Below are 84,310 nucleotides of genomic sequence, written 5' to 3'. Positions count from 1 at the left end.
AGGTTTCCACCCTATTCACAATCTCAACAACTAATTTCACTTGTTAACTATTTTATAAATTTATAATTTGGGGGTGGGGGAATTTTCGGCTGTCACGGTGGGGGAATTTTCGATTGACATTACCAATTTCGTAGGGACTACCCTAACTATGCGCTTAGCCCTTGGGAAAAACCATCCAATTCCCAGGTTGTTTCAAGTTCCCGGACCTTTGCATCTGGAACATGCTTTCTTTCGGCGAGCGGAAATAGCCACTGCAGGATCGCTGGATTATTGGATCGCCTCGTGTCGATGGAGCTATGAAAGGTATAGCGCCTCTGGAATCACTCGGAATCGACTGTTTTTATCATATTATGGTACGGATCCGGCTATTTTTACTGTTCATGAGAAACATAAGCTTCGAAAGGAATTAGGTATTGATGACAAGGTAAGATTGGTTGGCATGGTAGCTTTCATGTATGCACCTAAGTGGTATCTGCGGCAAACTCGAGGTATTAAGGGGCATGAAGATCTAATTGATGCGATCTCAATCTGTCTTGAGAAAGGTCTCGATATAGCTGGTGTTTTCATTGGTGGTGCCTGGAACAATGCTATTGCTTATGAAGATAGCGTTATGAAATATGGCAAAAAACGATGTGGAGAGCGGATTTTTTTTCTCGGCACAAGAATGGATGTACCTCAACTCTATCCAGACTTCGATGTTGCAGTACATCCATCCCATTCCGAGAATTTGGGAGGAGTTGTCGAATCACTGCTGGCTTGCCGCCCAACTATTGCTACCAGAGTTGGGGGCTTCCCCGATCTAGTGATTGACGGGGAGAGCGGCTGGCTGGTACCCTCTCGGCGTCCGGATTTACTTGCAAAGGCCATCATCGATGTGCTGCGCGATCCAGATGAATCATTAATACGGGCCCGGCGAGGCCAAGCCCTCACTCAAAATTTGTTAGATGTTAAGCGTACCGGGAAAGAGATTGCAGAAATCTATAAAACTGTAATGAAGGAAATTGAGGAACCTGCCCATTGAACAAGCTCATAAAATCAGGGCTGATCTTTTTAATCATCTATTGTCCTCTGGCTTTTGGGGCGGTGCACATTTTTTCGTTCACCGTCATGGAGATCGGCGTACTCCTGCTGTGGTTCGGCTGGCTTGTAAGCCGGATTCTGAATTCGCCATCAGCAATAATCAAAGGATCAAGGGAAAAACATTATTTCCTGCTGGTGGAGTGGATGCCGTTTCATTCCCTCGGGCTTCTCTTTATCGGCCTTATCCTCCTGCAGTTGATACCCTGGCCAAGCTCATGGGTAAAAGTCATCTCCCCCGAAACATTCAGGGTGTACAATCTGGCGCTTGAGACAGTTCCAGCCTTTATCTCCTTATCGTTCTATCGATACGCTACCAGGATGGGCTTATATAGGGTCATGGCCTATCTTGGGGTATTTTTCCTGATTATCAACTGGGCAGACGCGCAGGAAAAAATCCAGGGGCTGGTCTATGCTTTTGTCTTTGTGGGCATTTTCGAAGCGATCTATGGGATCTTGCGTTTTTCAGGGGGATATTCGCATATCTGGTGGTTTGAAAATATCCGGTCAGTGTCGTGGGTCACAGGGACATATATCAACAAAAACCACCTGGCTGGCCTGCTGGAAATTACCATTCCCATTACCTTCGGATTTCTGATTGCCACTGCCGGAAGGCGAATCAGGGCAAGAGAAAGGTCCCGCAGCCAGATTAAGGGAATCAGAGGATTTTTGTTATCCCTCGATCTCGGGAATTCAATTCTCTCTCAAACCACCCTCATTATTTTCCTGATAGCCATGATGGTCCTGGGGCTGATACTTTCCGGATCCCGGGGAGGGATTATTTCCCTGGCCGTGAGTTTCCTCTTCATGAACAGCATCTTATTTTTTCGAAAACGGTTCAGGCGGTATGCCACTGTCTCTTTAATCATCTGCTCGATAGCCCTGATCTATGGGCTTCGGACAGGAGTGGAGAGAACAGTTCAAAATTTTAAAAACATCGCCGAAGACAGCGAAGTCAGGGTGCGTTTTGCCAAAACATCCCTGGGCTTGATAAAAGATTTCCCGCTGCTGGGAACAGGCTGGGGAACATTCAGAGAGGCTTACCGGAGATACCAGGATCCTGAAGATGAAACCTATGATATAGACCATGCCCACCATGACTGGATTGAGCTTGGCGCGGAAACGGGTTTCCTGGGGCTTGGTCTGGTCACTGTTTCTTTTCTGTTTTGTTTGGGATATTTCTTTTCTCTCTGGAGAAAAAGAAAAAACAGCTTCAGTATCGGGATCGGTTTGGGAGGCATGGGCGCTATGGTCTCGCTGGCCTTGCACAGTTTCGGAGATTTTAATATGCATATTCCAGCCAATGCCCTGCTGTTGAGTATGGCTATGGGGATTGCCCTGGCGTCCCTGATCTGGCAGAGAGAAAGCAGCTTACGGAGTGGGGGGCGGATAAGGAAAATGCCTCAAAAAGTGACCGTCAGCTTCCCCGGCTGGCTTCGATGGCCTCTGGCTCTGGCAGTGACGGGTGGGTTTTGCTGTGCAGTGGTGGTGGTGGTAAAACCCTGGCTGGCGGAAAGGGCTCTTCCCACTCTTCCTGACAGCACTCTTGAAGGGATGATATCCCCCGTTCTGGAGAATGCCTGTACGGCTATTCATTACGAGAGGGGGAATGCGGAATATTTTCATTGGCTGGCTTTCCTGCTCGGAAAAAAAAGAGATCAGGAAACACCGGATGAGAATAGCCGGAAAGAGGAGGAAGGGCAGGTTTTGAACAATTTGATTCTTCTTGCTCTCAGGAAAGCCATTCAACTGAATCCGGTGAATCCCTATTACCATTTGAAATTAGCTGAACATATGCTGAAATCGGGAGAGCGGTTTGAAGATTTACATCAACTGCAGCCTCTTATGGAGGCTTCAGAAAAGGAGTACGACAGATCCCTCTCTCTCATGCCTGAGTCGGCAAATATTAATTTTTCCGCAGGATGCTATTGGCTGTGGAAATCAAAAATAATGGAAATGGAAGATGAAATGGCATGCCGGAAAGCTTTTGGCCGTTTTATCCGCTGCTTCAGGAAGGCATATCATATCAACCGGCAATATAAGCAGAATATTCAGCAAGCAGTTCACCAGTATTATCCGGATGTCGCAGTTCACGCCGAAATCTTTTCGGACAAAACCTCAGCGGGACATTCTCGTCCCGTCCCTCTCATATGATGCCGTATACCTTTCAAAGAACTGGATTCACACATGGTTAAAGGAGATCTCTATGCTCGACAATTGTGTGTCCGACATCAGGCATAAGCTCAGAAAAAATCTGCTGTTTGTTCTCCTTGCAGACGCTTTGCTGTTTACAATCTCGTATTGGGGTTCGTACTATCTTCGTTTTGACTTAAGATTTTCTCATATCCAATATTTCAATTTTAAAAATACCCTGTTTCCCATTGTCTTGATAAAAATTCTGATTTTCTCTTATTACGGCCTTTATCGAGGTGTATGGCGCTACACAGGTTTGCGGGATTTGGGAAATATCATCAAGGCATCCATAGTCAGCTCACTCTCTATTATATTGCTTATCCGGATTACTTACGGCTTTCAAGGCATTGCACGTTCTGTATTTCTTATAGACAGTTTTCTTACGGTTTATCTTATCGGAGGGTTTCGATTAATGCTCAGAATTGCTCTCGTCCAGGGCAAACAGGGAAAAATTATCTGGAGGAAAAGTAACCACGATGCCGGAAGGAAAAGAAAGGTATTGATTATAGGGGCCGGTGACGCTGGAGAGATGATCCTTCGCGAGATTAATAATAATCCTGCTCTTGGTTATACCGTAGTCGGCTTCCTCGACGATGATCCTGATAAAATCAACCGGTTTATTCATGGTGTTAAGGTATTGGGGAACATACAGAGGATTACCTCACTTGTGAAAGACATTGATCTTAGTGAAATTATTATTGCTATCCCTTCCGCATCCGAAGAAAAGATGCGATCCATGGTAACCTGTTGTCAAAAAACCGGCATACAGTGCAAGATCATCCCGGGTTTCGGAGAGTTAATGAACGGCAAGGTTCATCTATCAGCAATTCGCGATATATCTTACGCCGATCTTCTGGGGAGGAATCAGGTTGAATTGGATATGGACAGGATCGGTGCTTACCTGAGCGGAAAATGTGTTCTGGTAACCGGTGCAGGCGGCTCGATCGGCTCTGAGTGCTGTCGTCAGATAGCCCGGTATAAACCGAAGAACCTGATTATGCTCGACCGGGCAGAAAGCAGTCTGTACGATATCGAAATGGAACTGAAGGATATCTTCCCCAAACAGGGGCTGGTGCCGGTCCTGGGCTCAATAACCTGCTTGCCCAGGCTGAAAAGAATTTTCGAGCAATTCGAGCCCCAGGTAGTTTTTCACGCTGCAGCCTATAAACATGTACCCATGATGGAGATGCATCCCTGGGAGGGAGTATATAATAATATCCTGGGTACCAAGAACCTCCTGGATGTGGCCTTGAAGGCAGGAGTAGAGCAGTTTGTCCTTATCTCTACAGACAAGGCTGTACGGCCTACCAATGTTATGGGTGCCTGCAAAAGGGTGGCTGAGATTATCCTTCAGCTAAAGTACAAGGAAGCTGCCATCGCAGGGGTGCCCCTGCAATCGAAAATCATGGCTGTGCGGTTTGGCAATGTCATCGGAAGTGCGGGAAGCGTGGTTCCGCTTTTTAAGAAACAGATTGCCAGAGGCGGGCCGCTGACCATTACTCATCCGGAGGTTATCCGGTACTTTATGACTATCAATGAAGCTGTGCAGCTTGTCTTGCAGGCCGGAGCAATTGGCAAGAGCGGTGAAATTTACATCCTGAAAATGGGTAAACCAATAAAGATCATTGATATGGCCAGGGATTTAATCCGGCTGTATGGGTTTGATCCTGATAGAGATATAAAGATAAACATTACCGGACTCAGGCCGGGAGAAAAACTTTATGAAGAGCTGATTACCGAAGGGGAACATATTGTTGCTACTCCCCACGAACGGCTCATGGTATTGAAAGGTAATGGCAGCAATGGAATGATGTATCGTGACCTGGAAGAAAAGATTGAAGAGCTGTTATCAGCCGCAGACAGAGGTGATACGGCAGGGATAAAATCGCTGCTGAAAGAAATTGTGCCTGAATATAATCCCCAAACGGGGAAGGAAAGTACAAACCCCATTAATGAGCAGGTAATCGGGGCAGTAAATGAAAAAACACGGAGGGAGATGGTATTGCAGTATAGTTAGCGGTCAGAATCCAGCAGTCGGTATTCCCCGTAAGCGGGTCACTTTTGCAAACCCTGTTTTGGGACAGGATCTTTTGGAGAATTATTACCCATGTCGCTTAAAATAATAAAATCTCTCACGGCAAAGCCTGCATCTTTTCCCTGTATCCATCCAAGATATTCGGCAGTATTTTTTCTTTCTTTTTTTATGGTTTATTTCACTTCATCCTTTGCTGCCTCTCTGAGCTTGAGAGACTATGGTGTTGGTCCTCATGATGTATTAAAAATAGAGATATGGAATAACCCTGATCTTTCACAGGAGGTGACAGTTTCATTGGGGAATAAGATCTCGTTTCCCCTGATAGGAGAAATGAACGTCAAGGGACTCACCACCGAACAGGTGCAGCATAAGATTCAAGCCCGCTTAGCCGATGGATACCTGGTTAACCCTCAGGTTACGGTAACTGTCAAGGAGTACAACAGTCAGAAGGTATATGTGCTGGGAGAAGTCAATAAGCCGGGCTATTACTCTTTGTCCAGGGCGGCCACTATGGTCGATGTTATCGCCGCGGCTGGCGGGCTTGCTCAGGATGCAGGACAGGAAATGTATGTCTTGCGTTCCGGGGAAAAGGGAAATATTCCACCTGAGCTTTTGTCCACTGCCCTGAAGAATGATTCTGGAGGTGGAGCCGGATTACCGAGCCAGGTCATAACGGTCAGCCTTGATGATTTCAACCAGGGTGTTAACCTTGATTTTCAACTCCGGGACAATGATACCCTCTATATCCCAAAGGCAAAATTCTTCTATGTGACTGGAGAGGTAAAGTATCCCGGCAGATTCAGACTGGAAAAAGAAATGAAGATCCTTCAGGCAATTTCAATGGCCCAGGGGCTTACTGACAGGGCCAATAAGAAGAGAATAAAAGTCATACGAACTATCAGAGGCAGAAATCAGGAAATAAAAGCCAAAATGACAGATCCGGTCTTAGCGGATGATATTATCGATGTTCCGGAAAGTTTCTTTTAGTTTCTCTTTGAAGAGAATTCCCAAAAACATGCTTTTGAAAAATAAAACGGAAAAAGAATAAAGGAATACTGATATGGAATATCAACAATCCAGTTTGTATGAGGAAGAAATACATCTGCGGGACTATTGGCGAGTGATAGTAAAGTACCGATGGACTGTCATTACCCTGTTTACCATCTCGCTGATAACGGTAGCTATAGTCACCTTTCACACCAGGCCGGTTTATAAGTCTACGGTACAGGTTCTCATAGACAAGGAGAACCCCAATATTCTCTCCATCAAGGAAGTCATGTCCCTGGATGCTCAAGATCTTGATTATTACCAGACACAATACAAGATCCTGCAGAGCCGCTCGCTGGCCAAGGTGGTTATCGATACTCTCGCTCTTGCCCGTCATCGGGAGTTTATTGGCCATCGTGGGGATGAAAATAATCAAGGTCTTCTTGCTGCCATCGGGAATTCTATCAAAAAGCCCCTCATTTCTTTGATGCCTCTATCGGTTGCCCGTACGAACGCAACCATTACCCTGTCCCCTGAAGAGATGCGGGAGCGGGAAGAATCCTGCCTGATCGATGCATTTCTCGGTAAGCTGCACGTTGAGCCGATCAGAAACAGTCATCTGGTCAATATCAGTTTCATGGCCCATGATCCCGTTTTGGCAACCAGGGTGGTCAATACTCTGGCCGATCAGTATATTCAACACAATTTACAGCTCAAGTATGAGGCATCCATGAACGCTTCCGACTGGCTGAACCAGAACGTGGGGGAACTGAAGAAAAAGGTAGAGGCCTCCGAAGAGGCGCTCCATTCCTATAAGGAGCAAAATAAAATAGTCTCCCTCGAAGAGAAGCAAAACATCATCGTTCAGAAGCTTTCAGAGCTCAACAGTGCAGTCACTGAGGCCAAAACAAAAAGGATCCGCCTGGAGACTCTCTATGATCAGGCAAAAAAATGCAAAGAGAATGAAGAGATGCTGGAATCTCTTCCCTCGGTCATGAATAATTCACTTATCCAGGAGCTGAAAAAAGACTACATCGCTCTCCTGGGGGAGTATAACCGGGAGTCCAAACAATATGGCGCCAAGCATCCCAACATCATGAAAATCAGCTCTCAAATACAGACCCTGGAAAAAAAGATCAACTCCGAGGTCCAGAAGATTGTAAACAGCATCAAGACCGAATATGAAATAGCCGTGGCCCAGGAGGGGATTTTGCTCCAAGCCCTGAACGAGCAGAAGGAAGAAGCCCTGGATTTGAACAAAAAGGCAATACAATATAATGTCTTGAAGCGGGATGCCGAGAGTAATCAGCAGATGTTCGAGGTGGTTTTAAACCGTCTGAAAGAAACCGACCTTACCCGTGGATTGAAGAACAGCAATATTCGAATTATTGACCGGGCTGAAGTGCCGGATAAGCCAATTAAGCCAAACAAAAAGTTAAACCTTCTCCTGGGAGCAATCGTTGGATTGTTTGCGGGCATTGGGCTGTCCTTCTTCCTTGAATATTTGGATAACACCATCAAAACTCCGGAAGATGTGAAGCGATACCTTCATATCCCCCTGCTGGCCACTGTTCCCCACCTGGTTATCAAGGAAACCAGAGAGTCGCCTTGTCCTGAGCTGATCACCCTGAATAACCCGAAAAGCCACACCAGTGAAACCTATAAGACGCTCCGGACAAGCATTCTCTTTTCCTTTCCTGAGAGTAATAGCAAGGCACTGCTGATCACCAGCGTCAATCCCATGGAGGGAAAGAGCATCACTTCGGCAAACCTGGCCATCACTATGGCCCAGGGTGGCTCCAGAGTGGTTATCATTGATGGCGATATGCGCAAACCACGCCTTCACCGGCTCATGAATTTAAAAAATGAACAAGGAATCTCAAATCTCCTCACTGGACAGTGCTTACTGGAGGAAACTCTTCATGACGGGCCGATTCCTAACCTTACAATAATAACCTGCGGCCAGCTCCCTCCCAACCCCTCGGAGCTTCTGGTATCACCTAACCTGAAAGAAATTTTAGAGAAGCTGAAAAGGCAGTATGATTATATTATCATTGACTCTCCACCTCTGGTGGCTGTAACCGATGCCGTGATTATCAGCCGTATCGTCGATGGCGTGGCTCTGGTGATTCATGGGGGGGCAACCAGTAAGGAAGACATTATGCAGGGCCGGGATCTTCTGCAAAATGCCAATGCTCCCCTTTTGGGAGTAATCATCAATAATATCGATCTTGGCAAGCGAAGCCGCTATTATTATTACAACTATCGGTACTATGGAGATGATAAGGCCTCCAAAAACAGCCGTCCCCAAAAACACCTACCCTCCGAGAATTAAGGGGAAGTGAGCTGATGGGTGTAATTGAAATTTAAAAATCCTGCCGATTTATTAACATTGCTTTATTCTGTTTTACCTCTAAATCCCGTACTAGAGCGAAGATCTTAAAATTTTTCGAAGCATTCTATCTTATATTACTTATAATAACCTCCAGAGGAGAATTAAAATGAAATTTCAAAATCGTACCAGCTATACACTTATTTCCCTCGGAATTTCGATTTTTCTTCTCACGACAGGCAGCAGCAGGCTTGTCCATGCAAAAGATACCCGATCATCTCCACTGTTTGAAGAGTCATTACAGGAAACATTGCGAGAGTTTAATGCCGGTACCAGAAAAATTGGCAAAAAGTCGGGGGTAGTCCAAAGCCGAAGCAGGATAGAAGAGGATGAAGGTCCTTTTGCCTTTGACAGGGAGATAAGTTACGATTTTGAAACTTTCCTCGAAGATGTGAACAAGGCAAAACTCTTGTCTCTTTTGCTCTTAGGTCACACAGTGAAAAGCGTAATCAAGAATCCCGTGCTGTATGTGGGTGCAGCAAACAGAGCGCAAGACCCTCAAAGTCTTCTGTTTTCTTGCTGGCCTACCTTTTGGGGATCAACCTGTCGAGGTTTTACGTGTACTCATGCTTTCCCTACCCTGATCGGGAGAACCTGCAGCGTCACCTGCGGACTTCGATCTACCTGCAGGAGCGGCTGGTTCTGCCGACATCATCCTTCACCCTGTGCCGAGGTGGATAATCTGAATCGCCTGGCTCAGGAAAACGGAAAGCCAATTACCTTAACTATTTTTTAATACGCAGCTTAACTTATATGTTTTCACCGGCTGAGAGCCTCCCTGACTCTATGGGTAGAGTCAGGGAGGCTCTCGGTTTTTATCAGGTAAATCTGCTCATCTGTATGCCCGTATGGTGAAGTGTTTAAAAATTTCCGGTCATACCGGTTCAAGAAAACCTTTTCCTGCTTTTTCCCGGATAGCCCTGTTTCTTGCTCTGGTAAATATTAATCTGGGCAATCTGCTTTACTTTGGCGATCCGACAGCCAGAATGACTTCCTGTTTTCTCGGAATGGTTTTAGTCGCCTCCATACTCCGGGAAAATTGGCGGTTCAAAAAAAGAGCTCTCTTTCAAAGTTATATCCTGGCTGCACTCAGTTTTGCCTGGATGCTGCTCTTCCTTTTTTCATCGGGAGCCGGGTTTATTGGATTGGTTTGTGCACTGGAGTGTTTGATGGCCCTCGGCGCAAGGGAAGGGGATCAGGGCCAGATCCATGCTTGTATGGCCACTACCGGATTGGTGGCTTTATTTGATTATGGATACAGTCATAGCACCCTGGTCTGGTACGGGGTGAAAGGGGCGAATCATCTGCTGATGAACCTTATCGGAGCCCTGACAAGGCAGGAAATGCTCTTTGGACATCATTCTTCCGGTTTTTTTATCCTGATACCCGGTATCTTGTATGTTCTGGTTCTCATTGTGCAGGTCTCGATGGCCGGGAAGGAAAAGCTTACCGACATTCTGGCTGCTTCTGGATTCTTTCTCCTTCTTATCCTGGCCAGCCTGACAATCTATCTTTTTGGACAACAGGTTGTCTTTTCCCGCATCCGGCTCAATATATACGAGGCATCCTCCCTGCTCACTCCCTTTGAAACCCACTGGCTCGCTTTTCTGATATTCCTGATCCCTCTCTATTTTATCAGCAGAAGACTCCTTCCCGTGAACCTTCACCCGAATCGGTCATCGAAAAGCACAAGAAGCATCATAGGGTGGCTTGCCGCGGTTTTCCTTCTTTTATGCTCGCTGATTATGTGGGACAGATGGAAAATCTGCCACTTTTCACCTCCGGATGACAAAACGATTTTGATCTACGATAATCTGGATTGGTCTGTTCCAAAGTTTGGATATTATGGGGAGAGAAGCGGGGGAATGTTCGGCAGCTTACCGGACCTTTTAAGCTCATTGGGTTATACGGTGCAGGTCGACAGGGTAATCACTGAAGAAAAACTCAAAAAATTCAATGCCCTCGTTATTATCAATCTCATGGAAGGATTTGATGAGCCAACCAGGAAAGCGATTCACCACTATATAAAGGCAGGGGGAAGCCTGCTGGTCATGGGAGATCATACCGGTTTTGGTTTTATCCGGGAGCCCTTGAATGATCTTTTACAACCTCTACCCATTTCCTTTCAGTTTGACAGTGCCAGACCCTTTATCTCATCCTGGCAAGATTGTATGGAAATACGGCCACACCGCATAACAGAACAGGTTATCACGGAAAACGATGTCCAGATCTGGACCGGCGCATCATTAGCCGTGTACTATCCCGCCAATCCGATTCTGATCGGGAAAAGGGCTTTTTCCGATGCCGGTGACAGAACCAACAGCCGGGATGGTTTCCTGGGCGATCTCTGGTATCAGAAAACAGAATGGCTGGGAGATGTCGTTCTGGCGGCTGAAGCCAGATTCGGACAGGGAAAGGTTCTCGTATTCGGAGATACTTCCAGTTTACAAAACGGGTCCCTGCTCTACAATCAGCAGTTCATCCAGGATATCTTCCGATGGCTGACTGAAGAAAGTCTCCCGGAAAGGAGCACCTGCCTTCGGTACATTCTCTGGCTTGTATTTCTCTTTTTCCTGGTGCTGGCCTGGTATGAATATCCCCCGATCGCCGTTCTCTGGCTGGTTTGCAGCCTCTATCTCTTTCAGGCACCAGCCCGTTTTTTTCATCAACCTGGCCGATGTCCCCGCCATAAGGCCAAAGCTCTGGTGGCCTGTATTGATAACTCTCATGGTGAATTCTTCGATGTGACCGGATGGCAAAAAAACTCTCTCGATGGACTGGCTTATAATCTGATGAGAAACCGCTATACTCCCTTCATCACCAAAAGGCTCGATTTCAATCTCCTGGACAAGTCAGACCTGGGGATTTTCATTAATCCCACGCAATGCTTTTCCCGGAAAGAAGAAAAGGCTCTTCGAGCTTTTATGGAAAAGGGAGGTCTTCTTATCTGGACAGCAGGCTGGACAATCAAGGAGGCGAGCAGGTCATTTTGGGGAGATTTGGGACTATCTCTGGCTAACGTTCCCCTTGGACCGGTCAAGGGTAACTATGGGAATTATGAGGTGCAATTTCAAGATGCCTGGCCCATCCGAATTGAGAAGCGGATAAGGGATCGGACGAGGATTTTCCTTCAGAAAGGAGAGTATCCCCTGGTGGTTTTCCGAAGGTATGGACAGGGAGGAATTCTCGTAATCCCGGATACCCGCTTTTTACTCAATCGAAATCTTGAACATGGAAACAACTGCTTTCAGGAAGGCAATATCTTTTTCTTCCGAGATGTAATCAAAGAGATTTCAAGAGGATAGCGATAAGATGAATCTCTTGTGGCTGGTTCTCTGGTTTCTTGCTTCCAGTTGGCTGTTTCTGTGGTCAGTGTTTGTACCGCCTGCACCTCTCTGGGGTATGGGAGCAGTAGCCCTGGCTGTCAGCCTGGGAGTGGTGATCGCCACCAGGAGAAGCAGGAAAAGTGAAATTACTTCCCCGGTCGCCGGCTTATACCTCAGCCTCCCTGCCCTGGCTGGTCTCATCCTTATCCTGCCGAAATTTACCAGGATAGCTCCGGCTCTGCTTATCCTCGGCCTTGTTCTGGATCAACTCAGCCGTCGGAGGCTTTCCTTTCTCTCCGGTGCGGCTGGTTCGTGTATTCTCTGTGCTCTGGTGTTACTGGTCCAGCTTGCTGCTCTGCCGCTGGGGTATTACTTCGGAGCGCGATATCATCAGATTCCGGCCCTCCAGCCCCTGGTCTATCCGATCCTTAAGGCTGCAGGGCTGCGGATCAGTTTAAGCGATGGTTCATTGTTCGTCCAGACCGTGAATACGACAGCAAAGTTCTCAATCACCCTGGAGAGATTGGGATTTTTCCCCTTCCTCCTCTATCTGTCCGGTGGATTTATGCTTCTTTTCGCAACCGGCCAGAAACGAAACCGGATGGGAAAATTTCTTCTTATCATTTGTGGATACTGCATCTTTCGTTTTCTCATTCTTCTTGTCATCAGCATTGAAACTAATAACCAGGCAATTTTCTGGTCATCGATAATTACCTCTTTGAGTTTTCTTCCCCTCACCTTTCTCCTGATCGAACTTTTACCCTTTCCCCCGCAGAGTGAAAACGTAATCCAACCGCCTTCATTTGTGCGCCCGGGGTTTTCCCTTAACCGGAAATCTCTCCGGTTTGGCAGTGGGGTCTTTTTATGCTCTCTCTTTTTAATCCTGGCCATTGGTTTCCACGATCCGGGAATTAAAAAGCCGGGCAGAATTCTTATCGATGAAGAACATAGCAATTGGGAGTGGACGGATGAAAAATTTGACACTCAGATTTTCGGCAAGAGGACAGATTACAATTTTTACTGCCTGAGTGAGTATTTAACCTACTTTTATCCTCAGGTAAAAAAGAACTACCAACCCCTGACCCCTCATGTATTAGCCGATACCGATATCCTGATTTTGAAAACACCTACCCGGGACTATTCCGATGAGGAGGCAGATGCCATCCAGAATTTTGTAGCCCGAGGGGGAGGCCTTTTTCTTATCGGTGATCATACCAATGTTTTCGGCATGAGCACCTATTTAAATAAAGTAGCCGCAAGATTTAACCTTCGCTTCCGGTATGATGTCACCTATGATCTGCCCACCTATCAACTTTCCCTCTATCGAAAGCCGGCCATTCTCCCTCATCCGATAGTTCAGCACGTTCCCATGTTCTTATTCGGCTCCTCCTGTACTCTTTCAATACCGCTGACAGCAATGTCCATCATGACTGGCTATGGACTCCGCAACCACTACCTTGATTATTCCCGGAAAAATTTTTTCCCTGCTGCCGAAGAAGATCCCGATTATGAATTCGGGCTTTTCACCCAGGCGGCAGCCTTGCATTACAAGGCAGGGAGGGTCCTGGCCTATTCTGACAGTACCTGCTTTTCCAACTTCTTCATGTTCATTCCCGGCAAACCCGAACTGCTCCTGGGATCGATGGAATGGCTTAACCGGATGAATCGATATGGAAAGGTCAGCCTTATCCTTTCCCTGCTAAGCCTTGGGTGCCTGCTCTGCCTCTTGACTCCAGGGAGACCGTGCAGGGAAGAGCTCCCTGGAGTTTTATTCATCTTTGGAATAGCTGGGCTGGTCCTGGGAGTGACAGCGGCTCATCTGCTGAACCGGAAAAATTACGCATATCCAAAAGCCCGAAGAGATTTTTTCCGAGTGGCCCTGGAATCCGAGCACTCTTCATCCTTTTTGCCTGTCAGTCGTCTGGCCGAGCTGTCGGATAAAAGCTTTCTTACCTTTTTTGTCTGGATACAGCGCCTGGGATATATTCCCTGTCTGAAATTCTCGTTGGAAGAGGCTCTGAAGCAAGGGAAAGCGGTGGTTATCGTCGATCCGGTTAAAGGCTTCGACTCCGGAGAAATAGCGGAATTGAAAAACTATCTCCTTCGGGGGGGCCGATTGCTCCTGATGGACAGTCCCTACAATCGAGGATCAACAGCAAACCAGATATTGCAGGAATTCGACATGACAATTGACCATCGGACCATCATAGTCAGGGGAGAGATATTTGATCAGCTTTCCACACCCCTTGGAGAATTTGAGCGGGCCTGCCGGGTTAAAGGAGGAATTCCCCTGCTGACCGATCAAAAGAGGAATTCCATTTTATCTGTCAAAAAGTATGGAGCAGGATTAGTTGCCGTTTTTACCGCCTCGCATCTTTTCAGGGACGAGTCTTTAGGCTATACCAGTTCGGTTCCGGATGAATATCAGCGATGGCTCAGCGAAATAGAATTTTGGGTGTTTACTAGTCTGGCTAAAAAAAATTTCATACCTTTTTCTCGCTACAGCGGATCTTCCAAAAAACGTACACACTCAGACCACATGGTTATGGACTGACAGGGGGAACATCCGCGCATGTTTAATTTACTTGACTTTATAAGATGTTGTCACTATCCTGATTGTATAACCTTAATAAAGGCTTCGCTACCGGACACTTTTTTTTCAATTCCTGTAATCAACCGCGAATGCACACGAATAGACGCTGATAAATTCTTTTGATTTGCCTTCATTATCGAGTCCTCTTTGTTCAGTTCGCGTTCATTCGCGGTCGTTACCTCAAAAGTGTCCGGTAGAGAGATAAAGGCCTGGGCATGGCGATGGTTAACAGCAGAAACAGCTTTAACAGTATTAATCTTAGTGAAGAAGGAAAAAACATATTGCGGGAACTAAAAAAGAGCTTCCTTGACCGCAGGCTCACTCAAGCCGAAAGCGCCAGCCGCAGGCTGGTCAGGTGGCGGATCCTCACCTTTGCTCTTGCCCTGCTGTTTATTCGGGTAGCCCTGTTCCAGCCTTCCTTGCGGCCCGTATGGTACGCAGCGCTTGTGCTCTGCCTGGTGGCCTTTATCTTTCTGGTTGTCCGTTATGAGCGGCTGAGTGAGAAAATCCGGCGGCTGCGGCAAGGGAGATCAACGGCCAGGAGATTCTCGCCCGCTTGCAGCACTCACTCGCCCCCTGGATTCCCAAGGTGCTGAAATGGGAAGCTGCCTTGTGGCTGCTTTCCATCCTGCTCTTTGGGGGCTGGTACCGGTTTTCCCTTCCGGCTGTTCTCTGGGGCAGCACATACCTTGCCTACCTCCTGATATTCTTCACCTCCCTGCCCTCTCTGGCACCGGTATTCAGCCGCGCCACCTCCCTGCACCTGGAATTCCGCAGGCTTGAGGCGGTTTTCCGGCATCTTGAGCGAAAGGTCAAAGCGGAGAAAAACCCGGAACTGGCCCGCTGCTGTGCCTGCTTCCAGAATGCACAAAGCCGCCCTTCAGGCTATCTGAAGCGGATCGGGCGGGTATGCGATGCGCTCAGTATTCAGGGCAACGCCCTGGTTCACCGGAGAGTCAACCCGCTCTGCCCCTGGACCTTTTTTTTCGTCTGCCGATGGGAGGAGCTCAGCCGGCATCTCACGCAGGAAATTCCCCTCTGGCTGGAGACCCTGGGAGAAGTGGAAGCAGCCTCAGCCCTGGCTACCCTGGCCAGCAACAATCCTGACTCCACCCTCCCCCATCTTGATGGTCAAAGGGCTGGGGCATCCCTGTATTCCCGCCGGGCAGCGAAAGACCAATGACTTTTCCCTGAGGGGCCTTGGCAGCCTGGCCCTGGTTACCGGATCGAACATGTCCGGCAAGAGCACCTTTTTAAAAACCCTGGGCATTAACCTTTGTCTTGCCCAGGCCGGAGGTTTTGTCTGCGCGTCAGCCTTCCGATCCTCATGGCTGCGAATTCACGGATGCCTCAAGATGAATGACTCGGTAACCGAGGGTCTGTCCTCCTTTTACGCGGAGGTCAAGCTGCTGAAAAGCATTCTCGAAGCTGCCGGGGATTGGAGCGCTCCCCCTGTCCTGGCCCTCATCGACGAAATTTTCCGGGGAACCAACAACCGGGAGAGAATCATCGGAGTGAGCAGAGGCAACAGTGTGGGATGGGTGAGGGGGCTTTTATTTAACCGGCCGCGTAGTTCCCTCGCCATGTTAGCGAGAGGACCACTTAAGACGAAGACCTATCTTTCGGAGGATTCGGGATGTAAAGAGAAACTTCCACATGCCTTGAGTAGAGCTCAAAATCCTTATCAAGAGTAAAAAGTGGCATATTATTCCGGCAGGCTACTGCACAGATTAAAAAATCGATGTGCGAACCTTGAATACCTTTCTTACGGCATCTATTAAAGAAATCTGCTGCTACCTCATAATCATCTGAATCTATAGGCATGTCTTCAAACGCTCTGAGCTTATCCCTGAGAGTTTTATATTGCTCAGGGGCAGAAATACCCGATAACAATTCTTGCCTGATGGGGCCTATGATTGCAGCTTTCATTTCCTGAATAATTCTGACAAGTTCCTTGATTAAACCTGCTTCTTCAATGCTGATATTTTTATTCCGCCTGAAGGCTAAAGACCAGATAGAAGTATCCACTAATACTCTCATCTATGGAACCTGCCACTTTTATAGTCGTAATCCTGGTCGTAATCAATCTTACCGAATAGTTCTATGATCTCCCTTTGTTTTCGGCGCTGAATATATTCTTTGAGTGCTTCCGTTACTATATCTTTTTGGTCCTTATGCCCACCGACCTCCTGGGCTTCTGACAGCAATTTATCGTCTATTGCCAGATTAATTTCCATGTATTATACCTCTCCATTACATTTTCATGCACAATGTCCCTCAGCTAAATAATATAGTCGGCAATATGTACAAGTCAATAGAAACCGACCGGATGCAATTCGACTATCGGCTCCGGCCAGGGGTCTGTCCAACCACCAATGCCCTGAAGATCATGCAGCAGGAAGGACTGCCAATCGGACCGCCGCTGGCGGCCGGGACAGAGGCGGAGTGAGCAGGCAGCAGCGGGGAATGACCGAGGAAGGAATCGGGGGAGTACTCCCGTACTCCCCGACCGATCACCTGAATCAAAGGCCATGCCGGACAATTACCGGCAGGTCAGCAGAATGCTGTGCAGGAAACAGCCGCCTGAGTCGAGATGAAAGATTTGATCCGGGTTCACATAACTCGGTGGGGAATTCCTGGAAGAACTACCACCTGGACCGCCTTGTCTGGCCGTGGTATTGCCTTTGGAATCGGTTTTGATAATATAAAGTTCAAGACCGTAGGCTGCCGTCAGAGTAGCCCCCGCCAGGACATAGCCGCCATCTTTAGTCGGCTGGATGCAGTAACATATGTCGTCACCGCTCCAGCCATAGGTTTTTTCCCAGGCCGTATCACCCAAATAATCAACCTTTACACAGTAGCAGTCTTTCCCATTAGTACCGGAAGAGCTTTTCTCTCCGGCAAGAACATATCCGCCATCAGAAGTCAGTTGCAGGGAATAAGCCGCATCGTCACCGCTTCCGCCATAAGTCTTTTCCCAGATAAACGATCCGCTTTTGTCCAGTTTCCTGACATAACAGTTATCTCCGGTAGGGGGAGAGCTTGCCACCCCGGCCACCAAATACCCGACACCGCTGATTTCCGCAACCGAGTAAGCTGCATCATGGATGCCGCCACCGAAGGTTCTATACCAATTCACACTACCGTCACTGCCAAGTTTAACAACAGAGGAACGCCTGTTCGAGCCTTCGAAAGATTGTGTCCATCCAGCCGCAATAAATCCCTGATCGGAAGTCTCCTGAATGAAGTTTAATGAATCGTTACCATCAGTGCCAAAATGCCGGGACCATATTTCTTGAAGATTGCTGTCAAATTTTACGATATAACAGTCTTGCCCCCCGAATGATTTCGTCGAGCCAGCTATAATATAATTGCCATCGGAAGTCTTCTGAATCGAGTTGGCTGAATCATCGGAGCTTCCACCATAGGTTTTATCATTGCCGACTCTGTTTCCATCCCGGTCAAGCCTGATAAGGTAGCAATCTTCCATCCCGCTCTCAGTAGAATCCGTTACTCCGGCTATTATGTACCCGCCGTTGGAAGTCTGCACAACGGCGTTAGCTCTCTGGTTACCTTTTCCCCCATAGCGCTTTGTTTCCGGCCAGACTTCTTCGCCATTGCTGTTGAGTTTTATGATGTAGCAGTCTTGATCTCCCCCAAAAGACCTCGTCCATCCAACTACAATATATCCGCCATCGGAAGTCTGCTGAACGGCCTGAGCCGAATCGTCCAACTTTCCGCCGTAATTTACCTGCCACATGCTCGGCAGTGCACCGGCCCGAACCGGGAAAAACAGGTGAACAAGCAGGACAAACCCGCCGAGCACAGCGGATGATACCCTCGAAACGGGAAGTAATGAGCTCTCCATACTGAAATGGTGGATGCTGGTAGATATCTTAACCTTCATTCTTCTCCCCCATTCTTTCACTGGGGTACTCCGGGTTTTCGGGGTAGTACGGCCTTTTGAGGTGCCGCAGACCTCTTCTGCCGGTACTTCTGTTTATATTGCTCAAAGTCCCATCCCTGGAGGAATTTTTCGGCAGCGCCCACCCCTGATTTAAAAAGCCGGTTGCTCTTATCCTTCGACAGGTTAAACTCCGTTGTTCCTATGCCGAGTGTGGGAATGGGGATGGTGCGGGCAAACTGGGCTTCCTCGATGTGATAATTATCGTGAGCTTCCATCATGGTCTGGAAGAGTGCGGCGAACAGGGTGACAGGACCATTGATGGTATTCGGCTTTCCATCCGTCGGACCGACCAGCTTGAAGCCAAAGGTAGGCCAGGGAGGATTGGCGGTGTGGTCATCCATCAGCCAGACGGGGAAGTTGCTCAGGATGCCGCCATCCACGATGTAGCAGGGGGTGCCGCTGGTGTCCTTCAGGATAACGGGTTCGTAGAAAAAAGGTATGCTCATGCTCATCCTGACTGCCAGGGCTACCTCCAGATTATCAGGCTCTATCCCGTAATCGACAATATCCCGGGGAAGTATCAGCATTTTCCCCCGGGTAATATCGGCGGCAATGACCTGGAGCTTATACCGAAACTGGGGGTCATCCTTATATTCATCCATAACCAGGTCCTTGAAGGTTGTAACTTTTCCTTTCGGGGCATGAGCGAGAAGACCCCGCAGCCAGGATTCGAAGAATTTCCCTTCGTAGATGCCTTTTTCAAAGCCAAGGCTCAAGGCAGGCCCCAGACCCGGAATTTTGTCCAGCCATCCTTTATCCTGGAATTTGCGGTAATCCATGCCCTGAACGATTTTTTTCAAATCTCCGGCTGTATATCCCGCGGCAATCAGACTGGCGACGATAGCTCCCGCGGATGTACCGGCCACATTCTCAAATTGAAAACCCTTCTCTTCCATGACCGTAACTGCTCCGACAAGACCAATGCCTTTAACTCCACCGCCTTCAAAAACACCATCGATTTTATTACCGGCCATACTGCCCCCTCTCTCATGGTAAATCCGTGAATATGTCTGGAATCCTGAACTCTGAGAAAAATGTATTATATCATAAAATCATTATATACACCTGTCAAAAAATATTGTACTATTTGCCCTCGGAGAGCATGAGGCGGTCATGGTCATACGATACATCCACCGTCATGCGCCGGTGGACATATCCTGCGTCGCATGCGACGTCACACCGGGAGCAGCTCGTCGGGGAAAAGGCCGTCAAATGCAACCCTTAATGTATTGATAATATATGATTTAAGTGTTATAATAGTCTCTGGCATATGCTTTGCATATTTATTCAACAAGGTAAATATCTCCGATTAATAGATATTTATCTTCTCAGAACAAATGGCAGTCAATAGTAACTTTGGACAATTGCGGGAAAATACAACGGAGTGCCGGAAACGGCACTGCATGGCGAAAAAGCAGTCCGCAGAGTAAAGAAAACAATGGGCGGGATGGGCAATTACCCGCAAAAACAAAAAGATCAATCAAGTAAGGAGGTAGTCGATCATGGCCAAGGCAGTTGGAATTGACCTCGGTACTACAAATTCCTGTATAGCCGTCATGGAAGCGGGAAAGCCGGTAGTTATTCCCAATGCCGAGGGGGGGCGGACCACTCCCTCAGTTGTGGCTTTTACTGAAGATGGCCAGCGTTTGGTAGGGCAGATAGCCAAACGCCAGGCAGTTATTAATCCGGAATCCACGGTCTTTTCGGCCAAGCGGTTCATTGGCCGGAATTATGATGAAGTACAATCGGAAATCAAGATCGTTCCGTATAAGGTAGTCTCCGGTCCCAACAATGCGGTCCGGTTCGATATCCGGAATAAACAGTATGCGCCGGAGGAGATCTCGGCCCAGGTGCTTCGCAAACTGGTCGATGATGCCTCCAATTACCTGGGTGAGAAGGTGAAGCAGGCGGTCATCACTGTACCCGCGTATTTTAACGATGCTCAGCGTCAGGCGACCAAGGACGCGGGCAAGATTGCCGGGCTTGAGGTGCTCAGGGTCATCAACGAGCCGACGGCAGCGGCTTTGGCCTACGGCATGGAGAAAAAGAAAAACGAGACCATCATGGTTTTTGACCTTGGCGGAGGGACTTTTGATGTGTCCATTCTGGAAGTAGGCGAAGGTGTCTGCGAGGTCCGCTCGACTTCAGGCGATACGCACCTTGGCGGCGACGATTTTGACAAGGCCATAGTCGACTGGCTGGCCGATGAATTCCGCAGGGAACAGGGGATTGACCTTCGGAAGGACCGCCAGGCACTGCAGCGGCTGTATGAGGCTGCTGAAAAGGCCAAGTGTGAGCTTTCGAGCATGGCCCAGACCATTGTCAATCTTCCCTTTATCACTGCCGATGCCACAGGGCCCAAGCATCTGTCCATGACCCTGACCAGGGCCAAGTTTGAACAGTTGACTCACCAACTGGTCGAGCGCTGCATCGGGCCGGTCAAACAGGCTTTGAACGATGCCAAACTGACCGAGAAAGACATCGACGAAGTTATCCTGGTGGGTGGTGCCACCCGAATGCCGGCGGTCCAGGAACTGGTGCGCAAGATGACCGGCGGCAAGCAGCCGAACATGTCGGTGAACCCGGATGAGGTCGTTGCCGTAGGAGCAGCCATTCAGGCTGGAATCATTCAGGGAGAAGTGCGGGATGTCCTGCTGCTGGACGTAACCCCCCTGTCTCTTGGCGTAGAGACCCTTGGCGGTGTCATGACCAGGCTGATCGAGCGCAACACCACCATCCCGACCCGAAGGTCCGAGGTTTTCTCCACAGCCGAGGACAGCCAGCCTGCTGTGGACATTGTGGTGCTCCAGGGAGAGCGGCCAATGGCCAGGGATAACCGCCAACTGGGCCGGTTCAAGCTGGAAGGCATTCGCCCGGCGCCGCGGGGAGTACCGCAGATCGAGGTGACCTTCGATATCGACGCTAACGGAATCCTGAACGTCTCGGCCAAAGACCGGGACACGAACAAGGAACAGAAGATTACGATCAGCGGATCGACCAATCTGGACAAGGGCGAGATTGACCGCATGGTTCACGATGCCGAAGCCCATGCAGCAGAGGACCGAAGCCGCAAAGAAGCCATTGAAGAGCGCAATCAGGCAGACTCTTTGGCCTATCAGGTGGAGAGAATGCTGCACGAGCTGGGCGACCGGGTTCCGGTCCATGAAAAGGCCCGCTGCGAACAACTGATTGCCGATATCCGTCAGGCCATCAAAGATGAGGCTCCGGTGGAGCGGGTCAGGCAGTTGAAGAACGATCTGCAGCAGGCTTCGTATAGCCTCGGCGCTGCCGCACAGCAGGCCGGGGCAGGTGGTCCTGCCGCCGGTGCAGGCGCTGCCGGTGGTGCAGGCGGACCGGGAGCAGGAGGCGGCAGACAGCCTTCAGGCGGTGGCGGTGAAGACGTGATTGACGCTGAATTTACTGAAAAGTGATTCCACGCTTGAAGGAGCAGACGATGAAGAGACATCAGGAAGAAAAATCCCGGAGAATTCCCGCAGGGGATTCACCCGAATCACAGGAGGCCGGGCTGGAAACACCCCGGCCTGATCTTCCTGCCGGAGAGGAGGAGGAAATCCTCTCCGAGCAGGAGGCTGCCGCCCGCAAGGAAATTGAGGAAACGGAACAGGTCGTGACCAGCCTGAGGCAGCAGCTTCAGGAGATGGAAGACCGGTGGAAGAGAGCCGCTGCCGACCTTGACAACTACCGAAAGCGCTTTGAGCGGGAGCTTGAGCGGCTTCGCTTTGCCGAGCGGGACTATGTCCTGCACCAGTGGCTGGCAGTGGTGGACAATATGGAGCGGGCCATCAAAGCAGCGGAAAAGGCATCGGATAACCCCTGGTATCAGGGCATGCAGGCCATATATCAGCAGATGCAGGGTGTTCTTCGCCATTTTCGGGTGGATCCAATCATCCCGAAAGGGGAACCCTTCGATCCGCAGCGTCACGATGCGGTAGCCACGGTTGATCTTGCGGATCAGCCGGAAGGGATCATCGCCGAAGTAGTTGAACCCGGCTACACCATCAGCGATCGTATCCTGCGGCCGGCAAAAGTCATCCCGGTGAGGCATCAGGCCAAAAAGTAATCAGTAAATTGAAAGGGTAACTGATGGCCATTAAATTTCAGGATTATTATCAGGTACTGGGCGTTCCCCGAAATGCCTCACAGGATGACATCCAGCGTGCTTACCGGAAACTGGCCCGAAAGTATCATCCCGATATTAACAAGAGCCCGGACGCGGAAGAGCGGTTTAAGAAGATCAATGAGGCTTACGAAGTTCTGAAAGATCCCGAAAAGCGTAAACGCTATGATATGCTCGGAGAAAACTGGCGTGCTGGCCAGGATTTCACTCCTCCGCCAGGATGGGATTTCCGGGGCGGACGGGCTGCCGGGACTGGCGGAGGAACATGGAGAGGTGTCAATTTCAGCGACCTGGGGGATATTGGCGGTCTTGGTGGCGGAAAGTTCAGCGATTTCTTCGAAACGCTCTTTGGTGCAGGACTGGGCGGTTTTCGGACCGCCGGTGGCCGGACACAGGCGGGGGACTGGACTGCGCGTGGTCAGGACCGGGAGGCCGAAATCACCATTCCTCTGGAAGATGCTTACCAGGGCGCAAAGAAAACCATTTCTCTGGAATCCGTGAGGCCGGATGCCGCAGGTCAGCCCCAGCGCGTTACCCAGAATCTTGAGGTCACGATTCCGGCAGGAATAACGGACGGCAAGCGGATCCGGCTCAGTGGCCAGGGAGAGAAAGGGATGGGCGGCGGCCCGCCCGGAGACTTGTATCTGAGGGTGCATATCGCTCCTCATCCGGTTTTCCAATTAAAAGGTCATGATTTGATCGTGGAAGTGCCCGTGACACCCTGGGAAGCGGCCCTGGGTGCACAGGTGGAAGTGCCGACTATGGAAGGAACAGCCAGGGTGAAGATTCCTGCCGGTGTCCAAAGCGGGCAGCGGCTTCGGCTGCGAGGCAAAGGGCTTCCCATGTCGGGAGGGATGCGCGGTGATCTGTATGCCATGATTCAGGTAGCAGTGCCGAAAACACTTGATCCGAAAGAGCGGGAGCTTTTTGAGGAACTGGCCAGGCACTCCTCTTTCCAGCCGCGCCAGCGATAAGAGGGAAAGACCATGAGAGAGCATCGCTATGAAATTGTGATCCGCTGTTCGGATTCGGATCTTCCCGATGGAAGACTGTTTCGCCTGTCCGATCTGGCCAATATGGCCGGACTGCACCCGGACCTTATCGACCGATTTTTTTCCCTTGGACTTATCGAGCCGGCAACGCAGCGGCCCGAACCCCTGTTCACCGACGATGCAGTCCTTCGCATCTGCCGCATCCTCCGGCTGCGCCGGGACATGGGAGTGAATCTGGCTTCCGCGGGAATCATCCTCGACCTTCTCGACCAGATCGAGGAGCTGAAAAGAGAACTGGACCGGCTGCGAAGGTGAGGGAGCAATTGAGCGCGCCGTGTATTGAGCAATCAAAATAAAATAAAGGAGGTTCACTTACCCATGCCAAATGAAGGAACAATTACTGCTGAAACCTTTCAATTCCAGGCCGAGGTAAAAAAGGTCCTGGACATTGTTATCCACTCTCTGTATACGGACCGTGAAATTTTCGTCCGCGAGCTGGTATCCAATGCGGTTGATGCTCTCGAAAAGTTCCGGCATGAGAGTCTGATTCACAAGGAAGTTTTCGACGGGCACCTTTCCCTGGAGATTCTGATCAACACGGATGAAAAGGCCCGTACCCTGACCATTATCGATACCGGTATCGGCATGACCCGCGATGAGCTGGTGGCTAACCTTGGCTCGATCGCCCACTCCGGGTCCCAGAGCTTTCTGGCCCAACTGGCTGAAGCGGCCCGCGAGGATATCAACCTGATCGGCCAGTTCGGTGTCGGCTTCTACTCCGCCTTTATGGTGGCTGACCGGGTAAGGGTTCAGACCCGGAGCTTTCGGATGGACGACCAGGGATGGGAGTGGGTCAGTGACGGATCTGGCACCTACACCATAGCACCGCTGGAAGGGGTTCGCCGGGGGACCAAGATCATCCTTGAGCTGAAGGAAGATGCCCGCGAATTCGCCGATCCGGAAACCATCAAACGGGTCATCAAGCGCTACTCGAACTTCGTCCCCTTCCCCATTCTGGTCAAGGGGGAGAAGGTCAACACCATCCAGGCTATCTGGACCCGCAACAAGAGCGAGATTAAAGAGGAGGAGTACGCCGAGTTTTACCGGTTCGTGGCCAATGCCTTCGACGATCCTTCGTACTATCTGCATTTCAGTGCCGATGCCCCGCTGGCCATCAAGGCACTCCTGTTTGTTCCCAAAGAGAATCTTGAGCGGTTCGGCTTTGGCAGAATGGAGCCCGGCGTGGACCTCTACTGCCGCAAGGTGCTGATCGCCAAACACCCGGAAGGGCTCCTGCCGGAATGGATGAGGTTCCTGCGGGGAGTTATCGACAGTGAGGACCTGCCCCTGAATATTTCGCGGGAGACCCTGCAGGATAGTACCATTGTCAGAAAGATCAACCAGGTGATCAGCGGCCGGTTCATCAAGTATCTGGAAGATGAAGCCAAACAGAATCCGGAAAAATACACCGGCTTCTGGAACACCTTTGGAATATTCCTGAAAGAGGGAATCGTCAATGACTTCACCCACCAGAAAGATATTGCCAGACTGCTGCGCTTCGAGTCATCCAGGACCGACAAGGGCAAACTGACCTCTCTGGCTGAATATGTCGAGCGGATGAAGGAGGGGCAGAAGGTCATCTATTACTTCAACGGTCCTTCGCGGGAGGTCATCGAGTCTGGCCCTTACCTGGAGACTTTCCGGAGCCGTGATCTTGAGGTCATATATACCCATGATCCTATTGATGACTTCGTTATGAGCAACCTGCACGAATTCGATGGCAAAAAGCTGCTTTCTGCCGATCAGGCCAATCTGGAGCTGCCGGAATCAGGGAAAAAGGAAGAAAAAGCGGAGGAGCCGAAATTCAGGGAATCCCTGAGCACTGACCAGATCAAATCCCTTACCAGTTGGCTCAAGGATATTCTGGGCAACCGGGTCAAGGAGGTCATCGAGTCCCACCGCCTGGTGGAAAGCCCGGCCATTGTGGTCAATCCTGACAGCAGCATGAGCAGCGCCATGCGAAGGGTCATGCAGGTCATGGATAGAAACCTTGGTGAAGGGCCTTCCCCTCTGACCATGGAAATCAATCCCCGCCATCCTCTGATTCGCGGCCTGGACACCCTGCGGACGCAGGATGCGGAGTTTGCCAAAACCATCGGGGAGCAGATCTTCGATAACGCCCTGATTGCCGCCGGTCTCCTCGCTGAGCCCAGAAATATGGTGGATCGGATGTACCATATTCTGGAGCGGGCCGTTAAATAAAGAGTGCAGATAAAGAAGACATTCCCGTGTTCCAAAACAGGCAATGACATTGGAGGGGCAGGCCCCTTGCCTGCCCCATTCGGGCGGCCACAGCAGGGAGCCCCTGTGTCAGAGACCGTCCCTCCAGAGATACAGATTGCCCTTAACGGAAAAGAGACGGAGCGTGTAGTTGCGTACTTTCAAATGTAGTTGATAAAAATTTCTCTTGCCTTGCCCCCGGGTTTTTAGTATATTCACCGATATAGAGCTTATCATTGTTTCCTTAATCACAAATCACGGTCAATCACCCTATTGAGGAGATACAGGGGATGATTCGGATAACATCCAGGGATGTCAGCCGAAAAGGGGTTCTCTTCAGTAGTCATGAGCAGCAAACGAACCTGCAATTATCTTTCTCTTTCAGTAAACCGCATGCTAACTTTCCTTTTGAACTAAACTTATTATTCGACTCAGGATGTGGACGAATGAACGTAATTTCCCCAGCAGCACGGGAGGATTCCATGAACTGAAGGGAGTGCCTTATGCTCCTTCGTATCTCTTGAAGATACGGCTATTTCTTGATGAAAAAAGTGGAGGGAGAGGACAAGATGGGTACCTGGATCCAAAGGCAGGTGCAGCGGTGGCAATTTCGGAAGGCAAAGAAAAAATATCAGCAATGCATGGCTGGAGAATCGGATGAGACCTTTCCGGAGGTTCTCTTCCAAGTGATGGATCTGCTTTCTCAGGTCAGCCCTGATTTTCGGAAAAATATTCAGGGTTTTACCGGGAAGTACCAATTCATGAGCAAGGAGAATCAGGTGGCTTTTCTGGCTACCTTTGACGATGACGGGCTGATAATTGAAGAGGCCGTTTCTCCTGAGGCTGATATCACCATAACCTTCAAAGATAACCAGGGTATCATGAATTCATTGTGTTCACCCAGGAAAGACATCTTAAAAACTCTCCATGACAATGCAGTGGCTCTTCAAGGAAATCCGAATTATTTTTATAAGCTGGGATTCTTAACTGATCACATTCAATTGGCTCTGAACGAAGATCTGCCTCAGTAGCCGGATCAACCCTTTTTACCTGTTGAGGTGCATAGTGAACCGTCCATTGGTCATCGATATTAAAAGACATGCTCTAGCCGGTAGTTCGGGCATTCGAACCACGATCTTTTTCAAAGGCTGCCAGTTGAACTGTTTGTGGTGCCATAATCCGGAAGCCATTGATCCGGACATGGAAATCGGTTTTTACCCATCCAAATGCCTTTTGTGCGGGGATTGTGTGGATGTTTGTCCAACTAAAGCCTGCAGCCTGGATAATCCTGCCCGGATAGACCGGGAGCGGTGCATCCGGTGCGGTCGATGCACGGAAGTTTGCACCGGACTGAGCTTGCAGCGCATTGGCACTTATTACTCGCCTGAACAGATCCTTGAACTGGTACTCCAGGATCAGCAATTATTCCGTGGTTTGGATGGAGGCGTCACTTTATCGGGAGGGGAACCTACACTTCACATGGATTATATCTCGATCCTCCTCCGAATGCTGAAAAAGGATGGGGTTCACACGGCTATTGAAACCAATGGACTTTTCTCAGGAGCTGAATTTCAGAAAACCATCCTTGAATTCCTCGATCTTATTTATTTTGACGTCAAACTGGTTCACCCTGATCTCCACCGCCTCTATACCGGGCAAGGCAATGAGCAGATTCTGGACAATCTGACTATGCTCATGAGCCTCTGTCCTGAAAAGATGATTCCCCGCATCCCCCTTGTTCCCGGCATCACGACCACGAATGAAGCCCGCCAGTCAATGTCTGTCCTGTTCCGGAAATTGAGCATCAAAGAATATGCCCTTTTGCCGTATAATTCTCTCGGCCATGCCAAACTTCAAACCCTGGGCAAGACGCCCCTCATGCTCCCCGGTCCGGCAAAGGAGAATCTGAGCCGGAGGGAGGGTGACAGGTCGCCGGTTGCAGCTCAGTGACGGCTCTTGCGGGAGGGAAGTGGTCAGTGATCAGTTTATCTTCTTTGCCCCGCTGTGCCTTTGTGCCTGAGCAATAAAATATAAACTAGTAAATATTGCCGGTTAGTAAAAAATTCAAAGTGATACTCCCGATTCTTTCCTGGTTTTATGCCGAATTAAAAAGAGATACTCCTTGTGGTTAACCTTTCATGCTCCAGAGCTCCACAATAGCGGGTTAGCATCTTGGCCCTGGCGGGCGCGGGTCGAGGATCGAAATAAACCTGATGGTTATCGTGTATTAACAGGGTCCCTGGCCTTGGGTCCGTCCTCCTTGCGCTTTTTTAAGCGTATAGATAATCCTGGGGTCAGGGACCTTGTTCCCCAAGGTCCTCTGGCATAATCCGAAATCCCTCTTCTTTCCCCTTTGAGTAAAGGGGAAAAACGCGGTCCGCATCAGTGTCTGGAAATTGCTTGACAGGAAAATAGTTTGAAATTATTATACTCTTTTTTAATCTCTCTGCCAGCTTTCTACCACACCTTAATCAAGGAGGAGTAATGATGAGTCTGAAGGGTCTGAAAACAGAAAGAAATATTTTGACTGCCTTTGCCGGAGAATCACAGGCCAGGAACCGCTATACCTACTTTGCCAGCCAAGCCAGAAAAGAGGGCTATATCCAGATCGCGGATATATTCGAGGAAACCGCCAACCAGGAGAAGGAACATGCCAAACGTTTCTTCAAACTGCTTGAGGGAGGGGATGTCGAAATTCAGGCCGCATTTCCGGCTGGCATCATCAGCACAACTGCCGAAGCTCTGAAAGCCGCTGCTCAGGGAGAGCATCATGAGTGGGAGGTGATGTATCCATCATTTGCCAGGATAGCCCAGGATGAAGGTCTTGCGAGCATTGCCAAAATATTCGAGGCTGTTGCTGTAGCTGAAAAACAGCACGAGAAGCGATACCTTGGCCTCCTGGCCAATATCGAGGCAGGTACGGTCTTTAAAAAGAAAGAAGCTATTGTCTGGCGATGCCGCAATTGCGGTTATCTTCATCGGGGAGTGGAATCACCAGACTCCTGCCCGGCCTGCGCTCATCCTCAAGGGTATTTTGAGGTGCTGGCGGAGAACTGGTAGCCATGTACATATCCTGAACATGAGCATGCAGAAATTTTTCTGCATGCTCTTTTGTGATTTATGCCGAAAAGCAGCAATCACCTTTTTCCGCTCGACAATGAGATCATTCGAGAAGATAAGACCTTAAGATCAAGCGGTCAGGAACGGGAGTCAAAACATATGGGAAAGTATGTCTGTGACGTATGTGGATACATTTATGACCCGGCTGATGGAGACCCTGATGGTGGTATCGGTCCCGGAACAGCCTTTAAAGATCTGCCTGATGAATGGGTATGCCCTGTCTGCGGAGCACCCAAAAGTGAATTTTCTCCGCTCAATTAAATTCTTACCGAGCCTTATCCAGTTTGTATCCTCACAGGGCGGCAGGAAGATGAAAGCACGGCTTAGGTCGGGCACGCCGGTCAGATTTACTCCCCCTGGAGTTTTGGCATATATTATGCTATATTTTGACTACTGAGGAATGACAAGGCGATATACTGCCGACCATTTTCGGATAAGGAGGAAAAGAAAGTCATATGCCTCAACATTTGCAGCGAGAAATCGAAAAGCTGAAACGTAACCTATTATCCCTCAGCACGTTGGTTGAGGAGAGCGTTCAAAAAGCCGTCAAGTCCATCGAACAGAGAAATACAAAACTGGCCGTGAGCGTGATCGAAAATGACCTGAAAATCGACCATACTGAAGTGGATGTGGAAGAGGAATGTCTGAAAGTGCTCGCTCTCTATCAGCCGGTAGCTATCGACCTGCGGTTTATTGTGGCTGTCCTGAAAATTAATAATGACCTGGAACGGATTGGTGACCTTGCCGTTAACATTGCCGAGCGGGCTACCTTTTTAGCCGCACAGTCAAAGGTGAATATCCCGTTTGATCTTGCCGGTATGGCTGAGAAAGCCCAATTAATGCTCAGGCAGAGCCTGGATGCCCTGGTTAATATGGATTCTCAACTGGCCCGTGAGGTCTGCGCCTCAGACGACGAGGTGGACGCCATCAACCGTGAGATGTATAGCCAAGTCCAGGCTGGCATCAATCGCCATCCTGAAGAAGTGGAGTCCCTGATTCACCTTCTCTCGGTCTCCCGCCACCTGGAGCGGATAGCCGATCATGCTACCAATATTGCCGAAGATGTAATCTATATGGTCGATGGTGAGATCAGCAGGCATAAAACGGAGGAGTATAAACCACAAATGAACAAATCCACTGCCCCGTAAAAGGAAGTTTTCAGTTATCAGTTCTCTCTTCTGACCACTGAGCACTGATCACTGACCACTGATAGCCACAAACAGCAGGGGCCTCACCACCCTCTCAGGATTGGTGAGGCCCCTGGTCTCCCATTCGGCTTAGTGTGCTGTTAATGCGTTCAACAAGATCAATACCAGTATCAAAAGGGTAAAGGATCCACAGATTCCCCAAACAACCCTCTCGTAAGTTTCCAATTCTTTAATTCTGGCTATCATGGTTAACACCCCCTCTAGTGGGCCCCCCGCTTCTTCTATAATTGTTGTTATCGAGCTTCAGCTTTTTCTCTGTTCTCATCGGCATTCTCAACCTAATGGACGACTTGCGGCCAATTCCATTATGCATGCCCGGCAGCGGATGTCGAAAAAAAATGCAAAATCAGAACCGAAAATCGAAACTTAATCGATACTTTTCAACCCCGGTTAGCTGCTTATGAACCAACGTGCTTTCCCTGATGCCGAGGGAGAAGGAGCATCGCTCCAGCAGAGGAGCGAGATTTTTCTCCAGGGTGCGCTGATTGAGCTTTGCGGTGCTGTTGATGGCGCTGTAGATATTGCCTGCATACCAGCCGAATTCCATGACCAGGAGGATGCTCCCCAGCCCATGCTGGTTCTGATCGAAGGCCTCGGCTGCACCCCAGATGAAGCCTCCATTGACTAAAAGAGCAGTGGCACCGTCCCGGTAGCGCCTGGCATATATCTGCCCGGCACCGGGGATGGCCGCGGACAGAATACCGGCCAGGACAGGTTTTTTCAAGGGGAGAGCGGCCAGCCGCCTGGCTTCCCGGCCAAGATATGCTGCCTCGGTGAAGAGCCGGCTGTCCGATTTGACTGCGGAGAAGGCTGAAGCCGCTTCCTGCCATTCCTGAAGCTCCAGGTGAAGGCAGCCGGTCCTGAAAAAGGCCAGACTCACCCGATCATCATCTTCAGGATAGGCCTCCATGAACTGCCGGTACCGGGTGATGGCCTGCCGGTTATGCCCTCCCAGCCGCAGGGTCTCGGCGGATTGAAAACAGGCTTCCCTGCCGATATCCTGTCCCTGATAATCCCGGCACAGGATTTCAAACTGTTTGCCTGCATCCTCCCACTGCTCTCCCTTCTGGTAGGCATAGGCAACCTTTAAACGAACCAGCTTGATGAGCGGATCATCCGGGAAAAAGAACAGGAAACGGGAATATTCGGTGATGGCCCGGTAATATTCGCCGGTTTCAAAAAGGTGATCGGCAAAGGCCAGGATTTTTTCCTTTTCTGAAGAAAGGGCTATCACCTCGGCCCCCGTCTGCCGGATAACCGCAAGGAGCATAAGGAGCATCAGAGGCACAACGGCCACAAAAGTAAAGCCTGACCATAGACTCAACCTGCTGACCATGCCGCTCCCTGGCTGGCGGTCCATCTTCCCCCCAATCCTTTTTCCTTAACTATTCTTCACGTGGAGCCTTCATCCTCTTCTTCCCCGGAGTCTTCCCAGGGGGCATCCTCTCCCCTGCCCTCTTCAGCCCGGACATCCCGGTCTTGCGCTTCCTTCGGTTCCAGCTCTTCCGGTGCCGCTTCTTCCTTCCCCTCCCCCGCCCTGCTCTGCCGCTCCTCCTTCATTTTCCGGAGCCTGGCCAGATGCTGGCTGATCAGCCCCTCATAGCCGCGATCGGAAGGAAAGTAATACCTTTTCTCCCGCAGTTGGTCGGGCAAATAATTATCGGCCACAAACCCTTCTCTGGCATCATGTGGATATTGATACCCTTGACCATAGCCCAGCTTTTTCATCAATCCGGTCGGAGCATTGCGAAGGTGCAGAGGCACCGGCAGCGGGCCGTAGCCGGTTACATCCTCTTTGGCCTTCCGGTAAGCCATATAGGAGGCATTGCTCTTGGGGGCGCTGGCCAGATACGTGGCTGCCTGAGCCAGGGGAATCCAGCCTTCCGGCAGGCCGACAAAATGAAAGGCATCCTTGGCCGAAACCGCCACCTGGAGGGCCTGGGGGTCGGCATTGCCGATATCCTCAGAGGCAAAGATGATCATCCGCCTGGCAACGAACAGGGGATCCTCGCCCGCCTCCAGCATCCGGGCCAGCCAGTACACCGCCGCATCCGGATCGCTTCCCCGCATGCTCTTGATGAAAGCCGAGATGATATTATAGTGCTCCTCACCGGTCTTGTCATAGAGCAGGGCTTTTCGCTGCAGGGCCTCTTCGGCCATAGCCAGCGTGATTGTCCTGCCTCCTGCTGCGGCAGGGGATTTTAGAGGAAGCAGGGCCAGGCTGGATTCGAGGGCATTGAGTGCAGTGCGGGCATCCCCATGACAGGAGTGGCTGAGAAAATCCAGGGCATCCTCTTCGATATCGAGATTTGCCGAGCCCAGCCCGCGCACCGGATCAGTCAGTGCCCGCTTCAGCAGCTTCCGGATATCCTCCGCGGAAAGCTGCTGCAGAACCAGGACCGTGGTTCTGGACAACAGGGCTGGAATCACCTGAAAGGAGGGGTTTTCCGTCGTGGCCCCGATCAGGGTGATGGTGCCGTTTTCCACATGGTGCAAGAAGGCATCCTGCTGAGCCTTGTTGAAGCGATGAATCTCATCGACAAACAGAATGGTCTTCTTGCCGTAATACTTCTTCTCCCCTTCGGCAGCTTTCAGGATATCCTTGACTTCCTTGACTCCGGAAAGCACGGCCGAGAACGGAACAAAATTGGCCGAAGTCATCCGGGCAATGACCATAGCCAGGGTGGTTTTCCCGCTGCCCGGCGGTCCCCAGAGAATGAGCGATGGAAGCCGGTCCTCTTCCAGGGCCTTGCGGACCAGTTTGTCCGGGCCGAGAATATGCTCCTGCCCCACAAATTCATCAAGGGATTGCGGCCGCATCCGGTCAGCCAGAGGCGACGATCTTCCAATTTTCATCGGCAAAACCTCATCACCTTAATTTTTCCTGGCGCTTTCAACTTCAATTATCAGGTGCATGACGCCTGTTTCCTGCATTATTATGACGTTATAATTTTATACATTATTTTCATATAAATCAGCTATCGGGAAACACAAATCATAATCATTCCACTCCCAATCACCTTCATGTATTTCAAATTTTTTAAATTCATCTATATACTGGATCGCGCAGGCTTCGCCTGGCGCACTCAAGACTTGACACCTATATCCTGTATTATCAAACTTTTACTTCCTCGGCATCAAACTTAATTGCAGGTACGGAAATTTTAGGGGCATTTGCGATCCGTTCAGAATTTTCTATTAACTTCATAATCCATTGTCCCACATCTGCCTTAACAACTTTTTCACCACACTGTGGACAAACCCCTGCCGGTATATCTTCCACAATAATAAGCTCTCCTCTAATCCAAACATCCTGTTTTATAAGTTTCTCTTGCATAGGAGTGCCGCAAATCTCACATTCCCCATAATCATATCCTGTTGCTTTTATCTTCATCTCATTTTCTCCAAAGCGTAAGTTGTAATTAACAATAATTTCCCTGTACTTTTAATCCTGCAAATGATTGCAATTTCTCTCCCCTCTGCCGTAGAACCAACAACTTCATACCGTGTTCCTCTCGGATCCCGGGTAAACTTACGCCTTATTCGCCCATTAGCAATAGCCATCTCGATATCCGCGAAGCTGATATCGTCATCAGCCATTTCTTCAAAAAAGTGCGGAATAGCAAATTCATATTCCTGGTTAGCTACCTTTTCTCTGATTATATGAATAGTAGCCACTCATAAACTCCTACAACCATATCCAAGACTGCGATTAGACAAGCCGCTCGACAGGCCGCCCCTGATGGCGGCCGCATCCGGTCAACCAGAGGCGACGATCTTCTAATTTTCATCGGCAAAACTTCGGTACGGTTTTCACAGTTTACAATTCTCCTATTTGATATAACAGGCTCTTATAAAACCGCTCACTATACCTTATCCCCTTTTCAATCATTTCGTCTATAAAAGGTTTAACTGCCCGTATTTTCCCTGCCTCCTTTGCCTTTATCAAAATTCCCACCGAGCCAATAACATTCAAATCAAACGACTCTGCTACTTTCCTGCCGGTTAGTTCATCAATTAAAATTAAATCCGCCTTAGTTTCAATCGCCAGCTCGATTACTTCTGCCTCTCCCTTATCGAGAGAAGGAAGGAGCAGTTCCACTTTGGATCTATCCTGAATTTCCTGAATTGTAATCCATTGATATTCATTAAGGTCAAGACTCTTTCTCTTTACTTTCCCATATTCTGATAATTCATTGGCTATTTCTAAGGGAATCGACAGCTTGTTAACGATTGCCTGGAGGAGGTCCATTTGATTGATTCGGGAGAAGGCGATAATTGGTGTAGAATTAGATACAATAACCATGACTTACCTTAATCACCTTATTATTTTCCTGGCACTTTCTACTTCAGCTTTCGCGGCACTCTCATCCAGATCGAAAACAGTAATCCTCTTTTCAGCTAATAAATCCATGAAGTCAAGCCTATTCATCCCGGCCAGTTGAGCGGCTTTGCCGAGCGACAATTTCTTCTCTTTGTAATAGGCTATGGCTGCTATCGACCGTATCTCACGTTTAAAATCCTCTATGCCACTCTTTAGAGAGGCAAGAATATCTTCCGAAATATCGAATTTTACCTCTTCAGTTTTCATACTGCATCCCTCAACAGATTTGGGAATATAACACACCTTTTAAAAGCATTATACTTTGTCATTCCCGCGAAGGCGGAAATGGCAAAGGGTGTGATGGCTATCGCATATGAGCTACAATATTATACATTATTTTCATATAAATCAGCTATCGGAAAGCACAGATCATGGATTCCCGCTTTCGCGGAAATGACGTGAAATGCCTACACCTACAGATGCAGGTAAAATCTGATTGATAGGTTTGGGTTTGCCGAAAAGTTCAAGATTACCTATAAAACGACAGAAGCTTCAGACTGCATCCTTGTTGAGAATCGCTTCCATGAAGGCGAATCCGGCAGAGATCATTTGCAGGATGGAGCACCGTGCCCCGCCCTTGACCGGCTTAACCAGGTCCTGGCTAACTGGCACGGCCAGCATGGGCGGAGCTTTTTCTCTTCACCCGGAACTTCTTCATTACTCTCTGGCAAGAATCTCCAGGGCTTCATTAACAGAAATATTCTCATGAACCATTTTGCAGATTGCTCTGACCATAGCCTGCTTCTTTTCATGCTGGAAGATATTGCGGCCAATCGAAACCCCTGATCCGCCAGCATCCAGGGCATCTTTGATAATCTGGAGGATTTCCTGTTCGTTTTTGGTCTTTTCGCCCCCGGCAATCAGGACCGGAATGGGGCACCCTTCAACAACTTCCCGGAAAGTTTCTTTCGAGCCCGTATAACTTACCTTGACAAGATCGGCCCCGAGTTCGGCTGCAATCCGGGCAGCATGCTTTACGCCCTCGACGGAGCTTTCTTCCTGGAACTTTTCACCCCGGGTATACATCATGGCCAGAAGAGGCATGCCCCATTCCAGACATTTTACCGACACTTCGCCAAGGTCCTGAAGCATTTGTGATTCGCTTTCAGCTCCGATATTAATATGAACGGATACCGCATCAGCTCCGATCCGCAAGGCCATCTCCACGGTATTAACCAAAACCTTGGCATTCGGGTCCGGCGCCCAGACGGTACTTCCCGAAAGATGAAGAATGAGACCAAGGTCCCTCCCGTGCTTGCGATGGCCATGGCGGGGAAGCCCGATGTGCCCCAGTACGGCATTGGCTCCTCCCTCGGCAATCTCATTGACCATATCCCGCATATCAACGAGCCCCTTGATCGGGCCAAGGGTCACTCCATGATCCATGGGCACGATAACGGTCCGATTCGTGTTTCGATCGATAATTCTCTCCAGTCGGATGTTTTTCCCTATACCCAGCATGGCTTTTTCCTTTCTGTTTCTCCACTGAACAATGTTGCTTACCTTGACAACAACGGTTAGTCGCTATTCCAGAGTTTTTTCTTCTATTGGAATCTCTTCCCTATGTTCTTTGAGGCTATCGATATACAACTGGATAGCTTCCCTGGCCATCTCGATCCCCTCCTCTATCATCGCCGAAGGTGACACATCCAGGAAGAGAAGGAACTATAACCGTGTAGCCTCCCTCATGTTCTTTTCTCAGGAGAACTCTATAGCTTAATGGCTTCATTGGATCACCTCATTCAGAGATTGGAGAAGGGCTTAAGTACGGCCTCTACTTAAGGTTGATATCCGAGGCAGCCTGAAGCCTTCTCTCCATCAGTTTTATTACATCCTTGAATAAAGTTGATGCCTGGAAAATTTCTATTCCTATGAGATTGCCTGAGCTGTCAAGTTCAACATTTACTCCGGGTGAAATTTCTCCAATCTCTTCCTCTCGTCCCTCTTTGGCAAGATAGAGTATATCCTCTTTTTCATCATAAAAGACCGTAAGATCGTTCATGGACGTTACTTCGCCTATTGCTCGCAACTCTCCTATCCGTTCAGAAACAACAACTGATAGACCTCGTCATACTTTTTGACATAGTGAACGATCAGTCCTTCCTTGATATAGTCGGCAAGCTCATCGAAGTCTTTTTTATTTTCCCAGGGGAGGATCAATTCCCTGATATTCGCCCTGCGGGCGGCGATGGTCTTCTCTTTTACTCCGCCAATGGGCAGGACCTGGCCGGTGAGAGTGATCTCTCCGGTCATGGCTATCTCCGGCGAGACCGGTTTTTCCAGCACCAGGGAAAGAAGAGCGGTGGCCATGGTTATTCCGGCAGAAGGGCCGTCTTTGGGCGTAGCGCCTGCCGGAACGTGAAGGTGGACAAAGTGCTGGTCGAAATATTTCGGGTTGGCCTGATACCTTGGCAGGGCAGACATGATATAACTATAGGCGATTTCGGAAGATTCGACCATGACCTCACCCAATTGCCCTGTCTGTTTGAATCCTTTTCGCCGGGAGAAAATACCCGCAGCCTCGATCGACAGAATAGCTCCTCCGGTCTCGGTCCATGCCAGGCCGGTAGCCAGTCCGGGCATTCTCTCCTTGCTGATTTCCTCCCTGGCAAAGAGGGGTATACCCAGATAATGATTCAGATTCTGCGGAGTAATGACCACGGTTTTTTTCTCTCCGCTGACAATAAGCCGGGCAGCCTTGCGGCAGATTTTCTTGATCTGATTTTCCAGGCTCCGCACGCCAGCCTCACGGGCATACTGGTCGATCATCTGCCGGAGAGCATCCTCATGAATGATCAGTCTCTTGCGGCTCAGGCCGTGGTTTTTGATCTGCTTGGGAATGAGAAACCGTTTGGCAATCTCGATTTTCTCTTCCAGCACATATCCGGAAAGCCGCATGATTTCCATCCGGTCGAGCAGAGGAGCGGGAATGGTGTCCGGCTGATTGGCGGTAGCGATAAAGAGGATATTGGACAGGTCGAACCGGACATCGAGAAAGTGGTCGAGAAATTCCACATTTTGCTCAGGGTCGAGGACTTCCAGAAGGGCGGAGGCAGGATCACCCTGAAAGCTTTTCCCCACCTTGTCAATTTCATCCAGCATGATAACCGGATTGGAAGTCTGGACAACCTTGAGGCTCTGGATAAATTTCCCCGGCATGGCTCCGATATAGGTGCGCCTGTGGCCTTTGATTTCCGCCTCATCCCGCATGCCGCCCAGGGAGAAGCGGTAAAACTTCCTGCCCAGGGTCCGGGCAATGGATTTGCCGAGCGAGGTTTTGCCTACCCCCGGCGGGCCAATGAGGCAGATGATGGAGCCGGTTATGCTCTTTCGGAGCTTTCCGACGCTGATGAATTCGAGGATCCTTTCCTTGACGTCCGTAAGACCATAGTGGTCCTGGTCAAGGATCTTTTTAGCCGCTTCCTGGTCATAATTGTCTTTCGACTGCTTTCCCCACGGCAGAGAGGTCAGCCATTCCAGATAATTGTAGGAAACATGATACTCCGGGGAAGCAGGCTCCAGAAGCGAAACCTTTTCCAGCTCCTCATCGACAACCTTCATCGCTTCAGGGCTGAGCTTTAACTTTTTCAGTCGCTTGATGAACCGCTCGGCAGCCGCAGCCCGCTCGTCCTTGATGATCCCCAGTTCCTTCTGAATGGCCCGCAGTTGCTCCTTGAGGAAGAAGGTCCGCTGATGCTTTGAGATTTTGTCCTCGATCTGCTTGGTAATCTTGGCCTGGAGTTTGGTGACATCGAGCTCTTTGCGAAGGAGCAGCAGCACCTTGTCGATCCGGTCTCTGACCTTGATGGTCTCCAGGATATCCTGAAGCTGTTCCCGGTCGGCTGTGGTCAGAGAGGCTGCAAAATCCGCCAGTTTACCCGGCTCTTCCAGGGTGGAGCGGGTCAGAAATATTTTCAGCTCTTCTTTAAACAGGGGATTGAGCTTCAAAAGTTCCTTGATGGAGGATACGATAGCCATTGAATAGGCCTTCAGCTCTTCATTCATCGAGAACCTGGCTTCGTGGTGGTATTCCACTTTCCCGATCGGATAGGGATGCTGGGTCACGATCTCCTGCAGCCGGATCCTTTCCTGGGAAGAGATAAGCACATGCAATTCATTAGTTTCCGTAGGAATAAGCTTGAGAATTTTAGCCGCCACGCCAACCTGATAAATGTCCTCCAGGTTGTAGGTCTCCTTTTCCTCTTCCTCCCCTCTGGTCAGGAACAGGCCCACAGTTTTATGAGAGGACTGATGAACGGTTTCAATGGCATTTTTCAGCGTGTCGTTTTCAATGATTATGGGTATAACGATCCCCGGAAATATCGGACGGTCATTGATCGGAATGATAGCCAGGCTTTCCGGCAAAACCTCTGAAGTCAGGCTGATCTGTTTTTCTTCCTGCTCCATCTGCGGTTCCAATATATTATGATTTTCACTTCCCATAATTATAGCAAAAATCTCCCTATCTTTATCCATTAAAATAACCAGTATTAAAACTGAATTTATAACATAGTCTTAGATACAATGGCAAGAAAAAAACCCGCCTTTTTCTTCTCCTGAACTTCCCGGAGAAAGGACGAATAAGAATCAAGGTGCAGTTTTTTTGAGAAAGATATGGGGAAAGTTATGAGAATCGACCTCGAACCATCAATACCTATCCGGCAGTTGTCGAAAGCGATTCACAAGACACCGGAAGAAATCGAAAGCTCTTTGCGGAGCATGGGGAAAAGCGTCAGTGCCGGGGACGGCATGAAAGTGGACCAGGCCATCTGGATTGCCGAACAGGAGGGTTTCAAGGTCAGGGTACTGATTCAGGGCAGAAAGGATATCCTATCCATAGAGCCGGAAAAAAAACTCCAGGTCCAGGCACGTCCGCCGGTCGTAACGGTCATGGGTCATGTGGACCATGGCAAGACCGTTCTCCTCGATGCCATCCGGCATACCAATCTGGCAGGTCAGGAACCGGGAGCCATAACCCAGCACATCGGGGCCTACAGGATCCATACGCCGGGAGGAGATATCGTCTTTCTGGACACACCGGGGCATGAGGCATTTGCGGCCATGAGGGCCAGAGGTGCACAGGTTACCGACATCGTGGTTCTGGTTGTGGCAGCGGATGAGGGTGTCAAACCTCAAACCGTCGAGGCCATTCAGCATGCCCAGGCGGCCCGGGTCCCGATTCTTGTGGCTGTCAACAAAATCGATAAGCCGCAGGCAAACCCGCTCCGGGTCCGGGAGGAATTGGCCAAACACGGATTGATCCCCGAAGAGTGGCAGGGAGAGACCATCACTGTAGACATTTCCGCCAAGCACCACAAGAACCTGGATCATCTGCTCGAAATGATTTTACTGCTGTCCGAGATCATGGAGCTTAAGGCCGATCCGAAAAGACCGGCCCGGGGAACAGTTCTGGAAAGCCAGATTGATCCGCAGCTTGGTCCGACAGCTACAGTATTGGTTCAGGATGGAACCTTGCGGATACGGGATTTTTTCCTGTGCGGCCAGACCTCCGGACGGGTGAGACTGATGATGAACGAATGGGGCATGAGGGTGGACACGGCCGGTCCTTCGACCCCGGTGCAGGTTTCTTACTTTTCCCAGGTCCCAAAAGCCGGAGACCCTTTTCTGGTTATCTCCGGAGAAAAAGAGGCCAGGAAACTGGCTGACCTGCTCAGCAGGCAGGAACAGGAGGCGGAGAAGCAAAGGCCAAGACCGGCTACCATCCAGGAAATGCAGCAGGAAATCCGCAAAGAGACCATTCCGGCCCTGCCCATTGTTCTGAAGGTGGATGTCTTCGGGTCTTTACAGCCCATCATTCAATCCCTGCAGAATCTGGCCATTCCAGGGGCGCGAATTACCATAGCGTACAGTGGTGTGGGAGCAATCAGCGAGTCGGATGTGCTTTTGGCTTCTGCGGGTCACGGACCCATCATCGGCTTCAATGTCAAGCCTGACAGCAAGGCCGAATTGCTCGCCCAGCAGGAAAGAGTCGATATCCGGCTGTTCAGCGTCATCTATGACCTGATCGGCGAAGTCGGCAGGCTCGCTCAAGGGGTAGTCGTTCCCCGCTACCGTGAACAGATAATTGGCCGGGGTGAGGTGATCAAGGTTTTCCATATTGCCCGGGTGGGTGTCGTGGCCGGTTGCCTTGTTCAGGAAGGAAAATTTGTCAAGGGCTCCCAGGCCAGAATAATTCGCCGGGGAATCATCCTCCACACCGGTGATATCATATCCCTGAAACATTACGATCAGTTCGTGGATGAAATCGGCCAGGGGGAAACCTGTGGCATGATTCTGTCCAGGGGATTTACCCGCTATCAGGTCAGGGACCAGGTTGAAGTTTTTACCCGGCAGGAGATTCCCGGTGAGATAGCAAGTGAACTTTCTATTGAATAAAGCCGCCCGATGCCATATAATAGTTAAATCAGGAGTCAGGAGTCAGAAGTCAGAAATGGGGAGAAAGACAGCCTTTCAAAGGAACATGGGCAACATCTGATAGCCTTTATTCTGACTCCTGAATTCTCAAGGAGACCATTTTTGGCCAGGACGGACAAAGAGATCGAAGAATACTTTGAGGTCGTGAACCAGAAGGGGGAAATTGTGGGCACGGCTCCGCGGTCCGTCTGTCATGGCAATCCTGACCTGATTCACCGGGTGATTCATGTTCTGGTCTTTAACGATGCAGGCCAAATCCTGCTGCAAAAGAGAGCCTTGAGCAAAGATATTCAACCTGGCAAATGGGACACTTCGGTAGGCGGTCATCTGGCTGCTGGCGAAACATTCGAACAAGCAGCCTGCCGGGAAATGGAAGAGGAGTTATCCATCAGAAATGTCCCGATTCACTACCTGTATGATTACCTCTTTCGAACATCCGTCGAAACGGAAATGGTGAAAACCTTCACCTGCTGTTTTAACGGACCGATCTTCTCCAATGCGGACGAAATAGCGGAAGCGCGGTTTTGGGATCTGGATCATCTGCTGTCACAGATTGATACTGATATTTTTACTCCCAACCTGAGAGAAGAACTGCACAGGTACCTTACCTGGAAAAAGCTGAATAACCGATCAAGGAAGAAGGAATGAGAAGATGCTCTTTCATACATTTTTACACATCCCGGGCGTTGGGGACCGAATAGAGCAAATGCTGTGGCGTAACAATATTCTTACCTGGGATGATTTTCTGAAATCACCGGCAAGTCAACAACTGGTCGGACGCAGATACCGCACCATGGTAAAATACATCGAAAGATCCAGGCAAAATCAGAATAATATCTACTTTTTTAAAAAGCTTCTCCCCTCACGGGAATTATGGAGACTCTTTTACCACTTTCGCGATCGGGCCGCCTGCCTTGATATCGAATCCATCTATGTCAATTCCTCTCATGAGGTAACGGTAATTGGTCTCTACGGGAAGAACCAGATGAAGAGCTTTATCAATGGGCACAACATGGAAGCTTTTCGAAAGGAGATTGCCAATTACGACCTGGTTATCACCTATAATGGAGTTTGTTTCGACCTTCCGGTTCTCCGGCGGCAACTTCAGATGAACTTCCCTCATGTCCATGTTGATCTGCGGTTTTTCCTCAAGCGCCTGGGTTTTACCGGAGGGCTGAAAGGGATCGAAAAAGAGTTTGGCATCATCCGGCCGGATGAGGTCAGAGGACTTACCGGCTACGATGCGGTCCTGCTCTGGAAACAGTATCAGAAGGGTAACCGGCAGGCTCTTTCCACTCTGCTGCAATACAATACCCATGACACCCAAAACCTGCAACACCTGATGGAAAAATCGTATGAACTGATGTTCAGAAAGATATTCTCCGAGCATGTCCACAGCCTTCCTCTGGAGCCTGAAGGCGCCACAGAAAGCGCCACAGTTGCCTGCCTGCCCGATGCCTGCCGAGAGCCGTAGTGGTCTCCGGCGTCTCCGGGTCTCTCCGGGCTCGGACCCAATCAGGCAGGAGCCTGGCTCTCATTCCCATCACCTGGGATTGAAAGTGAAAACCTAGCAATCACCTTTATCTGGCCTACCATAACCATAAGGCTGCCCATCTCTCTCTCAACACACCCCTTGACTCTTCTCCCAGGGGAGCAAGAGATACTTCTGACACTACCCTCTCTCTGATATTTTTAACCTGCGGGCGTGCCTGTCAAGCCGGCTATAATTTTCCTCATCCGATACAGAAATAATAGGTCACCTCGATCTCAAAAGATATCCCCTCACCCTGCCCCCTCGCCCCCTGTGGGGGGAGAGGCAGGGCTGAGGGGGCTTTTAGACCGCCTGGAAACCTGCATCGATGGAAATATGGAAATTCCTCTGCAATCAAATAACCAGACGTTAATCAGGGTAATCCAGATGGTGCTTTTCTCAAACCCTCCACATTATATCAACTGAGTCGGCAGTGGAACAACAGCTAACAAAGTGCCGCTGTTTACATTGGAATGACACTGAGTACAGGATACCGCCATCTTTGAAAGCAAGAGAGGCTGTGCAGGGACAATATTCGGTGGTAATACCTGCCAGCCGTGGAAAGACAGCCATAACGGGTCTCCGGCGACAACTGCAGCCAGAACGGCATCAGCGGCCAGAATATTCAAGGTAACTGTATCAGCCAAGAGGACCGGCCCCAGAACCGGATCAGTAGTCAGAGCAGTATACAGAGCGGCGATAACCTGCTGAGAAGCTCTCCCATAACCAGAAGAGGAAGAACCAAACAAATTGGGAAACAGGCTGTTATACAATCCCGCAATTCCAAGAAGCGGAGCGATCTGGAGGAAAGGTACCTGATAGGTCAAGCCCGTTCCGGTTTGAATCGGGAAATACATATTCTGGAGACTAAAGGGGCTATAAGCGCCATACAGCCCATACAGGCCTCCACCGTACAATCCGTAGAGGCCGCCGTACATGCCATAGAGGCCGCCATAAAGGCTGCTCAGGCCGTACAGACCACCCAGACCGCCATACAGACCGCCATACAGACCGCCGTATAGTCCACCATACAGCCCTCCATACAGCCCTCCATAATAACTATGGGCTTGTCTGACACTCATAACTGAAAGTAACATTACAGAAAGGATAAGAACCAAACTCACCTTACAAAGATTCAAGAACTCCCTCTTCATATTTCTACCTCAAGAAAGCGAATATTAATCCACATAGTCCCTAAAACGATCCCTAAAACCTGAAAACTCGAGTAAAATCGCTGGTTTTATCCACCTCCTCTGCTGATAAAATATCTCTGGTAGTGTCAAAAAACTCTCCAGAGGCTGCATTAAAGCTTATAGTTATGACAAGGTTTCTTACCAGTCATGATTTACTTTACCAAAACAATAAACAGATATCTCTGCTGAAAAAGCTTCTCCATTCTACCCTGGAGTTTTATGCAAATATTTCACCAGATCCGGAAAAAATTTTCTTTTCCGGGCTGATCCGTCTTTCCGGAGAAAAAATAGCTGGTTAGGAAAAATGTGTCCCCCCTGAATTAGGGTATGTCAACTCTCAAAAAGTGGATAATAATGACATAGGGTTTATGATTAAAGTATATTTTGTATGATTTCCTGCAAGCCAGCGTCAATGGAGGGACTTTCAGTCCAAAGTATTCCAGGGAACTTGAAATATTACGATCCCATTTCTTGAAAAGATTCTACTTAAGGATGTACATAAGCCTTACCTGCCCTGTCCTGCCACAAATCCTGGATAACATGAGGGTCCAAGCTCTATGGCATTCTTTTTGCTGCCTTCTTCAGATATCGCAAAAAAAGTGACTTTGAGGGCGAACCTGCTGGATCACTGTATGCGTGAGTCTGTGCAGGATAGGGGACAAGGGGGGTGAATGAATAAATAAGTTGTACGCTGAGATGGGAGTATTCTGGTTACTGGAACTCAAGACCGTTTGTTTTACCTAATTATAAGGAGCATGGAAATAATGAAGAGAAGAGCTTGCTATCTAACCTTTCCAGGTTTTTGGACATTACTTTTAATACTGAATTTCATAGTTTTTATTCCCTCTTCCCGGGCTCAGTACGACTACTCCACGTATAGTAGTTATCCTTATTCCAGCAGCTATAGCACCTATGGCAGCTATTCTCCCTACAGTACATACGGCACCTATGGCAGCTATTCTCCCTACAGTACATACGGCACCTACGGCAGCTATTCTCCCTACAGCACATACGGCACCTACGGCAGCTATTCTCCCTACAGCACATACGGCACCTATGGCAGCTATTCTCCCTACAGTACATACGGCACCTATGGCAGCTATTCTCCCTACAGTACATACGGCACCTATGGCAGCTATTCTCCCTATGGAAGTAGCTATGGTTACTCCCCTTATGGCAGCTATGGCTCATATGGCGGATACTCCCCCTACGGCAGCTATTCTCCCTATAGTACATACGGCACCTACGGCAGCTATTCTCCTTATGGCAGCAGTTATGGTTATTCCCCCTATGGCAGCAGCTATGGCTCATACGGCGGATACTCCCCCTACGGCAGTGGATACGGCTACAGCACCTACACAAGCGGTGGATATGCTGGTTATGGCGGCGGGATGGGCGTTTATGGCGGAGTGTATGGCAGCGGCCTTTATGGCGGACTCTATGGCGGCAGCCTCTACGGAACAGCCGGACTCTATGGTGGAATGTACGGCGCTGGACTCTACGGCTTGGGTGGATTGTATGGCGCTGGAATGTATGGATTGGGCGGACTGGGACTGTATGGTGCCGCATTAGGCGGATTAGCTGGAATCCCAGCCCTGGGCGGACTGGGACTGTATGGTGCTGGATTAGGTGGATTAGGCTTATACGGTGGACTGTACGGATTAGATCCCCTGACCGCCGGGATAGCCATGGATCCCCTGGCCGGACTGGCCATGGGTGGCCTTGGCGGCCTTGGGTTGGCTGGGGCTGGCTTATCCAGCCTGTCGTTACTGGGATTAGGAATAATCTAGCCGGAATCGGTATGGGGGGAACCGAAATGATCTCCGGATGGATATGAGGTTCTGTAAGCTATCATAAAATGAAAATCAGGGGAATTTTCCCATCCCCCCCTTATTCCCCTGATTTCAGCAAAGGGCCTTGCTCTTCACAGGCTTATGACAAGCCGAAAGACAAGGCCCTTTTAGTTTTCCCTTCCGAAATGACAGACTCCCTGCGTATTAACCAGTTCCACCCATTGCATTGGGCTCAGGGGATTGAGCCTGAGCAAGGGCAACGTTTTTCCCCCTCGTCCCTTTGGGGATACAATGCTATTAAGGGATAGCGGAGTTCATGCCCAGAATTCGGGGCAGCGTTTTTCTCCCTTGCCCCTCCGGGGAGAGGGTTGGGGTGAGTGGCGTCAGGAGAAAAGATGCTCACCTTATTAAGGTGGTTCAGTATGGTTAAGGCAAGCTGGCTAATTTACCATTGTCAAGTTAATGCCTATCCATCTCCCCCTTTGGGGGAGATGGATAGGGTAAGGCAGAATAATCAATTATACCGGCTGATCAATTCCCGCCGAAGTCAACCTCCTTGATAGTATCTTCAGATAAAGGCCCCATATCCGTATAGAGCTTAAGATACCTTCCTGTTTTCGGAGTGACGGAAGTTTGAACCCATGCCGGCACCGGAACGAGCCGAATAGCATCCGCTACTACAAAGAAGCCGTCAGAAGAGGATCCATTGCCCAGGATAATACTGCCGGAATCTCCTTGAGCAAAATGATAGGTACCCAGAAAGTTCCACACTTTTCCATCTCCCTGCTGGTTTACAGTTACTGACTGTGATCCGCCATCATAATTGATGGTGTAAACCGCATCCGGAGCCCTGTCGGCACTGCTGATACAGAGGGCATAAACCAGGTAATCCCCTTCCGCAGGAATCTGCGGGGTCCAGGTGCAGGTGGCTGTATCACCACTGGCTGAGGTTGCGCAGGTTTGATAATCGGTTCCGATATAGCCGGCCGGTGCGGTCGAGGAAGGCCAGGTATCAGAATCAGGCGTAAAGGTTGCCTCGGTATTATCTACCGTAATCCAGGATGGCTGAGCTATCCAGTTCGATTTCACGGCAGTCCCGAAATTTTCCGGATCGTCACTCACCCATATTGTCCACCTGCGAGACTCAGGAGAAGGAAGCAGTAGGCGAATCCAGCTTACTTCATAGCTTTGTCCCAAATCGAAAACTACTGAGTGAGCAGCACCCCCGGCAAAGGGATTTCCGGTCTCCAGCTGATCATCGATCAGGCGTTCCGGATAGAAGAAGGTTGCGGTACGCACTGCCTGAGGAGTCTTCCAGATCACGGGAATGGAACCGCTGGTTATAAAGGACCAGGCAGGAGAAGTCAATCGGTGGCCTGCACTATCCTGGACAGAAATAGTCACCGTGATTCTTTCCTGATCACCGAAATTAGCCGAGGGGAAGACTGTCACCTGATAATCCAGAGGTCTCCACGGAAGAGAGGTAACTTCAAGTTCGCTATCGCCATAATGATAATTCTGGTCATAGGAGATTGACCCCTCAATGGAAACCGAGAAGGTGCCCAGCTCAAGTGCATTCTGGCCGTTTGAGAGAAGCAGAAAACTCAAATTGCCATCTACGGCCACATCCTCGCTGCCTGAAACCGGATTCAGGATTCGCACCGATGGGGGCAGCGGAGGTTTGGCCCAGGTACCTTGAGGCATGGTTATATGCTGATAGACCCGGTCATATTTGATAAGATTACCGCCACTATGACAGCCAATGCATACTCTGTTATCCTCAAAGGATCCTTCTCCCGCTCCACCAAGCGGCGGCATATCTCCATAGCGGCTCTCCTCACCAAGTACGGTCAGAGTAAACCCATCCTCTTTGTACCAGCGAAAATCCAAAGCCGGCACCTTATCCTGGGTTCCGGGAGTACTGATTAACTCACCATGCCGAATCATGGCCGGATTGGGAGCACCGTGTACGTTATGGCAGGCGGGACAACTCAGGCGGGAGTCTAAAGGCTCATCGTCCGTCTGCAGGTAATTCCAGTCGGAATCCCAGGCTGTTCTTCCGGCGTTTAAATGGTAAAGATGCCGGTTGACATCATCATCCTGGAAATTGGTCTGATACGGAGCGCTGCTATCCATGATTTTATCATAATCGTGGCATTCAAAGCAGAGGGCAAACCTTGCCCTGACATCGGATCCCTGGTTGCCGATAGTCAGAGGGATAATCATCCGGTGTTTCAACCGATATCCATTCTGGTAATTATGAGGATCGCTGGTATCCAGGGGATTGGAATTTTTCGAATACGTCCGGGCATCAGCATCAATGTGGGCCAGGGTCAGGTCGTGACAGGCCGAGCAGGCGATTTTGTGGCCATTGATATTATAACCATAGGTAGCGTTATCCCCCATGACGTTCGGGGCCGATACTTCGCTGCAGAGTGAAGTCCCCGCATCATGACAAGTGGCGCACCAGTTTTCCAGACCTTGCTTCAGATCAAGGCGTTCCGGCTTCTGGTATACTCCATCCTGCCAATTAATTTTAGCACCGATCACCTGATCGTTCACTCCGTCAAAGACACCGTCCTTGCTATGACAGATATCGCAGGCCGTAGTCTCTGGTAATGATTTACCATCAGCCATCAATTTCAGATGAGGGCTGCCTTGGCTGCAATCACTATGGCAGATCTTGCAGCTAATGGTCGGGCCACGGGGATCCACCGACAGGTGAGTGGCATGACTTGGATTGATTGCAGCTACGCTCGCAGTGGTGTGGCAGTCCAGACACTGGGCGATGGGTGAAGTTACCGGCTCACGGTGATAGGTTATTTTATCATTATGACACATGTTGCACATCTGATTTTTCCCTATCGTCCCTGGCCCCGATCCCCTGAACTGGGTCTGTCCGCCAGCGCTTTCAGAAACGCTCATCAGGCTCGAATCAGTTACATCTCCTTCCACACCTCTCTTGAGATACTGAAAGTTCAGCAGGGGAGATTTGTTGGCAGTGCCCGGTGTACTGGCCAGTTCTCCATGCCTGATCATGGCCGGAGAGGGAGAACCGTGAACATTGTGACAGGCCGTGCAGCTCTGAGGTGAATCTCCGGTACCATCCCAGTCAGAGTCCCAGTCCTTACTGTTACCGCAGTAGCCCCTTCCCTGGAGATGGCGAAGGTGCTCGTTTTTCACCTTCAGGTTTTCATCGACATGATCGTCATTGCGGAAATTCGTAGCCAGGGGATCCTGCATAAATTGGTCCGCTCCATAGGCATCACCCAGGAGCTTATATTTATTATGGCAGGCGAAGCAGAGAGCAAAGTCATTGCTGGTTTTGGGATTTGTCCCACTGTTGCACCCTATCCGGGGAATCTCGAGCGGAGGCTTCATCTCTCCATCCACCTCCACGTCCTTCAGGCGGTAGCCTGCCTGGTAGTTGTTGGGACTGGCACTGGCACTGTAGGTCCTGCTCTCACCATCGATGTGGACGCTGGCCAGATCGTGGCAGTTATCGCATTCGATCTTATGGCCGGTAACGTAGTAGCCATATTGCAAGTCCTTTTTGTATTCAAATTCGCGCAGGTAATTTCCACTGAGCGGCCACGCACTCGCCTTGACCAGTTTGAGGTACCGAACCGGGATAAATTTATCCAGCCTGATTTCATTCCATTCACCTGCAAGCTCTGTCAGCCAGACCGGTGCGGCATAAATCACTGATGGTCCAAGCAATACTCTGCTCCAGGTGTTGAGATCGTTTCCTCCCCAGAGTTCCCATTGGGCCGACTCCCCAGCAGCGGTATAAAGCCTGACATGAGAAACGACGGCAGGATCACCCAGATCAAAGATAATTACCCCGCTGTTGATACCGGTTTCAGGGTCCCCGTCCAGGATTTTCCCCGCATCCGGGCCAGTCGGATACACTATGGTGGCCGAATTTTGCCAGTCTCCGCTCATGGATAGACCTGCAATATTGGGTGCAGGAACACCATTGATCGTACAAGCTCCGTCATCATGACAGTTGACACACCATTTTTCCCTGCCCGGCTTTAATTGATTGCCGTTATACACCCCCCCGTCCTGCCAGTTGTCCTTGGCGCTCCCCGTCCCGTTAAATTGCCCTGTCGGGCTGTGGCATTGATCGCAGACGGTGGTGTCGTCCAGGAGCAGTCCGTCATTGAGATATCCTGGATAGGGATCAGCATGGCAATAGGTACAGTTGACCTGTGGTCCTCGGGAGCTGCTCTGATGTATAGTGCAAAGGGGATTGGCAAGAGATGGAGTTGCCGAAGGTAAGATAGTGGAAAGTATGATAAATGACATGAAAAAGAAGCAGGCCGCGTTTACTTGGAATAAGGGTAATTTTTGTTTCGTTTTGCTTGTTTTAACCATAGTAAACCTCACTAACCTCATAAATAAGTTGTTCTTTTTTGGCTGTCGAAAAGCCGGGGATTATACCTCCTCACATCAAGTATGAGGTAAAATTTTATCCGCATAATTACGCAAGTTGGTGAAACTGCATTCTTGAGAATTCAGGAGTCAGGAGTCAGAAATCAGGAATCAGAATAAAAGCATTTTCCCTGCATTCCGGCTTCTGTTTTTCTCAATGGTTTTCTGCAAGTCAAATACCTGCAGTCTATCTACCTGAGTAATTACGTATCTGCAGAATTGAAAAAAAATCGCTCTCCCGTGTTCTCGCCAGGAAGAGCTCTTCCAAGTTCAAAAAGGAAAGGCATGGACACATAAACAGAATAAGCTATCTATATAGGCAGCTATATTTATAGTATAGTAAACAAGTGTGGCGATTGTCAAATTCTTACATCGGCTAATTATAAAATAAAGATAAAGTGGTGACAAGACTCTCCACCGGGGGATTCCTGCTCTCCTCATCGAAGGGAAATGAAAATACCGGCAAAGAGACGCAGGCAAAGGAACCGCCTGGGGTCCCGATTACGGTGTGACTCTCTCATCAGGTGGCTCATTATCCAGCCTGTACAACATCTTTTCGACAGCCATCATCCGCTTCTCGATATCGCTCACTAACCTTTCTCTGGGCAGAATGGAAAATTCAATTTTATTCATCGGGTTTGACTCTTTCGGCCCGGACATGACCGTATGGTTTGCATAGTTCGCATGCTGGTAATGTTCCAAAGTATTCATCAGCTTTCCCCCTCCACCTGACTGGTTAATACATACTCACACCTCACCCTTGATAACAATACTTATCGGAATATCGGCAGGATTTATTCGATTTTGAATTTCATGGTGAGTTATTTTTCAAGGTCACTGCGGAAAGGCTCTGCTGCGCTCTTATGTGAAGGGGATTGATTTTCAGTGATTGCTGATACTCTTCAATGGCCTGCCTGGTTTGACCTTTGGCCCGATAGGCCTCTCCCAGATAAAAATGAGCATCAGGATTCCGGGGCTGAATCTGAACCATCCGGCGGTATTCAGCAAGAGCGTTTTCAATTTGACCTGCCTGCATGTAGGTTGAGCCAAGGTAGTAATGAGCAGGCATATTGTTAGGGTCCCGGATGAGGACTTCCTGAAGGCTTTCCCTCCCCTGCTCAACCTGCCCCCCCTGCAAATACACGACAGCCAGATTCAACCGGGACTGGATATCCGAAGGATCATCGGCCAGTATCTTTTTATACTCAGCTACGGCCTTGTCTCCGGAACCGGCATTCAGGTAAGCTATTCCCAGGTTTATTCTGGCATCCTTGAATCGGGGATCAATCTTTAAGGAATTTTCAAACGACTCTCTGGCCAGATCAAAGGCTATGGCCGGATGGTCCTGCAGATTCGGAATCTTCTGATAAATTTTTTCCATTTCCTGGGGATCGATGGGAAATTGAGGGATATTTTCTTTCTGGTTGAGCAGGATACCCAGTTCCAGATAAACACAGCCCAGGTTATTGTAAATTTCAGCAATCGAAGGACTGCTTTTCAGGGCAGTCTGGAACTCCTCTATGGCCAGAGCGTAGTTCTTTTTCCTGCCATAGGCCAGTCCGAGGTTATTATGGGCCCGGATAAAGCCGGGCTTAAGTCTGATGCCTTCCTTCAATTGCTCGATAGCCTCATCATAGCGGTGGATATCAAGATATACCGTGGCCAGAAGGTTATAGTTTTCCGCACATCGGGGATACTTCTGAATAGCTGTCTTGTATTCCTCAATAGCCCGGTCGCTCATCCCCTTTATCTGATAGACAGAGGCCAGCCGGTTGTGGATATCCATATAGGAATCATCCATCCGGGCAACGGTAGTGAACTCCTCTAAAGCCAAATCGTAAAGTTTAACTTTACAATAGGTTGAGCCAAGTATCAGATGAGCGAAAATATTTTGCGGATCCTGGCTGATCAAAGCTTTGAACTCCCTGATCGCCTGGTTGGGATCCCGGGCCTCCAAAAATCCCATGCCGCGGTTTAAATAATCCATAAGCCCGATCTTATCCTTCGGGTCAGCCAGAGAGCCATCTTTTTTCTTGCCGGCGGGTGCAGTGGAAATATATCCCAGGCTCATTAACTTCTTCAGACGATCCTGATCCGGCACAGGGAGCGCATGATCACCTTGTGGTTCCGCTTTCCGGTCCCCTTTCATTTCGGGGGGGGCTATTGAAGATAGCATTGCCTTAAGCTTTGCTTCCATCTGATCCTGGGTGGCCGAAAGCTCCCTGATCCGGTTTTGCTTCTCCGCAGCGTCTTTCTGAAGATCGTAAAGCTCTGGTTTCGGGGCCTTGATGTATTTCCAATTACCGGCCCGGATTCCTGCCAGCGGGCTCCAGCCATGATTGTAATACGGCAAATAGGACTCGCAGTACAAAACCCGCTCTTCTTTATCCGGCTGGCCATTGATTAAATTCACCAGACTCTTCCCCTGCACTGAACCTGGACAGTCGATTCCCAGGATCTGTAAAACGGTTGGCATAAGGTCCAGGGTCCGGACCTGGGAGGAAACCGTTTTGGAGGAAGGAAGTGGACCACCCTTCAGTATCAGAGGCACCCGCAAGGTAGCATCGTAAATAAATACTCCGTGAGTCAGCTCATTGTGCTCTCCCAGGCTTTCACCATGGTCTGAGGTGAGAATGATCAGGGTCTTGTCGTCGAGCTTCTGCTCCCGCAGCTTATGGAATAAAACTCCAAGCCAGTGGTCGGTATAGGCGATTTCCCCATCGTAGGGGTTTTGGCGGTATTCTTCCAGAAAGGGAGATGGCGGACTGTAGGGTGAGTGGGGATCGAAATAGTGAAGCCAGATAAAAAAACGGGATTGACCGTTGTTCTCCAGCCACTTCACCGCCTCCCGGGTGATCTGCTCGGCGTTTTTTTCCTGATACAATTCCTCCTCATTGCTTGCCCCTTCGGAAAAATCATCATCATACCATTGAAATCCCTGATCTAATCCGTAATAAGAGTCCAGGACATAGGCTCCGATAAACGCTGCCGTCCGATACCCCTGGTCAGCCAGAACCTCTGCCAGCGTGAGTGCCTGAGCGTCAAGAATAAAATTCCCGTTATTGCGGACCCCATGAAAAGGAGGATAGGTTCCGGTGAAGATGGAAACATGAGAGGGAAGGGTAACCGGAACCGGAGTGAAGCTCTGCTGGAACACTGTTCCCTGCCGGGCCAGGGTGTCGATATTGGGAGTCTTTACTCCCTGATATCCGTAACACCCAAGATGATCGGCTCGTAAGGTATCAATGGTAATCACCAGAACATTGAGATGCGGGGGGACCGCCGGATCGGCACCTGCTGCCCAGGACATGCCTCCCGCGGCCATGACTGCCATGAGGAAAAAAACAGGAAAAACAATAAGCCTGCTCCAGTCCGGAAATGGAGCCGATCCTCCTCGATCAGGATTAATCTTCATGCTCACTTCTATCCCTTTCTGTTATCTTGACGGTTTTAACCTGACATCAGCGGGGAGAAACGATAGTTTTTTTCTGCTATTTCTCTGATCGGCTCCAGGTCGGCCGATAATAGTCAAAAAATAAAAAATTCGCCTTTCCGGGTTTAATATTCAATGCCCGAAAAGGCGATATGTGAAAAGCACGATGATCGTTAGATCTTTTTTATGATTTACTTACTTATGAGCTTAGATACCCAGGGCCAGCAGTGTTGTCGTAGAGGTGCCTCCCAGCAGTAAAGCTGTCGTGGTCCCAATGGTAGAAGTCGTCGTAGGATAGGTTGTGGTAGGTGTAGTAGAAGACAGCAGCAAAGCAGTAGTCGGGGAAATCGATCCGCCCAGCAGCAGAGCAGTGGTGGTCCCAACGGTCGTGGTTGGAACCGTGGTAGTGGGGACAGTGTAGGTCGGCAGAAGCGTGCTGGTGGTTGTAGTCGTCGGCAAAAGTGTGGTAGTAGTTGTAGTCGTTGGCAAAAGGCCCAGGAGTGCCAGGGTAGTGAGCAGAGCGTGGGGACCGCGATATCCATAGGGCACGACAGTGGCTGACGAAGGCACTGGATAATATCCGAAACCCGGAGGCACCGGACTATAGCCATACCCATAGAAGGGAGGCACGATAGGTGGATAAAATTGGGCTTGAGCTGCACTCGTTAAGGCCACTAACACCAAAATCATCAAACCAAAGGTTAACCAGTTCTTTTTCATTGAATTCATTTCATACTCCCTTGAAAAATAAAACATTCTCTCATACATCTGAGGATAATCAAGATAATTACTGAATGAGCTTTATAAAAGCCCGCTGCTGAGGAAAATTTACTGCTTGTAAATATCCAATTTACGAAATAGAATCCTCACCTCCCTTAATTTCAGGTGATCATCGTGGTTTTCCAATTATCAATCCAGTGGCGGAATAAGTACACGAGGCAGAAGAAGTGGATGTCAAAAGTACTATGCATTAAAAGACGGAGTACATCGCTGAGGGATTACTGTCAATTAAAAATTTTTTTTCTGTTCCTCTCATTGGTTGTGGTAATCTAAATGGTTCTCTCGCTAAATAAGTAATCAGGCATTTAGTATTACAACGAGACTTTTTCCTTTCCCCTTCACATAAGAGGAGTGGTTAGAGGACTCCCTTGGTTTTATTCACCCCCACCTAACCTCCCCCTCAAGGGGGAGGGATTGAAGTTACTCCTCAAGGGGCAGGGAAGTCCCTCCCGATAGCAGGGAAGTCCCTCTGGCAGCAGGGAGCCCATACGGCAGCAGGGAAGCCCCCTCTGTGGCAAGTGAGGCGTCTTCTAACTCCTCCCCCTTAAGATGTCCTCCATACTCCTCCCCCTTGAGGGGGGAGGCTGGGTGGGGGTGATGTATTATGACCATTCCTCTTTCATTAATTGAAAGTCTCGTTGTAATATTAGAGCCTGTCCGAAAAGTCCTGCTGCATGGAAGACGATCCAGGCGCAAGCGAAGTCTACCATAGCCAAATAATTGTCAACTTCTTTCTCCCAACGGATAAGTAATCGCCGAAAGCGATTGAGCCATGAGCCATGAGTGAGTACGTTCAACTACCCATCGTCTTGCCCGATAGTTGGGGATTTCCCTCTTTTGTTTTGATTCTTCCCCCCGAGCCCGCACATTGAGGAATATATCCCCTGGCTATAAGAATATCCCGTATATCTTGGGTTATCTTCTGTGGGCTTTGGAGGCTCAATAACATCAGCCTCCAGGGTTGGGAGCATCATTTTCTTATCATCTCGATTGGCCCCATCTACCGCCACTCCTATCTCCCACTCCTGGAATCGATCATGCACCGTGCTGGCTGCCCCAAGACATCGAGGCAGTGCTTTCCATTGACATATTGATTTATCCTCATCTAGTGTATCATACTTCCCGTTATTTTTCGGCTCTTAACCAGGCAGAGTGGATCACCCTCGAACCTGGAGAGGAAATGTTGCCGAGTGGTGCCAGGACTGGTATGCCCCTTACCCCGACGGCCCGGCTACGGACCCCCAAAGGACCACCAGAAGGCACGGAGCGCGTAATGCGCGGCGGCCACTGGGCAACTGATGCCCGGGGATGCTGCTCCGCCAGACGCTGGAGCCTCCTGCCCGATGCTGCTTCTGAAGCGGCCGGGTTTCGACTGGTTGTGAGGAGGCGGTAGAGAGGCCAGGTCAATAGGGCTTCGCTAATTACGTATGCCTTTGAAAGTATGTTTTGGTCCTATTGCATAGAGTGAGTCGTTGATTGCAGAAATTCCTGAAGCTGAGCAAGTGGGATCAGGCATTGAATTCAGTATTTCCCATGAATCAGACTGTGGATTGTAACTATACGCTGTATTCCCTGGCCCAAGAACATAGATTATTCCATTGAGCACTGGAGAACCAGAGCTGCCTAACCAATGTTGCGGACTGGGCATTGGTGCTAAACCAGTAGACCAGGTATCAGTTTGGGGATCATATATTTCAACCACATCCAAAGGTTGTTGTTGCGCTGGCTGTCCACCCTGGCCTCCAATCACATAGAGCTTTCCATCATATACCCCAGTAATCCCATGATTCCTTGGAGTTGGCATAGGACTCTTCGAAGACCAACCAGTTTCTTCAGAATATTCGAAAACAAGGTTATTATAAATTCCCCTCCATCCTCCAAAAACGTATATTTTGTTGTTTATGGTTGCTGAAAATTGACCGATAGGGCACTGAGGAATTGATGGGCCGGTTTGCCAGGTATTGGTATCTGGTTCGTAAACGAAATGATCACCTTTATAAGAGCCATTCTCCCACCCGCCTATGGCATGGATCTTTCTATTTATAACACCGCAAAATAATAACGACCTTGGTTTTGGTAAAGGTGCTAAGGTTCCACCATGATCGGTGTCCGATTGCCAGGTATCAGTTGCCGGATTGTACCTTTGGACAGTGCTCGTGCTCGACGCGGAGCTATCGCCGCCAATGATGTAAATAACTCCATCTACCACTGCATAACCAAAAGCACTAACGGGATTGGGCATAGGAGTCTTTTCAGTCCAGGTAACCTTATCCGGCTTAGCCCATACTTCATCTGACATATCACTTTCTCCCGAACTATTTTTCGCTGTGACTCTGTAATAGTAAGTCGTGCCGTTTATAAGGCCAGTGTGAGTGTACGAGGTGGCAGTAATATCGTCAATCTTGCCCTCATAGTTGGTCTTTGATACTCCAGGACTTTTCGACCAGTAAATAGCGTATGATACAGGGATAGGATGAGGGTTATTATATACCTCCAGCTCATAAATCCAACCATGATCCATATCGCAGTTGTTTAAGGTAAGCCTCACCTTATCCGATGTTACGGGATCGAACAGATTTACGGTAGGCGTTGACCAGCACAATTCTGGAAATGGCAGATAGTCATGTCCCCTGCCGGTTGAAAATACATCTATCCAGTTTGTTCCATCCCAGTATTGGATTTTGTAGGTATTGGGTAAATGTCCACAACCGTGATGCCATACTGCAACTCTGTTAAATGTCTTGGGTTCTCCGAAGTTTATTGTTGCCTGCCTCCATCCACAAGGTCCTCCCCAACTCGATGTCCCACCGGTGAACGCCAGTCCCCCCTGCCATTGCCCCTCATACCATCGCAAACCATCGATCATTTGCCAAGGCCAGCTACCGCCACCCCACCCTGGATCTGACTCCGATGGATCAGGATATCCACTCCCGGCAGGATTGTAAGCAATGTTTTCCGGAGGGCTATTTATTTCATATTTTATTTCAACCGGCTGCCAACTTATAGTTACCTTTGCATCTCCTGCTGTGGCACTTACCTGCGTGGGTGCAGAAGGATGAGCAATATTCCCTGATTTAAGGGCTGCAGTATGACAATATCCGGCTGCAATTGATATCCATTGAGCATCAGTCCCTATTTGGACAGGGGTATTCTTATCAATATATGTGCCATTTCCTAATTTGCCATTACCATTACTCCCCCAAGCCCATAAAGTCCCATTTGATTTTAGAGCTGTAGTATAAAACCATCCTGCTGCAATTGATACCCAATTGTTATCGGTCCCTATCCGAACGGGGATATTCTTCCCGATATTGGTGCCATCTCCTAATTCGCCGCTACCATTACTTCCCCAGGCCCATAAGGTCCCATCTGATTTCAGAGCTATGGTGTGAAAGCCCCCTTCTGCAATCGATACCCATTTGTTATCGGTCCCTATCCGAACAGGGGTATTCTTATCAATATTGGTACCATCTCCTAATTGACCCTCCTCGTTCCTTCCCCAGGCCCATAAGGTTCCGTCTGATTTCAGGGCTACCGTGTGTTTGCCTCCGGCTGCAATTGCTATCCATTCGTTATCGGTCCCTATCCGAACAGGGGTATTTTTATCAATATTGGTGCCATCTCCTAATTGGCCTACATCGTTCCTTCCCCAGGCCCACAAGGTTCCATCTGATTTCAGGGCTAGCGAATTACCCCATCCTGCTGCGATTGCTGCCCATTGGTTATCAGTCCCAATCTGAACAGGAGTATTCTTATCACTATTGGTGCCATCTCCTAACTGGCCTGCATCGTTCCTTCCCCAAGCCCATAAGGTCCCATCTGATTTCAGGGCTAGGGTATGATGGGATTCGCTATTTGCTGAAATTGATACCCATTGGTTATCAGTCCCGATCTGGACAGGGATATTCTTATCACTATTGGTGCCATCTCCTAATTGGCCTACATCGTTCCTTCCCCAGGCCCACAAGGTTCCATCTGATTTAAGGGCTACCGTGTGAGCCCATCCTGCTGCGATTGATACCCATTGGTTATCAGTCCCGATCTGGACAGGGGTATTCTTATCAGTATTGGCACCATCTCCTAATTGACCCTCCTCGTTCCATCCCCAGGCCCATAGGGTCCTGCCTGATTGGAGAGGAACGGTAGTGAAACTCCCGATATAATTTGAGGCCATAGAGTTGCCAGCCCTGTCCTCCACCCCATTGGTTATAGTTACTGTATAGGCTGTCGAGGGAGAAAAGCTGCCGCCAGCCGGTATGAAGGATGCGGTCTTGCTGTCAGCATCATAGGTCACTATGCCTCTTATCAGGGTTGAGCCACTGACCAGGGTAAAAGTTGTGGTATTCACTGAGGGTGGAGCCACGTCCTCGTTGAAAGTGACTGTTATACGTTGGGTAAGAGGAACATCAATGGCTCCATTCAGGGGAACTGAAGAGATAACTACTGGTGGAGTTTTATCAGTGCCTTTATATGACATAGAGACTACCCCTGCATTTGTGCTCTGCCCAGCCATAACGGAAATGCCCGTTCTCTCCCCCTCCCACACAACAGCGCCAGTAATGGTGCCTTCAATCCTGACCCGAAGGCCAGTTCCTGAAGGCACATTGGAGATTGTGCCTTGTCCAGCAGAACAGGGCCAGTTTCTGGAAGCGACTTCTTTACCTGCTGCGTTATAAACATAAGCATTGATATACTCTATTCCATAGCTTTCACAACAATCACCGCCCGGCGCTGCTTTGGTCCGAATGGCAGGGAATTGACCAATGACAGGAGACTGTTCAGGACGCTCCCAGGTGAGGCTAAAGCCTATCGAGCCTGTGTTATGACCAGTATCTTCAGAGTAATTACTACCACAGGCTGAAAGGAGAATAAGCAGCGCACACAATGCACCATAGATACCTACTATACGACCTATTGGTAAATCACGATGAATCCTCGTGTCAGGGCACTTCATAGTCTCTTCCTTTACTTGCTCTTATATACCAATCCTGGCCTGGCCTGGATCAAAAGTCTTTTTAAGACCTGGTTCTATCCCAGGGTTATTGTTCATTCCATTGAACGGTTATCTCTCCTTCCCCCTGTTGCGATGACTTTCCACTATTGCCATCACCCCCGCCACTCGCTGCTGCGGCAATAGCGCCGGTAATCAGAACCCCGGCCCCGATCCAGACCCATTTACTTGTTTTCTTCTTCTCTTTCTTTTTCCCCTCTATTGTGGTCTCAACAGGTATTTCGATTTCAGGCGGGGCAAGGAATTCAGGATCATGCTCTGTTATACCCAACGCTTTATCACTTTCTGAAGAGGGTGGATTTTGCATTGCACGGCTTATCTGAGGAAAATGCAGGCCAACGATTGAAGCAATGGCCACTAATCCGACGGTTTTTCTGAAAAGGTTCATCTAACACCTCCTGATAAACGAGGATACTGAATTTAACCAGTGGACAGGAATATCGAACTTGATTAATTGGACATCCTCCTGCTGCTTTTCCTGATTTGATATGACACTAATTGTTCCGCTCTCTGGCTAAAGGGGATATCAACAATTTCCCCGATCAGATCGCTCATAAGTGCTGCCTTGCCGTTGTAGAGGCCGAAAATGCCTTCCTGGTACTGGTCATTGTTGATGAGATGGAAGGGCTGTTTGAGCGCCAGGACATAGAATGACTCTCTGACAGTTTCCCTGCCCTCCGGCACATGTACTTTGAGAGTTATGCCCTTTTTTATGTCATTCTGATCGGGAAAAAGAAAGGGCTGACCGGCTTTGAGCAGGACATCCCGTTTGAACCGGTTGGGGATAAGCCTGAGAATTTTATCATCCTCAAAGAGATTGAAAACCGCAAGGCAGCAGTCCCGTGTCGCTTTGATGGTGATCACCATCTCCTCGCCCTCGGTGAAGCTGGACTTGTTGAGTGATACCTCCAGCCTGAAATCGGGATCCTGGCCTGTTGTTTCCTCGGCAACCCGTGCCTTTATCCTGACTCTGTACACCTGACTACCTTCCTTATTCCCATCGCCCTTGTGCACGTCTTCGACGCCCTCTTCGATTATTGTCTGCTCAATTACCCTGCCGTAGGGTATGGCGCCAAGTATACTGCCTGAGAGTCTGAGATTAACGATCAGGGTCTGGGCTGAAACATTGGCAGCTACGGCTTTCTCGCGGGCTTTATGGAGGGCATCTTCCAGGGCCAGTTTTCTGGCCTCTTCTTTGCCGGTATTTTTCAGGGGGGCTGTGCCTTCAGCGGTAATCCAGGTGACATCTTGGGCCGTAAGCACGGAAGGGATGACTATGCAGTATAGCAGGATAACAATAATCCATACTTCAGGTCTAGTTGTAATCCTGATTTTACTCTTCCTGCCTGACATCTTACGTTCGCCTGCTCAACGGTCATGCGGGTTTCCCGATGGAAAAGATGTGACGTTTACCGATGTTCCCCATGTTCCTTTTCTCCATGAGGATGGTGAAGATAACCATCACCCCCACCCAGACTCCCCCATCAAGGGGGAGGAGTTGAGGAGAGGCTCCCATACAAGATGGGGAACATCTGTGATAATTCCGAGGGCCTGGTTTCTCCAAAGTTACTTCAGTACCCTGCTGATAGCTGCATCTTTGAGTATTTCCAGAGGAGGAGCGATAGCAGGGACTTGATCCGCGCCCATTCGGTGTGAAACCCGTGAGACATGACTTTTTACATAATTCAAGACTTCTTTCACACTAACCCAGTGATCATCATTTTCATCCGCTTCACCCCGCAGTGCCCGCAGGAGGAAATAGGTGAAAAGCCCATGTTTTGTTTCAGGATAGGCATTACTGACCTGTCCTGATTGCGAGGCACTGAGAGCCACGACAGCTTCAGATTGAAGCGGTACATCCTTGACATGGATGAGGGCTGGCCTGAGCCCTTTTACCAGCATGCCAGCAGCCCGGGAAGCCACGCCGCTGAAGCATGAGTCGAGAAACACGTAAACCTTTTTTACCTTCAGGTTATCCAGGTCTTGATAGAAGGTTTTCAGGCTATAACCTGTCTGTGCCAGAAACTGAGTATCGCCATCGTGAGGAACCAGGAAGGGATCGCCCTGTTCGATGTCCGGGGCACCATGTCCCGCAAAGTAGACGTACAGTGTGGTCTCTTTATCAACATTATTGGGGATATACTTTCTGAGATAACCCTCTATTCTGGCTTTGGTTGCATCGCCGTCTATGAGAAAAATGATATTTTCTTCCGGAACTCCCAAAATCTTCATATAATAATCCCTTACAATCAGGGCATCTTTTTTGGCATATTCCACTTTGGGTAAATGAGCATAATCTTCTATGCCGATGATGAGGCCCCAATCCCTGGGATAGGGCTTCACGGAAAGGTCCTTGGGCAGTTGAATGAGGTCTGCCGCCTCTGCCGGTGCCTGCAGCGAAAAGGGTGCAGACCCTATGAGGGCATCATCACAGAAGACCTTTACCACCCACTGCCCCTGGCAGGTTTGCGCCTTGTCACCATGAACAGATAACTTATGCCATGCACTCGCCTGGGGAAGATACCTTCCTTTGGAAGCCCCGACGGGGAAATTACGAGAAGCGCAATAGAGACTGCCGTCCGGATTATACCACTCCCATCGCAACTGGTGTTTCCCGGTGAGGTTTTCAATCTTGAGGTGGGCAATAACCTGAGCGTCTTCAGCCGAAAATGTGCTCGATGGTTCCACAGGGGTACTTGTTGAGCCGCTGGTATCCACGCCTTTAGATAGTGTCGGTCCAACAAATCTGAGCGGCAGCTTTTTTTGCGACTGCTTGAGCGAAGAACTGCATGAAAGAATAAAGGCGCAAAAGAATAGACAGATATGATATGCTTTTGGCGTTTTATTTAACACTTAAATCAACTCCTTACAGCCATTAACCTGTGATATTGAATTGAATAGATACGGGATATAAAGGTTACTATAAACCCGGAAAATCGATAAATTATCCATATAGCACATATAGTATAACATAACATAATCAAATTTTCAATATGGATTACCTTGACAATGTTAACTTACTCATACCATTTCTCACCTGAAATTGAGCATAAACCGGCCAAGGGAGTCAGAAGTCAGGAGAAACGAAAGCCTTATTCTGAATTCTGACTCCTGACTCCTGAATTCTGAATTCTCTACTTATGCTGCAGTTGAATGTCGAAATGGTATCAGATTGCCTTCTCTTCGCACTCGCTCCCTCTTACTCCTCTCCGTCATAGCGGACCACGCCGACCACATAATCCTGGTCATTGACAGCCAGTTTGGCATTGCTGGCCACCAGCCTGATATCCATCAGCTTGCCGTCGCAGTAGAAGGCGCTGAGTTTGAGCCGGGCTCCATGCTGGGTGATTACCCGGTCATCATCGGGGTCAAGGGCGGTGAAGCTGACTCTGGGCGAGTCGATTATCTCCTGGATGATGAATTTAACCCTGCTTTTCATCAGGCTTCGCAGCAGCTCCTGGACCTCCTTCCTGCTCATCTCGGAGAGCACCCGCAGGGATTGGGCTCCCGAAGAAGTTGTCGATGTGCCGCTTTCCTTGATGACAAATTGCCGCTCCTGGGCTGGAATGTCTCCCAGCCGGAGAATCGGCACTTTTTCTCCCCCGGGCAGCTCCACCTGCTGTCCTTCGCGGACCAGCCAGGTCCGGGGGATGGTGGTGCGCAGTACCTGGTCATGCTCTTCTCCCAGCTCAGCGCGCCAGATACTTCGCATTCCTTCCTCCCAGAAAATGGCCATCCAGTCCTTTTCATCCAGAAACTGCTTGCAGGTGTTCACATCGACAACCGCACCGGACAGATAGGCATCGAGAATGGCGGCCATGCCAGGGTGCTGCAGCTCGGCAATTTCATAGATATCGATAAACCGGTCCATAAGGTGAATCGGTATGGGGTCGCCGGAGCGCTGGTAAAGGAGCAGCCTCTGGCCGTCAAACCGAAGATGGGGCAGGTTCTCACCGGTCAGGACCACAACCGGAATACCCTCCCGCCGGAGCATTGAGGCAAAGGCCCTGGCGTCATCGGGAAGATCCAGGAAAAAGGGGTGGGGGGCAGTGACCATAGCCAGAGTTTTGTCCGGCCAGTAGGTTTTGACAAAGTCCGCATAGGATCTGATCAGCCCGCGGTGATGATTGAGGCCATACTCCTCGGCCATGATAGCGGTATCAGCCCGTGATCCGACGGTAATTTCAAGCTCCACGAATTTCGGCTGCCACCTGCGGTCAAGGACTACATCGGGCCGGGGCATTCTGGGGAGGGCTTGGATTTGTGCCCGGTTGAGCAGCCGGTAATGCGGGGAAATTTTCTTCTCCAGGCGCTTTTGGATCCACGGCTCACGGTAGAACAGGTCATTGGCCTTCTGAAAAAAGCGGTTTAAGGCTTCTCCGCCCCGGCGAAGCCCGGTGATCGTTTCATCCGGCAGCTCAAAGGCATCCTCAGCCACCCACCAGCTCAAAAGCTCGCCCGGATTATAGCGGGTCAGTTTTTCATCAAGCCCCCGCTTTACCTCAAGCAGCCGGTCGCGCTCAGGTGATGACTCAGTTGAAACAATGGTTTCAGCCTTTTGTGGACCGAAAGCAAGCCTCATATCTCTTCCTCCTGACAGTTACTTGTCTTCTCCTGACATCTGCTCCTTTTTTCCTGACATGTGCTCTTCGCCCGGCGACTCATGATTTCCTCGTCCTGACAACCGCTCCTTTGGCTGTGGACAAGGAACGGAATGGCCGCAAGACCGAAAAAGGTAAAGAGCACCAGAGCGAGGTCCGGAACCGGCAGGCCGAAGAGCCCTTTGGGGACCTTTGGTCTGGTCGATGCTCCGCCGGAGAAAGCCTCCATAAGGTCCGGTGTGGCTTCACGCAGTTCCCGGCTGTGCTTGCCAAGGAGCAGGGCAAAGGCTCCGATGCCTGCCGAATTTGCCAGTTCGGTTGCCTGGTTGGTGATCGATCCGGCTGTAGCGCGGCATGATGAGGGGATCAGGGATTGGAGCCGTGCATCCGCAACCGGGTCCCACAGGTCATCGACAATGCTGAAAATCAGGTAGAGCCCGACCACCAGCAAAAGCCCTGGCCGGGCAAAAAAAAGCGATACCACGCCGGCTGGAACCAGCACAAAGAGCACCAGGCTGGCTGTTGATCCAAGCCATTGGGAAATAGCCACACCCCAGAGCGGCACAACCATGCCGGTAAGGTCTCCGATAACGCCAAGGGGGGCAAGACCCCGCGCATCCAGCCCCTTGGTCAGGAGTGAAATCTCAAAGGCTTCGCCGGTGATCGAGCCGGCAAAGGAGGTTACACACAGGGCCAGAAAGAATGAAAAAAGGGGCCGGAACTGAAAGATGGCAGAAAATCCCTGCCTGGCCCGGTCGAGAAAAGGTGCCATTTCAAGCTCATCAGCCTCGTCCTGGTCATAGTCCGGTTGATCACCTTCGGGCTGATGTTCGGGTATGGTCAGGGAGATGGCGACCGAGATGAGCTGGCCGCAAGCTGCGATGTACCATAAAAAGTTCAGGGTGCTCCGGTCCACTCTGCTGACCAGAAGGAGCAGCAGCGAGAGGCTTCCGGCAATAACTCCGCCAAGAGAGCTGAAAGACCTGATTCTGGCAAAGTATTGCTCCATCAAATCTTCCCTTCCGGCACTGGCCAGATTATCCACTACCCAGGCATCTTCGGCACCTGAGACCAGGGTCTGCCCGATTCCCTCCAGAAAAAAACAGGCGCAGACCATATATAACTGAGCCGGGCCGCGGAATGATACAGCCAGGGGAATGATCACCCAGGAGATGGCACTCAACAGATCCCCGCTGATCACCGAAAGCTTTCTGCCCCACCGGTCAGCCACGATGCCGGTTGGGATTTCCATCAGCCAGACGGTGACCGTTTCTACCAGGGTTGGAAGAATGGCCCATTCCGGCCATTCCATGACCAGATAGAGATAAATGAACTGGAACGGGAAAATAACATTCATTGCCTCGCTCAGGCTGCTGGCAAGGTAAAAGCGGCCAACCAGCGTCCGCTCTTCCCTGCCCGGCCAGAAAAGTTGCCTATTGGCCACCCTTGTTCCTCCTCAGAAAATCAGCCACGGTTATAAGCCATCCCCTGAATAAGTCACTCATTTGTTTTTCTCTGTGCCTCTGTGTCTCTGTGGTGTCTTTTGTATTTGTCTTTGTATTTGTATTTGTATTTATATTTCATTCTCTCTTGCGTACGATACCCTTACTCCTCCCCAAACTCAGCAAGGCGTGGATCATGGCAGATGGGAAGAATGAGCCGTGACGGATAGTCCGGGCTGTGCAGGATGGTCACCCTGGCCTTCCGGCATCCGGTCTCATCGGCCAGATTGCCTCCTGTGCAGGGATTGATATCAAAGCGCAGGAAGGCACCTGAAGAGACTTCCAGCCTCAGGGCATGACCGGGTTGAAGGACATGCCCGATGTGCCATAAGTCGATGACATATTCGGCTGTCTCCAGCGGCATTACCAGTTCGGGCCGGTCCCACCCTTTTCTGAAGCGGGCCCGGATGATGCCATCGGCCAGGTAGATTGCCCGGCCGTCCGGGTATACATCCAGAAGCTTCGCACACAGATCAAAATCCGGGGCATCCGACCGGGCATAGAGAATGAGTGACAACTCGCCGATGAGCGTCAATGACTTTTTCATCGGTACAGTATCGAACAGGAGAATGTCGGTGCGCTCTTCCTCGATTTGCGCATTATCAAAAGGCATCCGCTCGCCGTCGATATCGGGATGGGCAAAAGGAGTAGGATCATCCGGATCAAAGAGATAGGTGGATTCCTGCGGCCCCCTGGCGGGAGCACTGCTCCGGAGGCTGCCAAAACGCCCGCTCCGTGCAGCGCCAAGATAATAGTCAGTTGGCCGGGTGTCTGGAGGGGGCCAGTCCTCAAAATCCATCCAGCAATGAAGGCCGGTCAGGTAAAGAGTGACTCTCGACCTGGTAGAGGGGCCGGGATCCATACCCAAAAGATGCTGATCGAACCAGGCCAGCTCATCGTTGAGAGGGCTCCGAAGCGCTGCCCGCTGGATCATTGCAGCTTCCTCTTCAGGTAAATCTTCGCAGTCAGGAGCTGCCGTGTCGTGGTCCCAGGCCCCGATCAGAAGCCTTTGCGACTCTCTGGCTTCTGCTGTGGCCGCCCGCTGACGCATTCCCTTGAAAAAGGCTGTCGAGCCCCGGCCATTGCCATCCCACCAGCCCGAGATGTGGAGGGTTGCAACTGCCGTGCGATCCAGGCGGGGACCGACTGAGCGGGCTCTCCAGAAATCATCGAGCTGCCAGTGGCTGATCCATTCCCGGAAAGTTTCCTGACGGACGCCAAAGCGAAGATCCATGTCACGCAAAGGCCGGCTGGAGAGTGCGTGGTCGAAAAGAAGGTCAAATTCATCCTCTTCCTGATCCTCTCTGGATTGGTCCTGCGCTGTTTCGGCCTGCTTGCCCTCATTCTCCTCCTCGAATTCGAATCTCCCCTCCCCGGCATCTTCCTCTTCAATTCCGTTAGTGCAGACCCGTCCGGTCATGCTCATAAGCCAGAAAAAATCGTTCAGATCATAAGCCCCACCCTGAAATGGTACATTTTCGAAGGGATCACCCGGCGCTACCCCCACTACCATTGCTTTTAGCTCAGGAGGCGCATCGATGGCAGCCAGAAGCTGATTATAACCGCTGTAAGAATGACCACGGGTGCCGATCCGTCCATTGCAGAGCTCATGATGGGCCATCCACCGGATAACTTCCTGTCCATCGGTCCGGTCATAAGTCAGGGGGGACCAGACTCCGGAGGAACGGTAGCGGCCACGGCTATCGACCGCCAGGAAAAGATAGCCTCTGGCGGCATAAATCTCACCGATCCTGGCAAGCCCCTGGGTGCAGTAAGGAGTGATCTCGATTACTGCCGGAAAGGGCGGATCGCCTGAAGGTATATAAAGATCAGCAAAAAGCTCAATTCCTTCCCGGGTAACAATGACCTGATTGGTCCTGACCCGCTCAGACGAAGGAGGAACAGGGAGCAGACAACTGCCGCTTGGTTTGGTCATAATTTTTACTTAATTCCTTATGCATGTACGTACTGTTTATCATGCATTTTCAATCGGCAGATTGGTATAAATTGAGCTAATTGTGATGGAAAGTTCAGCAGTGATCGTTTACCGGATTGGGCATTTAATTCCAGGAAAAGTACTTGCCAAACAATCCGGAGAAGAACGCTGTATTTGGTTTTTTAATTAATACTTAATTTATCCATTATATTGACAAACATCTATATATATATTATATTATAAATAGATCAACCCTTTTCTTTGAGAAAGACACCATCGGCCTGGTCATCCACAGCTTCAGCCGTCTTTTGGATATTGGGTTGTCCAGAGGAGTAAGGCTGTTTGTTTCATCTCCAAAATTGAGTACCGCACCTTACTGACTCCTTTGCCCGAAGTGAGCTTTCAGGTTAACCTGGCTGGAATTCATTCTTGCGTATTTATGGGGGAATAAGCATATGTCTAATGAAAATTTATTAAAAAGAGGTTTCAAGTCTTTTAATTTGGCATCCACTATCGTCTTATTTGCGGTTGTTTGTATTTATATTTTTGGAAGTTGTAAATATAAATTGCCGGTAGAAAGATCTTTGGTTTATACATCTTCTATTTCGAAAAATTATTATGTAAGCAATGCCGGAGATGACAGCAATAATGGGACAAGCCCTTCTTCTCCCTGGAAGTCAATAGCTAAAGTAAATGAATTCGATTTTTCTCCCGGCGATATAATACATTTTAAAAAAGGAGGGGTATGGAGAGAAAATTTGTATCCTTCAAGCGGAGATGCGAGTGGAAGCATAAAATACACTTCTTATGGCAGCGGAAATAAGCCGATTCTGCTTGGATCGCAGGAAAAAAATAATGTGTCTGATTGGGTAGATAAGGGAGGAAATATTTGGTCAACAAAATTTCCTGTTCCAAATGGCAGTGAGCTGCTGCTGAACCCTACTTTTACCCAAAATATCGCTAACTGGGGATTATGGGGAGCTGATGGAGCTCAGGTAACCGGAGTAAGAGATATGAGAATTTATGATTCATTTCCGGCAGCCTACAAGCTGACTTGCGGAGACAATAATGGTAACAGAGAGTCGAGCATTCAGTTGAGCGCGCAGCTTTCCCAAATCGTGAGGGGAAAATATTATGAATTGAGTTTCAGGGCTAAAGCTACCGCGCCATTTACCATTCCTTACGTTACTCTTATTCAGAGAGTAAGCCCTTATTCTGAATATTACTGGAGTATGTACCCCTATAATCCAGCCAGGCAGAAGCAATTATTATCTGCTTCCATCAATACGGATTGGAAAACATATAAACTTTATTATCAATCCAATCGAACTGCCTCAGATGCAATAATGGTATTTTTCATGGGCAATGCCTTGCCTGAAAACTCGGATTTTTTTATTGATTCGGTAAGCTTTAAGGAACTGAAGGAAACTCCTTTTCTTGTCGATGTCGGGAATATTATTTTCAACGATGGCTTATCAACAGGAAAAAAAGTTTGGGCAGAAGGTGATTTAATCAACCAGGGCGATTTCTGGTATGATAACAATAACATGACAGTCAGCTTGTATTCTATCCAAAATCCGGCAACTTTTTATAGCGATATAGAATGTGCTTTATCGAGAAATATAATAGATGAAACTTATAAGCATCATATTATTTATGAAGATTTACATTTGGCTTACGGGGCGTTTGGTGGTATAGGAGGGGGATATGCACATGATATTGTAGTTAGAAATTGCGACATTAATTTTATTGGAGGAGGAGATTGGTCAGGCACAGATACTGTTGCCAGAGCTGGAAACGCTATAGAATTCTGGAATGCGGCGAGCAACAATCTGGTCGAAGGCTGCAATATTTGGGAGATATATGATGCTGCCGTTACGAATCAAGGATCTGGAGCTGATAATATCCAATATAATATTTATTATAGAAACAATAAAATTTGGAACTGTGAATATTCTTTTGAATTTTATGATAATTTTAATACTCCTGATGTCCACGATATTTATTTTGAAAATAATATCTGTTTTAATGCTGGCGGAGGATGGGGGCATAACCAGCGACCTGATGGAGTAAATGGAAGGCATTTAGTTTTATCTTCTATAGCAAATGTTGCAAATCTTATTATAAAAAATAATATTTTTTCTGATGCGTCAGAATGGAGTGTAGGAATGACGTGGGATAGCTCAGTGCTTGACAATCTAATTCTTGATAATAATTACTATTATGAAAAAGATGGTGATCCGGTAATAAATTGGCATTACCATAGGATTTATACTACTGATGATTTTAATCAATATAAGAATGACACAGGAAAAGATACAAATTCTATTTTATATGAGTACGCATATCCAGGCTTGGGAATCATTGGATCTATTCCTAAGGAAGGCGGGACCTTGGAGATTAATCATCCTGTTGTTATCGATTTTGCCGAGAATATTAAAGAAGGAGCTGTTTATAATAATATTATAATTAAGAAATCAAATGGCATGATAATCTCTATTAATAAATTTATTAATAAAAATATTTTGAATATACGATCAAATTATTTTGAATCCGGCAGCGCTTATAAGTTAATAATTCCAATTGGCGCTATTTTTAGTTCATCAGGGAATAATATTTTGACAAAAGAATATAGCCTCAATTTTAAAGTATAGTAACAACTACTCAGGCACAAAGGGACAAAGGCACAGAGGCAGAAAGTTTCCTTGCCTGTTTGCTGCTTAATTGCTCAGCATTCATTTTTATCTTCTTTGCCCCTTTGTGCCTTGTGCCTGAGTACGATTCATAGACCATGATTCTTCCCTCCTTCCTGATCTTCGGCCTCGATGAAAACTTGGGGCTGATGTGCAAAATCGCTTGAAGAAAAAACATTTTAGCTATATAATAAATTCCTGGCCTTTGAGTTTTATTCGAATAATCAATGGGGTTAGGCAGAAGAAAAAGTATTTGTTCTGTCTTTTGGCTCCTGACTTCTGACTCTTAATTTTACAGTTTATGGCGATTAAAAGACTGAACTTAAGCCTGAATGAAAAGATAGGCAGATCTCTCTATGAGGTTTTACGGGATGGACTGGATCGAGACCTGATCGAATATTCGCTCGTTGACTCATTCAGAAATTATCAGAGCCGAAACCAGCCCTACCCGTTTGTTGAAAAGAGGGAATTAAAACCAAGAGCCCGGATTCCCGAACGGGAATATCAGTATCAAAATAGTTTCCTGGTCCTGTTTTACGAAGGGACCCTGCCCAGTAGTGATAAAAAGTATATCCGGTTTTTTGATGCCAACAAAGTGGCCAGGGACAACCTGGCCTCTCATTTAGTAGATGTTGAAATTCATGGTGACTTTTACCCGAATCTCAAATACTTTGAGAGTTATCAGTTCAGCCAGTTCTGCCGTTCCCTGCTGCCGGTCGATTATGCTCTCCTGCTCCAGAAAGATCCGACATCCCGGCTGAAAAATCGGTACCTGCTTTCTCATTTTCATGTTAAAATTGACTGGCCCATAGCCAGCGCTGCGGAAGATATGGGCAAAGAGCTTGGCTATCTGACCAGGGATCTCTATGAGCGGGGGGAAAAATACGCCGAACAGGTGCAGCAAAAGCTGTTTGAATGTTATGGGTTTCACCATACCGCAGGAGGCCGCAGAGCCGCTGCTGTGGTTGCAGCCCAATTCAGCCGGAAACTGGACTTTCTGTCAACGGTTTACGTGGCTTCGTCCAGTTCCCGAACCCTGACCAGGATAGCTGATGGTGAGATATCCCGCTATCTGCTGATCAAATTAAATTCCGAGGAGATGGCTCAGGTGGCGAAAGCAAACAATATGGCGCTTGACGCTTTCCAGAATGGATTTCTCATTCATCGGGAAGAGGACTATGGGGTGGCTATCTTTCTGATAACCTATGAACGCACCATCCATTCGAAGCCCCCGGCAGATGGTAAATCACGGCCTCTGAATCCTGATTATCGGTGGCTGACCATTGCCTGTCAACTGCTGATCCCGAAGCCGTCGGTTGCAGATGTCCGTCCTGTTCGCTATTCAGTGGGTTATGCAGTATAGTGTTTATTTGGAGTAATGAGAAATATAGCATTTGCAGGGAGAATACCATATGGAATTGAGCATATGCAGAGATGAATTCTTACGAGGTGTTAATACTGTTCATAATGTAGCTGTCCTCAGGGGGACCATGCCTATCCTGTCCCATCTTTTGGTTCAGGCACTGGACAACCGGATTTATCTGTATGGAACGGATCTGGAGCTGGGAATCAAGGGGGAAGCGGAGGCCCAGGTTTTCCAGGAGGGGAGTATCTGCCTGTCAGCCAGGATGCTGGCCGATATCCTCCGGGAGTTGCCGGAAGGAGAGCAAGTCCATGTTTCTCTGGAGGAAAATAACCTGGTCAGAATTGCCTGCGGGAAAACCTGCTGCCATTTAGCCGGACTGCCGGCAGAAGAGTTTCCTCCCTTCCCGGTTTATGAGATGGAAAAGCTGGTTTCCATTCCCCGGGAGACTCTGCGGGATATGATCGTGAAAATCAATATCACCGTCCCCCTGGTTGAGCAAAAGCATCTCAGTGCGCCCAATGGGGCACTGCTGGAGATTGACCGGGAATCCATGGAAATGATGGGGACGGATGGACACCGGCTCTCGTATATAAAAAAACCGGGGATCAGCGAGTTCAGCCGGAAGATCAAGGTGATTTTGCCGAAAAAATCAATGAATGAATTGAAGCGGATTCTGGATGACTCACAAGGTAGTGATGACAGCGTTCTGGTAGGATTTTTCGAAAATCAGACAGTTTTTAAAATCGGCCCCGTAGAATTATTCTCCCGTCTGCTTGAGACCTACTTCCCGAATATCCGGCCTAGAATTGCCAAGGTGAATGACAAGGTGATACAGATCAACCGCCAGGAGCTGCGGCAGTCGGTCAAAAGAGTCTCGATTTTTACCGAGGAAAAGGAAAAGTATATCCGGTTGAGACTTGAGGATGGAACCCTTTTCCTCAGCTCACAGAACCTTGGGGTAGGAGATGCTGAAGATCAGCTTTCGGTTAACTATAACGGAGAACCACTGGAGATTGGATTTAATTCAAACTTTATTCTGGATATTTTAAATATCCTCAATGAAGAGCAGGTGGTTCTGGAAATGAGCGACCATAACTCTCATGGGATTATCCGCCAGGTGGATAACCGCGATTATCTCTATCTCATTATGCCTATCAAGCTGTTTGAAGATGAGTTTTAGTCATGGAAAAGGATAGCGACAGGAAAAAAATTCGGATATTATTAACCAACGATGACGGGATACATTCAGAAGGTCTGTATGCTCTGTATCAGGCAGTGGGCGATATTGCCGAAGTGATCGTTGTTGCACCCCGTGGGGAGCGAAGCGCTTGCGGTCACTCTATTACCCTCTCTGATCCCTTGCGAGTCGAGACGATCCACAAAGGCGATCGGTTTTACGGGTATGGGGTAAGCGGAACTCCGGTGGACTGTGTGAAACTGGCCATCAGTGTCCTTCTGGAATCCCCGCCGGATATGGTTATTTCGGGAATAAACTGGGGATTGAATACCGGTGTGCATCTCATGTATTCCGGTACGGTATCCGCTGCCGTAGAGGCTGCGATGCTGGGCATCCCGGCCATGGCCGTGTCACTGGCCCCGGTGGACCCCGCTCATTTCGCTCTTTCCGCCCGGTTTGCCCGGAAGATGGCTCTGACTATTCTCCATCAGGGCTTGCCTGCCGGCACACTTTTAAATATTAATGTACCATCCCTGGAATCGAACCGGTTTCCCGAAGTGGCCATAACCAGACAGGCCAGGTGCTTTCTGAAGGATTGTTTTGAAAAGAGAACCGATCCAAGAAACAATACCTATTACTGGCTTGATGCTGAGGAAATGATTCCGGAGGAAGGAGGAGGAGGCGATGTTGATGCCGTTCGGGAGGGTAAAATTTCCATAACACCGATCCGTTTTGATCTGACGGATCATCAATTTATGCATTCGTTACAGACATGGCCGATCTTGGACCTCGGCAAAGATAAATAATCCATGCACATGAACCCTCATATGATCATGACAGGTCAACCAACCAGTGATGAAGGTAGACTGCTGCTGATAAATTTCGCTCCACGGTATATGAGGACGGCAATCAGGACATGAGCTTATGGATAATTGATTCGCAACCTTATCTCATGGGTGATAATTGAAAAATGGATGGGCTAATTGACGACAAGGCGACCGATTTATCCGCAGAATTACAGGAATCAGAAAAAACACGAGCTAAGTTACTCGAGAGAAGCAAGTTTCAGTACCGCGAAAATAAAAGATTCAAAAAGACTATCGAAAAGCTTATCCTGGACAAAAATAATCTGAAACAAGACCTGAATCGGCTTGCCCAGGAAAATCAGAAACTCAAAAAGAGAACGAAATCGATTCTGGAGAAACTCGACAGAGTTCAGGAACTGGAGCAGGAAAATAAAGAGCTGAAAGAAGAGCTGGCCAGAGAGAAGGAGAAACAGAAGGAACTGGCTGCCCTCAAGGCGGAGCGAAGCCTGGTAATTTCCAAATATGAGGAAGCCAGAAAGCAGATAGCCTACATGGTGGAGATTGCCCTTGCCGAGCGGTATGACCTGATCAGCCGGTTGAAGGGGCTGATCCGTGATATTCCTGTTGATTACAAGGATATTGAAAAAAAGATGAGGCTGGCTAACAGGGCCAAGCACAGAACAGGGAAAAATGCACAGGTTGCTCTGTTTGTGGATGTGCAGAATATGTTTTATTCGGCCAAGAACCTCTATAACGGACGGCTGGATTATGAAAAATTCCTGGAAACCACGGTTGGTGACCGCACGCTGGTCCAGGCAACCGCCTATATTGTCCAGACCCCGGACATTGATCAGACTAAATTTATTTCGCTGCTCAAGAGCATCGGCTATGTAGTACGGACCATGGATTTAAAAACCGGTACTGGCGGGTTTGCCAAAGGAAACTGGGATGTGGGCATGACGATCGACATCCTGAATATGATTGATAAAGTCGACGCTCTGATCCTGGCAACCGGAGACGGAGATTTTGTGCCCATTGTCAAGCTCTTTCAGAAGAGAGGTGTTCGGGTGGAAATCGTCTCGTTTGCCTATAATACAGCCATTGACCTGAAAGAAATCGCAGACCGGTTTTATCCGATAACCGAGGAATTACTGATTCAGGACTCATCGAATAATTACGCCAAGAACCAGCAGGAAAAGAACCAGCCGGAAAAGTCCTGACAACATTGAGAAGCAGCTTCAGCAATTCATGAGGAGATTACCCTAACATGCATTCCTCTGTGATGGGAATAGAAATTGGCCTGGCGGAAATCAAGGTCATCCAGGTCAGTAAAAAGATTAATTCGATCGAAGTTGTCAAGTCGTGCCGCTACCGGCTGTCTTCCGAAGAGGACATGCCTTCGGCCATCAAACGGATCCTGTCCGAAAACAGGATCCGGGGAGACATGATCGTCGCGGGGATCTCAAGCCAACAGGCCGTGTTCAGAGATATCACCCTGCCATTTCGGGATTTTGCCAAGATTGCGAAAATAGTCAAATATGAAGTGGAATCATCTCTGCCATATCCGGCAGAAGAGGCTGTCCTCGCTCTCCAGGTACGAGACGGCAAGGATGAGGGTGCCTCTGATCTGTTCATTGCAGCGGTCAGAAAAGAAGCTATAATTTCCTGCTGCCAGTCTCTGAACGATGCCGGAATCGACCCCCAATACGTTCTGCTGGATTGTACGGCTTTGTACAATCTCTATCTGCATGCCTGCCCATCCAGTCAGGACATTGTCGCTCTGATCGACATCAATGAAGAAAGGATTCTGGTGGTCATTGTTCAGGGAGAACACCTGCTGTTTTCCCGCAATATCTCACATCCAATACGGTCCCGGACAGATAATGACAGCCGGAAAGAAGCGGGAGAGAGGATAGCGGCCCCTGAGCCAGCCCTTGAGCCGCAGCAATCCGAGAGTCCGGCCAGCGACGGCCGGGAAGAAGGAGTGGAAAGGGTGGAAGAGGGGGAAGGATATCCTGGCCAGGAAGCGGCCCTTGAGGCCCGGCCAGACAGCCCGGCCATTGATGAAAGCCAGCCTGAAGTTGTGGATCTCTCCCGAGAGATGATGGATCAAATCCTGGATCAGGTTGACCTTACCCTGTATGCTTTCTCCTCTCAGTACCGGCTGGATGGTTCGATTTCCCGGATACTGCTGACGGGGTCGGCTGCCGGTTGTGAAGGAATCAGCGATTACTTCACCGAGAGGCTCCAGATCGAAACCTCGATCTTTGATCCTTGTGAGGCACTGGGAGAAGAGAATGCCCCGTTCCGTGATCAGTCCCTTTGCTGGTCTGTTCCCCTGGGACTGGTTTTCGGGGCAAGGAAGGACAGGAAAAGCCGGTTCAATCTCCGGCAGGAGGACCTGGTCTTTCAAAAGAAATACAGTCAGTATAAGGAAATGGCTCTTGTCCTGGCAGTGCTGCTTGTTGTGGCTGCTTCTCTCCTGACAGTCAATATTCATTATCGGACCACAGTCCAGCAGAAGAAACTCAACCAGATTAATCGTGATATCTATCAGGTTTATCGAGAGATTCTTCCTGCGGCCAAGGGAGCGGGCAATGAGCTTGAGCAGGTAAAGAAAGCCCTGAACAAGGAAAGGGAGAAATACGAGATATATAAAACCTTTGCCGGTAAGTCGTTGACTCATCTTGAAATTTTTCGGGATCTGAGCATCCGGATATCCGATGAAATCAAGGTCGAATTCCTTGACCTATCAATTGATAAAAATCAGATTAAAATCAAAGGCATAGCCGATTCCTTCGAAGCGGTTGACCGGCTCAAGAGCAGCCTCCAGAAAACCCGGCAGTATGCTCAGGCGGTTGTTGAAAGCGCCAAAGTCAAGGGAAGCGATAACAAGGTAGACTTCCGGCTCAGCATTACGGTATCCGATTCGTAACCGTATCAGGAATTTCCAGGTATTTCATGTATTTATCGTCTAACCAAATGGGAGGGGATGGGAGAGCAATGATAAATCCACAAATTTTTCGGGAGTATGATATCCGGGGTATAGTAAACAAGGACTTGACCGAGGAGCATGTTACCACGCTGGGAAAAGCCTATGGTACCTATCTGAGGCAGCGGGGCAAGAAAAGCCTTACTGTCGGAAGGGATAACCGCTTAAGCTCCGGGAGCTTTCGCAATGCCCTGGTGGAAGGGCTTTTATCGACCGGCTGCAGCGTGATCGATCTCGGTATCTGCCCTACACCGGCCTTTTACTATTCTCTGTATCACCTGAACCCTGACGCCGGGATAATGATTACCGCCAGTCATAATCCTCCTCAGTTCAATGGCTTCAAGCTCTGCGATGGGAAAGACAGCCTGTATGGGGAGCAGATTCAGAACATCCGAAAGATTGCCGAACGGGGAGAATTTACCCAGGGAAAGGGAGCAACGGTAAGCACATATCAGATCGTCGAGCCCTATATGGCCATGATCCGGGAAAAAATCCGGCTCAAAAGGAGACTGAAAATTATTGTGGATGCAGGCAACGGCACAGCCGGCCCCATTGCACCCGATCTGCTGAAGAGCCTGGGATGTGAGGTCGAGGCACTCTTTTGCGAAATGGATGGCAATTTTCCCAACCATTTTCCCGATCCTACGGTTCCCGAAAACCTGACCACCCTGATCAGGCGGGTGCGAGAGAGCGGCGCTGATTTTGGGGTTGCCTATGACGGAGATTCTGACCGGATCGGTGTTGTGGATAATCGGGGGGAAATTATCTGGGGCGACCAGCTCATGGTCATCTTCAGCCGCGATATCCTGAGCCGTAATCCGGGAGCCAGTATTATCTTTGAGGTGAAATGCTCGCAGAATCTCGAACAGGACATTGCCAGGCATGGCGGAAAGCCCATTATGTGGAAAACAGGGCACTCCCTGATTAAAAAGAAAATGAAGGAAGAACATGCCCTGCTGGCAGGGGAGATGAGCGGCCATATCTTCATTGCCGATGGGTACTTCGGCTATGACGATGCCATTTACGCTTCATGCCGCCTGGCGGAAATCCTGTCCGAGACTTCACGGAAGATTTCAGACCTGATCTGCGATTTACCCAAAACCTATTCCACCCCGGAGATCAGGGTCGACTGCGCAGATGAGGAGAAATTTCATACCATCGAGGTTTTAAAGGAATATTTCCAGAGTAAATATAAGCTGATAGATATTGACGGCATCCGCATCCTGTTCGATCATGGATGGGCCCTTATCCGTGCCTCGAACACTCAGCCTGCGCTCGTCCTGCGATTTGAATCCACCACCAGCCACGGTCTTGAGGAGATCAAGAGCCTGGTCATGAACAGACTTCAGCAGGTTCCGGGGGTAAGGTGTTAGCCCTTCATTGTGAAGATAGTATTACATTCTGCAAAGATTTTGACAGGCGGGGTCACAAAACCCCGCTTTTTTGTTAATGCCATGTTAGAAGGCGGCCAGCATTCTCTGTGGGGAGTCGCGCAGTGGTCCTCTCACTAAGAGCTATCCGAAAAATAACGGGAAGTATGATACAATAGCTGTAGATGGGGCCAATCGACATGATAAAAAAATGATGGTCCCAACCCTGGATGCTGATTGGACCCAATCCCCGCTTGTTCTTCCCCACGGCCAATCTCTTCCTACTCCCCCCCTTTGAGCATCTCCCCAAGCTCCGCTGCGCTGTGCACCGGGGGCTTGCAGGTATATTTTTCGCATACATAGGCCGTGGTCTTTCCCTCCAGGGGCGGCTGGTTTTGCAGGTGGGGCATGATGTCCAGGGTTTCCTCAAGCTCTCTGCCCGAAGGCGGGCGGAAGGCTATGGTTCGATTCGGTATGAACTTTTGGAACACAAGATTGACCATAGCTGCAAGCTCTCTATTATCGCCATGTGCGGCCAGGACAATCTCCAGGGGTGGGCCTTGAGCGAAATCAAAGGCCATCAGCATCTGGCAGTATGAATCAGGTGCCTGGGATATCTCCTGGGAGAAGGTTTTAAACACTGCGGCTGCTTTCTCTTCGAGCGCCCGGTCCATCGTAAGCCTGCTCAGCCGGATCAGGTCCAGGGCAGCCAGAGAATTTCCAGACGGGATAGCGCCGTCGTAGGCTTCTTTCAGTGGCAGGGGCATTTGCTCCCGGTCCCTGGCGGTAAAGAGAAAGCCGCCTTCTGCCTTCTCATCCCAGAAAAGGTCGAGCATCTGCCCGGCAAGGAACCTGGCCTGCTTGAGGTATGCCGGATTGAAGGATGCTTCATAGAGATCGAGCAATCCCTGAATGAAAAAGGCATAATCGGAAAGCATTCCGGAAATTGCCGCTTCCTGGTCGCGATAGCGGTGCAAGAGTCTTCCGCCCCGGTCCATGAGGTTGTGCAGGATGAAGCGGGCTGCTTTTTCTGCCCGCTCCTGATAGCGCGGCTCGCCGAGGACTCGCGATCCCAGAGACAGTGCGGAGATCATCAATCCATTCCAGTCAGTCAGTATCTTGTCGTCGAGATGGGGCTTTGGCCGCTTCGAGCGGATTTTCAGGAGCATATCCTTCGATTCCCGGATGATTGCTTCAATCTCTCCGGTGCTCCGGTTGAAAAGGTGTGCAATATCAGGCAGGCTGCGGGAAATGCAAAGAATGTTTTTCCCCATGAATTCTTCGCCTTGCTGAAGGGGTCCATCTCCCCCCTGCGGGCTCAGGCCAAAATACGAGCTGACGATTTCTCCCCGCTCCCTGCCCAGGGCAGCCATTATTTCGTCATGATTGAAAAGATAAAATGCTCCCTCTTTCTTGTCTTCAGGATGACGTGGGTCCGGGGCAGAGTCCGCATCCTGGCCGGAATAAAATCCCCCTTCCGGGTCAGTCAGAGAACGAAGCACATACTCGAAAATCTCCCTGGCTGTTTGCGCATGCTCTCTTCGTCCGGTTGACTGATAGGCCTCAAGGCAGATTTTGGAAGCAAGTGCCTGATCATACAGCATCTTTTCAAAATGGGGGATTCGCCACTGGGCATCGGTGGCATAGCGGTGGAAACCTCCTCCGATGTGGTCGTAAATCCCTCCCCTGGCCATCTGCAGGAGGGTATGCTCCACCATCCACAAGGCCCGTTCTTCACCAGTGCGCTTCCAGTATCTCAGCAGGAATGATAACAGATGGGGTCTTGGAAATTTCGGTGCACCGCCGAATCCTCCGAATCGCTCATCGAAATGGGAGGAAAGATTATGATAGGCCTTGACGAATTCTTTCCTGTCCAGGGGAACGACTTTGCCTCTTTCCACCTTTTGCTGCTCGATAAAGGCATGAATGACGCTTTCCGCTGAGGTGAGCAGCCGTATCCGCTGGTTTTCCCATTCATGGGCGATTGTCAGAAGAAGGGTTTTGAATCCGGGCGTTCCCGGCCTGTCTTCCGGGGGGTAGTACGTGCCGCCCCAAAAAGGCTTCTTGTCGGGAGTCAGGAAAGTGGTCAATGGCCAGCCCCCACTGCCGGTTATGGCCATGACCGCCTTCAGGTAAAAATTGTCGATGTCGGGACGCTCTTCCCGGTCGACCTTGATCGGCACAAAATGCCCGTTGAGGATCCGGGCGACCTCCGGATCGGAGAAGGATTCTCTCTCCATCACATGGCACCAGTGACAGGTGGAATAGCCGCTCGACAGAAAAACCGGCTTGTCCTCGTTCCTGGCCTTCTGAAAGGCTTCATCCGACCAGGGATACCAGTCCACGGGATTATGAGCATGCTGCAGAAGATATGGGCTTTTTTCGTGGATAAGGCGGTTGGTAAAGGGTTCATTCATCTTGGCCAAGATTCATCCTCTCATGATCGGTTTTTCGATACGTCCTGCTTCGCTACCTTTCCTGTTCGGTATTCGAACCGGCGATCCTCTACTCCACGGGTCGGACCAAGACATCATATTGTTTTATTTACGATAGATGTTCCAAAAACAGGTGTTTTCATAGCTTAGAAGGCCATTTTCAAGCCCAAGATTGACCTCCTAAGAAAAGTCCAGGGGAAAAAGGGGCGTGGAAGGGTGTGTGGGAAGGATGCCAAGAGGAAACAGGCATTATCTTCCAGCCAGTGGGCGCACTGTGAGAGAGACAGTTGCATGGATATCGGATATGAGCTACGGGAACCACAGCAGATTCCTTACAACGGTGATTTTGCCCCCAAAATTGACCTTCTAAGACCAAAACTGAGTACCTATTTTGGAACTATCTATTTTAATACCATATACTTACCGTGGTCCGACCCCATAGCATCAAATCAGGCTGGTGCTGAAGTATCTTTCCGCCCGATCGGGCAATATCGTAATAATGGGGCCGCTGACCTTCTCTCCGGCAAAGTTCGAGGCCCAGACATTGGCCCCTGAGGAAGTGCCGACCAAAAGTCCTTCCTCTCTGGCTAACCGGCGCGTAGTCTCGATGGCTTCATCATCACTGACGGTCACTACATCGTCGATCAGGGAAACATCCAGCACCGGGGGGACAAAACCGTCACCGATTCCCTGAATCTGATGAAGGCCCGGCTCCTGCCCCAGCAGAGCAGAGCTGTTTCGCGGCTCGACAGCAATAATCCTGATCTGGGGGTCTTTCTCCTTGAGGAATTTGCCTACTCCTCCCAGAGTCCCCCCGCTCCCCACTCCGGCCACAAAGCAGGCGACCTTTTCTCCGCTCTGATTCCAGATTTCCCGGGCGGTCGTCCGATAGTGGATTTCGGGGTTTCTCGGGTTTTCAAATTGCTGGGGAACATAGATCCGGGGATCATTGGCGGCCATTTCCCTGACTTTATCCACCGATCCCTGAATACTCTCTTCAGCCGGAGTGAGAATCAGCTCTCCGCCGAAAGCCTTGATGATTTTTTTCCGTTCCTCGCTCATATTTTCGGGCATGACGATAATTACCCGGTACCCTTTCTGCACTCCCACAAAAACCATTCCAATTCCCGTGTTTCCTGATGACGGCTCGACAATGATGGAATCCTTTTTCAGCGTTCCATCCCGTTCAGCCTCTTCAATCAGGTACTTGGCCACCCTGTCCTTGATACTTCCGCCGGGATTGAGAAATTCTGCTTTGGCCAAGACCGTATGAGAGGTTACTTTCGATAGTTTTATCAGGGGGGTTGATCCAATGCATTCTAAAATATTCTGGCTCATCTTTTATACTTTCCTATACTGGTGTTTGGTTACTTCCTCTGCTGGTGTACTGAGTAAAGGTCAATGTCATTCCCGTGAAAATGTCTGGTAATAAAGTTACCTTTGCCTGTTGCCGCCTCTTCTCCTCCAGTCTATCTACCTGAAAAGTATATCACGCCGTGTTAAAAGAATACAAGAGAGACACGAGTAAAAAGAGAAGGCAAGATTCACGGAAAGGATGCGCACACACCAACCATCCCTTCCCCTTGATCCTGTTCAAGGGGAAGGGATCGGATTTCAAAAACCAAAAGGCCAGATGATCAGGCTGCCATTTTCCACTCTCGTTTGGCCTTGTCGGTGATGATCTGCGACGGGAAGCCGGTGCCGCGCACCTGTTCCGCATATGCGAAAGAAGGCCAGTCTGACGGCAGTTGGTCCTTATTGACAAACTTCATGTCACACGGACGCCAGTTAACCGTTTCCTGAATAACCTGGTTAATGTACTCCTTGTTCGGCTCAAAAACGACCAGAGGTGAAATCGAATAGGGAATAATGCTGTGGATGTCGTTTCCTTCCAAATTTTTCAGCAAATCCCCGGCTATTCGCAGGTGCTCCAGTTCCATATAGTAGCACTCCTCCCAGATTTTCCTGATGCGCTCATCGGTTTCCGTCTGCATGCAACTGAAATAATTGTAGGCCTCATTGACCTGCATCAGGCAAAGCCGCTCGAGCGGTGTCCAGGAAGCATCGAACAGGCACTCGTACTGGCTGACATGCTGCTCTTCGATCTCGGCAATTTCGGCAAAGAGCTGCCTGGCCATGCTATCCTTGTAGGCATTGCCGTGCTCCCGGTAGTAAAACATGGTTTGCTGCTCGGCGGAAGTAATCGTCAGGGCATTCAGCTTCGTTTTGATACTGTCAGTCCTGTTATAATGCTGCATCATCGAATCATAGGGATGACGGTGTTCATCCCAGGTTGGCCGTCCATCCCTGAGGTCTGTCTTGCCCTGCAGAAGATCCGCAGCGCTTTCACCCTCCACCATCTTCAGAAGATAGCTGTATCTGAGCAGGTGATCGAAATCTTCCAGAAGAGCGAAATCATAAACCTTTTTGGCCTCAAGGTTTGACTCGTTCCTGGCCAGGTTTGCCGTCAGATCCACAGCCACCTGCTCAAAGGTTATGGTGGTCTCCAATACGGTCTGATCAGCCGGATTCAGCCAATTGATGGCCATCTGCTGCTGCTGCTCGGCTCTTCGGATCATGGCCAGGGCCTTCTTGATATTATAGTCGGTAGTCTGACGGGCCATTTCATGCAGAGTGATGTTACAGGCATTCTCGATACCGTTCATGAGGACGACCCGGCATTTCGTGTAGGCATCGGTATCTTTCTTATCGAAAGGCTTTCTTATCAACTGATTATCAAAACTTTTATACTGCTTGTTAATATCGATCCCTTTTTCTTCAAAGGGCTTAAATTCCTGTTGCATCTGATCCCTCCCTCTTTTCTTTATCTCTCTCGATCATCTCGATCTCTCTTAGATAGAATAGTTTCATGGTCTTCAATCGTGCAGTTCAGACCATAGTGTTACAGTTCCGGCCATCCAAAAGCTACAAGCACCTCTGGGAATACCTTATCCCTCCACAAGGGGACATCCCCCTGTGGAGGGATAATATACCCTCCTTCTTTCCTACTTTCCTCCTTCTTTCCTACTTTCCGCCGAGAGTAGCTCCACTCTTCTTGATATCCTCAATCATACCTTTTGAAAAGCCGGGAACATTATCGAGATCATCCCAACTCTTGAATGGACCATGCTCGTTCCGGTAGTTAATGATATCCTGAGCCCGGTTTCTCCCTACCATCCGAAGATGGGAAAGCTCTTCCACGCTCGCGGTATTAAGATTAATCTGCTGGCTTGAACCCTGCTGAGACTCGGACTGCTTTGAATGCTCTCCTCTTGGCATTGTATTCCTCCCTCTCTTAATTATATGTCAATCAATCCTGATTATCGTCGTTATATCAAAAGCATACCAGGTCTCTTCATTGCTGACCTTGCTTTTTCTACTATTCGGTAGTTTAGAGGGATGAGGCTGAATTGAAAGATGCTGAGTGGTGAGTTATCAGGGGCCAGTGGTCAGGAGAGGAACTGAAGGCTGATAACTTCTTTTGAGTGACAGGCTGATCAGACCTCCACCACCCGGGGCTCAAGGCTTCCCGGCTGATGTAACCGGGCCATATAGCTGACCTGGGACAGGCAATCGGCGTTATGTATTCGATCGAGATGCTGATAATCGATCCGCTTCAATCCGGCTGCATCAACGGACAAGGGAGAATGACCGGCGAATATGCCAAGGTCCGGCCCTGCGGATCCTCCCTGAAAAGGCACACAATCACAGAAGGTACTCATGTCATGGGCAAAATTGATATAGGCGACCTTGTTTTCCGCAAATGTACTCACCACAGCCCTGGCCGCTGCAGCTACAGCAAAGGCAAGCTTCTGCCTGCCCACGAGCTTTATGGCACCTGCAGGGCAGGCAGTGCTGCAGTTAAGGCAGCGCATGCACTGGGGGTTATCAGCCATGCTGGCTTTATAATTCTCGATCCGGGGCAATCCAAACCAGCAGGCTTCAACACAGGTACCGCAGCCCTGGCAGAGCTCTTCATCCACCTCGATATCCACCACCCGGTGCTGGGCAAGCTTGGTCTTTTTGGAGACACACCCCATGCCAAGGTTTTTGATCGCACCCCCGTAGCCGGTCAGCGGATGGCCCTTAAGATGACTGACCACAATCATGGTACGTACCTGATGAAT

At 49.4% G+C, this 84,310-nt stretch carries 66 protein-coding genes and 1 pseudogene (1 of these 67 running past the window's edge); 35 read left to right on the top strand and 32 right to left on the bottom strand.

Annotated elements, in window-relative coordinates; genetic code table 11:
- Positions 1–148: 148 nt before the first annotated feature.
- From AB1611_02940 to AB1611_02890, 11 genes are all read left to right on the top strand, one after another.
- Positions 149–1,021 (top strand): glycosyltransferase family 4 protein, encoded by an 873-nt coding sequence (locus AB1611_02940; GenBank protein ID MEW6378547.1) that lies wholly within the window; start codon positions 149–151, stop codon positions 1,019–1,021.
- Positions 1,018–3,231 (top strand): O-antigen ligase family protein, encoded by a 2,214-nt coding sequence (locus AB1611_02935; GenBank protein ID MEW6378546.1) that lies wholly within the window; start codon positions 1,018–1,020, stop codon positions 3,229–3,231. The genes AB1611_02940 and AB1611_02935 overlap by 4 nt, the downstream gene beginning before the upstream one ends.
- A gap of 52 nt (positions 3,232–3,283) precedes the next feature.
- Positions 3,284–5,287 (top strand): nucleoside-diphosphate sugar epimerase/dehydratase, encoded by a 2,004-nt coding sequence (locus tag AB1611_02930; GenBank protein MEW6378545.1) that lies wholly within the window; start codon positions 3,284–3,286, stop codon positions 5,285–5,287.
- Positions 5,288–5,377: 90 nt separating this feature from the next.
- The gene (locus AB1611_02925; GenBank protein MEW6378544.1) at positions 5,378–6,292 is read left to right on the top strand and encodes a polysaccharide biosynthesis/export family protein; all 915 of its coding nucleotides are present in this window, start codon (positions 5,378–5,380) and stop codon (positions 6,290–6,292) included.
- Between the two features lie 73 nt (positions 6,293–6,365).
- Positions 6,366–8,627, top strand: a complete 2,262-nt coding sequence (locus AB1611_02920; protein ID MEW6378543.1) for a polysaccharide biosynthesis tyrosine autokinase — start codon at positions 6,366–6,368, stop codon at positions 8,625–8,627.
- A gap of 166 nt (positions 8,628–8,793) precedes the next feature.
- Positions 8,794–9,420 carry a hypothetical protein gene (locus AB1611_02915; GenBank protein MEW6378542.1) on the top strand — a complete coding sequence of 209 codons (627 nt, stop codon included), beginning with the start codon at positions 8,794–8,796 and terminating at the stop codon, positions 9,418–9,420.
- A 112-nt stretch (positions 9,421–9,532) separates the two neighbouring features.
- Complete coding sequence (locus AB1611_02910) at positions 9,533–11,989, top strand: hypothetical protein (protein MEW6378541.1); 2,457 nt, start codon at positions 9,533–9,535, stop codon at positions 11,987–11,989.
- A 7-nt stretch (positions 11,990–11,996) separates the two neighbouring features.
- A complete protein-coding gene (locus tag AB1611_02905) occupies positions 11,997–14,564 on the top strand; it encodes a hypothetical protein (protein MEW6378540.1) in 2,568 nt (855 codons plus the stop codon).
- 320 nt (positions 14,565–14,884) lie between these two features.
- Positions 14,885–15,199 (top strand): hypothetical protein, encoded by a 315-nt coding sequence (locus tag AB1611_02900; protein MEW6378539.1) that lies wholly within the window; start codon positions 14,885–14,887, stop codon positions 15,197–15,199.
- On the top strand, positions 15,160–15,786 hold the full coding sequence (locus AB1611_02895; GenBank protein ID MEW6378538.1) for a hypothetical protein: 627 nt from the start codon (positions 15,160–15,162) through the stop codon (positions 15,784–15,786). The genes AB1611_02900 and AB1611_02895 overlap by 40 nt, the downstream gene beginning before the upstream one ends.
- Positions 15,731–16,297, top strand: a complete 567-nt coding sequence (locus AB1611_02890) for a hypothetical protein (protein MEW6378537.1) — start codon at positions 15,731–15,733, stop codon at positions 16,295–16,297. Before AB1611_02895 ends, AB1611_02890 begins: the two co-directional genes overlap by 56 nt.
- Here AB1611_02890 and AB1611_02885 read toward each other — a convergent pair.
- Both AB1611_02885 and AB1611_02880 read right to left on the bottom strand, forming a co-directional pair.
- A complete protein-coding gene (locus tag AB1611_02885; GenBank protein ID MEW6378536.1) occupies positions 16,206–16,643 on the bottom strand; it encodes a PIN domain-containing protein in 438 nt (145 codons plus the stop codon). The genes AB1611_02890 and AB1611_02885 overlap by 92 nt on opposite strands.
- Positions 16,640–16,840: a type II toxin-antitoxin system VapB family antitoxin gene (locus AB1611_02880; GenBank protein ID MEW6378535.1), complete on the bottom strand. Its 201-nt coding sequence runs from the start codon at positions 16,838–16,840 to the stop codon at positions 16,640–16,642. Before AB1611_02880 ends, AB1611_02885 begins: the two co-directional genes overlap by 4 nt.
- Before the next feature lie 65 nt (positions 16,841–16,905).
- Between AB1611_02880 and AB1611_02875 the strand changes: the two genes are divergently transcribed.
- Positions 16,906–17,052, top strand: a complete 147-nt coding sequence (locus AB1611_02875; protein MEW6378534.1) for a hypothetical protein — start codon at positions 16,906–16,908, stop codon at positions 17,050–17,052.
- A gap of 93 nt (positions 17,053–17,145) precedes the next feature.
- Here AB1611_02875 and AB1611_02870 read toward each other — a convergent pair whose 3' ends face one another.
- Both AB1611_02870 and AB1611_02865 read right to left on the bottom strand, forming a co-directional pair.
- On the bottom strand, positions 17,146–18,510 hold the full coding sequence (locus AB1611_02870; protein MEW6378533.1) for a hypothetical protein: 1,365 nt from the start codon (positions 18,508–18,510) through the stop codon (positions 17,146–17,148).
- A gap of 17 nt (positions 18,511–18,527) precedes the next feature.
- Complete coding sequence (locus AB1611_02865) at positions 18,528–19,544, bottom strand: patatin-like phospholipase family protein (GenBank protein MEW6378532.1); 1,017 nt, start codon at positions 19,542–19,544, stop codon at positions 18,528–18,530.
- A gap of 528 nt (positions 19,545–20,072) precedes the next feature.
- Between AB1611_02865 and dnaK the strand changes: the two genes are divergently transcribed.
- The 10 genes from dnaK (at position 20,073) to phoU (ending at position 30,248) form a co-directional block, all read left to right on the top strand.
- The gene (gene dnaK / locus AB1611_02860; protein MEW6378531.1) at positions 20,073–22,001 is read left to right on the top strand and encodes a molecular chaperone DnaK; all 1,929 of its coding nucleotides are present in this window, start codon (positions 20,073–20,075) and stop codon (positions 21,999–22,001) included.
- 23 nt (positions 22,002–22,024) lie between these two features.
- On the top strand, positions 22,025–22,651 hold the full coding sequence (locus AB1611_02855) for a nucleotide exchange factor GrpE (GenBank protein ID MEW6378530.1): 627 nt from the start codon (positions 22,025–22,027) through the stop codon (positions 22,649–22,651).
- A 23-nt stretch (positions 22,652–22,674) separates the two neighbouring features.
- Positions 22,675–23,682 (top strand): DnaJ C-terminal domain-containing protein, encoded by a 1,008-nt coding sequence (locus AB1611_02850; GenBank protein MEW6378529.1) that lies wholly within the window; start codon positions 22,675–22,677, stop codon positions 23,680–23,682.
- Between the two features lie 12 nt (positions 23,683–23,694).
- Positions 23,695–24,015, top strand: a complete 321-nt coding sequence (locus AB1611_02845; protein MEW6378528.1) for a chaperone modulator CbpM — start codon at positions 23,695–23,697, stop codon at positions 24,013–24,015.
- A 63-nt stretch (positions 24,016–24,078) separates the two neighbouring features.
- The gene (gene htpG, locus AB1611_02840) at positions 24,079–25,962 is read left to right on the top strand and encodes a molecular chaperone HtpG (GenBank protein MEW6378527.1); all 1,884 of its coding nucleotides are present in this window, start codon (positions 24,079–24,081) and stop codon (positions 25,960–25,962) included.
- Between the two features lie 587 nt (positions 25,963–26,549).
- Positions 26,550–27,011 (top strand): hypothetical protein, encoded by a 462-nt coding sequence (locus AB1611_02835; protein ID MEW6378526.1) that lies wholly within the window; start codon positions 26,550–26,552, stop codon positions 27,009–27,011.
- A gap of 34 nt (positions 27,012–27,045) precedes the next feature.
- Entirely contained in the window at positions 27,046–27,930 is an 885-nt protein-coding gene (locus AB1611_02830; GenBank protein MEW6378525.1) for a glycyl-radical enzyme activating protein, read from the top strand.
- A gap of 534 nt (positions 27,931–28,464) precedes the next feature.
- A complete protein-coding gene (rbr, locus tag AB1611_02825; GenBank protein ID MEW6378524.1) occupies positions 28,465–29,040 on the top strand; it encodes a rubrerythrin in 576 nt (191 codons plus the stop codon).
- A 159-nt stretch (positions 29,041–29,199) separates the two neighbouring features.
- Positions 29,200–29,361, top strand: coding sequence for a rubredoxin (gene rd, locus AB1611_02820; GenBank protein ID MEW6378523.1), 162 nt, complete (start codon positions 29,200–29,202; stop codon positions 29,359–29,361).
- 194 nt (positions 29,362–29,555) lie between these two features.
- On the top strand, positions 29,556–30,248 hold the full coding sequence (gene phoU, locus AB1611_02815; GenBank protein ID MEW6378522.1) for a phosphate signaling complex protein PhoU: 693 nt from the start codon (positions 29,556–29,558) through the stop codon (positions 30,246–30,248).
- 406 nt (positions 30,249–30,654) lie between these two features.
- Here the strand turns inward: phoU and AB1611_02810 are convergent, their stop codons facing one another.
- The 9 genes from AB1611_02810 to lon all read right to left on the bottom strand — a co-directional run bounded on the left by AB1611_02810 (position 30,655) and on the right by lon (position 39,135).
- The gene (locus tag AB1611_02810; protein MEW6378521.1) at positions 30,655–31,668 is read right to left on the bottom strand and encodes a tetratricopeptide repeat protein; all 1,014 of its coding nucleotides are present in this window, start codon (positions 31,666–31,668) and stop codon (positions 30,655–30,657) included.
- 32 nt (positions 31,669–31,700) lie between these two features.
- Positions 31,701–33,164: a replication-associated recombination protein A gene (locus AB1611_02805; GenBank protein MEW6378520.1), complete on the bottom strand. Its 1,464-nt coding sequence runs from the start codon at positions 33,162–33,164 to the stop codon at positions 31,701–31,703.
- Between the two features lie 259 nt (positions 33,165–33,423).
- Positions 33,424–33,702: a YgiT-type zinc finger protein gene (locus AB1611_02800; protein ID MEW6378519.1), complete on the bottom strand. Its 279-nt coding sequence runs from the start codon at positions 33,700–33,702 to the stop codon at positions 33,424–33,426.
- Positions 33,699–33,986, bottom strand: coding sequence for a DUF4258 domain-containing protein (locus AB1611_02795; protein ID MEW6378518.1), 288 nt, complete (start codon positions 33,984–33,986; stop codon positions 33,699–33,701). Before AB1611_02795 ends, AB1611_02800 begins: the two co-directional genes overlap by 4 nt.
- 142 nt (positions 33,987–34,128) lie before the next feature.
- Complete coding sequence (locus tag AB1611_02790; protein MEW6378517.1) at positions 34,129–34,614, bottom strand: DUF3368 domain-containing protein; 486 nt, start codon at positions 34,612–34,614, stop codon at positions 34,129–34,131.
- A 12-nt stretch (positions 34,615–34,626) separates the two neighbouring features.
- Entirely contained in the window at positions 34,627–34,899 is a 273-nt protein-coding gene (locus AB1611_02785; GenBank protein MEW6378516.1) for a UPF0175 family protein, read from the bottom strand.
- 450 nt (positions 34,900–35,349) lie between these two features.
- A complete protein-coding gene (locus tag AB1611_02780) occupies positions 35,350–36,153 on the bottom strand; it encodes a 2-amino-3,7-dideoxy-D-threo-hept-6-ulosonate synthase (protein MEW6378515.1) in 804 nt (267 codons plus the stop codon).
- Positions 36,154–36,466: 313 nt separating this feature from the next.
- Positions 36,467–36,721 carry a DUF2283 domain-containing protein gene (locus AB1611_02775; GenBank protein MEW6378514.1) on the bottom strand — a complete coding sequence of 85 codons (255 nt, stop codon included), beginning with the start codon at positions 36,719–36,721 and terminating at the stop codon, positions 36,467–36,469.
- Between the two features lie 5 nt (positions 36,722–36,726).
- On the bottom strand, positions 36,727–39,135 hold the full coding sequence (lon, locus tag AB1611_02770) for an endopeptidase La (protein ID MEW6378513.1): 2,409 nt from the start codon (positions 39,133–39,135) through the stop codon (positions 36,727–36,729).
- Positions 39,136–39,318: 183 nt separating this feature from the next.
- Here lon and infB point away from each other — a divergent pair, with 183 nt between their 5' ends.
- The 3 genes from infB to AB1611_02755 all read left to right on the top strand — a co-directional run bounded on the left by infB (position 39,319) and on the right by AB1611_02755 (position 42,601).
- Entirely contained in the window at positions 39,319–41,088 is a 1,770-nt protein-coding gene (gene infB, locus AB1611_02765) for a translation initiation factor IF-2 (protein MEW6378512.1), read from the top strand.
- A 141-nt stretch (positions 41,089–41,229) separates the two neighbouring features.
- A complete protein-coding gene (locus AB1611_02760; GenBank protein ID MEW6378511.1) occupies positions 41,230–41,775 on the top strand; it encodes an NUDIX domain-containing protein in 546 nt (181 codons plus the stop codon).
- A 58-nt stretch (positions 41,776–41,833) separates the two neighbouring features.
- The gene (locus AB1611_02755; GenBank protein MEW6378510.1) at positions 41,834–42,601 is read left to right on the top strand and encodes a ribonuclease H-like domain-containing protein; all 768 of its coding nucleotides are present in this window, start codon (positions 41,834–41,836) and stop codon (positions 42,599–42,601) included.
- A 470-nt stretch (positions 42,602–43,071) separates the two neighbouring features.
- On the opposite strand, the gene AB1611_02750 is transcribed toward AB1611_02755, so the two are convergent.
- A complete protein-coding gene (locus AB1611_02750; GenBank protein ID MEW6378509.1) occupies positions 43,072–43,740 on the bottom strand; it encodes a hypothetical protein in 669 nt (222 codons plus the stop codon).
- Between the two features lie 194 nt (positions 43,741–43,934).
- On the opposite strand from AB1611_02750, the gene AB1611_02745 reads away from it, so the two are divergent.
- Both AB1611_02745 and AB1611_02740 read left to right on the top strand, forming a co-directional pair.
- Positions 43,935–44,150: a hypothetical protein gene (locus tag AB1611_02745; protein ID MEW6378508.1), complete on the top strand. Its 216-nt coding sequence runs from the start codon at positions 43,935–43,937 to the stop codon at positions 44,148–44,150.
- 465 nt (positions 44,151–44,615) lie between these two features.
- Complete coding sequence (locus tag AB1611_02740) at positions 44,616–45,641, top strand: hypothetical protein (protein ID MEW6378507.1); 1,026 nt, start codon at positions 44,616–44,618, stop codon at positions 45,639–45,641.
- Between the two features lie 534 nt (positions 45,642–46,175).
- Here the strand turns inward: AB1611_02740 and AB1611_02735 are convergent.
- The 6 genes and pseudogenes from AB1611_02735 to AB1611_02710 all read right to left on the bottom strand — a co-directional run bounded on the left by AB1611_02735 (position 46,176) and on the right by AB1611_02710 (position 55,382).
- Complete coding sequence (locus AB1611_02735; GenBank protein MEW6378506.1) at positions 46,176–49,955, bottom strand: hypothetical protein; 3,780 nt, start codon at positions 49,953–49,955, stop codon at positions 46,176–46,178.
- 627 nt (positions 49,956–50,582) lie between these two features.
- Positions 50,583–50,792, bottom strand: coding sequence for a hypothetical protein (locus AB1611_02730; protein MEW6378505.1), 210 nt, complete (start codon positions 50,790–50,792; stop codon positions 50,583–50,585).
- A gap of 100 nt (positions 50,793–50,892) precedes the next feature.
- Positions 50,893–53,496 carry a tetratricopeptide repeat protein gene (locus AB1611_02725; GenBank protein MEW6378504.1) on the bottom strand — a complete coding sequence of 868 codons (2,604 nt, stop codon included), beginning with the start codon at positions 53,494–53,496 and terminating at the stop codon, positions 50,893–50,895.
- Positions 53,497–53,721: 225 nt separating this feature from the next.
- Positions 53,722–54,243 carry a hypothetical protein gene (locus tag AB1611_02720; protein ID MEW6378503.1) on the bottom strand — a complete coding sequence of 174 codons (522 nt, stop codon included), beginning with the start codon at positions 54,241–54,243 and terminating at the stop codon, positions 53,722–53,724.
- 471 nt (positions 54,244–54,714) lie between these two features.
- Positions 54,715–54,906, bottom strand: a complete 192-nt coding sequence (locus AB1611_02715; GenBank protein ID MEW6378502.1) for a hypothetical protein — start codon at positions 54,904–54,906, stop codon at positions 54,715–54,717.
- A pseudogene (locus AB1611_02710) lies at positions 54,897–55,382 on the bottom strand (hypothetical protein). Before AB1611_02710 ends, AB1611_02715 begins: the two are co-directional and overlap by 10 nt.
- A gap of 92 nt (positions 55,383–55,474) precedes the next feature.
- Between AB1611_02710 and AB1611_02705 the strand changes: the two are divergent.
- The gene (locus AB1611_02705) at positions 55,475–55,687 is read left to right on the top strand and encodes a hypothetical protein (protein ID MEW6378501.1); all 213 of its coding nucleotides are present in this window, start codon (positions 55,475–55,477) and stop codon (positions 55,685–55,687) included.
- 24 nt (positions 55,688–55,711) lie between these two features.
- On the opposite strand, the gene AB1611_02700 is transcribed toward AB1611_02705, so the two are convergent.
- The 7 genes from AB1611_02700 to AB1611_02670 form a co-directional block, all read right to left on the bottom strand.
- Positions 55,712–59,248 (bottom strand): Ig-like domain-containing protein, encoded by a 3,537-nt coding sequence (locus AB1611_02700; GenBank protein ID MEW6378500.1) that lies wholly within the window; start codon positions 59,246–59,248, stop codon positions 55,712–55,714.
- Positions 59,249–59,333: 85 nt separating this feature from the next.
- Positions 59,334–59,693, bottom strand: coding sequence for a hypothetical protein (locus tag AB1611_02695; GenBank protein MEW6378499.1), 360 nt, complete (start codon positions 59,691–59,693; stop codon positions 59,334–59,336).
- A 62-nt stretch (positions 59,694–59,755) separates the two neighbouring features.
- Positions 59,756–60,658 carry a DUF4384 domain-containing protein gene (locus AB1611_02690; protein MEW6378498.1) on the bottom strand — a complete coding sequence of 301 codons (903 nt, stop codon included), beginning with the start codon at positions 60,656–60,658 and terminating at the stop codon, positions 59,756–59,758.
- Positions 60,659–60,871: 213 nt separating this feature from the next.
- A complete protein-coding gene (locus tag AB1611_02685) occupies positions 60,872–62,023 on the bottom strand; it encodes a caspase family protein (GenBank protein ID MEW6378497.1) in 1,152 nt (383 codons plus the stop codon).
- A 481-nt stretch (positions 62,024–62,504) separates the two neighbouring features.
- Complete coding sequence (locus AB1611_02680) at positions 62,505–63,887, bottom strand: hypothetical protein (protein MEW6378496.1); 1,383 nt, start codon at positions 63,885–63,887, stop codon at positions 62,505–62,507.
- A complete protein-coding gene (locus tag AB1611_02675) occupies positions 63,884–65,350 on the bottom strand; it encodes an MFS transporter (GenBank protein MEW6378495.1) in 1,467 nt (488 codons plus the stop codon). Before AB1611_02675 ends, AB1611_02680 begins: the two co-directional genes overlap by 4 nt.
- Positions 65,351–65,511: 161 nt before the next feature.
- Positions 65,512–67,344: a CocE/NonD family hydrolase gene (locus AB1611_02670; GenBank protein ID MEW6378494.1), complete on the bottom strand. Its 1,833-nt coding sequence runs from the start codon at positions 67,342–67,344 to the stop codon at positions 65,512–65,514.
- 455 nt (positions 67,345–67,799) lie between these two features.
- Between AB1611_02670 and AB1611_02665 the strand changes: the two genes are divergently transcribed.
- The 7 genes from AB1611_02665 (at position 67,800) to AB1611_02635 (ending at position 77,751) form a co-directional block, all read left to right on the top strand.
- Entirely contained in the window at positions 67,800–69,998 is a 2,199-nt protein-coding gene (locus AB1611_02665; GenBank protein ID MEW6378493.1) for a hypothetical protein, read from the top strand.
- A 340-nt stretch (positions 69,999–70,338) separates the two neighbouring features.
- A complete protein-coding gene (locus tag AB1611_02660) occupies positions 70,339–71,400 on the top strand; it encodes a hypothetical protein (protein ID MEW6378492.1) in 1,062 nt (353 codons plus the stop codon).
- Positions 71,401–71,449: 49 nt separating this feature from the next.
- Positions 71,450–72,583: a DNA polymerase III subunit beta gene (gene dnaN, locus AB1611_02655; protein MEW6378491.1), complete on the top strand. Its 1,134-nt coding sequence runs from the start codon at positions 71,450–71,452 to the stop codon at positions 72,581–72,583.
- A gap of 2 nt (positions 72,584–72,585) precedes the next feature.
- Positions 72,586–73,386 carry a 5'/3'-nucleotidase SurE gene (gene surE, locus AB1611_02650; GenBank protein MEW6378490.1) on the top strand — a complete coding sequence of 267 codons (801 nt, stop codon included), beginning with the start codon at positions 72,586–72,588 and terminating at the stop codon, positions 73,384–73,386.
- 164 nt (positions 73,387–73,550) lie between these two features.
- On the top strand, positions 73,551–74,606 hold the full coding sequence (locus tag AB1611_02645; GenBank protein MEW6378489.1) for an NYN domain-containing protein: 1,056 nt from the start codon (positions 73,551–73,553) through the stop codon (positions 74,604–74,606).
- Positions 74,607–74,653: 47 nt separating this feature from the next.
- Positions 74,654–76,321 (top strand): pilus assembly protein PilM, encoded by a 1,668-nt coding sequence (pilM, locus tag AB1611_02640; protein ID MEW6378488.1) that lies wholly within the window; start codon positions 74,654–74,656, stop codon positions 76,319–76,321.
- Between the two features lie 68 nt (positions 76,322–76,389).
- The gene (locus tag AB1611_02635; protein ID MEW6378487.1) at positions 76,390–77,751 is read left to right on the top strand and encodes a phosphomannomutase/phosphoglucomutase; all 1,362 of its coding nucleotides are present in this window, start codon (positions 76,390–76,392) and stop codon (positions 77,749–77,751) included.
- Positions 77,752–78,029: 278 nt separating this feature from the next.
- Here the strand turns inward: AB1611_02635 and AB1611_02630 are convergent, their stop codons facing one another.
- The 5 genes from AB1611_02630 to AB1611_02610 all read right to left on the bottom strand — a co-directional run.
- Positions 78,030–80,165, bottom strand: a complete 2,136-nt coding sequence (locus AB1611_02630; protein MEW6378486.1) for a thioredoxin domain-containing protein — start codon at positions 80,163–80,165, stop codon at positions 78,030–78,032.
- Positions 80,166–80,627: 462 nt separating this feature from the next.
- Positions 80,628–81,521 (bottom strand): cysteine synthase A, encoded by an 894-nt coding sequence (gene cysK / locus AB1611_02625; protein ID MEW6378485.1) that lies wholly within the window; start codon positions 81,519–81,521, stop codon positions 80,628–80,630.
- A gap of 299 nt (positions 81,522–81,820) precedes the next feature.
- Positions 81,821–82,987, bottom strand: coding sequence for a hypothetical protein (locus AB1611_02620; protein MEW6378484.1), 1,167 nt, complete (start codon positions 82,985–82,987; stop codon positions 81,821–81,823).
- Positions 82,988–83,207: 220 nt separating this feature from the next.
- Complete coding sequence (locus tag AB1611_02615; GenBank protein MEW6378483.1) at positions 83,208–83,462, bottom strand: ComEA family DNA-binding protein; 255 nt, start codon at positions 83,460–83,462, stop codon at positions 83,208–83,210.
- Positions 83,463–83,680: 218 nt separating this feature from the next.
- Positions 83,681–84,310, bottom strand: partial view of a DUF362 domain-containing protein gene (locus AB1611_02610; GenBank protein ID MEW6378482.1) — the 3' portion only. The gene runs 408 nt beyond the window's last position; only the last 630 of its 1,038 coding nucleotides appear in the window; the start codon falls outside the window, past its right edge — the gene reads right to left on this strand; the stop codon is at positions 83,681–83,683.

Source organism: bacterium, from assembly GCA_040755755.1.
In the GTDB taxonomy this organism is placed as follows: domain Bacteria; phylum SZUA-182; class SZUA-182; order DTGQ01; family DTGQ01; genus DTGQ01.
This window is presented reverse-complemented; position numbering and strand designations above follow the sequence as displayed.

Bases quoted from the DNA above. Each gene is read 5' to 3' on its own strand.
- AB1611_02940 (MEW6378547.1), top strand. From the start codon at position 149: ATGCGCTTAGCCCTTGGGAAAAACCATCCAATTCCCAGGTTGTTTCAA.
- AB1611_02930 (MEW6378545.1), top strand. From the start codon at position 3,284: ATGCTCGACAATTGTGTGTCCGACATCAGGCATAAGCTCAGAAAAAAT.
- AB1611_02925 (MEW6378544.1), top strand. From the start codon at position 5,378: ATGTCGCTTAAAATAATAAAATCTCTCACGGCAAAGCCTGCATCTTTT.
- AB1611_02920 (MEW6378543.1), top strand. From the start codon at position 6,366: ATGGAATATCAACAATCCAGTTTGTATGAGGAAGAAATACATCTGCGG.
- AB1611_02915 (MEW6378542.1), top strand. From the start codon at position 8,794: ATGAAATTTCAAAATCGTACCAGCTATACACTTATTTCCCTCGGAATT.
- AB1611_02910 (MEW6378541.1), top strand. From the start codon at position 9,533: ATGGTGAAGTGTTTAAAAATTTCCGGTCATACCGGTTCAAGAAAACCT.
- AB1611_02905 (MEW6378540.1), top strand. From the start codon at position 11,997: ATGAATCTCTTGTGGCTGGTTCTCTGGTTTCTTGCTTCCAGTTGGCTG.
- AB1611_02890 (MEW6378537.1), top strand. From the start codon at position 15,731: ATGGTCAAAGGGCTGGGGCATCCCTGTATTCCCGCCGGGCAGCGAAAG.
- AB1611_02885 (MEW6378536.1), bottom strand. From the start codon at position 16,643: ATGAGAGTATTAGTGGATACTTCTATCTGGTCTTTAGCCTTCAGGCGG.
- AB1611_02880 (MEW6378535.1), bottom strand. From the start codon at position 16,840: ATGGAAATTAATCTGGCAATAGACGATAAATTGCTGTCAGAAGCCCAG.
- AB1611_02875 (MEW6378534.1), top strand. From the start codon at position 16,906: ATGTACAAGTCAATAGAAACCGACCGGATGCAATTCGACTATCGGCTC.
- AB1611_02870 (MEW6378533.1), bottom strand. From the start codon at position 18,510: ATGAAGGTTAAGATATCTACCAGCATCCACCATTTCAGTATGGAGAGC.
- AB1611_02865 (MEW6378532.1), bottom strand. From the start codon at position 19,544: ATGGCCGGTAATAAAATCGATGGTGTTTTTGAAGGCGGTGGAGTTAAA.
- dnaK (MEW6378531.1), top strand. From the start codon at position 20,073: ATGGCCAAGGCAGTTGGAATTGACCTCGGTACTACAAATTCCTGTATA.
- AB1611_02855 (MEW6378530.1), top strand. From the start codon at position 22,025: ATGAAGAGACATCAGGAAGAAAAATCCCGGAGAATTCCCGCAGGGGAT.
- AB1611_02850 (MEW6378529.1), top strand. From the start codon at position 22,675: ATGGCCATTAAATTTCAGGATTATTATCAGGTACTGGGCGTTCCCCGA.
- AB1611_02845 (MEW6378528.1), top strand. From the start codon at position 23,695: ATGAGAGAGCATCGCTATGAAATTGTGATCCGCTGTTCGGATTCGGAT.
- htpG (MEW6378527.1), top strand. From the start codon at position 24,079: ATGCCAAATGAAGGAACAATTACTGCTGAAACCTTTCAATTCCAGGCC.
- AB1611_02835 (MEW6378526.1), top strand. From the start codon at position 26,550: ATGGGTACCTGGATCCAAAGGCAGGTGCAGCGGTGGCAATTTCGGAAG.
- rbr (MEW6378524.1), top strand. From the start codon at position 28,465: ATGATGAGTCTGAAGGGTCTGAAAACAGAAAGAAATATTTTGACTGCC.
- rd (MEW6378523.1), top strand. From the start codon at position 29,200: ATGGGAAAGTATGTCTGTGACGTATGTGGATACATTTATGACCCGGCT.
- phoU (MEW6378522.1), top strand. From the start codon at position 29,556: ATGCCTCAACATTTGCAGCGAGAAATCGAAAAGCTGAAACGTAACCTA.
- AB1611_02810 (MEW6378521.1), bottom strand. From the start codon at position 31,668: ATGGACCGCCAGCCAGGGAGCGGCATGGTCAGCAGGTTGAGTCTATGG.
- AB1611_02805 (MEW6378520.1), bottom strand. From the start codon at position 33,164: ATGAAAATTGGAAGATCGTCGCCTCTGGCTGACCGGATGCGGCCGCAA.
- AB1611_02800 (MEW6378519.1), bottom strand. From the start codon at position 33,702: ATGAAGATAAAAGCAACAGGATATGATTATGGGGAATGTGAGATTTGC.
- AB1611_02790 (MEW6378517.1), bottom strand. From the start codon at position 34,614: ATGGTTATTGTATCTAATTCTACACCAATTATCGCCTTCTCCCGAATC.
- AB1611_02785 (MEW6378516.1), bottom strand. From the start codon at position 34,899: ATGAAAACTGAAGAGGTAAAATTCGATATTTCGGAAGATATTCTTGCC.
- AB1611_02780 (MEW6378515.1), bottom strand. From the start codon at position 36,153: ATGCTGGGTATAGGGAAAAACATCCGACTGGAGAGAATTATCGATCGA.
- lon (MEW6378513.1), bottom strand. From the start codon at position 39,135: ATGGGAAGTGAAAATCATAATATATTGGAACCGCAGATGGAGCAGGAA.
- infB (MEW6378512.1), top strand. From the start codon at position 39,319: ATGAGAATCGACCTCGAACCATCAATACCTATCCGGCAGTTGTCGAAA.
- AB1611_02755 (MEW6378510.1), top strand. From the start codon at position 41,834: ATGCTGTGGCGTAACAATATTCTTACCTGGGATGATTTTCTGAAATCA.
- AB1611_02750 (MEW6378509.1), bottom strand. From the start codon at position 43,740: ATGAGTGTCAGACAAGCCCATAGTTATTATGGAGGGCTGTATGGAGGG.
- AB1611_02740 (MEW6378507.1), top strand. From the start codon at position 44,616: ATGAAGAGAAGAGCTTGCTATCTAACCTTTCCAGGTTTTTGGACATTA.
- AB1611_02735 (MEW6378506.1), bottom strand. From the start codon at position 49,955: ATGTCATTTATCATACTTTCCACTATCTTACCTTCGGCAACTCCATCT.
- AB1611_02730 (MEW6378505.1), bottom strand. From the start codon at position 50,792: ATGAATACTTTGGAACATTACCAGCATGCGAACTATGCAAACCATACG.
- AB1611_02725 (MEW6378504.1), bottom strand. From the start codon at position 53,496: ATGAAGATTAATCCTGATCGAGGAGGATCGGCTCCATTTCCGGACTGG.
- AB1611_02720 (MEW6378503.1), bottom strand. From the start codon at position 54,243: ATGAATTCAATGAAAAAGAACTGGTTAACCTTTGGTTTGATGATTTTG.
- AB1611_02715 (MEW6378502.1), bottom strand. From the start codon at position 54,906: ATGGTCATAATACATCACCCCCACCCAGCCTCCCCCCTCAAGGGGGAG.
- AB1611_02705 (MEW6378501.1), top strand. From the start codon at position 55,475: ATGTTGCCGAGTGGTGCCAGGACTGGTATGCCCCTTACCCCGACGGCC.
- AB1611_02700 (MEW6378500.1), bottom strand. From the start codon at position 59,248: ATGAAGTGCCCTGACACGAGGATTCATCGTGATTTACCAATAGGTCGT.
- AB1611_02695 (MEW6378499.1), bottom strand. From the start codon at position 59,693: ATGAACCTTTTCAGAAAAACCGTCGGATTAGTGGCCATTGCTTCAATC.
- AB1611_02690 (MEW6378498.1), bottom strand. From the start codon at position 60,658: ATGTCAGGCAGGAAGAGTAAAATCAGGATTACAACTAGACCTGAAGTA.
- AB1611_02680 (MEW6378496.1), bottom strand. From the start codon at position 63,887: ATGAGGCTTGCTTTCGGTCCACAAAAGGCTGAAACCATTGTTTCAACT.
- AB1611_02670 (MEW6378494.1), bottom strand. From the start codon at position 67,344: ATGACCAAACCAAGCGGCAGTTGTCTGCTCCCTGTTCCTCCTTCGTCT.
- AB1611_02665 (MEW6378493.1), top strand. From the start codon at position 67,800: ATGTCTAATGAAAATTTATTAAAAAGAGGTTTCAAGTCTTTTAATTTG.
- AB1611_02660 (MEW6378492.1), top strand. From the start codon at position 70,339: ATGGCGATTAAAAGACTGAACTTAAGCCTGAATGAAAAGATAGGCAGA.
- dnaN (MEW6378491.1), top strand. From the start codon at position 71,450: ATGGAATTGAGCATATGCAGAGATGAATTCTTACGAGGTGTTAATACT.
- surE (MEW6378490.1), top strand. From the start codon at position 72,586: ATGGAAAAGGATAGCGACAGGAAAAAAATTCGGATATTATTAACCAAC.
- AB1611_02645 (MEW6378489.1), top strand. From the start codon at position 73,551: ATGGATGGGCTAATTGACGACAAGGCGACCGATTTATCCGCAGAATTA.
- pilM (MEW6378488.1), top strand. From the start codon at position 74,654: ATGCATTCCTCTGTGATGGGAATAGAAATTGGCCTGGCGGAAATCAAG.
- AB1611_02635 (MEW6378487.1), top strand. From the start codon at position 76,390: ATGATAAATCCACAAATTTTTCGGGAGTATGATATCCGGGGTATAGTA.
- AB1611_02630 (MEW6378486.1), bottom strand. From the start codon at position 80,165: ATGAATGAACCCTTTACCAACCGCCTTATCCACGAAAAAAGCCCATAT.
- cysK (MEW6378485.1), bottom strand. From the start codon at position 81,521: ATGAGCCAGAATATTTTAGAATGCATTGGATCAACCCCCCTGATAAAA.
- AB1611_02620 (MEW6378484.1), bottom strand. From the start codon at position 82,987: ATGCAACAGGAATTTAAGCCCTTTGAAGAAAAAGGGATCGATATTAAC.
- AB1611_02615 (MEW6378483.1), bottom strand. From the start codon at position 83,462: ATGCCAAGAGGAGAGCATTCAAAGCAGTCCGAGTCTCAGCAGGGTTCA.